Below are 115,343 nucleotides of genomic sequence, written 5' to 3'. Positions count from 1 at the left end.
TTTGAACAGTGAGGCACGGATGACCGACACGCTGGAGCGGCGCACCGGTTCGGGGGCAGGAGGGGCATTATCAGGCATGGGGTGACATCACTGGGCAGGCGCGCGAAAGGGTAATGTCAGGGTATCGGCCGGGCGACGGGGTATTTGAGCCATGACGCGCAAAGCGGGCCGAGGCCGGGAGCGGGGCAGACAAAACGACGTTCGCCTGGAGAACCCAGGCGAACGTTGAGATCAGAGCGGGCTACGGCGCGTCCCGCTGTTCAATCAGAGGAGTTTGTCGAGGGTGATGGGGAAGTCACGCACGCGCTTGCCGGTGGCGTGATAGACCGCATTGGACACCGCCGCTGCGACGCCGACGATGCCGATCTCCCCGACGCCTTTGGAGCCCAATTCATTGACCACATCGTCGTGTTCCTCGACGAAGAATGCGTCGATGTCGCCGATGTCAGCGTGAACCGGCACGTGGTATTCCGCCAGGCTGTGGTTCATGAAACGCCCCAAGCCGTGGTCCGTCAGCGTCTCCTCCTGGAGCGCCATGCCCAGTCCCCACACCACCCCGCCGAGCAATTGGCTGCGGGCGGTTTTCGGGTTGATGACTCGACCGGCCGCTACCGCACTGACCACCCGGCTGACCCTGACCGTGCCCAGGGCTTCGTCCACCCGGACCTCGACGAACACCGCCGAATGGGTCGCCGTGGAGAAACTGCTGCGTTTGGCGCTGGGCTCAGCGTCGACCTGCGCTTGCAATGCAGCGCCTTCGCATCCGGCAACCACCTCGGCAATGGAGAATCGCCGATCCTCAACCAGCACGTGCCCGTCACCGAAACGAACCCTTTCCACAGGCACATCGGCAACGTCCGGATGGGACTTGCGCAACGCTTCCAGTATTTGGGTGCGCAGGATGAGACAAGCTTGCCTGACAGCCGAACCGACCGACGAGACCGTAAACGACCCGCCTTGCAATGGCGCGGTGGGCAATGAAGAGTCGCCCAGCAGGAACGTCACGTCGGAAGGCAGGACACCCACCGCGTCAGCGGCAATCTGCGTCATGACGGTGTAGGTGCCAGTGCCGATATCGGTGGTGGCACTGCTGACGGTCAGCTTGCCGGAAGCGTCGATGCTGGCCTTCGCACTGGCCTTCATCTGCATCGCTTCCCACACGCCACCGGCCATGCCCCACCCGACCAGTTCCTTGCCTTCGCGCATGCTGCGCGGCACCGGGTTGCGTTTGCTCCAGCCAAAACGCTCGGCGCCTTGGTCGTAGCACTCCAACAACGCCTTGCTCGAATACGGCTTGCCTTCATTACCGTTGCTGTCGGCGAAATTGATGCGTCGCAGCGCCACCGGGTCAATACCCGCCGCACACGCCAATTCGTCCAACGCACCTTCGAGCGCAATCACCCCTGACGCCGCCCCCGGCGCACGCATGTCCAATGGGGTGTAGACGTCCAGCGGCACCAGTCGGTAGCTCAACGCAACGTTGTCACAGCGGTAGAGCATGCCACTCCACTCGACGAGGTGTTCGGTGAAATCCTCGAAGCGCGACGTCTGGCCAATAGCGTCGTGCCCGATGGCAAGCAGTCGGCCCTCACCGTCCGCGCCCAAACGCAACCGCTGGGACGTGCGCGGCCGGTAGCCAAAGGTGAACATTTGCTGCCGGGTCAAGGTCACGCGCACTGAGCGTTTGAGGGTCAGCGCTGCCATGACGGCCAGCGGTAACTGGTACTGCGGACGCAAGCCGGAACCGAAAGCCCCGCCGACAAATGCCGCGAGGATTCGGATCTTGTCCTTGGGCACGTCAAAGATCTTATGCAGGTAGTCCTGGCAATTTTGCGTTCCTTGGGTCTTGTCGTGAATCTCCAAGCTGCCGTCCGGCCGGTAAAACACCGTCGAGGCGTGAGGTTCCATCGGGTTATGGTGCTCGACCGGGGTGGTGTAGGTGACATCCACTTGAGTGGCCGACTCGGCGTAACCCTGCGCGAAGTCGCCACGCGGTTCTGGCGTTTCGGCCGGCGCCTCATGGGACGCGTCCAACGCTGCGCCCAGATCGGTCTGGTGGGCGTCCTCCTCATAGCGGATATGCACCAGTGATCCGGCGTACCGGGCGATTTCCTGCGTCTGCGCCACCACCAACGCCAAGGGCTGGCCGCTGTAGAGCACGCGGTCGTTGTACAGCGGGCGAAAGGGCGAACCCTCCGCCGAGTCGGCGTCGCTGTAGTCATCGTCGTAACTGGAAAGCCGCGGCCGATTGCGATGGTCCAGCACCAGCAGCACACCTGGCACGCTCAGCGCCTCGTCGGTGTCGATCTGAACCACACGGCCGCTGGCGATGGTGCTGGACACCACGCTGCCATACAGCAGGCCCTGTTCAGGGTACTCGCCGGCATAGCGAGCTTGACCCGTGACCTTGGCCACGCCGTCGACCCGATCCATCGGTTGGCCTGTCACCGCCTTGAAAGTATTCATCCGGCATGTCCTCCAATGGCTGCGTCGCTCAGGGCCCTGATCACTGCGCGATGGGCCAGCTTGATCTTGAACGCGTTGTGGGTCAGCGGCTGTGCGTCGCGCAGCAGCAGGTCGGCCGCGGCCGTAAAGGTTTCATGGGAGACCGGCTTGCCGATGAGCAGCGCTTCCACGGCTTTGTCGCGCCAGGGTTTGTGGGCAACGCCCCCTAATGCAAGCCTGGCGTCGCTGATGACGTCGCCCTTGAGCTCCAGCCCCGCTGCCACCGACACCAGCGCAAAGGCATAGGACGCACGGTCGCGGATTTTCAGGTATTGGTAATGGGCGTCGAACCGCGGCGCAGGCAATTCGATGTGGGTCACCAGTTCATCGTCCGCCAACTGATTGTCACGCTGCGGCGCATCTGCAGGCAGACGGTGGAAGTCGGCGAACTCGATGCGCCGCTCACCGGCCTTGCCTTGCACATGCACCACCGCTTCCAGCGCGGCAAGCGCCACGCACATGTCGGACGGGTGAGTGGCGACACACGCATCGCTGGCCCCCAGGATTGCGTGAATACGATTGAGCCCCGAACGCGCCGGACAACCGCTGCCCGGCTCCCGCTTGTTGCAGGGCGTGCCGGTGTCGTAGAAGTAGTAGCAGCGAGTGCGTTGCAGCAGGTTGCCGCCGGTGCTAGCCATGTTCCGAAGCTGTGCAGATGCTCCGGCGAGAATCGCCTTGGACAACAGCGGATAGCGCTGTTCGATCAACGGGTGCCACGCCAGATCCGCATTGCTGACCAGTGCGCCAATTCTGAGCCCACCGTCGGGAAGCGGCTCGACCTCGTTCAGGTCCAGCCCAGTGATGTCGATCAACCGCTCTGGGCGAACGACGTTCTCTTTCATCAGGTCGACGAGGTTGGTCCCGCCCGCGATGTATCGGCTGCTGGCATCGGCCAGCTTGACGGCCTCACTGACATTCTGCGGCCGTGAATAGCTGAAAGGCATCATGGCTGTGTCCCTCCTTCGACTTGCTCGTCACGGCTCGCCATCAAGCCTTCCTCGACGGCGGCGATGATGTTGCTGTAGGCGCCACAGCGACACAGGTTGCCGCTCATCAATTCTTTGATCTGGTCACGATCAGTGCCGCGCCCCTCACGGGCCAGCCCCACGGCCGAGCACAGCTGACCCGGGGTGCAATAGCCACATTGAAAAGCGTCGTGTTTGATGAAGGCCCGCTGCATGGGGTGCAACTCGTCGCCCGTCGCGAGCCCTTCCACCGTGGTGATTTCGGCACCGTCGCACATCACTGCCAAGGTCAGGCAAGCGTTGACCCGCTTGCCATCCCGCAGCACCGTACAGGCGCCGCATTGGCCGTGGTCACAGCCTTTTTTCGTGCCGGTCAGATTCAACTCGTCCCTGAGCACGTCGAGCAGCGTCAGCCATGGCGGAATGTTCAACTGCTTCGAATCGCCGTTCAGGGTAAACGAAAGGGTATGTCGCTCGATGGGACGGGGAGCATTGGCGTTCATGGGGTGACCTCACGGTAATCAGACAATGTGCGCAGTGAGCTGCATCTTGCTGGTACGACTTGGAGGTTCTCTGAAACGTTCAGCGATTTGGACAAGCGAGCCCGTTTCTGTCCATTTTCCGGGTTGGCTGATCGACCTGAGCGCCCGATCAGCGGGAGCGGAACGGCTGCCCGAGCATGGCCAGGGTTTTATCGTCGGGCTTGCCTGCAAAAAACTGGTCGAGGGCCTGTTTGTACAGAGGCGCTTCGTCGCTGACCCAGGCGAACAAGGTCAGGCTGGAGTGAAGCTTGAGGTCGTCCGGCGCTCCCAATATCTGTCGTGCGGTCTTGTCGCGGTGCTCAAGCAGCGCTTTGACACAGCGCTCAAGGCGCGGCCCCAGGCAAGGGTGACGCAGGTATGCCTGAGCTTCATCGGCGCCGGAAATCGAAAACCGTTGCGCGATTTCGCTGCGGCCCAAGCCCTGTAATTGAGGAAAGATGAACCACATCCAGTGGCTGGTCTTGCGCCCTGCGTGCAGCTCGACCATGACCCGGTCGAAGACGGGCTGCTGGGCGTCGACGAAGCGGGTGAGTTCGAATGGATCGTGCATGATTCACCTCAAGCGAAGGGGGGCCGCACAAAAGGTCTGGCTTCGGAAGAGCAGTTTGGGCGAACCAAAAGCTGACCAGCAGGTCAGGATGATCACTCACGCTGACACTTACCGAGGACTTCGCCATGTACACCTACACCCTAGAATACGACTGTAACGGTATTCCACACAATCATCGACTTGAGCTGAAGGCGCCACGACTGGCACCTCACGAAGCCGCGATGCATCTGTTGGAACTTCACTTTGGGGATGCTGAAAACAGCCTGGTGATGCCCAATGCCGATGCGACCCCAGACGAAATCCTGGGCCAGGCAGCGGTGCTGGGGCTGACCCATATCCGGGTCATTCCCCAATCTCCGGGCGATGAGGTGAACAGTTAATCAGGCGTCCCTTGACCCATCGACAGGCGCAAAAACCTTGTTTCTGCAACCCGTCGATGGGCGGACACGCGGGGCTGGACCATTCGCCCCCTGCAACTTTTTAGCCTGCCGCGATGACGGTGATCTCGACCAGCAATTCGGGCGCCGCCAGCCGTGACTCCACCGTGGCCCGGGCAGGTGCCTGGCCTTCCGGCGCCCAGGCGTCCCAGACTTCATTCATGCCGGCGAAGTTGGCCTGAATGTCCGAAAGCCAGACCTGGGCACTGAGAATACGGGTCTTGTCCAGACCGACCTTGGCCAGGTAGCCATCGATCTTTTCGAGCACTTGGGCCGTTTGCCCTTTGATATCGAGGCTGCGATCGTTGGCCGTCTGGCCGCCGACGAATGTGAAGCCGTTGCATTGCACGACACGGCTCATGCGTTGGTTGGTCTCGACGCGGGTTATTTCCAGCATGTGAACTCCTTAATGGTGCAGAACGTTGGAGGGTGGCAGCAGGTGCGACGCAGCGGCGTCGGCAGTCGGGTGAAAGCGGTCGATGGCGAATGCATCGAGAGAGAGAGGCGAATGCTCGCCGAGAATCTGTTGCGCCAGGCGCTTGCCGACCCCTGGCCCCATTTGGAAACCGCTGCCGCAGAAGCCGAACGAATAGCTCAGGTTGCTGGCTTTGCGGCTGGCACCGATCACGGGCAGGTCGTCCTGGGTGAAGGCTTCCACCCCCGCCCAGACCCGGTTGACACCCAGGTGTCTGAGGTGGGGAAACAGGTCGGTCACGGTGCGAGCACTGGTGCCAAGGCGCGTCATGTCGACTTCCCCGTGCCGCGCTGAAAAATCCAGTGTTCCGATGAGCTTCCCGCCGATCACGACAGTGCCATTGGCAAATTGCTTGAACGACAGGGCTCGTCCCGTCGCCCCCAGCACCGGCGCGCAAAACGGCGCGACCCGGTGAGTGACCATCAGCATCAGCCCCTCGGGACGACCCGGCACCGTCTCACCCACCTGCTCGGCCAACTCACGCCCCCAGGCGCCTGCGGCGATCACCAGATGATCGGCGGCGAACGTGCCCCGAGGGGTCGTGACCTGCCACCGCCCTGCCCGCTGCTCAATGGTCCGAGCCGGGGTGGCCTCGTGGATGATCACGCCGAGGCGCTCTGCGGCATGACGAAAGGCGGTGACGGTCCTGAACGGCGTCGCGTACCCGTCATCCTTGACCCAGATCCCTCCGACGACATGCCGCGCCACGGAAGGCACAAGCTCGAATACATCGTCGGCGCCAATCAGCACCTCATGATCGAAGCCCAGGCTCTGCAAGTGCTGCACACGCTCCCGGCACTCCTGCAACTCGGCCGGGGTTTCAGCGAGCTTCAACTGACCGCTGGGCACAAAACCGCCGTCATCGCCCAATACGCTGGGCAGCTCATGCCACAGCGCGCGGGATGCGAGTGCCAAGGGGATCTCTGCCGTGTGCCGCCCCAGTGTTCGTACGCCCCCGGCATTCACGCCCGACGCGTGGCGGGCGCAATACTCAGCTTCCAGCACCGTCACCCGGACGCCGCTTTTCGCCAGATGGAAGGCCGTGCTCAACCCATGGATGCCCCCCCCAACGACCAGCACCTCGCTGTGCAGTTGCCTGGACTCATTCACCGGCCAGTTCCCCCAGCGTAATGGGTTTGATGGGCGGGCGAATGCGGTAGTAACCGACTTCGAACGCCGAAACGCCGCGGGCTTTGGCGATCACTTCGGTAACGGTCAGCCCGCACAGGCGGCCCTGGCACGGCCCCATCCCGCAACGCCCAAAGGATTTGGCCTGGTTCGGGCCCGTGCACCCTAAGGCGACAAACTGACGGATCTCCCCGGCGGTCAGTTCCTCGCAGCGGCACACCACGACGTTGTCGGCAGGAATGCGGTTTTCATCCTTGGGACGATACAGCGCATCGAGGAATGGCCTGATCCTCAGGTTCGCTTCCAGCCTGGACCGCAACGGGGCAGCCTTCTCATCCCGCGCCTGTTTGCCCAGGATCCCCAGCCGGTTGGCGATGCCCAGCGCCACCCACTCCCCTTGCAGCGCTGCGACCTGGGCCCCACCGATGCCCGCCCCATCGCCTGCGACGTACACACCCGGCACGTCCAGCTCGCCCCATTCGTCGGCAACCGGTGTGAAGCAGAGCTGGGCGGCATTCCAGTCATGGCGTGCGCGAAGCGACTGGCTGAATTGAATATTCGGAACCACGCCCTGGTGAAGCAGAACGCAACGCGTCGGAATGCGCAGCGCCGTGCCGGAGACGGTGAACGTCACCGCGCAGGCGGCCTCTTCGCCCTCCACGGCCAACTGGGTGGCGCCGGTATGGTGAGCGATGCCCGCGGCATGCAGGCTGCGCATCAGTTCCAACCCCTTGCGCAGATAAGGCCAGGCCCGCAGCGCGGCGAACAGATGGCGGCGCGCGTGCCAATAATCTTCGCGCCGGGTGGTATCGATGATCGCTTTGATCGGCACCCCGGCCCGCAGGTACTGCCAGCCCAGCAGATACAGAAGCGGGCCGCAGCCTGCGAGCACCACAGGCTCGTTCGGGGCCAGCCCAGCGCTCTTGAGGAGGATCTGCGCAGCGCCGGCGGTCATCACGCCGGGAAGCGTCCAGCCTGGGATCGGAAACGGTCGCTCCATTGCGCCGGTGGCCAACAGCACCGCTTTGCCCTTCACCGTGTGCAATCGTCCGTCGCGCAGGTAGCTGACCTCGTGCTCCCGCGTGACCTGCCACACCGAGGCGCCTGTTTCGTATTGCACGCTCGAGGCAGCCAGCGCCTGGGCCAGCTCATTGCCTCGCGCATAATCCGGGCCGAGCAGGTCGCGACGCGCCAGGGGTGCCAGCGAGATGCCTCGGTAGATCTGTCCGCCGGGGCTGGTCTGCTCGTCGAGCAACAACACTTGCAAGCCGGCCTTGGCCAGGGCAACCGATCCCGACATACCGGCAGGCCCGGCCCCGATGACGATGACATCGACAGTTCGGTGATTCATGAGTGCACCTCGACGCTCTGGACGCTGGCAAGTGGGTAAACCAGATCGCGGGCGCCTTCCTGCGAGCGAATGCGCATGCCCTCGGCCACTTCCACCAGACAGCTCTGACGGTTCGGCACGCCGTCGATTTCCACCAGACATTCGAAGCACACACCCATCATGCAGTAAGGCGCGCGGGGCGACTCGCTCACCGGTGTCGCGCGAAAACGCTCGATGCCGGACATCAACAGAGCCGCAGCGACCGACAGGCCTGCGGGCACGTTCAGCGGTTGGTCATTGAACGTCAGGCCCACTGTCCGGGCGACCCCGACCTCGCTTTTTATCGGTTGAAACAATGGTTCAGTGCGCATGGGTAAACACCTTGTCAGTCAAGAAGCGCTCGCCGGCAAACACACCCAGTTCATCGGGCATGCTGGCGCCGAGAATCCAGGGCGCGATGCGCAGCGCGTGAGCGGCCGCCAGCGTCACGCCGCTGTGACAAGTCACCACGAACGCGCCTGGCTGGGTGGGGGATTGCTGATAGATCGGAAAGCCATCCGGACTCATCACCCGCAGAGCACCCCAGGCCCGGATCAACCGGACGTCGCGCAGCAGCGGAAAGGTGGAGACGCCGCGTCGAGCGATCGTCGCCAGGACTTCGGTCGACGTCAGGTCGTCGAAACCGGCTTCTTCCATCGAGTCGCCCAACTGGACGGTGCCCTCGTCGGTCTGCCTGACGTTGATCGTGGGATAGTCGAGGAAGGGCCGGACCCGCTCGCTGATCAGCACCTGCCCACGGTTGGGCGCCACCGGCGCATGCAGCCCCACTTGGCGGGCAAGGTGCGGATTGCCCAGCCCGGCGGCGAGGACGACTTTGCCGGCCACGTAGCGGCGCTCGCCTGCCGTCACGCGGAATTCCCCGGACCCGTATTCGATTCTGCCGACCGCAACGTCACTGTGATAGCGAACGCCTCGCGTCTGCGCGGCTCCGTGCAGCGCACGCAGCAGTTTCAACGGGTTGACGTGTCCGTCTTGTGGGGTGTAGCTGGCGCCGACGACCGCCGGCCCGATCAGCGGCAAGCGCGCTTTCAGTTCGGCGGCATCGAGCATTTCGAAGGGGTAGTCGCCCAGCGCGTCATGCAGCGTTTGCAAACGCGCCTGCCGCTCGCTCAACTCCTCATCGCTGAAGCACATGTGAAAGCCGCCGGGTTGCTTGAGTTGGACATCCACACCACTGTCGGCCAGCAACGCGTCGGCAAGGGCCGGCCAGCGAACCGCGGAGGAGCGGGTCCAGCGGGCGTAGTCGACGAGGTTGTGACCCTTGCCTTGTACCCAGACCAGTCCGAAGTTGCCGCGCGACGCCCGAAAGGCCACGTCGCCCTGATCCAGCAACACCGTGTCGGCACCTTTGAGCGCCAACCCGTACGCGACCGCGGTGCCCACCAGGCCACCGCCGATCACGATCACGTCCGACTGAATGACGTTGTTCGCGTGATGACTCATTTGCCTTCTCCGATCAAAACCCGATCCAGGCCCACCAGCCGATCGAGGACCAGCATCAACAACAGGGTGCCGACGATCAGCACCGTGGAGACGGCGGTGATCAGCGGGTCGATGGTCTGGGAAATCTGGTTGTACATCGCCACAGGCAAGGTCGTGGTGCCTGGTGTCGCGACGAACACCGTCATGGTCAGTTCGTCGAAACTCTGAATGAACGCAAGCATCCAGCCACCCACCACCCCGGTACGGATGCGCGGGAAGATCACCCGGTAGAAGGCTGTCCAACGGCTGGCACCCAGCGACAGCGCGGCCCGTTCGATGTCACGTTCAAGGCCGATGGTGGAAGCCAGGGTCAGGCGCAGGGCGTAAGGCAGCACGACCACCACATGAGTGAACGCCAGGGCCCAGAACGAGCCGCCGATCTGCGCCAGGGAAAAAAACCGCAGAAAAGCGATGCCCAGCACCACCGAGGGGATCATCAGGGGCGAAAGCAGGAAGCCGGTCACCGCGCCGCGCCCGGGAAAGTCATAACGACTGATCGCCAATGCGGCTGGAATCGCCAGAAGGGCTGCAAGGGTCGCCGACACCAGCCCCAGTTTGATCGAGAGCACGAAGGCGTCGATCATTTCCTGGTTCTCCCACAACGCCTTGAACCAGCGCAGCGAAAGGCCATCCGTGGGAAGTGACAGGTAGCCTTTGCTGGTGAAGGCCATCGCCATCACCACCACCAGAGGCGCCACGATGAATGTCACGAACGCGACATGGAACAGCAGGGAAAAACATCCGTTCTTGTGCATGGCGTCTACTCGAATACGTGCTTGAAGCGGCGCTCGGCCAGCTTGCTGCATCCCAGGATGATCACCAGGTTGGCCACCAGAAGCAGCATGGCGATCGCAGCGCCCAGGGGCCAATTGAGGGTGCCCAGAAATTCGTCGTAGGCTGCCGTGGCGACCACCTTCAAGCGCCTGCCGCCGATGATCGCGGGGGTGGCGAATGCCGAGGCCGCCAGCGCGAAGACAATGATCGAGCCTGACAGCACCCCCGGCATGATTTGCGGCAAGATGATGCGGCGGAACACGGTCAGCCGTGAGGCGCCCAGCGACAGCCCGGCCCATTCAACCTGAACGTCCAGCCGCTGCAGGGTTGCCCACACGGCAATGACCATGAACGGCACCAGAACGTGGGTCAGCGCGATGATCACGCCCACCTGGGTGAAGAGCATCTTCACTGGTTGATCAGTAATGCCCAGAGCCTGCAGGGCGTCGTTGATCAAGCCGTTGTTGCCCAGCAGGATGGCCCAGCCCAGGGTGCGCACCACCACCGAAATCAACAACGGCCCCAACACCACCAGCAGAAACAGTGAACGCCAGCGCGGCGCCATGCGCGCGATAATGATGGTCTCCGGAATGCCCAGCAGGACGCACAGCACCGTGACCGCCAACGCCATGCTTCCCGTGCGCAGGAAGATGTCGTGGAAATAGTCGTCCTTGAACACCTCCAGGTAATTGCCCAGGCTGTAGGCGGGCATCACGCCGCCGGTGTCGCTGAACAGGTTGAAGGACAGCACCGCGGTCAGCAGCAACGGTGCCAGCAGCAGCACGATGAACACCAGCAGCGCCGGGCCACTGAGCATCCACGGCGCGGCACCGATACGTTCCGCGTCATACCTGGCCATGGGCAACCTCCCGGTCCAGCAGTCGCAGGTCATCATCCGACCAGTCCAGGCTGACCTCACTGCCCTCCTCCGGCGGCGGGCCGCCCAGGTTGGGCTGAGTCATGTGGACCAGGCCCAGGCGGCTTTCCACGGCAATCAGCCAGAGGTTGCCGAGGAACACCCGCAGCCGAATGCGGCCCTCCAGGCGCCCGCTTCCCAGCGGCACCAGACGGATTTTTTCCGGGCGGATATACACGTTCACCTCGTTGCCCAGCGCTCGGTCTTCGTGAGGGACGTGCAGCAGCGTGTCCTGCACTTGCACATGACAGCAGCGGGCATTGCGCAATTGCACCGCGCCGGGGAAGGCGTTGGTCTTGCCCAGGAAAGCCGAAGCGAAGGGTGAGTGCGGTCGCTCGTAGGCTTCGAATGGGGTATCGATCTGTACGATCCGCCCCTTCTGCATGACCGCGATCCGGTCGCTCATGGTCATGGCTTCGACCTGATCATGGGTCACCAATATCGTGGTGATGCCCAGATCGCGCTGGATCGCCCGAAGCTCGATGTGCATTTCCTCGCGGAGTTTGGCATCCAGGTTCGACATCGGCTCATCGAGCAACAGCAGGTTGGGCCGAATCGCCAAGGCCCTGGCGATCGCCACACGCTGACGCTGGCCGCCCGACAACGCCTTGGGATAACGCTCACCCAACCCGCCGAGACGCACCAGCTCGAGTGCCTCGGTGATGCGCGTCTTGCGCTCGGACTTGCCGACGCCTCGCATTTCCAGACCGAAGCTGATGTTCTGCGCCACGGTCATGTGGGGAAACAGCGCATAACTCTGAAACACGATACCGAGCCCGCGCTGCTCGGGACGCACGTGAGTGATGTCGCGCCCCTCGAGCACAATTCGCCCCTCGGTGGGCTGGACGAAACCGGCAATCGATTGCAAGGTCGTGGTCTTGCCGCAACCGGAGGGGCCCAGCAACGAGATGAACTCGCCTTTCCGGACGTCGAGGTTCAAGCCGTCAATCGCCTTGAAGTTGCCGTAGGTTTTGACGATGCCTTCCAGTGTGAGAAATGCCATGGGCGTACCGCAGGCGAACCTGCGCCTCCAGAAAAGGGTTCAGGAAGAAACGGGAGATCGCTGGGGCAGCGAACTCAGCGCTCGACGGTACGGTTCCAGCGCGTGGTCCATTCGGCCCGCTGCTGGTTGATGGTGTCCCAGTCCACTTTGATCAGAGCGTTGACCTTCTCCGGTCCGTACGGCATGCGAGCAGCGACCTCCGGCGACAACTGCACCGTCTGGTTGACCGGCGCGAAGCCGTTGGCCTTGGCCTGAATCGCCTGGACTTCGGGCGACAGCACGTACTGGATGAACGCCTGGGCCAGTTCGGACTGGCTGTTCGGCGTGATACTGCACGCGGCGACTTGAAGCGCGATGCCGCCCTCCTTCGGGTAGATGAACTTCAACGGAAAGCCGGTGCCCTGCAGGGCGACCGCCCGACCACTGCCATACACGGCCATGACGATATCGCCGTTCTGCATCATGCCGTCCATCTCGCCGGGCGCGGAGACCCAAGCCAGCACGTTCGGCCCGATCTCATCCTTCAACGCCTTGAAGCCAGGGTCGATATTCTTCTCGCCGCCGCCGCGCAGGCGCGCCATCTCCACCAGCGTATGCAGGCCATAGGTGTTGGTCACCGGCGGCATGCCCAGCAGTTGCTTGTAGCGAGGATCGGTCAGGTTCTCCCACGAATCGGGGGCCGCCCAGCCGCGCTTCTTGAACGCTTCCTCGTTGTAGCCGATACCGGTGGCGACAACGCCAATGCCCGTCGCTTCGGGGCTCAGCCGTGCCAGGGGATACAGGTCGTTGTAGACCGGCGCGCTGGTGAGCTTTTCACACAGGCCCATCTGCAACGCCTGGTACATCGGACCGTCGTCCATCATGGCCACGTTGATCTGCTGACGCCCCTTCTGTGCTTGCAGCTTGGCCAACGTTTCCGTCGAATTGCCCGCCACGTAGACCACCTTGACGTTGTGCTGCTTTTCGAAGGCGGGAATGACCTGGGTCTTGTACATCTGCTCGGTGGAGCCACCCACGCCGGCCACATAGAGCGTGGTCTCGGCGAACGCAGGCGCAGCCATCGAAGCGGTAAGCGCCAGCGCGGCGGCGAAGGTCAGGGTCGGTAGCGGGCGAGGACGTGCAGCGGGGAACGAATTGAGGCTATTCACAGACTATCTCCGAAGTGCGTGGGGCAGATCGAACAATGCGTCAGTCGCTTCAGGGGGCCGAAGCTGTGCATGCACGGCGCATGCTCCCCGCCAATCCATCGCGGGGCGGCGCATCTTCATGTGCGCTATGGGTTGCGGGTTCGAGTATTGCGACAGCCTCTCCATATGGTCAAATACGGATATCCGGGCGAGTTATTCATATTTGATATGGGAGACAGCATGAACCTGAGGCAGATCGAAGCGTTCCGCAGCGTCATGAGGCTGGGTTCCATGACAGCGGCAGCGGAGGTCCTGTACACCTCCCAACCCAATGTCAGCCGCCTGATTTCGCAACTGGAAATCAGCACGGGCCTGACCCTGTTCAAACGTGCAGGCGTGCGCCTGATCCCCACTCAAGAGGGCCAGGCCTTCTTCCATGAAGTCGAGCGGGCGTATGTGGGACTGGATTCGCTCAAGCTGTCTGCGAAAAACATTCGCAATCTGGGCACCGGGCGTCTGCGTGTGGCGGCCGTTCCCTCCACCGGGCTGAGCGTCATCCCTCGCGTGCTGAAATCCTTCACCGACTCGCGCCCCGAACTCACCGTTTCGCTGCACGTCAACTCATCCCAGACAGTGGAGCAATGGGTCAAATCCCAGTTCTGCGACATCGGCATCGTGGTTCACCCCGGAGACGGCGGCAGCCAACAGGCCGAACTGCTGGCAAGGATCCCGGCCGTGTGCGTGGTGCCCGCGGCGCACCGCCTGGCGAGCCAGCCCCACATCACCTTTTCCGACCTCGAGGGCGAAACCTTCGTCTCGCTCTGCCATGGCGACGGGACGCGATCGTTGGTCGACGAATTATTCGACGAGGCCCGAGTGGAACGGGTGATGGCCGTGGAAGCGCAATACAGCGCCATCAACTGTGAAATGGTCGCGCTGGGCATGGGCGTCACCCTCGCCCACCCGCTGGTGGCCGAGGACTACCGGCACCGGGAAATCGCGATCCTGCCCTTCAAACCGGACATCCTCTTCCCCACCTACGTGATCTGGCCAGCGGCGCACGCCAGGACGCGTCTCGCGGAAGAATTCGTCGAGACGTTGAAGGCGTTCTACGAAGGGGTGTCGCAACACTATCCATTGGGTAACGCCTGACGCACGGTGCTTCCTCGGCCGTCCCAGGCTTCGATCACCTGCCAGCGCTGCGATAACGCCGACACGCCCGTGCGCGATGATGAAATCGCCCTGGCGGCTCTCAGTAGCGCGGCTCGGTCAAGCAACGCTATTCCTCTGTCCAAAAGCTGTGGGTGCGGTCTCACCCGTTTTCACCGCACCCCGAGCCCTTGCCCTCTCGCCGCTTTCCCACGCAAAGGACCTCTGCTCACGCCCCGGCGGGAACGCTCATGCCGCCATCGGCCATGACCACCGACCCCACGATATAAGAAGCCCGATCGGAGGCGAGAAAAGCGACCACCTCGGCGATTTCCTCGGGTTGCGCGGCGCGCTTGATGGGCGTTTTTTCCCCATGCCGGGCAAGGAAATCCGGACCGTCCTCGACCACATCGTTGAGGATATTGGTGACCACGTCTCCCGACCCGACCGCGTTGACCCGTATGCCATGGTCGATGGCCTCCAACGCGAGCGCTCGGGTGAGCTGCGCCAACGCGCCCTTGGACGCGGCGTAGGCCGCGATCGTCGGGAACGCCTGATAAGCCGCGTAGGATGCGATGTTGACGATGGCGCCCTTGCGGTTCGGGATCATGGCGTGGACGGCTTCACGAGCATGAAGAAACGCAGCGGTGACGTTGACCGCCTGGATGCGGTCCCAGTCATCGCGCGTCATGTCCACTACCCGTTTATTGATGATGATCCCAGCGTTGTTGACCAGTATGTCCAGACGCCCGAAATGGGCGATCGCCGTTGCCACTGCCTTCTGCGCAGCGCCATCGAGGGTGATGTCCGCAACCAGCGGTATGAGGCCAGGCCTGGCCAATGCTTCGACCATTGGGTTTTTGTCTTCGGCCACTACCCTGGCGCCACGTTCATGCAGCATCAGCGCCACGGCGCGACCGATTCCGCTCGCTGCACCGGTGACCAGAACCACTTGGTCTTCAAACTCACCACGCTTATCGGCAGCCATAATCATCTCCTGTTAGAGGCCCAGCAGCGGGTTGCCACTGTCGACAGGCGCACTTTCTTCCCTTCTCCACCTCGCGTCTGGCGCGGTTTTGCCAGACTGTCGTGATTTTGCTTTTTATCGCTCGCTCCCGTTACGCTGCTCCTTCATTCGTGGCTACGGAAGCACCCTATGAACACGCGCAGGCAGCGTCCGAGCTCGAGTACTCCTGAGCGAGTGCCGGCCCACCAAGTGCCCGACTATTTTCCCGCCTCCGTTCGCCTGCCGATCGGCCAAAGCGTGAGCCCGCAGGTGCAGGTGCAACTGTTCAGGCACTTGAGCACCCGTCAGAGTCTGACGGTGCCTGCTGTCGCAGAACCCCTGCTGGTGCTGGTCCTTTCAGGGACGGCGGTCGTCGAAGAGCGCGTCGGCAATGAACCATGGACTGCCAACGCGGTGGCCGCTGACGACTTTTTCCTCACCATGTCGCCCGTTCCCTATGAAATGCGTTGGCAGACCGGCAGTGCAGAGGGCTTTGAAGTGATCCATCTCTATCTGGGTCAGGACCTGCTGGAACTCGCCGCGCGAGACCTGGGCGCGGGTCATGGCAGGGCGACGAAGCTGCGGGAAGTATCGGGCGAACGAGATCCGGAAGTGTCCAGATGTGTGACGAGCATCCATCGCGAAATGACCTCCGCCAGGCCCGCCAGCGGGCTGTATCTGCACAGTGTCGCCCAAGCCTTGGCGGTCCACCTCGTCCGCCGTTACCGGACCACGGACCAGCCGCGCGACCCCACGAACGCTTTGCCGGCCTACAAGCTCCACAGAGCGGTCGCGACAATGCAAGCGGGGTTGGACAGAGCATTCAGCCTGGACAGGCTGGCCACGGAAGCCGGCATGAGTGTCTCTCACTTCAGCCGCATGTTCAGCAAGGCAACCGGCCAAAGCCCTTCCCGGTATTTCATCCATTTGCGGATGGACGCGGCGCGCCAGCAACTCCTGGCATCCGACCTGAGCATCCTCGACATTGCACTCAACGTCGGCTACGCCAGCCCGAGCCACTTTGCGCAAGTGTTCAAACGCCACACCGGCCTCACGCCGCGTGAATACCGCCAGGGCGTCTAGGTTCAGTGCGGTGAGTGGGTCAGCCGACGTCTCCCTCCAACGCCATGGGCCGTCCAGAGGGCCGTCATCACAGCGACACTGCCGGCCATCGCTCCGGCCTGTCGTTCCTAGTTCTCGATCTCTCCGTGACGAATCGCCATGCTGACGGCTTGTGCTGTCGTCTTGACGCCCAGTCGGCGCCGAGCCGAACGCAAGTGGTTCTCTACCGTCCGATCCGACAAGCCGAGCGTCACGGCAATGTCCGCTTGCCGCCGCCCTGCGGCAATCCAGGCCAACACTTCACGCTCTCGTCGCGTAAGGCTTTTGACGAAGTCTCCGACGGGGGCTTCCAGTATTCGTCGTGCAGAGAAAAAGGCGGAGGTGGCCACGCTCGTCAAACCCAGGCGCACTTGCGCCGACCCGACCACTCGCTCACCCCCCAGACTCATCGCACCCTCCAGGCCCTGCGGGCCGAATACGGGAACTTGAAGCCCTTGAACGCCTGGGCCGGATGGGGAACGGATCAACTGATAGCGTGCGTCTGCCGGGCTTTGGCGGTGCGCCTTTTTCCAGAAGAACGCCTCACGCGTATTCAACATGTGGCGGCTGACAGGGCAACGGCGGATATAGGTCGCAGCATCAACAGGCTGATCGTCGTCGAACCAGTCCCCTTCGACCCAGTAGATGCGCTCGATCACTTCTTCACCGGTTGAGGAGGCGGAAAACAGCACGAAGCGGTCGTAGCCATACGGTTGCGCGAAGCCCCGGACCGCCTTTTGAATCGTCTCCAGGTTGCGCGCCGCTTCGATCTCGAGTGCAGCGCGCATCGCGGCATCAGCCAGTCCGCCAGTCACTCCCCTGCGACCGCTTTCAACAACGTGTCTGCGGCGAGCTTGCCCAAGTTGTTTCCAGCCAGGGGGCTGTCGCCGGTCAATAGTTTGCGGTCTTTAAGGGTGGCCCCGGAGATGTCCTGATTGACGATCTCAACCCCAAGCGCCTGCAGCCGCTCGCCGAACTTCCAGGTCAGATGCCCAGGCATGTAGCCGATATCCGGTGTTTTTGCGTCCAGCGCATCGGGGAAAGCGCAAATCCTGTAGCCACTGAACGGGTAGGAATCCTTCGATTCGCCGAGGCCCGCCGCCAGCAGCGCCGCCGGACCATGGCACAGCGAAATCACGAATTTGTCATGGGCCACCGCCCACTGCAGAACGGACTTCACATCCTCACTGGCGGGCAACCCAATCAGCGCACCGTGACCGCCAGGGATGAACACGCCGATGTAATCCGAATCGTCGCCCAAGGCCGTCTGGATCACATCCGCCAGTTTCAACGGCGTTCTGAACTGGGCGCTGTATCGGGTGTAGAAATCCTTGACCTCAGTGTCTTCGGAGGGCATGGCCCAATACTCGAACTTCACCGGATTGCCAGACAGCGTCGCCACGTCGAACGCGAAGCCCGCTTTATCGAGGTGGTACATCGGAAGCAAGGTTTCGACCGGGTGGTTACCCGTAGAAAACAGTGTCCCGTTGTCCGTCGGCAGGTAACGCTCGTCGGCACCGATGAGCAAGATCTTCCACCGGCCACCCACATACGGGGTGGCGTAGTTGGCGTCAGCGAGGTCGGACTTCGGCGATGTGAACTGGCTCAGCGAATAGGGCGAAGGGAAAAAGGCATTGTGTTCTGCGCGGTCCGGCGTCGGCCGTTTGTCATCGCTTGGAGGGGTGACCATGTGCTTCTCCTTCGAAGTTCAGGGGGGACGAAACCATGCTAGTCCCGCGATCCTGGCCTCGCAATGAGGGTTATCCCCCAATCCCTGCACCTTCCACTGCGTACCGGCAGCAAGAGAAAATCAAAGGTTATCGAGCAAACACTCGCCCGCGCGCTGTCGTTGCGGGGCCAGACCGCACTGCCCCGCGTTCCACCAGGCAAGAAGGTCAGTCGGGGACAAGGGCTTGGCGAAATGGTAACCCTGGCCTTGCTGACAGCCCCAACCCCGCAGAAGGTGGTAGTGCAGCTCGGTCTCCACCCCTTCAGCCACCACCGTCAGGCTCAACTCCCGCACCAGGCTGATCAGCCCTCGGATGATGTGCCACTCGCTGTTACCTGGCTGCAGATCCGCCAGCAGCGAGCGGTCCAGTTTGACGCTGGTCGCGGGAATCTGCCGCAGGTACGCCCAGTTGCTGTAGCCGCTGCCAAAATCATCGATGCCGATGGCCACGCCGAGATCGCGGAATCGCTGCAATTGCGCGCGGACGGCCTGGAAATCGGTCACCAGTACACTTTCAGTGAACTCCAGTTCGATGAAACGAGGTGCCACGTCGAATGCCTGGAGCGCTTCGACCAATAGATCGAACAGACGCCCATCGGTCAGGTCCAGCGCCGAAACGTTGAGCGATGCCGTCATTTCAATGCCTTGAGCCCGCCATGCGGCCAATTGCTCACAGACCCGCCGCATGACCCAGCGGGTGATATGACGAATCGACGCCGTGGATTCAGCCAGCGGAATGAATTCAGCGGGGCTGACTTCACCCAACGTGGGATGCGTCCATCGCAGAAGTGCCTCGACGGCGACGCATCGGCCACTGGCCAGGTCGATGCGCGGCTGGTACACCAACCTGAACTGATCGGGAGAAACGAGCGCTGCTTCAATGGCGTTGAGCAGGGCTGTGCTGCGGCGCAGACCGGCGTCGATCAACGGGTCGTAATTGAGCCAGCGCTGTTCGCTGCGTCGTGCCGCGTCGGTGACACTGGCCATCAGCCGCAGGATATCCGTCGTCCCGTCTATTTCACGCTCAAGCTCCAGTACGCTGATGCCCACGTCCGAAAAGATCGGGATGTTTCCGCTATACAGTGGGCACGCGAAGGCTTGGACCAAATCGGCGCTCAACCGGGAAATAGACAATGCCGGGGATCCCTCGAGCAATGCGACAAAGCCCAGCGTACCGGAGCGGTACAGACGCGCGCCCTCGGGCAATAGCTGAACCAGCAGCTCTTTGACCGCCAGCATGAAGCGGGTGAAAAACTCGCCACCCAGCGCCTTGGCCAGGCTGTCCATCCCGGACGCGGAAAGCGGCTCGATCATCATGGCGATGCGGTCGGCCTGGCCAAATGTGTCCTTGATGTCGGATTCGAAACGTTGCCGATTGGGTAAACCCGTCACCGCGTCGATGTAGTGGGCGCGGTGAATGGACTCCAGTCTCGCAACCACGACACTGGCCGCGTTGCGCAACAAGGTTCGCCCTTGCTCGTCCATCGGAGGGTGAGCCTGATGGTCAATGACGCACAACCTGCCCAGAGTCTGACCCGACTTGACTCTCAGCGGAGCGCCGGCGTAGTACCGAATGTAGGGAGCGCCTGTCACCAACGGATTGAGCGCAAAACGAGGGTCTTGGGTGGGGTCGCATATTTCCAGCACCGCTTCTTCGCCCAGGCCATGGGCGCAAAAGGACACTTCGCGGGAGGTCCGTTCAGCCTCCATGCCGACTCGCGCTTTGAACACCTGGTAGTCACGCTCGATGATACTGACCAGAGAGGTGGGCACCCCGAAGTGCTCGGCGACCATCGTCACGATGCCGTTGAGCACCGGGTCTGAACCGCTTTGCAAGTCGGCCGTCAAACGGTCCACATCGACCAGCCGCACGCGTTCTTGTTCGGACGAAAGGTTCCACTGGGTCATGAGGGTGACTACTATGCGACGACGGCTGGAAACACCGGACTTAGGGGTTCAGTTGAAGCGTGAGCTTACCGTTACACGCCCTTTCATACAATCGCACTTTGCCATCATCGGGTTAGCGAAAAGCTATCGCCCAGGGTGGTTGGGCCGCTTAAAGCTGAGGGTTGCTCTGCCGATAAACGTCAAGGGTTGCACAGCGTGGCGCCAGCGACCGGCAGCGATCTCGCTTGCGAACTTTCCGACCCGGCCCCAACGGAGCCCCATTTGATCAGTATTCTCTCGCGGACCCCGGACGTGGTGCGCCGACTGGCTCGGTCCCAGCCCAACACACTGGTACGCTACGCGGGTACCGTTCTGGTCATCATGCTGTGTGCCGCATTACGCGTTCAGCTTCCCTTCACCGCCCTGCCGTACTTGTTTTTCATCCCTGGCCTGATGTTCATCGGCTTCTGCTTCGGCGTTGGGCCGTCCACCCTGGGCTGCGTGCTGGCTGTCCTGACGGCGCACTACTTCTTCATTGGTGAAATCGGCTTCAACGATGGCTGGACCGCCTGGCTCAGCAGCGCAAGCTTTGCCTTGGTGACCCTCGTCATGGCGGTGGTGTGCGCATTGTTCCGAAAGACGTTGAATGCCCTTTCCGATGTCAACGACCGCCTGGAACACGAGGTCGAACGCCGCACGCTGGAGCGAGATGGCATCTGGAACGTCTCCCCCGACCTGATCTGTACCCTTTCCGATACGGGCACTGTGGTGGCGATGAATCCCGCCTGGCAAGCCGAAACGGGGCACACCCACCAGGCGCTCAAGGACGGGGCCTTTTTCAGCTTCATTTCCCCGTCGCAACTGTCCGATGCGCTGCGCGACCTGAGTAGTGGGCCGATTGCAGAACTCGATACCCAAGGCGTGCGCGCCAATGGTCAACCCTTGCACTTGAACTGGCGCATTGCGCGCCGCCAAGGCTTGTACTTTGCGGTTGCAAGGGACATCACCCTCTACAAAGAGCGGCAGGAAGCACTTGACCAAGTCCGCTCGCAATTGCAGCAAAGCCAGAAGATGGAAGCGGTCGGCCAACTGACCGGCGGCTTGGCCCACGATTTCAACAACCTGCTGACGGTCATCACGGGCAGCCTCGACATGCTGGAGCAGCGTATCGCTCAGGAGGGCCGAAAGGATCTGACTCGCTACGTCGGGCTGGCCCGCAATGCGTCCGGCCGCGCGGCCTCGCTGACGCACCGATTGCTGGCCTACGCCCGGCGTCAACCACTCGCCAGTTCCGTCGTGGACCTGGGGTTGCTGGTTCACGACATGGAAGAACTCATCAGCAGGACCCTCACGCCGCGCATCGAGCTTACCCTGCTGACGCCGGAAGAGGCCGTGCTGTGCTATTGCGACGCTCACCAACTGGAAAACGCGATCGTGAACCTGTGCATCAACGCACGGGACGCCATGCCTCAGGGGGGACGGTTGCAGATCGAAATCAGCCGGACTCTTCAGGAAGATGCTGCAAACCCGGAGACTGGGCCATATGCGCGGGTGCGGGTATCGGATACCGGTACGGGCATGCCCCAAAGTGTGCTCGAGCGCGCCTTCGACCCCTTCTTCACCACCAAACCTCTAGGCTCAGGCACTGGCCTGGGCCTGTCGATGGTTTATGGCTTTGCCCAGCAGTCTGCCGGAGGTGCCCGAATCGAATCGGTGATGGGTGAAGGTACGACCGTCAGTCTTCTGCTGCCGCTGCATGATGGCCCCGCCACCCCCAGTGGGGTCGGTCCGGCCACCTTTGACCCAGACGATGGGCAGGGCAATGACGCCGCTTTGCTCATCGTCGACGATGAGGTCGCCATCCGCGATCTGGTGGGCGAGTCCCTGGAAGGCATCGGTTATCGGGTCACCAAGGTCGGGACCGCCGCGCAAGCGTTGCGAGCGCTGGAAAGCGAGCCGCAGACCCGCCTGCTCATTACGGACGTCGGATTGCCCGGCGGCATGAGTGGCGATGAGCTGGCCGTGGCCGCATTGGCGTTGCGGCCCTCGCTCAAGGTCCTGTTCATTTCCGGCTTCGTGGAAAATGCCGTCCCGGCGATCGCCCTGAAAAGCGGCCAGACCGAACTGCTGCTGAAGCCGTTCGCGGTGAATGAGCTGAACGCAACGGTTCATCGCCTGCTCGCCCCGCGCTGAGCGGGCTGGGTACCGCAGAAGTCCGCCCATCGAAGCCACAGGCCGACGTGGCGCCGGGCTCGAATGCCCATGCGATGACCTCCGAGTCACCCGACGCCAACGCTTGATGAAGCAGGCTAGCTCACTTGATTGGCGAACCTGCCGACTGCATCGACCACCCGCTTGGCGCCGTCCTGAATCTCCACGATGACCTGCCCTGCCTGGGTGGCAAGGTCCAGGCCCTGCTCCGCCTGAGACTTGCTGTTTGCCATCTCGGCCACGGTCTCATCCACCAGTTTCTGGTTCTGCAAGACCACCGATGCGATTTCTTCGGTCGCGGTACTGGTGCGCCCCGCCAGTTGCCGTACCTCGTCCGCCACGACCGCGAACCCCCGTCCTTGCTCACCTGCACGCGCCGCTTCGATTGCGGCATTCAATGCCAGCAAGTTGGTTTGTTGGGCAATGCTGCTGATCGTTTGAATGATCGAACTGATGAGCAACGATTGTTTGCCCAGCGCTTCGACCCCGCCCGAGGCGGCCTGCATGTCCGACGCGATTTTGCGCATGGTGTGCATCGTATCGTTGACCACCACGGCTCCCCGCTGAGCGCTGACATCGGTCTGCCGGGAAATCTCGAAGGCGGTCTGGGCTGCCCCGCTGACCTCCTGCTCACGGGCGATCTGGTCCGACACCACGGTTGCGAACTTCACGACCTTGCACAACGTGCCTTCCGTGTCATAAACCGGGTTATAGGTCGCCTCCAGCCACACAGTCTGCCCGCGGCTGTCGACGCGTTCGAACCGGCCACCGACGAACTCGCCCTTGTTCAGCTTCTGCCAGAAATCCTTGTACGACTGGGACGACGTCTCCTGCGGCTTGCAGAACATACGGTGGTGGTTGCCTTTGACCTGCCCCAGGTTGTAACCCATGGCTTGAAGGAACTGATCGTTCGCCGCCAGCACCTGCCCTGAGAGGTCGAATTCGATCACGGCCGTCGAGCGGAGCAGCGCCGCGATAAAAGAGCTGTTCTCCGATGCCTTTTCAACGCGGGCAGTGATGTCCGTCGCATAACCGGTCACATGACGCAATTGGCCGGCCGCGTCCGTGATGGGCTGCCAGTGGGCATGCAGCCACATCAGCGAACCGTCAGCATGCAAATACCGGTAGTCGTCGCTGATGGACGTGCCCGCGGCGACTGCCGCTCGGAAATTATGAAAACACGGCAGCTTGGACACGTACTGCGGAACGATGTCAGCCATGGCACGCCCTATCAACTGATCCGGCTTGTAGCCCAACGTGGTCGCAAATCTGTCGTTGCAGGCGATGATATGAAACGCCGAGTCAAGGGTCAGCGTCAGCATTTCACGGTTCAGGCCATCGCGCAGTTGGCGCAGCTCCGACAGTTCGGTGGCCTGTGCGTGAAGCTGCTGCTTGATTTTTGTGTTGAACATGGGAAGCCGTCTCAGGGGTCAGTCTCAGGCTATCGGCGTGTCAGGCCGCAAATTGAGGGCTGTTCGACGGGCAGTACTGGGTTTGCAGGGGTGATCGGATGATCGGCTCAAGCCGCGGCCTCGGGCGGCATCGCACGCACAGCGGACCTCGCTCATCCAGACATCACGAGCCCAAGGCGGCGATTCGAGTGCGCCGCCAGGCGGGTCATCCTCCGGGATTCTCTGGCTGCGCTACGCCCCTTTCATCCCTGGCACTTCCATATTGATCTTGCGCCAGAACGCCTCAGCGAAGCTGTAGACCGAAAAGGCGATGAGCCCCAGCGCCATCACGATCAGAATCAGCCAGCCGGCGGGGAGGTTCTGCAAGGCGTCGAGGGCTTCCTTCATCCCAGGCGGGTCCACGGCTTCGTAAGCGGAGCCGCTGACGGCCAAGAGCACGGCGATTTCGATGAAAACCGCGCCACGGGCGATCAGCCCGACCCTGGAAACCGGACGCACGTACCGCATCACGTCTTCGTCGGCCTCGAAATACTTCTCGAATGACGCCTTCCAGCCCTTGATGATGTGCGCGACGCCGACACCGAACGGGACGAGCGCGATCAGGTAGACCAGCAGGTTCGAATGTTTCCAGGACAGCAGATGTGCCAGCCAGTCTTTGGTTTGCCCGCCGGAATCGTCTGAGCTTCCAATGCCGCTCAAGAGCAGGCCTAGCGCAAAAAAGGCCAGTGCCCCGTTGACCAGGCCACCGGCCAGTAAACCGGCGCGGATGATCAAACCTTTGAAGTCCTTGCCGTGATGGTCGACATCACGCGTTGCCTGCAAGACACGCCACCCGGCAAACGCGAGCAAGCCTGCGACCACGAGCCCGACCAGAAAGTAGCCAAACGGCTGACCTAGCAGGGCTTCCAGGCTTTTGTGACTGTCTTTGGGCTTCGTCGAATCCTGGGCAGCCAACAGCGCGAAGATGCCGATGATCAGGTACAGCACGCCCCGAGCGGCGTACCCTCCCCGTGCTAGAACAATCAGGCTTTGGTGCGGTGACATTGGCTGCTTTCCCGTAAGTGATAGAGGAACAGACTCGTCTGGGATGCAGGGGTTCTATCCGTGAGGCCGCGCCCAGCATGCGCGTTGCAACGCGCGGGGCGCTAGTGACAAGCGAGCTCGAACGCCTGTTCGATGGTGTTGAGCAATGCATTCTCTGAATCCTGTTTGCGGCGCACCATCGACAACTGACGCGTCGGCGCCGAAGGGCCGAACGAGACCTCCCGCACGGCATGAGCAACCAGATGCTCCTTGCGCAGACGCGGCAGCACCGAAACGCCCAGCCCCATACCCACCATCGCGATGATGGCGTCCGCACTGGGCACATCGAGCAGGGCCTCGCAGTGGGGGATGAGGTGGTCGACGAACCGGGCGGCCATTCTGCCGACCACCAGCTTGCGATCCAGACGAATCCACGGATACCGCTTCAGGTACTCCGCAGGCGCGTGACTTTCCAGTTGCGCGGGCACCACCAGCACCATGGGCTCACACAGCAGATCCTTCCAATGCAGGCGTGCAGACCCGCCCCCCGGCGGTCGGACGAGAATGGCGGCGTCCAGGCGATCCGCCTTCAACGATGAAAGCATTTCCGGGGTATTGGCACGCTCCAATTGCAGGGTCAGGCCGGGTGCCCGTTTTTGCAGTTCCGCGACGGCTCTGGGCAACAGGGTGGTCTGGACCGAACCCGTGACCCCCAGCCTCACCCTGCCCGACATCGAGGGGTAGCGCTGGGCACGCAGGTTGTCGAGATCGGCGAGCGTGCGCGCCACCGTGTTGACCAGCAGCGAGGCGAATCGCGTCGGACGCACGCTGCGGCCGGACCGGTCGAACAGCGACTGGCCGAAATACGCCTCAAGCTGCTTGATCTGCAGGCTGACGGCGCTGGGTGAGAGGTTCACCGCCTCTGCGGCGGCCGCGAAGGACCCTCGTTCAAGCGTCGCCTGCAGCGTAACCAGGGCCTCGATTTTCATGAGAAATCCTCGTCTTTGGATCGACAAAGAATAACTTTTCTGGGTGGATCAGTCCCCTATGATGGCGGCAACAAGAAAGCAATGAAGGGGGACCACTCCGATGCGACTTCAAGATTACCCGCTGGCATCCCATACCGTGCCGCATGGCAGTGCGACCTATCGGATACCCAAACGCCTCAAACCCATCCTCTCTCTGGATGACTTCGAGGTCGCGGCGCGCCGACATCTCCCCAAACCCATCTTCGCCTACGTCAGCGGCGGCGCGGAGAACGAACGCTCCCTTCGCGCCAACAGTTCCGACTTCGACGCTTACCAATGGGTAGGGCGCGCGTTTACCGACACCTCAGCGCGGAGCCTGGAAACGCCACTGTTCGGGCACCGCTACAGCGCGCCCTTCGGCGTTGCCCCGATGGGCATCAGCGGGCTCACCGCTTTCGAAGGGGACTTGATCCAGACACGTGCGGCTGCCGAAGCCAACCTCCCCGCCATCATGAGTGGCTCCTCGCTGATGCCCATGGAAAAGATCGTTCAAGCCAACCCGAACGCCTGGTTCCAGGCCTACGTTCCCGGCGAGGAAGAGAAGATCGTGGCGCTTCTGGATCGCGTGCGCCGGGCAGGCTTCAAGACACTGGTGGTCACTGCGGACGTGCCAGTGTCCGCCAACCGGGAAAACCTCATTCGAGCCCGATTTTCCACGCCGTTGAAACCCGATCTGCATTTGGCCTGGCAAGGCCTCACGCATCCCCGATGGCTGATAGGCACCGCGCTGCGGACCCTCTTGCGGCATGGAATGCCACATTTCGAAAACTCCGGGGTCAAGCGTGGCGCACCGATCCTGTCAGCCAACGTGATGCGCGATTTCGGCGCCCGTGATCACTTGAGCTGGAAACATTTGAACCTGATGCGAGAGCAGTGGAAAGGCACCTTGGTGGTCAAAGGCATTCTTGACCCGCTCGATGCGGTCAAGGCCCGGGAAGCGGGTGCCGACGGCATCATCGTGTCCAATCATGGCGGTCGCCAACTGGATGGCAGCGTCTCCCCCATGACCGTGTTGCCTGAGATCGTCGCGGCCTGCGGCGATCACTACCCCATCATGATCGACAGCGGCTTTCGCCGAGGCACCGACATACTGGCCGCCCTTGCCCTTGGCGCCAAATTCGTGTTCGTGGGGCGGCCCATGAATTACGCCGGCGCGGTGGCGGGGCAACCTGGAATCAAACATGCGATAGGCATTCTGGCTACCGAGCTGTCGAGGAACATGGCCCTGCTCGGCATTTCGCGGCCAACTGAAGTCGACCGTGACCGGCTGAGGATTCGTCGGGCCGCGCGACCTGAATGCGTCCCGGACAATCAGCGTGCAAGCAACCCCTGAAGCACCCACCCAATCAACGCCAGACCGGCAACCCCGTTGGTCCCCCGCTCGATGCGCAAATAGCGCCTGCGCCAGGCATAGGCGCTTCGGGCCAGTTCGTCTGGAAACGGGCCCGCCCCGCGATAAGCGTGAACGCCGGGCCGATGGATCAGCGGGAGAGCCCGTTCGCTTCGAACAGCCAATCGAACGCTTCCTGAACGGTGGGCGACGCCGTCGGCACCGGGCTTGAGCCGATCTGTCGCGTGGTGCGCTCGAACAGGTCTTTCACACCCGGCAGCACTGACACCGGCAGGTCAGCGGCGCGCAGTTGGCGCTCGGCTTCCTCGACCTCTTTGAGGCGCCGTGGCGCATGGACGACATGGGTGCGGATGAGTGCGCCGAGAAAATCGCGCAGGCTGGCCTGGTCGATGTCGCTCAACGCCTCGTGCAACTGATGAGTGACGCCCTGCTTTTCGGCCGCCATGAAGCACTCGATCGTCAGCGCTTCGAGGCCCTTGGTGAACACGCTTCGCAGGATTTTCAGCGCGGCCGCATCGCCTGCCGCGCCGCCTTCTACCGGCTTGAGCGGCGCACCCGCCGAAGCGAACAGGGCAATGGCGCGTTCAAGCCCCTCGCCGGCCCCCAGCAGGTTGGTTTTCTCATGGGTCAGGGCAATCGCGCCCAGGATCGCCACGTCGACGTAAGCGACACCGAGCTGCGCCGCATGCGCAGCGGCGGTTCTGATCTGAGCGGGGTCGGCCGTGGTCATGTCAACGAACAACGCACCCTCGCCCATCCCGCCAAGCGCCTGCTGGGCAACCGAAAGAGAAACGGTGCCAAACACGCAGGACACCACCACGTCGCACTGAGGGGCGAGCTCGGCAACGGACGTCATTACCTGCGTGCCGAGATCGGCCGCGAACGCCTGGGCGTTGGGTGAAGGTTTCAGGTCGCACAGAAGAATGTCGTGCCCTGCGGCCGACCATGGCCGTGCGTAAGTCAGGCCGACTTCACCGGCTCCGATAATGCCTATTTTCATTGTTCTGATATCCACTTCAGTGGGCCGCGTAGGCGCCTTTGTAAGTCCCGGCCGCAATTTGCGCCAGCATCTCTGCCTCTTTCAGTTCGGTGGCATGGCACCGCTGCAACAGGCTTTCGGCCTGCGACATCGGGAAGGCCACGACACCATCATGATCGCCGACGACGATATCGCCTGGCGACACGACCATGCCGTCAATGCTCACCGGCACGTTGATTTCGCCTGGGCCGTTCTTATACGGCCCGCGATGAAAGCCCGCACGGGCGAACATCGGAAATGCCCCCTGGCCGATGGTTGCCAGGTCACGAATGGCACCGTCTACTACCACACCGGCAGCGCCGCGCTTCTCGGCAATCGCCGCCATGATGTCGCCCATCAACGCACGGCTGAGGTCGCCCCCGCCATCCACCACCAGGACTTGGCCGGGCCCCAGGATGTCCAGGGCCTGATGAATGGCCCGGTTGTCCCCACAGGGGACTTTCACGGTCAGCGCGATGCCCGCCATGGTGCCTTCGATGCGATGAAACGGCATGAGGCGCGCCCCGGGCAGGCGGTCCAGGCAATCGCTGATGATGGAGGTCGACGTGCGGGTATAGGCCGCCAGCAGCGCGTGGACGTCCGGTGGAATGGCGATAGCGTTCATGGGGAATCCTCAGATGGCAGATACCCAGAGCATAAAGAGCGTGTTAAATAGAAAAAGCGATATTAATCTATGAACTTACATGCAAATAAGGAATGAGTGTGATTACGTTGAGGCAACTCACCGCCTTGCATTGGATCGAACGCCTCGGCACGTTCGAGCGCGCTGCCGAGCATTTGCATACCACGCAATCGGCGATCTCCAAGCGTGTCCAGGAATTGGAATCGATCACCGGCCTGCAACTGTTCGATCGTTCGCAACGCGGGGCACGGCTGACTGCGACGGGCGAAGAGGTGCTGGTCATCGCACGGGAAATGCTCGCCCTGGCGGACCGCATCGCTGCGTTGAAAGATGGCAATCACGTGGTGACGCGACGCCTCAGGCTTGGGGTCACGGAGCTGACGGCCTTGACCTGGCTGCCGCGTCTGATCGCGCGGCTGGTGGAAGACTTTCCAGGGCTGACGGTCGAGCCTGAAGTCGACATGAGCCGCAACCTGCATGAAAAACTCATGGATGATTTGGTCGACCTGATCATCATTCCCGACACGTTCACCGCGCCGGAGGTGACCTCGGTGCCGCTGGCGATCGTGGAAAACGCCTGGATGGCCGCTCCCGGGCTGATTGCCCAGTCAGGCGTGGTGGGCCTGGCCGAACTCGCCAAGTACCCGATGCTGGTGCAGGGCAAACGTTCCGGATCGGGCCTGTTCGTGAACAAATGGCTGGGGGCGCTGGGCATCGAACTGCCCAAGACCCTGTCCTCCGACAGCCTCACCGCCATGCTTGGCCTCACGGCCGCCGGGCTGGGCGTGACCTACCTGCCGCTGGAATGCTTTCGTCCGTTGATCGACGAAGGGAAGCTGACCATCATCAAGACCGACCCTGAATTGCCGCCGGTGCCGTACATGGCCATGTATCGAAACGACCGGCCCTCGGCCTTCGTTACCGAAGTCGCCTCCCGTGCGGTCGAGCTGTGCGACTTCACTCGGCAATTGCAGAGCTGAGCTGACCGGACGCAACGCCCTGGACGCGCCGCTTTCGGTCTGGCCCGTCAAACCGGCGCCTGACGGGCTCCAGACGAGCGTTTACCCGCCAGCCTGTTGTTCGAGAGGGTCGGCAGGCTCTTGAATGGACAGCACGAAAATCAGTGCCGCCAATGAGCAGACGCCCAGGAAGACAAAGACGGCCGTCCAGCTGTAGCTGTCCAGCAGCATGCCGGTGATCAGCGGCGCCATGGCCCCACCCGCCTGACCTGCGCTGTTGACCAGCGAGGCGGCTACCGGATAGGTGGTCCGCGTAGTCAACCCCATCGAATACACCGAGAACGAGGAGTAGCCGATGTTCAGCAGAAAGCCGGTACCGAACAACAGCGCACCCACCGAAAGCAGGTCGTTCGGCGCGTACACCAGCGCGATCATCATCACGCAGGTCGCCACGGCGCTGATCATCATGGTGGGCTTTCTACGACGGTCCAGCACCGTGTCGGACAACCAGCCGCCCACGATATTGCCCAGCACACCCCCCGCGAACGGCAGCGAGGCAATGAAACCGACCTGCATTAGCTCGAAATGCTTCACCTCTCCCAAATACTTCGGCAGCCAGGCGAGCAGCACGTTGACCACGCCGGTCATCAGCAAATAGCCCAGGCCACAGCCCCAGACATTCCACGACGCGAACACCGACCGCGACGTCGCCAAGGGCGGGGTATGCTTGTAGCGCAGCAGCGTGTCCAGCACACCGAAGCTTTTATGGGCTCGTACGGCGACATCGCCAGCCTTGGCCGTGTCCTCGATGTAAGTGGCCTCGGCTTCATTGACCCGGCGGCCCGAGCGTGGATCGTTAGGCACCAGCCACCACCAGATCACCGCCATCAGCAGCCCCGGAATGGCGAACGCAAAAAACATCGTGCGCCAGCCATCGAGCAGGATCAGCGCAGCCCCGATGGGCGGCGCGATCACCGCGCCCATCTTGGCGGCCGACAGAAAAGCCCCCGTGGCCAGCCCTTTCTCGCGCGCCGGGAACCAGCGGTTGATCGTGCTGAGCATCGACAGGGGCAGCGCGGCTTCGGCCACCCCCAAGGCTGACCGGTAGATTTTCATCAGGCCGAAATTGTGCGCCGTGCCGATCAGCAGCGTGACAACGGAAGTCATCGCAATCGACACCGGTGCGACCACGCGCACGCCGACACGGCTGAGCAGAAAGCCCGCCGGAATCTGCCCCAAGGAATAGAACAGGAAGAAGGCGCTGACCAGCAGCCCGGCCTGTGCGTTGGTGGCACCGAACTCTTTTTGGACGTACGGCAGTGCGATGCCGATGTTGGCGCGGTCCGCTGCAGCCAGCATGTAGACCACGACGATGACCGACAGAACGACCCAGCGATACCTTGACCGTGCCGCCTGGACAGCGGTGTCAGTGGTGGCGATTGCAGTCATGGCCCCTCCTTTTTTATGCTTATTGGAGTCGCCATCGTCGGCATTCCGCAGGAAGAGAAAAAGCGATAAATAAGAAACCTCAACGATTCCCTAACGGAATACGAGGAAAGATCGCGTCGGGCGCGATGTGCACCAGGTGCAGCACGCGCTTCAGCGGAACACATCCCGCTCCTGATCGAACATGTGCGCCACCTCCTCGGCAACCGCCCGGATCGAGGCATGCTTTCGATCCCGTCCTCGGGTCAGAAGAAAGACCTCCCTGCTCGGCGGGACGGCGCCCAGATCGCAGGGTTGCAGCGCCGGATCGACTCGCCCGATGTAGTGAGGAAGTAGCGCAAGCCCGATGCCCGAGCGCGCGGCAATGGATTGGAGGTACTGGTCATTGGCGCGAAAGGCGACGCGGGCGCGAGGGTGATGGCGCGTCATCCAGATTTCCTGAGACAGATGAGCATCGGCCTCGTTGAAGCCGATGAACGCCACCTCGCGCCCGGCCTCGACCGCATCGCACACGGCTTGAGTCCCGTAGAAGCCGTAGCCCACCGTTGCCAGGCGACGCGCGACGATATCGCCATCCTGAGGCACGTCAAAACGGAGAGCGATGTCGGCCTCATGCCGTTCAAGACTGACGGATCTCAGCGTCGGGGCAAGGTCGATATCCAGACGCGGATAACGCGCTGCCAGCGCGGGAAGTCGCGAAATGAGGAAACCGCCGCACAGACCCGGCGACGAACTGATCCTGACCAGGCCCGACGGCGCCCCCGCCTGCAGGCCGCGACTGAGCACTTGAGCCGCCTGCTCCATTTCACTGGCGGCTTCCAGCGCCTGCATGCCCGCTGCCGTCAGAATGTAGCCGTCCGGTCGTCGCTCGACGAGTGTCTCGCCAAGGCTGTCTTCCAGCGCGCGCAACCGACGCGCCACGGTGGCGTGGTTGACCGACAACATGCGGGCTGCAGCGGACAGACTGCCTTGGCGAGCCAAGGCCAGGAACACCCTGACGTCCTGCCAATCGAGGGCTGTGCGTTTTTGATCAGTCATTGGGCGAAGATAGAGAATATTCGATCAACCGACAACGCCTTATCTTCCGCTCATCCCCCGAGCATGAAGGAATGCAGCCATGTCAGAGATTCAGAAAGTCGCAATCGTCACCGGCGCCTCCCAAGGCATGGGCGAGGCCATCGTCCAGGCCTTTCGCGCCAGAGGCTATGGCGTGATCGCCACGTCCCGATCCATACAGCCGTCCGAAGATCCGCACCTCATTACCGTGGCGGGTGATATCGGAGATCCCGACACCGGCAAGCGTCTGGTCGCCGCAGCGCTCGAACGGTTCGGCCGGATCGATACGCTGGTGAACAACGCGGGCATCTTTATCGGGAAGGCCTTCACCGACTACACGGAAGCCGATTATCGCTTGAAGTTGCACACCAACCTCGACGGCTTCTTCTTTGCCACACAGACGGTGATACCGGTGATGCTGGCTCAAGGCAGCGGCCATGTGGTGCAAATCACCGCTTCGACGGCGGAGTTCGCCAGTTCGCTCTCCCCCGCCTTCATCGCCATGTTGACGAAAGGAGGGATGAACGCCGCCACCAAGAGCCTGGCGATGGAATATGCCACGCGCGGTATCCGCGTGAATGCTGTGGCACCGGGCATCATCCGCACCCCGATGCATGACCCGGCCGTCATCGAGCAACTGGCCGGCTTCCACCCGATGAAGACATTGGGAGAGGTAGAAGACATCGTGCGGGCTGTCCTGTACCTGGAAGACGCTGCGTTCTCGACCGGCGAGATCCTGCACGTCGATGGCGGTCTGATTGCCGGCCGTTAGGAACAGCGCGTCTTACCACGCAGAAACAGGAATCGGGCGAGGTGACCCACCCCGCGTCAGCTCGATCCCGGTGGGATTCCGTCTTTGTTGAAGTCCTTGAGGCGTTCCTTTTCCTTTTCCGTGGAATGGGCGGGAACGTCCTCGTTGGGTTTCGGTGTCTCTTTCTTTTCTTCAGCCATCTGCGGGCCCTCCTCTGGATACCTGTTGGGCAGCTTCGGCATCCGGCGGTTCAGAAAAGATCCGCGTCACCGTCCGTCCTATCCGGAGATTGCTCAGGACATGCACGTTCGATTCTGGACGCTCTCATGAAAGCGGTGATCTTTCTCGGTATCGGCGACCTTCATCTGACGTCCCAAGCCCCAACGGCGCGAGGACCTGTGCTCACGCCAGGCCCTCGGGTTCAGAGGTATTCGACATTGCCGTCGACGCTGATGGCTTGGCCGCTGATGTTCGCCGCTGCCCTGGACGACAGGAACAGCGCCATGGCCGCCACCTCTTCCATGGTCACCATCCGGCGCAGTGAGATTTTCTCGAGGTACCGATCACGCATGGCGTCGAAGGCGATGCCCAGCGTTTGCGCTCGGGCATCGATGACCCGGTTCATCCGCTCGCCGGCCACCACACCGGGCAGGATGGCATTGACGCGGATATTGTCTGGGCCCAGTTCGCTGGCAAGGGATTTCATCAACCCGATGATCGCCCATTTGGTCGAGGCGTACGGCGTCCTGAACGGATACCCTAAACGCCCCGCCACGGAGGACATCGCGATGATATGCGGGTCGAGCGTGGACTGCCTGAGAAAGGGAATTGCCTTACGCAGGACGTAATACTGGCTGTTGAGGTTGGTGGCGATCGTGGCCTCCCACTCGTGCGGTGCGAGCGTTTCGATGTTGCCCGTGGGACCGGCGATCCCTGCGTTATTCACCAAGACGTCCAGCCCCCCCAGCAGCGCAGTGGCCTCCTCCATCATCCGGTCCACTTGCACGGTGCTGGCAACGTCCGCCACACCCCCCTGCATACCCGGAAATTCGAGCTTCATGCGCTCGACGGCCTGGGCATCGATGTCGCAGATGTAGACCCGCGCCTGGACCTCATGAAACGCCTGGGCAATCACCGCACCGATCCCGGCTGCGCCGCCGGTGATCACGACCTTCAACTGTGCAACGGGCTTGAGTAAATCGATAATCTTCACGATGCTTCCCCTCCTTCAATGACCGCGTCGGTCGGCGACCGGCGCCCTTCTGCAGTCATCGCCCTGTTCAACAGCGGCACCAGCCCCAGCCCGAGCACGGCAGCGGCGACGATGACCATGAAACCGGAAGAACTGAGCCCCGATGCTTTTTCCGCAAGGCCGAACAGAAAAGGCCCCACAAAGCCGCCGAGCAGCCCGAGCGTGTTGATGAAGGCCAGCCCCGCTGCCGCTTCGATACCCTGGAGCCGCTTCATCGCAATGGCCCAGTAGATGGGCAGCACGCCCCCCGCGAAAAACGACGTCGCAGTGAAGAGTGCGATGCGCAAGGCCGCATCGCCGATCAGCGTAAAGGCCACCGCACTTGCGATCAGGCCGAGCGTGAACAGCGCCAGGCAGTCAGCGTCCCGGTCAAGCTTGCGGTGGATTCTGGGCAGGCTCAACACCCCGGCCAGAAAACCGAAGCCGACACTGCTGGACAGCAAGCCGACCGTCAGCGGCGAGGTGATGTGCATCTGTTGAATGATGGAGGGGGTGAAGAACACAAGCCCGACGAATGCCACCTGGTTCAAAAAGTAAATCAGACCGATCAGCACCGTGGTGGGCCGGGTCAGCGCACTGACCCAATGCCCGGCATATTGATGGGGCGCGGCGTGCCCAGGGAGCAAGGCATGCGCCTGCAACGACTCGGCCTGTGCTGCCGTCAGCCAGCGCGCATCGCTTGGCCGTTCGGGCAATTTGAACCAGAGCAGCACACCGACCGCGATACTCGGCAGCCCTTCCAGCAGGAACATCCACTGCCAGCCATGCAGGCCGCCGATACCATCCATGCGCATCAACGCACCGCCGATGGGATTGCCGATGACCAGCGCCAGGGCGGGCGCAAGGTAGATCCAGCCGATGACGATGCCCCGGTCCTTGGGTGCGAACCACAGCGTCACCATGTACATCAATGCCGGAAACAGGCCCGCTTCGGCGATACCCAGAAGCACACGCAGCACGTAAAACGACGCCTCACCCTGAACCCACATCATCGCCGATGACAACGCCCCCCACGTCACCGCGATTCGGGCGATCCAGCGCCGCGGCCCGATTCGGTGGGCTAGCAGATTGCTTGGCACTTCAAGCAAGGCGTAACCGATGAAGAAGATCCCCGCCCCCAGCCCGAAGGCCGCGGCACTGATCCCCAGATCGGCATCCAGCGCGGCTTTGGCCAGCGCGACGTTGGTTCTGTCCAGGTAGGACATGAAATAAATCGCACACATCAGGGGGATCAGCCGGACCATCGCCCGACGGGTCGCGAGGGCATGGGTCTGTGCGGCAGGCAGAGAAGCCGTCATGGTCAAACCTCTTGTTGTTGGCGTGATGGAGCTGAGCTTACCGATGGGTGGCGTGGCCGCCCTTGAGGCCGAGCATTTGCCGGGCCTCGTCCGGAGTTGCGATCTCGAAGGACAGTGCTTCCAGAATGTGGCGCACCTTACGGACTTGCTCCGCATTGGTTTTTGCCTTGACGCCCTTGGCCAGATAAATGCTGTCTTCCAGGCCGACCCGTACATTACCGCCCATGATGGCGCTCATCGTGACAAAGGGGAGCTGATGCCGCCCGGCGCCCAGGACGGAAAAGACGTAATTCTCCCGGCCGAACAACCGATCGGCGGTCGTTCGCATGAGCAACAGGTTCTCCGGATCTGCCCCCAAGCCGCCGAGAATGCCAAAGCAGCACTGGATGAACAGCGGCGGCTTCATCAGGCCTTGGGCCACGAAGTGCGCCAGGTTGTAGAGGTGCCCCACGTCATAGCACTCGAACTCGAATCGGGTGCCGTGTTCACCCAGTCCTTGCATGATCTGCTTGATGTCCTTGAAGGTGTTCTTGAACACCACATCCTCCATCCCTTCGACGTGTTCCCGTTCCCACGCATGGGTCCAGGACGTGATCTTTCCGGCCATCGGATGGATCGAGAAGTTCATGGAGCCCATGTTCAGCGAACAGAGTTCGGGCCTGGCAACGCGCGGAAACGCCAGCCGCTCGGCCAGCGTCATTCGGGTGCTGCCGCCGGTGGTGATGTTGATGATCGCATCCGTCGCACGGGCGATGCCTGGGACAAACTGGCCGAACACTTCCGGATCCGGCGTCGGTCGGCCGTCAACGGGATCGCGCGCATGCAGGTGCAAGATCGCGGCACCGGCCTGGGCCGCTTCGATGGATTGTTCTTCGATTTGTGCGGGGGTGAGCGGAAGGTACTCGGACATGGACGGCGTGTGCGTCGCACCGGTGACGGCACAGGAAATGATGACCTTGCGGCTGGGCTGGCTCATGGGGACGACCTTGTTCTTATGGTAGAGGCCCAACCGGCTTGGCGCCGGCGGGCGATGAGCCCAGCTTATTGAGTTTTCGGGATCACAGTAAGATCATTACCGGACAGCAATGAATCCCGAAGGGACATTCGAAGGAGTCCGGTCGATGACGCGAAAACTGCCGCTGTTCAATGAGCGCATTTACGCGCCCTACAAGATTGCGGCGTTGGTGGAGGTCTTGAGCGAACAGGGCATTGCCCCCAGCGCCAGCCTGCAAGGTAGCGGGCTGGAAGAACATCAGATCGCCGATGCCTCGGTGCTCACTTCGGTACGCCAGTACGCCGTCGTGTGCGGCAATGCCGTGTCGCTCTCGCGGGACCCGGCCACCCCCTTCAAGACCGGCGCGCGTCTTCACCTGTCGGCCTATGGCATGTACGGCTATGCGCTGATGTCATGCCTGTCACTGCGGGATTATTTCCGGTTAGGCGTCAAGTATCACGCACTGGCCACCCCCACCCTGACCATCGAATGGCAGGAGTACGAACACGAGGCGGTGTGGACGTTTCCCGACGCGTCCACGCCCAGCCCTTCGAAAGCCATCAAACAGTTTTGGATCGAACAGCAATTCACCCAGCACGTCACCCACCTGCAGGATGTGTTCGGCCAGAGTTGCCCCCCGACCCAAGCCTGCTTTGCCTACCCTGCTCCGGCTCATGCCCACCTGTACTCGGAATACCTCGGTTGCCCATGCGTTTTCGATCATGATCGCTGCGAGTTGCGTTACGACAGCTCCATCCTCGATCAGAAGCCCCATCTCGCGCATCCCCTCACCGCCGCCGTGCTGCAGGAGACTTGTGAACGCCTGATTGGCCAAGCCAAGGTGTCCACCGGCATTTCGGGTGAGGTGTATCAGATGATGATGCAGACACCGGGGTCTTTCCCCAGCATGGAGGACGTGGCCGAAGCACTGCACATGACCACCCGCAGCCTGCGCCGAAAGCTGCTCGATGAGCAGACGTCCTTCGCGGCGATCGTCGACGACGTGCGCTGCTCGCTGGCGACCGAGTACTTGAAGACCACCATGATGAGCACCGATGACATCGCGTTGCTGCTCGGCTTTACCGAACCGACCAACTTCCGAAGAGCCTTCAAGCGATGGACGGGACAGACGACCAAAGCCTATCGGCAGACCTGACCCGCCCGCGGCGGTCACGGCCGCAGAGGCTGTCCCGCATGGAAGTCTGTCTGGAAACCAACCTCACCGCCGCTGCTCAGGGGTTCAGCCCGGCCTGTTGTTGCGCACTCCATCGCGCGAGATTCGAATCCACGAGGGCCTGCGGCAAGGGGCTGGCGACGATCTTGCTCATCTCATCGCTGATGCGGTCGCGCAGGCTGCGGGGCAGGCAGCGCGAAGCGGGTGAAAGCGCCAAGTAAAGCCCCTCGCTGCTGACCGGTGGTTCCAACGCCTTGACCAGGCTGTCGATTCCGAGCGTCTTCGCCAACGCGATACCGGGGTACTGTTCGAAGATCACGAAGTCATTGCGCTTGAGCATGAGTTTCTGGAAAGCCTGACTGGCGGTAGGCACAGCCTCGAGCGACAGATGTTCGCTGGCGTAGTCGTCGAAGGCCTGACCGTAGCTATTGTTCACCAACGTGCCGCCGCTGTGGCCGATCAGATCGGCCCATTGATGGTAGGCGAACGCACCGTCCTTCCTCACCCAAACCATGCTCGGGGTGAAGAGAAAGGGAGGATCGATGAAGTCGAGCGTCCGTTCGCGCTCCTTTGTCAGGAAGTAGCCGGCAAGCATGTCAACCCGCCCTGCCTTGACCTCCTCCTGCGCCCGCGACCAAGGCCCAACGTAAACCACGTCGATCTGCAGGCCGAGCCGGGTGCCCAGTTGCTGGATCAGGTCGGCATTGGCACCGATGAGTCGCTCGGGGCGATCAGGGTCGCGCCACAAGTAGGGAGGGTACTCGGCATTGCCGGTGGCCGTCAGGTGATCGCACCCCGATTGACTGGACGCGACGCCGGGGAACAGTAACAGGATCGCCAGGGAACCCACGCTGCACAGACCACGCCTGACCATAGCGAACCTCCGAGGAAAACTCGTATCCGGGCGCTCCGCCCGTACCTGTTGCGCGGTGGCTCAATCGGTGATCGATCCCGCTCCGCCATCGAGCCACTTCTTCACCACCGCGTCATACGTGCCGTTGGCCCGAACCTGCTCCAACGCCCGCCTGTAGCGCTCAACCACTGCATCAGGCGTGCCGAGACTGAACGCCATGTAGAGCCCTTCGGGATTGGACAGATCCGGTAACGCGAGCGAGCGCACCATGGTGCGGGGATCGTCGCCATTCTTGCGCATCAAGCTGATGACATTCAGCTCATTGGAAATCCACAATTCGACATGGTCCACTTTGAGCTTGTGGTAGTTGTGCTCGTACATGCTGCTCGACTGCAACTGCTTGCCCAGTTCAAAGCCATGGGCCAGCAGATACTGCTCGCCAACATCCTGGTTGACGGTCGCAATCTGATAACGCTTGGCCTCCTCCAGCGAGCCGAGCACGATCGGTCGTTCGGCCAGGCTGAACAGGAACCATGAAGTGGGGGCTATCGCACCGACCCACTTGAACAAATGCTCGCGCTGCGGGGTTCGGGCGATGGAGTAGATCAGCACGTTATCGGCATGCAGAGCGAGGTCGTAAGCGCGAGCCCAAGGCAGGACTTCGATGCGAGGGGAAGTCCCCACGGTGTCCATGACCGCTTGCACGATCTCGGTGCTCAACCCGGTGACCTTGCCATGCTCCAGCATGTTGTACGGCGCAAGGTTTTCGGTGACGACCCGAAGGGGTGCCGTCGATGAATCCGCGGCGAGCGTGGCTCCCAGGACGCTCAGTCCCAACAGGAAAAACAAACCTTTTACGCACTTCAGCCGGGGCATGGACCAGGTCTCATCACGACGTCGAGAGGTCATTGGGTGCTCACAGCGCAAGTACCTTGCTCAGCCTGTCCAGCGCCGAAGAGGCCAAGTTGCGCTTCATCACAGGTTAGAAATCCGGAAACGCCCAGGTTCCATCGAATGCACCGGAAGGCACAGCGGCGTGCATGTTGATCATCGCCTTGGCTCGGCCCCGGTCGAACGCCCTCAGGCGAAGCAGAACCAGACGAAAGCACTGCTACTGCCCACTCCGCGTGCCAAGGGGGATCACTCGCTGGCCTTGAAAACCAGTTCGCCCTTGCGCCATTTCGCCGCCTTGGCGGTGGCAGCCTTGAGTACCTTGCTCAAGCCCAACTGAATCTGCTCATGGGCCGCGAACACCATGAACACCGTATTGGATTCCTTGAAGACGATGCCATGACCTTCCGGCACATCGACGAACGCGTATTCGCCCAAGCCATAGATGGTCATCTTGATTTCACGAAAGCGGATTTCGAACTTGCCGCCTTCACGGCTCGGCAGCACGGCTGCGCGAAAATGGTCGCCGACCTTGAGTTCCAGACGGGGCTTGTCATCGACCACCATGGCGGTTTCGGTGTCGATTTCCGACATGTAGATCCCTTCGGGAGACTGCTCAATGACATAAACGAAACGTGCCTGGAACTGCTTCACCAACTGCGCGCGCAAATCTCCAAGCACGAATAACGCATGGGTTTCCAGATTACTGACGGCCAATGTACCAACTCCCAACCAGATATGAACTCGCCCGGCAACTGGCCAGGCAAGGATGTAGACAAGAACGAAAACGGTGCGCCCCCTGCGGACGGGCGCTGGCGTGACCCGGGATTCTACCGGCTGAGAGTCTATACGGGATACAGGCCTTTCGTCCGTAATGTCGCATTTTCTGTACACGAACGCCGGTCCGAAGCTGTGTGCAATCGGGCATCGCCCGTTTGTGCAACGGCTGAAACGTTCACGCAATTACCTCGAACTCTCGTTCGGTGAATGCACTCACATGCAACGTAATGCTGACCAACGACCCCATCAACCGGAGCTGCCATGGAAACCACCCTTACTCTCGAAAACCTCTTCGACCAACTGGGACTGGCGTCGGATGAAGCCAGTATCGATGCATTCATCGGCGCACACCCACTGCCCGAGAACGTCAAGCTGGTGGATGCCGACTTCTGGACGCCACAGCAAGCGCGTTTCTTGAAAGAGGAACTGATTGAAGACGCCGACTGGGCTTTGGCAGTGGATGAACTCAATGTCCGTTTGCATAGCAACGAAAACAGGTGATACCACAGCGCGGGGCGACATGAACATGTCGCCTCGCCTTTATCGTGGGTAGCCTGGCTGGCTCAGGTTCAGGAAGCCTTGACGGCCATTCAGCGCCGGCGCATGAACGAACAGGCTGTCCACCAACGCACCACGTCGTCCAATGGACGCATTCCAATGAGCGGAGCAGTGAATATAACGCCAATACAACATTTGCGTGTCCTTCGGGCTGAGCGGATCGCCCTCTCCGCGCGCATACGCCATTAACTTTTCGGCGATGCCCTTCAACTCTGGCGGCAGACTCAAGTCGGCGGTGTCGGGAACGGGCAGGAAGGGAACGCCTTCATCACAGGCCAATGCGTGCATCACGCGCAGATACACCCGAGACAAATGCCCGAACACGCGACGCTCGAGCTTGACACTCGCCACCACAGTCTTCATGCCATGACCGCGGTGAACCATGCGCTCGAAACATTCGATGCCCACGGAAGCTGTACTGTCCAGCGGGTCGATCCATCGGTGCGCGTCGAGCCTGCCTAACTCGTCGTGAGTCTGTAGCCAGGCGTCAGTGGCATCGTAGGGCGTACTGGCACTGACCAGGCTGCGCCGAGGGCGCGTCAAGGACACCCTCTCCACACTTTGCGGCTGATACCCACCGCCAATATCGGAATGGCTGCCCGGGAGCACGATTTCACGCGACCAACCGGGCGTGATGTGGTTCAAGGCGAAGTTGCGACGATGCTCATCCCCCGCCACCAGATGAATCACCTGCTGCGCGCACCCTGGAGGCAGAAACAGGTTGACGCGGGCATTCACCCCGTCCCTTACGTTCCCCAGATCCGACAGCCCGCCCACGGCCGCCACGGTGTCGAACAAGCCGATCACCTTCAGTTGGATGCAATTGGCTCCCCAGGAAAAGCCTGGCGCCAATGCCAGCCTCCCGGACCGCAGCAGCAGGTCCACTTCCCCACGCGATTGTTTGAGCACTTCATTGGCCAGATGGCGCGCCGCTGCGGCGCCACGACTAAAGCCGAACAGATCCAGCTCGAGTGCGGCAATCACGCAATGCGGATTGCTGGCGGAAAAAGCCTGCAGCGCCTCGTCGATCTTTTTGATGCTGCGGGACACTTTTGCGAGCACCCCCGTATTTCCGCGCCCGAACCCCAAGCCCGACACCCGGGAGTCGCGGCCGCCGGAAGACGTGCCAATGCCACTGACGTACACCGATCGATAGGCTCTGAGCCCTTTTCCGTCGTTACGCGCGACGGGCTGGTCGCGGTACAGATCAGCCAGTCGGGCGATGTTGGTCAGGTCGTTGCTGTAGCTGCTGCCGGGGTCGGAATGCCGTCCCCCGCACTCTTTGATATGCGCACCGTTGTAGATTTCAGCCATGGCCTGACAGTCGGCGCCAATCTGGCTGTTGATGCGGTTGTTGCCCGTGCCGTCAAAGAACACGCCGATACGTACAGTGACATCCAGGGCTCCGGTGGAGCCGCTGGGCCCAGTACCTGAATGCAAAGCTGTCATAACTCAATCACCTGTGAGTAACGATTAAAAGCCAGATGGTTAATATCTGGTCATATAACCCACAGAATGCGAGTCCTAGAGACTCCGTCAATACAGTAAGAAAGCTTTCAGAAAAGCCCTACTTAAATATCAGACCGTTAAGCAAGCGCGACAACTAAATCCTACAGTGTGCGCTTGAAAGAGCACCAAACGGCCCACGCAACTAAACGAAAAACAGGCACAACCACAATAATTAAATATTGTTTCGCTCCATTATTCGTAACTCGAAATAACGAAAGAACAGCGACCTCCGCTGCTCTTCGTCACATTTGGCAAACGGTTCAGGCGGCCGGCTCGTTCTTGTTCTCCGGTTTGTACCCCAGCCGCAAGCCGCCCCAGTGTCGGCCTTTGACCATGATAGGCACGGACAGATCGTGCATCAGCTCGCCGGTGTCGCGGGTGTAGGTCTGCAACAGCACCGGTTGTTGATGGCTGCCACAGCGAATGCCGGTGCGGTCGTCGAACTTGCGCTTGCTGCGGTTGCGCACCGTATCGACACTGACATCGCCGGTCAGGGGCTGGTTGAAGGCCTGATTGTGGGTTGGCACGTAACCTTGAGGTGTGCAGGCGATGGCGAACACCAGGCCTTCATGACGCTTGAGCAACGGTTCTTGAAGGGCGGGCAGTACCTGATCGGTGTATCGATCGAAGCGGGTCTGATACCGGGTGGGCGAGGTATTGGGGATCGGCTGATAACTGCGGTCGAACAAATCCTCCAGGCTGACACGACGCTGGTCGATGTCCTGCTCGAACTGCCGGGCGATCTGGGCGGCCCCTTCTCGCGCCAAGTCGTATATCCGCTGGTGATAATCGTCCAGCCCCACTTGCGCCAGGCGCTCGCTGATGGTTTCCGCCTGCCCTTCCATCTGCACCGCCGATTGCGCCAGGTGGCGGGTCTGGTCATCGCTGATGGCCAAGTCGCCGCGCATCTGTTCGACCGCGACGAACAGACTGCTCAATTGTGCCTGGTTATTCTCGGCCCCGGTCGCGATCTCGCTGACTTGCCCCTCTACCCCGGCTGCCAGTTGCGCAATGCCTGCCAATTGCCGCCCGGTCATCTCGACCTGCTCGACGCCGCTGCCAAGGTCAGCGGAAAGCTGACGAATCTGCTCGACCACTTGCGCGGTGCGTTGCTGAATGTCGGCCACCATTTCCCCGACTTCGCCGGTGGCCGTTGCCGTGCGCCCGGCCAGCCCGCGCACCTCATCGGCCACGACGGCAAAACCGCGCCCATGTTCGCCAGCCCGGGCGGCTTCGATGGCGGCGTTGAGCGCCAACAGGTTGGTCTGGCTGGCAATGGACTGAATGACCGCCGTCACCCGCTGAATGTCTTCGCTGCGCTGGCTGAGGGCTTCGATCAGTTGACGGCTGTTGTCCGCGCGTTCGCTGAGCTGGTGCATCAAGGCAATGGATTCGTTGAGCACCGTCAGCCCCGAATCGCTGCTGTGACGGACCTCGCTGGCCGCCCCGAGCGCTTGCTGACTCAACGACGAGGTCGCGCGTTCGGTGGTGATCATGACGTCAGCGCTGCTGACGATCTGCTCCGCGGCGCTGACCTGAGACTGCAGCCGTGCCGCCAACTGCTTCACGGAAAACGCCACCGCTGCTGCTGACAGCGCATTGTGGCTGGTGCTGCGGGACAAATCGCGCGTCAGCCGGCCGAGGGCATCGTCCGAGGTGACCACCGGCAATGACGCGGCAGGGCGGAGGAGCACGCGGGGCAGCCAGAGAATCAGCAGTGCCAGCGGCAACCCGACATAGGCTGAAACTGCGGCCCAGATCATCGCCGCGAACAGCACAGCCAGCGCGAGACTTTGCAGGACAGGCACCTGCCAGCCAGGAGAAGCGTTAGGGGATTGAGCGCGTGTCGGTTGCGCCTGCGAAGAAAGCATCCCTGTGTGACTGCCATTGATCGCCATATCCGTGCCCCACCCTGCTTATCATTATTTTGAAAGCATTAAACGTCAGATGGCGGCCATGCGCCATGAGCCGTTGGTGGTAGTCGGTCGGATTTTGGATGGGGAACAGGAAATCCCCGGCAAAGCTCGGGCGACAAAAAGCCCGACTGCCGATTCACGGCAGCCGGGCTTTCGAAACCTTTCGACGAATCAGGCCTGACGCTGGTGGCGGTCGATCTGTTCGTGACGTTCCTGGGCTTCAATGCAGTACTTGGTGGTCGGGCTGATCAGCAGACGCTTCAGGCCGATAGGCTCACCGCTGTCGTCGCACCACCCGAATGTGTCGTCTGCAATGCGGGCCAGCGCCATCTCCAACTGCGGCAACAGACGCTGGTCGCGCTCGATCGCATTCACCAGCCAGTGACGCTCTTCTTCTACAGAGGCAGCGTCGGCCGGGTCCGCCGGCGTGTCCAGGCTTTCGATTGCGATACGGCTCTGCTCGATGCGCTCGTGGGTTTCCACCTTCATGGACTGCAGCAGGGCCCGGAAAAAGGCGTGCTGCTCGGCGTTCATGTAGTCATCGGCCGGCATCGCCAGCAACTTTTCCTTGGTCATTGATTTCTCTATAAAAAAACGTGCATTAAGGCGAATCAAGGGAGCGCCTTGGCCCGGTTGTAAATACGAGCTCGCCAGCGCCGGCGTCTCCAGGCGCCATCTGGCACTCAATTTACGAGGGGCGGCAGTCTAAGGCCGGGTGCCGTACTCGGCAACATAATTGAACAGGATTCGCTCAACAAGCCCCCAAATCCCGGTGGCATTGGGCCAAATCCCTGTTTCGGCTCATCTCGACGCGCCCGATCTTCTGATCGGAAGCTGCAGCATGGCATCGGACTGCAATCATGGAGGCTTTCAGACCGAGGGCCCGGCGTTCGGTTCAACCCTTCAACAAACCGAAAGGGCCTGATAGCAGGCCCTTTTCGCACGACATTCGGATCAGCGCTTGAGCTTGCGCTTGTTGCGGTACTGGTCGATCACCACCGCAACGACGATGATCAGGCCCTTGATGATGTCCTGCACGTAGGCATCGACGCCCACGAACGTGAAGCCGCTGGCCATCACACCCAGGATGAGCGCGCCGATCACCGTACCCGTGATGCGGCCCACCCCCCCGGCCAGGCTGGTCCCACCGATCACTGCTGCCGCGATGGCGTCCAGTTCGTAGGACACGCCCATGCCGGCCTGACCGGTCGCGGCCCGCGCCGAGGCCACCACACCCGCCAGGCCGGCCAGCAGCCCGGCGATGCTGTAGACGATGATCAGATGACGCTTGACGTTGATGCCCGAGGTTCGCGCGGCCTGCATGTTACCGCCGATGGCGTAGGTGTATTTGCCGTACTTGGTGTAGCGCAGCGCGATATGGAAGATGACCGCCACCACCAAAAAGATGATGACCGGCATCGCCCCCTGACCGATCGCAGTGTAGGCGTCGTTAAGCATGCTTACCGGCTGACCGCCGGTGTAAAAACGCGCCAGCCCGCGAGCGGAAACCATCATGCCCAGGGTGGCAATGAACGGCGGAATGCCCGTGATGGCAATGATGCTGCCATTGATCGCCCCCGCCAGCAGGCCGACGCCCAGCCCTGCGATGACCGGTACCCAGACCGGCAGGTCGGTCAAGGAGGGAAAAACGGCGCGCGTGTAATCGGATGACTGCGCCAGGCTGGCGGCGATCATGGCCGTCAATGCCAGTACCGAGCCCGATGACAAGTCGATGCCCGTGGTGATGATCACCTGAGTCACACCAATGGCGATCAGCCCGATGATGGAGACTTGCAGGATCATCAAGACCAGCCGTTGGGAGTTGAGCAGAAAGCTCTGGTCGCGCACGGCCCAGCCGAAGACTTCGAAGATCAGGCCAATGCCGATCAGCACCAGGAAGATGCTCAATTCCGTCGGCATGCGGCGTTTGCGGCGGCTCGGGGCCACTGCGGGCTTATTGTCCAGAATCGCATTCATCTTCATACGTGCCTCTTGTTCTTCGCCCAATGCCCGGCCATCGGCCTTTAATGAATCGAGTTGCCCGACGCCAGGTGCATCACACGCTCCTGCGTCGCCTCAGCACGGTCGAGAGTCCCCATCATCTGACCTTCATGCATGACCATCACCCGATCGCTCATACCCAGCACTTCGGGCAATTCCGACGAAATCATGATCACCGCCATGCCTTCGCTGGCGAGCAGTGAAATCAACCGGTAAATCTCGGCCTTGGCGCCGACGTCGATGCCTCGTGTCGGCTCATCGAGGATCAACACCCGGGGGTGGGTCATCAGCCAGCGCGCAAGCAGGGCCTTTTGCTGGTTACCACCGGACAAGGTGTCGATACATTGCTCCAGTGAAGGTGTCTTGACCCGCAGCTTCTTGCACATGTCTTCGCACAACGCTCGCAGCGCCTTCTGGTGCACGAAGCCATTGCCGGCGTAATGGGGAAGCACGGCCATCTCCATGTTCTCCAGCACGGACAGGCAGGGAAACAGCCCACTGAGCTTGCGGTCCTCGGTCAGCAGCGCAAAGCCTTTTTCGATAGCAAAATGCGGATCGACCACTTTGATCGGCACGCCATCGAGAAGAATGTCGCCCTCGGTGCAAGGGGTGATGCCAAACAGGGTTTCCGCCACGTTGGTCCGCCCTGCCCCCATCAACCCGGCGATGCCCAGCACTTCGCCAGCGTGCAGGTCGAACGAAACGCCTTCGAACACCCCCTCCAACCCGAGGTTGCGCACCGACAGCATGCGTTCGCCCACTGGCGAGGTCCTTTCGGGAAACAATTGCGTCAACTCGCGACCGACCATCATCGAAATCAGACTGTCGCCGTCCATGCTGTCAGCGCGCTGCAGGCCGATGTAGGCGCCATCACGAAACACCGCCACTTCATCGGCGATGGCGAACACTTCGTTCATCTTGTGCGTGATGTAGATGATGCCCTTACCCTGCGCGCGAAGGTCGGCGATGATCGAAAACAAGTGGGCCACTTCCTTTTCGGTAATGGCCGAAGTGGGCTCATCCATGATCAGCACATCGGAATCGTAAGACACCGCCTTGGCGATCTCGACCATCTGCCGTTCGGCAATGCTCAGGTTGCCGACCTGTTCCTGTGGATCGAGGTCGATACGCAGGCGATCCAGCAGCGACTGTGTACACCGGTGCATCGCACGGTGGTCGACCATGTGCAGCCCGTTGAGCTGTTCCCGGCCGATCCAGATATTTTCAGCGATGGTCATGTGCGGCATCAGGTTCAGTTCCTGATGAATCATCGCAATGCCCGATTGCAGCGCCGACAGCGGGCTTTCGAAGACGACCGGCTTGCCCCGCAGACGAATCTCGCCCGCGTCGGGCGCGTAGATGCCGGCGATGATTTTCATCAGCGTGGATTTGCCCGCGCCGTTCTCACCCATGAGGGCCAGCACGCTGCCTGGCCGCACGCGCAATTGCACGTCGTCCAACGCCACCACGCCGGGGAAGGCTTTGCTGATGTGGGTGATTTCCAGCAGATAGGGGTACTCGACGTTGCCCACAGCGTGTTCGGAATTCGCAGCAGGGCCAGTGGCAGTCGCAGCAGTAGCGGAAGCGAACATGGTCGCAGACTCCTGGGGCACCGGGCAGCAGCGTGCGCTGCATGCCCTGCGCCCTGTCGGTGATCGAGAGGTCGGGCTTACTTGAAGGTACTGACGTTATCCGGGGTGATCAGCCTGAAAGGAATGACGATGGCCTGCTGCGGCAGCGCTTCCTTTTTCACCATTTTCACCGCCGCATCGATGGACCCTTCACCCTGGCCCTTGGCGTCCTGAAACACCGACACCGTCAGGTCGCCCTTCTTGACGGCGGCCAGGCCGTCCGGCGTACCGTCGACGCCCGCAACCAGCACCTCGCCCGGCTTTTTGCCCGCTTGCTTCAACGCCATGGACGCGCCGATGGCCATTTCGTCATTGTTGGAAAGGACTGCACCGAAGTCACGGCCCTGGGTCAGCCAGTTGTTGGTGATGTCCATACCCTTCTGCCGTCCCCAGGCACCCTCCTGTTCTTCGGCGATTTTGATGTCCGGGTATTTTTTCAGGACTTCCTTGACGCCTTCGGTGCGGTCGCGGGTCGAGTTGTTCGCCAACTCGCCCAGCAGGATCACCACCGTGCCTTTGCCGCCCAATTTGTCGGCGATGTATTGCATCTGCATCCGACCGGCTTCCTTGTCATCGGATGTCACCGAAGCCACGCCTTGCGGCAGTTGAGGATCGTCCGGACGACGGTTGACATAGACCAGCGGAATGCCCGCCGCCGTCGCGGCCTTGGTGATGCGGGCCGTCGCCGCGGTGTCGACGGGATTGACGATCAGCGCATCGACTTTCTTGCCGATCAATTCCTGAATCTGGTCGAGCTGTTTATTCACATCGTTGCGCGCATCCACATATTGCAGATCGACGTCGCCCATGGCCTTGGCCTTCTTGCTCATGTCTTCGCGCATATAGGTCAGGTAGGTGTCGTCAAACTGCGACATGGACACACCGATTTTCACGTCGGCGGCCAGGGTGGCGCCGCTGCCGAGCATCAACGCAAGGGCCAGAGCGGTCAAACGGGCTTTGGTGTTCATGAGCGGTCTTTCTCCAGATTCTTGTTGTTGTAGTGAATTGGCTAACGACGGCGAATGTTCAGCGGCTGTTGGGCGGACGGGAAAAACGGGGGTTGGAAAAACAAGGCGAAGCGAAATGGGCCACCGAAGCGCTGGACGCACCGCAGACCATCACCCCACCGCTCTGAACGCACAGCGTGCGGGCGGCCAGGTCAAGGCAGCGGTCAAGCGTCAGTCGAGACAGGGCATGAGAAGAGGCGGCGAGCAGAGCTCGGAAGGCGACCCGGCAGGCCTTGGCGGCAGAGTGGAAAATATTCATCGACGGTACCTGTCTTTTGGCTTTCTTGTTTTGTTTCGTTCGCCAGGCCGGGTGTCAGTGAAGCTCCGACATCAGGTCCGGACGTCGAGTATCGGCAACCTGAAACCGACTCTATTGGAAAATAATTTCCAATTCAACAAGCTTTAGAATTTATTTCCATTTCATTTCTGCCCGCGCCGTTTTCTTTTTTTCGAGCGTCGGAGCGGGCGACAGGGCTGGGTGCTCAAGGCTTACAGCACGACTACGCGCCCTTCCAGCGCGCTGGTTCGCGCGGCATCCAGCACGATAGCGGTGGCCACCGCTTCCCTGGGTGCAACGGGATTGTTCCCGTCTTTCATCACGGCATCCTGAAACTGGCGATAGAACATCGGCCAGCAACCGCGTTCGGATGGCACGCGTTCGCGGTGCTCGCCCTGCTCGAACCAGCCCCAGCGCCTGTGCTCTTCCACACCCCAGCGTTCGCCTTCGGACGCGGGCGAGCGCCCCGCCAGCACTTGAGCCTCCTGCCCATCGAGGCCCTCAACGGTATAGCAGCCCTTGGTACCATTGACCCGGAATCGAGGTCCCTGCGCATTCTGCAGACAGTGGCCCCACAAGTGGGAGGTCACCCCGTTGGCGTGGTGCAACGCCATGAAAAAGCCGTGGTCGACTTCCTGGTTGGGCGTAGCGAAGGCCAGTTCGGCATACACGCGCTGCACCGGGCCGAACAGCAACACTGTCTGATCCACCAAATGACTGCCCAGGTCACGGAGGATTCCGCCACCGCTTAGCTTGCCCACGGACGCGGGCGAGTACCGCTCCACACGGGATTCGAACCGGACGATATCGCCGAGCACCCCTTGATCGATCAACTTGCGCACGGTGAGGAAATCCGAATCCCAGCGACGGTTCTGATAGACGCTGAGCAACACACCTCGACGCTCAGCCGCGTCCACCAAGGCCTGGGCGTCCGAGGCGCTCGGGGCGAACGGTTTGTCGCTGACCACCGCAACGCCAAGCTCGATCGCCTCAAGGATCAGGGCGCAACGGGAGGCCAATGGCGTGGAAATCACCACGGCATCGATGCCAGCGGCCACCATGTCGGCCAAGGAGTCGAAAGCGGGCACATTGGGGTAATCCTGGCTCAGTTGCTGACGACGCTCGGCAGATGCGGTCACCACACCCGCAAACGTGGCGCCAGGCAGACTGGCCAGCAGCGGGGCATGGAAGAAACGCCCGCCCTTGCCGTAACCGATCAGTCCGATTTTCATACGCGATCCTCCTTGGCCGAACGTCTCGCAGCCGCCCCCAAGGCGGCTGCGCAGGCGTTACAGGCGTTTCAATATTTCCTGGCCTTGGCCAGCATTGTCATTTGACGCTGATACGCCTCGGCCGTTTTCCCGCGGGTGGAGACTTCAGCCACGCCCACGCGCCACCATGACAGATAGCCATGGATCATGGTTTTCGGCAGCACCTTGATGTCAATCAATGTCGAGACGGTTTGCCTGCGCGCATCGGCCAGAGCCGCTTCAAGCGCCTCAATCGTCTTCACGGTGTAGGTCTTGCAGCCGTAGGCGGCGGCGCTCATGGCGAAATCCACCAGTACGAAATCGCCATCCAGCGCCCCGCTGTCGGGGTTGCGAAAGCGAAACTCGGTGCCAAAGCTGCCCATGCCGTTGCCCATCTGCAGGTTGTTGATGCAGCCAAAGGCCATGTTATCCAGCAAGATCACGTTGACCTTGCGCCGTTCCTGAATCGAGGTGGCCAGCTCCGAGTGCAGCATCAGATAGGAACCGTCCCCCACCAATGCATAGACCTCACGATCGGGCGCGGCCATTTTGACACCCAGCGCCGCGTTTACCTCGTACCCCATGCATGAGTAGCCGTATTCGACGTGGTAGCTGTCGACGCTGGTACTGCGCCAGGCCCGCTGCAAGTCGCCCGGCAGGCTGCCCGCAGCGGCGACGATCACCGCGTCATTCGGCAACTGCCGATTGAGCAGCCCCAGTACCTGACTTTGGGTCAGGCATGACCCCGTGGTTTCGATGAAATCGCGCAGCACCTGTGGGTCAAGATGCCCCGCCACTTCAGGCTCGAAATGCTGTGGCCGGTACTCGACGGCGTGCAGCCGGTCCACTTCCGCGTCCAGCGCCACACGCGCCTGGCGTGGCACATCGCCCCACTGTGTGCGGTAGTCGCCAAGCCCCTGCGTCAGCGCCTGCAACGCAAGTCGCGCATCGGCCAGCACCTGCACGCCATCCAATTTCTGCACGTCGAATCCGCCGACGTTGAGGTTGAGGAACTGCACCTGCGGGTGCTGAAACAGCGATTTCGATCCGGTGGTGAAATCGCTGTACCGGGTGCCGACGCCGATGATCAGGTCCGCCTCCTGTGCCAGCGTGTTGGCCGCCAGCGAGCCGGTCTCGCCGATGCCGCCCATGTTCAGCGGGTGGGCCGAGACGATGGCACTCTTGCCCGCCTGGGTTTCACTGAAGGGGATCTCGAAACGCTCGGCCAGTGCCTGCAGTTCAGCCGCTGCGCCTGAGTAGCGCACGCCACCACCACAGATCAACAAGGGGCGGCGCTTGCCTTTGATCAGCATCAAGGCATCTTCGAGCATCGCTTGGGTGGGCGGACGACGGTCGATGCGGTGGACCCGTTTGTGCAGGAACGTGTCGGGGTAGTCGTAGGCCTCGCCTTGTACATCTTGCGGCAAGGCCAGAGTGACGGCGCCGGTCTCGGCAGGGTCGGTGAGCACGCGCATGGCATTGAGCGCCGCACTCATCAGTTGCTCGGGGCGATTGATCCGGTCCCAGTATTTGCTCACAGCCTTGAAGGCATCGTTGGTGCTGATGCTCAGGTCATGGAATTGCTCGATCTGTTGCAGCACGGGGTCCGGCTGGCGGCTGGCGTAGACATCCCCGGGCAGCAGCAACAGCGGGATCCGGTTGGCAGTGGCCGTGGCCGCCGCGGTGATCATGTTCGCGGCTCCCGGCCCTACCGAGGAGGTGCAGGCGTAGATCTTGCGCCGCAGGTGCTGCTTGGCGAAGCCCATGGCGGCGTGGCACATGCCCTGCTCGTTACGGCCTTGATGGACAGTCAGCTCGCCACGATCCTGCTCAAGCGCCTGGCCCAGCCCCAGCACGTTGCCGTGACCGAAGATCGTGAACACCCCGGCGACGAACTTGCTCTGCACGCCGTCGACTTCGACGTACTGGTTGTCGAGAAACTTCACCAAGGCCTGGGCCATGGTCAATCGTGTGGTGGTCATGCTTGCACCTTGTTGTTATTGAAGCGATGACGCGTTCCGAGTCCTGACAGCGCGACTTTCGGCAATGAGCCTGGCCTAGAGATCCAATAACCACGCGTGCTGCGGATCATTGTGAAATTGCCAGGCGCGCTTGGGCCCGGCCATGACGTTCAAATAATAGGATTCGTAGCCATAAGGCACTGTGACCGGGTGATACCCCTTGGGCACGGTCACCACGTCGTGGTTTTCCACCGCCATGGCCTGATCGATGCTGCGGTCGTCGGTGTAGACCCGCTGAAAGACGAAGCCCTGCGGGGGATTGATCTGGTGGTAATAGGTTTCTTCCAGCGCGCTCTCGTGCGGCAAGTCGTCCTTGTCGTGCTTATGGGGCGGGTAGCTGGAAGAATGCCCGGAGGGCGTGCGCACTTCCACCACCAGCAGCGAATGGGCGGGCTCGGAATCCGGCAGGATGTCGCAGACATAACGGGTGTTCGCCGCCTTGCCGCGCACGCTGCGCTTCATGCTGTCGGGTTTGATCAGCCGCGCAGGCAGGGCCTTCGATGCGTCGCCCGGCGCCGCGCACACCGCAAGCTGCACCGCGCTCAAGGCAGTGACCTGGCCCTGACTGCCGGGAGGCAGATAGACGGCATAGGGCGACTTGTCTTCGAACACCGATTGCCGGTCACCGAGGTTTTCCCAATGGAATGCGCCCTGCCCCGCCGCTTCGCCGCTGACACTGATGCGACCGCTTAGCAACACCAGGCACAGTTCCTTGTCGCCGGCGCTGACAGGGAGGCGCTCGCCGACGCTCAGGCGATACGCCGAGAAACCCACGTACTGCAAAACACCCTCGCCCAACGCCACCACGTCGCGGCCGTCGGCCTTGCTTTTAACCAGAAGGTTCATGCTCACAAGCTCCTGTGGGAAGGCGGGTGAAGGCCCGCGTTGCGTTCCTGCGCGGCGGACAACAGTGCGCGCACCGTGTCGTAACCCTTTTTTGCATAGACGTAGCTGGGGGCCACCGCCGGATCCTGCTCGGCCTCGACCACCAGCCAGCCTTCGTAGCCTGCCTGCAACAGCACGTCCAGCAATGCCGCGAAGTCGATGTCTCCGTCACCCGGCACAGTGAAAGTGCCGTTAACGATGCAGTCCGGAAAACTCCAGAGCTGGTTGCGCGCCAGTTGCACCACGGCTTTGCGCACATCCTTGAAATGCACATGGCAGACCCGATCGACGTGTTTGCGCAGCACCTGCAACGGGTCGCCGCCCCCCATGTAACAGTGGCCCGAATCGAACAGCAGCCCCACCTCGCTGCCGGTCAGCGCCATCAACCTGTCGATGTCTTCCGGGGCCTCCACATACGCCCCCATGTGGTGGTGATACGCCAGGCGCACGCCCTGGGACAGGGTGAAACGCGCCAGCTCCGTGAGCTTGTCGGCATAAATCTGCCAGGCCCGGTCGCTGTACCACCGCGGACGCTCGACCAGCCGGACCCGCTGGCCTTGAATCGAATCGGCCACTTCGCCGTAGACGAGCACCTTGGCGCCGTTATGCTTGAGCAGTTCGAGAGGGCCGGCAATGGCGTCGATCTCTTCGGCGACCGAGCGCCGGGCCAGGCCGCTGGAATACCAGCCGGAGACCAGCGCCAAGTCATAGGGCCGCAGGGCATCGGCCACGCCACGAGCGTCCTTGGGAAATTTGCCGTTGAGCTCGAACCCCGCGTAACCGATGGCCTTGCCCTCACTCAGCGCGGTGCTCAGCGGTGTCTCACCGCCCAGTGCAGGCAGGTCGTCGTTACTCCAGGAAATCGGGTTGATGCCAATTCGGATTGCGGAAGCGGGCATGGCTGCACCTTTTGTTTGAATCACGTTACCGAGCGCCGACAGGTGCCGACGTCAGGACCGGGCATCACGCCAGGATTCGATCAGGAAACCGAACGTGCTTTGCACGCGGCTGATCAGCCCGGCGTCATCAATCTCGCCTTCCAGCCAGGCTCGACTGGGCTCATGAAAGATCGTGCGGCCCACAGCGAAGCCGCGGCAGCTTGTGCTTCTGCCTGCCTCGCGGAAACCGGCGGCGAGGCTTTCAGCGGGAGCGTTGAGCCCCAGCAGCACCACACCTCGGCAATAGGGATCACGCTCTCGGATCAGCGCATCGAGTTGCTCCCAAACCTGGGCAGGCTGGACTTCGATCTTCCACCACGCGGGGTAAATCCCCAGATTGTAAAGGCGCTTGAGCGAACGGTAGATCACATCCGGATAGGTCGACGGATGATCCTTGGGTGGGATGATCTCCAGCAGTAATTCGTGACCGCTGGCCTGGGTCGCTTCGTATAACCCCATCAATTGAGCCTCCTGTTCCAGGCGCAACAGCGGCTCGTCGTCAGGGTGGTACTGCACCAGACACTTGACGATCTGCTCTTTCGGCCAGCTCGCCAGATGGCTGCCCATGGAGCGACCCAGTTCGAACGCCAGTGGCCGCGACCCCTGCACTTCGACCGGGCGCGCGATCCACCAGCCGCGCCCCGTGGCGGCGTTCAGCGCGTCCTGGCCGAAGCGGTGGTCGGCCAGCACCCCGACGTCGGCCTCGATGCCGCGCTTGAGCAGGTCCGCCTCGACCCGCTCCACGGCGTGAACGAAGAGGCGCTTGAGCTGACTGATGCACGCCAGATCCCGACCTGCCCGCTGGGCCAGTTCCACCAGTTGCCCACGATGATCGAAGGCAAAGATGAACAGTTGTTTCCATGCCTTGCGCGGCACACTCACCTGATGCAGGCGTTGCAACACCGGATCCTGATCGGGCCGGGTGATCGGCACCGGGCTGTCGAACAAGTAAGCCAACTCGGCCAGGGTGGGCATGGCGGGCGCGCAGGCATGGCGCGACACGACCAGGCCGCCGCAGGCATTGGCCAACTGACAGCAACGCTCGTCGCTTTCATCGTTGAGCCAGCCTTTGAGGAACCCCGACAGGAAGGCATCGCCCGCGCCGAGCACGTTGAGCACCTGGACCTTTACGCCAGGGTAGATGGAACCGTCTTCCAGGCGTGCCGGAATGGCGCCGTGAATCACCGTACAACCTTGCGGCCCCAGCTTGACCACCAGCGTCGCGGCGGTCAGTCCGCGTACATTGCGCAAAGCGTCGAGCAGGTCGGTCGAGCCGCCCGCGATGAGGAATTCTTCCTCGGTGCCAACAATCAGATCGAAGCGCGGCAGGATGCGCTGCACATGCTCGCTGACGCCCTGATCGGCGACGAACCGCGTCTGGCCATCGGCCTTGCCGGTCAGTCCCCAGAGCACGGGGCGGTAATCGATGTCGAGCACCCGTCGCACGTCATGCTTTTCGGCGTGATCCAGCGCCTGACTGCTGGCCTTGAACACCTGATCGGTGGAGAAATGAGTGCCTGTAATCAACAGCGCCTTGCTCGATGCAATCTGCGCTTCGTCGATGTCCTCGGCGCTCAACGCCATGTCGGCGCAGTTTTCCCGATAAAACACCAACGGAAAGGTTTCGCGATCCTTGATCCCCAACAGCACCATCGCGGTCAGGCGCTCGGCGTCGACCTTGATGCCGCTCACATCGCAACCTTCCCGGGCCAGAGATTCGACGAGAAAACGGCCCATGTGATCGTCACCGACGCGGGTCAGCATGGCCGACTTGACACCAAGGCGGGCCGTGCCGAACGCAATGTTGGCGGAGGAGCCGCCCAGGTATTTGGCGAAGCTGCTGACGTCTTCGAGCCGCGCGCCCACTTGCTGGGCATACAGATCGACGCCCAGGCGCCCGATACACACCACGTCCAGCGGACGCCCACCGGCAAAACGACTCTGGCCCATGCTGGCTCCTCTTGTTGTTATAAGCCCGGGCTTTTCGGCAAGCCCTGTTGGTGAATGCAGACTAGAACGCTGAGATGACGGGATCAACGATTTTTTCTAAATTATTTTCATGTGGAAATTTTTTTCCATTCACGCGCAAGCAGAATTGAATCGTGGTAAACAGGCAAGTTATGGGGCAAGCCCTGTAAACTTCGGCAACCGCCCTCGCGGGCATTGACGCTTCGCTGGCAGTACCGCTGCCCGACCACGGCAAGGTGAATGGCGAACCAGCGCGCCCTACAGGAAAAAGCTTGAGGATTTTGTACGCATGTCCAGCACCGATCAGCCGTCCATGCCTGACACCGATGACAGCACCGCACCGACCATCGCCGCCGCGCCCGAGACGGCGGATGCCCTGCTCAAGCTGATCACAGCCGAATACGACGGTTTGCCGCGCCAGCTCAAGCGCATCGCCAGTTACATGAGCCAGCAGAGCGATCGGATCATGGTTGACCGCATCAGCGACATTGCCCGTGAATGCGAGGTGCACCCCTCCGCGATCGTGCGCTTCTCCCAGCGCTTCGGCTTCAGCGGCTTCAGCGAAATGCAGGCGCTGTTCCGAGAGGCGTACACCCACAAAGCGACGCCGGTACAGAACTATCAGCAACGCATCCGCAACATGATCGCCAACAAAACGCAGAGGGCCAGTGGCGGGGACCTGGCTCGAGAGTGCGTCAATGCCACCCTGTCCGGGCTCGAGCGGCTGGCCCTGGAGCTGGACGATGAAGCCTTCGAAAAGGCGGTCGATCTGGTGGTCAATGCCGACAACATCTACGTGGTGGGCGTGCGCCGTTCCTTCGCCGTGGCCGACTACCTGGTCTATAACCTGCAGCACACCAACAAGCGCATTCACCTGATTTCGGGGCTGGGCGGCAGCTACCGCGAACAGATGCGCAGCGTGCGGGCCAATGACCTGGTGATCGCCATCAGCTTTACCCCCTACGCCAAGGAAACCCAGCACTGTTTGCGCATCGCTCAGCATCATCAGGCGAAGACGTTGATCATTACCGATAGCAACCTGTCGCCACTGGCCAAACGCGCGAATGCCGTGCTGTTGGTCAATGAGGGCAGCTCGTTCGCGTTCCGCTCCCTGAGCGCCACGCTGTGCCTGTGTCAGGCCCTGTTCATCGCAGTGGCGTACCGTCTGGAGCTGAAAGTCGACGAAATGTCCGAGCACGTCGGTTTCGATGACTGAGCGCCCGCACGTCAAACCGGCGTGCCTGCGGACGGCCATCAAGCCTATGCAAACTTGCAGGGCCGAGGTGCAGGATTCTTCATTGTCATTTGCAAAATTGCGCTGTTAGCATCCGAGTGCATCTCACGGAAGGCGGCCCGCTTGCGGTCGTCTGAATGAGCAAAAAAACAAAAGCCACAGGGAGGCAACCATGACGGCACAGGTAGTACCGGCAAGGTCCCCAGGCCAGCAACCGGCCTGCGACACCGTTCTGACCGAAGTACGCAATCACATTGGCCACATTACCCTCAATCGTCCGCAAGGGCTGAACGCGATCGATTTGCCCATGGTTCGCCAGCTTCAACGGCAACTGGACCTCTGGGCTCAGGACGACAAGGTCTATGCCGTCGTGCTGCGGGGCGCCGGGGAAGAAGCCTTCTGTGCCGGGGGCGATATCCGCGCGCTGTACGACAGTTTCAAAAATCACCAGACGCTGCATCAGCGCTTCTTCGTCGAAGAATATGCGCTGGACCTCACCTTGCATCATTACCGCAAACCCGTCGTCGCCCTGATGGACGGCTTCGTACTGGGCGGCGGCATGGGCCTGGCCCAAGGGGTCGACCTGAGGGTGGTCACCGAGCGCAGCCGCCTGGCGATGCCGGAGGTGGCTATCGGCTATTTTCCGGACGTCGGCGGCAGTTATTTTCTGCCGCGGGTTCCCGGAGAGCTCGGCGTGTACCTGGGGGTGACCGGCGTGCAAATCCAGGCCGCCGATGCGCTGTACTGCGGGCTGGCGGACTGGTACCTGCAAAGCGCACGTCTGGCGGAGCTGGATCGCCAACTCGACGCGTTGAAATGGACGCTGACCCCGCTCAAGGCCCTGCAAGGCGTCTTGGCTCGAATGGCCGTACAGCACCTGCCCGATGCACCGCTGGAAAAACTACGTCCGGCCATCGACCACTTCTTTGCCCTGCCGGATATCCCGAGCATCATCGAACAGTTACAGGAGGTGACGGTTTTCGACACCCATCAGTGGGCCGTGGACACGGCCAACCTGATGAACACCCGTTCCCCCCTGGCCATGGCCGTGACGCTGGAGCTGCTGCGCCGGGGCCGTCACTTGCCGCTGGAGACCTGCTTCGACCTGGAGCTGCACCTCGATCGTCAATGGTTCGAACGAGGCGACCTGATCGAGGGCGTTCGAGCCCTGATCGTAGACAAAGACAAGAAACCGCATTGGAACCCGCCCACGGTGCAGGCACTGGATGCCGAGCAGGTGGCGAGCTTCTTCAGCGGTCATGAGGCATGAGCCATGCAAGACCTTGAACTGACCGAAGAACACATCATGATCCGCGACATGGCCCGGGAGTTCGCCCGCAACGAGATCGCGCCCCACGCCCGTACCTGGGAACAACAGGGCTGGATCGACGACGCGGTGATCGAAAAACTGGGCGACCTGGGCTTGCTGGGGATGATCGTCCCGGAAGAATGGGGCGGCACCTACATCGATTACGTCGCCTACGCGCTGGCGGTCGAGGAGATCTCGGCGGGGGACGCGGCCACCGGAACGTTGATGAGTGTGCACAGCTCGGTGGGCTGCGGGCCGATCCTCAATTACGGCTCCGATGCCCAGAAGGGCCAATGGCTGGAGAAGCTTGCGAGCGGCAAGGCCATCGGCTGCTTTTGCCTGACCGAACCTCAAGCGGGCTCCGAGGCGCACAACCTGCGCACCCGCGCCGAACTCAAGAACGGCGAATGGGTGCTCAACGGCGCGAAACAGTTCGTCAGCAATGGCAAGCGCGCGCAGTTGGCCATCGTCTTCGCCGTCACTGACCCGGAATTGGGGAAGAAAGGTATTTCGGCGTTTCTGGTGCCCACCGACAACCCCGGCTACCACGTCGATCGCATGGAGCACAAAATGGGCATTCGCGCATCGGACACCTGCGCGGTGACCTTGAGCAACTGCCGTCTTCCCCAAACCAGCCTGCTGGGCGAACGGGGCAAGGGGCTGGCAATTGCCTTGTCCAACCTGGAAGGCGGCCGGATCGGCATCGCCGCCCAGGCCTTGGGCATTGCCCGTGCAGCCTTCGAAGCGGCCCTTGCCTACGCCCGGGAGCGCGTGCAATTCGACAAGCCGATCATCGACCACCAAAGCGTTTCCAATCTGCTCGCCGACATGCACACGCGCATCAATGCCGCTCGGCTGATGGTCCTGCACGCCGCGCGCTTGCGCACGGCGGGCAGGCCCTGTTTGTCCGAGGCCTCCCAGGCCAAGCTGTTTGCCTCGGAAATGGCCGAGTGGGTCTGCTCCAAGGCTGTGCAGATCCACGGCGGGTATGGCTATCTGGAAGATTACCCGGTGGAAAAATTATACCGGGACGCGCGCATCACCCAGATCTACGAAGGCTCCAGCGAGATCCAACGCTTGCTGATCGCACGGGAGTTACGCCACTACGTCCTGTAACGCCCTGTTTCGTCGAATCGGCGGTGGAGTCGGCACGGTGAAGTTGCGCCGTCCCAGTTTCAGAATCAAGAGGGTCAGCGAATCGGCATTCCTGAGGATGATCTCGCTTCGTACCCTCAGGTCGGCCAAAAACACGTCCCGTGCCTGGTCGACCGTTTTCTTCCCTGTCAGCCGAAGGATCACCTCATAGCCACGCCCATCGGCCTGCTGAAGGTCACGACGTCTGCCTGCCTCGTACACGGTGAACAACATGTCCCTGGTACTGCGATGGGACAATCGCTCGCCGTGCAGCCGGGCTGCCATCACACGGGTTGCGAGGGCATCAGCGCTGTCGTCTGCCAACAGATCGGGGTACGGCGCCATGGATTCCAGGTACTCGATGTCGTAGGTGTCGAGCACCTGATGCGACAGTTCGTGGATCAGGTTCGCGGCCCGATAGTGGGCGGCCGGATCGAAACCTTCCGCCCTTGCTGCCGGTTTCAAGGCGAAATGGGGCACGTTAAAGAAGCGCTCAGTGAGGAAAATACGCTGCTTGGGGTCGCCGGTGACGATAAAAGCCGTGACGCCTTCACTCCCGGACCGAGTGGAGCCGACGACATAACGGGTAGAGGTGAACGGCGCCAGCGATGAATCCATGATCGCGGCGAACAACCCCCTTGCCGCACGATCCACGCTGTCCACCAACCATGGCTCGGGGGCGTCGGTGCCGAAGAAGTCTCCGATGATGTCCTTCACCTTGGACGCCTGCCCGGGCTGGCGCCGATAGGCATGCAGATTATCCATGGCGTCTTCCAGGTAACGCTTGGCTTTCAGATGCGCCTGCCCGATGCGCCTGGCGCGGTCGCGGTACAACTGACGGATCTGCGGCATACCGCTGGCCTCGATAACGATCAAGTCTTCGGCCATCTGATCCACCCTGGATTGGTGATAACGGCCAGAGGCGCCGCCTCCCCCGCGCAGACGCAGGTCCAGGTCAAGTTGCCAGTGCTGGGTCCCGTCGAGAAGCAGACGGGGCCCAGGCTGGCCATTTTCCCCCACAATACGCCAGTCACCGTTCTCGGAGAGCTGCTGCACCTGATACACCTTGCCCTCCACCACGGCATAAGACGTATCGCCCGGCTCGCCTCGATAAAGATTGAGCAACGGGTCATGACGCAGGGATTGCAGTGTCACCTCCCTGGCCTCCAGACGGCTCAGTGCGACGCGCTGCGCAGTGGTCAGCGAAGCGGTGCGCCAGCTGAATGCAGGTGCGGGAGTGGTTTCTCGATTCGCATTCGATTCCGTCACGTCGACATCTTCGGTCGGATTGTCGTCGAGGCGCTTTTCCCGCACGCTGACCATCACGCCCAAGGCGGCGGAAAACTCTGACAGCGCTTCCCCCCAGCGATGTTGCGAAGCCGCGGCTGCAGAAGCGCGAAACAGATCCTGGCTCTGCCACAACATGATCAGTGCCACGAGCTTGTCCGGCAGCAGTGTCATGACCTGTTCGAAGCCCAGCTTGGCGAGAAACACCCGCCCTGCGCGGTCCGTCTCATCGTTGGTCACGGTATTGGCCACGCTGGCATCGATCAACAGCTTGACGGTGTCATCGAACAGCACCTGCAGCGCATTGCCTTTGATCTCTGCCACCGCCAGCGTAACCGGCCCCGGCCTTTCGAACGGTACATCCCCCGGGCCGTTTTCCAGGAAAGGCAGATGCGGCTCGACAAATCCTCCATGAGCATAGCGACGATGCACCTTAGGATCGAGCCGCTCCAGCAGTAGCGCCTGCAGCGGCCGGTCTTGGCGAATATCCTCCAGCAGCGCTGCTTCGCTGGCGTACTCACGAAACATGAACGGCGAATGATGAAGCGCGCAGAGAACGATCGGCCCGGCTTCACCCGATGTCGGGCGAATAAGATACACCCCAGCTGCGCGGTCAGGCGTCATGCCCGCATCGGCCACCAGTTGCAGCGGAGTGATGATGATCTGCACGCCACTGACGGGCTCTCGCGCCAGACCATCGGGCATCTCGAAGATACTGGCGACGAATTGATAACCGACGAGGCTGAGTTTGCCTTGCAGCTTTTCCGACAGGGTGATCGCCTGGATGACCGAGGGCACCTGTTCGATGAACAATCGTTTGCGCTTGGGGAATTGCGGATCCGCGGGATTCAATGCCTCGCTCAACAACGTCCGATAGCCCGTGCCGATGTCAAGCGTCCTGATCAGCCGGCGCAGGTAGGTGGGGGTCAACAGCGCGACGGCCTGAGGCTGGTCATCGGACGCTACGCTGATCGCGGCGTCCTGATAATCGATGAAGCGGTTGATCGCGTACTCAGTGAGTGTCTCGCGGTGCCTGATGGTCGCAGCGGGCACCGACGACGGCAACTGCCCGACCGGTGGAAGGGCGCTGACATACTGCTGGGAAACGACCCCGATCCGGTCCGGATCGAGCGCCTGGCCAGGAAAGTCCCGGTTAAGCGCCGTCGCCAGGCGTTCGCGGGTGTAGGCACCCAATGGAGGAATGTCGAACAGGAAGTCCTTGCCACCATCGCTATCGAGGTAGTAGCGATGAAGAAGCTCGTCGTACAGTCGCTGCTCGGCCACCGACGCTGAAGTCAGCCAGGTTGGCAACAGCGCCTCGAACAAGCTGTTGCGAATGCGCACGGCCAACTCGTCGAGCATGTCGGACAGCAGCCAGTCGAGCTCGGCTTCCGGTGCCAGGGAGGCCATCAGCGTCCCTTGCAAACCCTGGCGCGCCGCACGGGGGCACAATTGCCCCACACGCTGCTGTTGATGGGCCAATGCCTGTTGTTGCAGCGCCTCGATGACATGCCCGTCGATCCGATCCAGCCGGAGCGCTAGGGGGCCGTGGTCCGCATCGAGCAAGTAATTGCGGACCCGAGCGCCATCGAGCTCACCCAGCAAATCCAGCCAGCGCTCACGATGGGCGCCGTAGAATTTGCCCAGCAATACCGATTCCAGCCGCTGGAGCGACTCGAATTGCACCCAGCCTGAAGTACAAGACCACAGCACGATCGGCGAATCGGCGTCATCACCTTGCCTCAAGGCCAGCGTGTCGCCCAACCTGGCATGGGCGTGGTCGCCGTAGGTCAAGGACACGAAAAAAGCGTCCGTCACCGGTGTGCCAAGTGCCTGGCGAAGCGCGCGCGCAGGGCGATTCATCAGTTGCCAGACCATGTCGCTGCACGGCTTGTCGATCCAGCCCTGACGCGTCGCCAATGCCAGGCCCAGGCGCATGGCGTCTTCCCGCAGATTCAACGCTTCGGCAAAGGGAAGCACGCAACTGTCCTGCCGTCGCACCGGCCCCGTCCGATCTTGTGTGAACCGTTGCAGGTAGCGCTCGGCGAATTCCGCGCGGGCCTTTTCGAGCGCGTGATTGACCGCTTCGACTTCGAGACTTCCCCCCGACGCCGCGGTCATCCAACGCACCTGAGCCCCGCGGGGCAAGCGGCCGTCGCGGCGGCCGCTGACACACTCCAGCAGGAGGGTCACCAGGTCCATCGTCACGGCCTGCTGGGCTTCACTGACTGCAACTCCCGGAGAGGCGTCATCAACCGCGGCGTCCGACCGAGGAACCAGCCAATGGACCTGAACCTTGGTCGGGTCGACCGGCTCGTTGATCAACACGCACAAGTAGCGTTGCAATAAATCCGCGGCATGCTGGGGCAGCACAGGGTCCATCTGCCTCAAACGCTCGACCTTGGCGTCGAATTCCCGTGTTTGCTCTATCCACGACAGCGGGCGAGTGGCCGCAGGGTCGGCTCCGCTTGCATCGGTCGAGGACGGAGACGTCGACAGGGACGGCCCGAGCCATCGATCGCGGAAGGCGGCAGAACCGTCGTCGCGCCAGCGCCCTTCGCTGAACCGTAACTGCCGAGGGTCGAGTAAAGCACGGATGTCGAGCGCATCGTCGAGCATCGGGACGCGCTGGTCCGAGGCGCTGAAAATGCCTGCGGCGTACGCGAGATTGCGATGCTGCAACTCCAGAATCGAGTCGACGCGGTCCATAAACAGGGGCTCACCGATATCCTGCGGTTCGACTTGCAGCGGCCCCGGGCTGAGCAGGACGGGTTGATCCTGCAATGCCACCGCAGCGCGCATTTGCCGACGTCCGGCCGAGGTGGTCAAGTGCTGTACCAAAGCGGTTACGCTCTGGAAATTCACCAGCGTGTGTTGCGGTGAAAACCACAGAATCGATGCATCGTTCTTGTCGGGCTGGAGAATGAACGTGCCTGCCAGCGCCATGGGTGCACTGTTTCCTACGCTGATATTCAATCGCTGACAGCGCAGCGGACTGCCAGCGGGAGGCGCGCCGACGGTCGAGCGAAGCAACGGCAGAAGTGCCCGGAATCGGTCAGCACCCACTGAGCCGTCATGTAACCGCGAGTACATTTCGAAGTGCACACTGTTCTTGAAGCTTTCGATGGCGAGGTCGCGCCGGGTACGGCGGTCACGCCAGATTCCGCGCCAGTATGCCCGGAGCATCTGACCGTAGACCTGAGGGGTGGTGGCCACCGCATTGGCGATCGCCGTCGTAAACAGCGCGTGATCGGAGGGGCCGGCCACACGGCCTCGGGTGTCGAGGAATTGCCGACGACCTACTGCCGACAGCGGTACGCCACAGAAATCCTGGAATGCGGCCTGTGTGAGGGTCTGCGTGAAGGGGATCAGGTCGTCGCTCTGCGTGATCGGCACGACCTGAAGGATGTGTGCCTTGGGGTCGATGCTCATCTGCGGTAGCGTCTCGCGCAGGCGCAGGCCCAGTGCAGCGTTGGCGGCGTCCATGAGCGTGGGCGTTTGACGCAAAACGCTGCTCAACTGCTCGACGTGCCTGGCTTGATGATCGATGACCGCCAGCATCTGCGCCTTGAAGGGGTCGCCCTCGATTCGCTGGACCTCGAACAAAGCATCCTGGGGCGCTGGCGAAAACCGGCTGAGCAGCACGTCCAGCAACGCCGCTCGATCATTGAAGGCTTCAAGGCCATCGGCGAGGGTATAAAGGTAGACCTTCGGAATAGCCACGTCGGTGTGGCTCAACACAAGGGCGGCAACGAGATCAAAGGTCTGGACGGCGCCGTCTGCCAATAACAACCTGTCGACCCTGACCGGGTCCGGTTCAGATTGCATCGGTTGGGCAATGCTCAGCAACCAGGCCTGCTCGGAGGTGTCGATGCGCTGACCCGCGAGGGCACGGCCCAAGGCATCGCTATATCGCGTGCGCAGCGATGCACTGTGGAAGAAACGTGAAAGGGGGGTGAACATGAAGGCTCCTTTTTCATGGAAAAGCCTTACCAGGCAAAAGGCCCGGTAGGGCGACATGGAAGGAGCGTAAGGGGAAGCGTGAGGGCAACTGCGCTACATAATGCTGTACAAAGGCGCTGAAAATTCCGATTGACTCGGCGCAGGGCACGACGACTCAACCGCAGGCGACGCCATGTCGGAATGGGCGTGACGAGCACGCCCCCTCGAAGCCGCCGCTGCGGATGGGCTGGGCGTCACGCCTTCAAGGTACGCGCCACATGCGCGGCAAACGCATCAATGATGCTCTGCAGGAATGGACGGGTTTTCTCGCTCAGCTTGCCCTGCTCATCGAAGAAGCTACCGGCATTTCCCAGATACGCCTCGGGCTGTTGCATGCACAGCACGTCGAGGAAGACGAAACTCTGGCGCAGGTGCTGGTTGGCACCGAATCCTCCGATGGCACCTGGGGACACGCTGATCACCGCTGCGGGTTTGGCTTTGCCCCACGCGCTCTGACCGTAGGGACGCGACCCCACGTCGATGGCGTTTTTCAGCGCACCTGGCACGGAACGGTTGTATTCGGGGGTCACGAACAGAAACCCGTCAGCCCCCTGCAACGCCTGACGGAAGGCGGTGTAAGCGGCGGGTGGCGAATCGTGGTCGATGTCTTCGTTGTACAGAGGCAGGTCGCCAATTTCGACGATGTTCAGTTTCAGGCTGGGAGGGGCCAACTCGGCCAGTGCGCGGGCGACTTTGCGGTTGATGGACTCTTTTCTCAAGCTGCCGACAATGACTGCGATCGAATGAACCTGGCTCATGAACCTGACCTTCTATGTGATGGGAGGAGTGACAGTTATAGATGAAACACGCCGTTTATTCAGCGCTGTTTTTCGTTGTCTTTGATCGAACCATCCGATCTACCACCAGGGTGTCACCTGCCCTTTCTCGACACATTTTTTTACTTGGCCCCAAACTACCCTGAAAAAACACGGTCTGAAGGGCTTGAGCGCGGGAGGCGCCCGAAGGTTCGGCAGCCGAGTCTTGAAACGAACAAGGATTTACGGCGGGCAGTGTCAGGCTGTGCGCAAACCAGCGGTTTTTTCAGAGGTTACACAGCAAATGGCTTCACATGATCATGTCGCACAGTTCCATGCACGAGATGCCGAGGGACGCATCTATCCCGTGCGGGAATTCCATGATTTCAAGCCAGACGAAACAGGCGAAATGAAACAAGTGGTCACCTATCGCCTGGTCATCGGCGACCGCGTGACCCATCTGGGCGGCGACGAGTTCGAACTGGTTCAATCCGGAATCAAGCTGACCCGGGTGAGCTAGACGCCCGCCATGACGCCGCCCCTCCCTTCACGTTGCGGCGGCGACCTGAAACCTGCGCTGTTCACTCGTCGAACAGGAGGTACCAGAAAATCGCAGCTTCCCGCGTGCCCGGGTCGATCGCGCGATACCGCAGGTGATCCACGCCGCCTACGACGAACCCGTAACGCTCATACAGGCGGCACGCCCCAAGGTTATTGTTCTGGGTTTCCAGCATGATGCCTGGCAGTTGGCGTTCCCGGCTCCAGTGCCGGGCAACGTCGAGCAGTTGACGCGCGACCCCGTTGCCACGTGCAACTGCGTCGACTGCCAGTTCATCGATGTGCGCGAATCCGCTCCAGTGCTTGCTGATCACCAGGTGACCGACCGGATCTTCGCCTGACCAGGCCACCAGCACCGTGCCCTCCCCGCCATCCCGGTAGTTGCAAAACTCCTGCGAATCGATGCCGTAGTTCTTCAGGTAGGGCTCGACGGGATCGACCGGCCATTGCGCCACGGGCAACCCCATCACCACCTGTGCATAACCGGTGACCGTGAAGGTGAATTCGCAGTTGAGAAGGTAATCTTCGAAGCATTCGTCGGCGACGCGAATATTCAGCGCCAGACTCGGCAGTGTCGTCATCGGGCCTCCTGCGCCATCGATGATAGGGGCTGCCTTCATTAAAGCAGCCCTGACCGATCAGCCTTGCTGCGTTTGCGCGCCCTGCAACTGGGTCCACAGCGCCGGAGCACCAGCGGCCTTGGCGATGATCGCCAGGCGCGCTTCGTGCTCGGCGAGCTCGGCCTCGCTGGCGAGGACGATTCGACCTGGGGTGCGGTCGAGGATGCGGCGGACTTCCGAAGGCCGCTCGCCGCCTCCTTCTCCATCACTGTTGGCGGCGAGCGACAACGTCGTCTGGCCACCGGTCATCGCCAGATAGACGTCGGCGAGGATTTCCGAGTCAAGCAATGCGCCGTGCAGTTCGCGGCCGGAGTTGTCGACGTCGTAGCGTTTACACAACGCATCGAGGCTGTTGCGCTGCCCCGGATGACGCTCGCGCGCCATGGCCAGCGTGTCGAGTACCGTGCAATAGGCTGACAGGTCGGCGCGGTCGTGTTGCCCGATCAGCGCAAATTCGTTGTTGAGAAAGCCCACGTCGAACGGCGCGTTGTGGATGATCAGCTGCGCGCCTTTGATGAACTCGTAGAACTCGTCCGCCACTTCGGCGAAACGCGGTTTGCCGACGAGGAACTGATCCGTGATGCCGTGGACCCCGATAGCGCCCTCGTCACTTTCGCGATCCGGCTGCAGGTAGACGTGAAAATGCCGCCCGGTCAAACGCCGGCCGATGACCTCCACGCAACCGATTTCGATCACCCGATGGCCGTCGGTGACGGGCATGCCGGTGGTTTCGGTGTCGAGCACGACCCGACGTTCAGAGATGGTGTTTTCTACAGTCATTGCCTGGCGCCTCGGTTTCAGGCGCGGATATTAACACGCAAGGATTTTGCCGTGTGGGCCTGCGCGATCGGACAGCGCAATACCCTGAAGATCAACCTGCTCACGCAACGGACACCCCGACAGCGCGGTACCCTGCGCCACCCTTCAGCCGTGCTTGAGCCCGCGGACCTCAGCCACACCGCGGTTGGCCAGTTGATCCGCCCGTTCGTTGCCGTAATGCCCGATATGCCCGCGCACCCATTTCCAGGTGACCGTGTGGCGGTTGACCTGCTCATCCAGTTGCATCCACAGGTCGGCGTTCTTGACCGGCTCCTTGGCCGCTGTCTTCCAGCCACGCTTTTTCCAGTTGGCCATCCACTCGGTGATGCCTTTCATCACGTACTGCGAGTCGGTCACCAGCGTCACATCGCAAGGCCGCTTGAGCTCTTCCAGCCCGCGAATCGCCGCCAGCAATTCCATGCGGTTGTTGGTGGTGTTGGCTTCACCGCCCCAGAGTTCCTTTTCGACGCCTTTGCACACCAACAGCGCGCCCCAGCCGCCCGGCCCGGGATTGCCTTTGCAGGCGCCATCGGAAAAGAGTTCTACGGTATCGCTCATTGCGCTCGTTCCAGAAATGAAGAAGCCCGGCCATCAAGGCTCGGGACTGCGCCGATTGACCTTGGCCATCGGCAGCGGCAACAGTTTGCCCATCGGCTCCCGACGGGGCATGCGCAACGGGCGAAGGCCCGATACGAGCTTGCGTGCCACCAGAATGTAAAAGCCGCCGCCCGGACTTTGCCAGCCACCGCCCAGACGCTCCAGGCCTGAGAGGCGACTCTGCCAGGCAGGCGAGGCCAGCGGCGGACGATAGCACCCGAACCGGCGTTTCTCCAGCGCGAAGCCCAGCAGATTCAACCAGTCGCCGACACGTGACGGGGAGATGCACCGGGCCCGGCGCAGCGCATCGTTGGCAAAAAAATGCCGAATGCCCCAAGCGCTCCAGGGGTTGATGCCCACGATCACAAGGTGCCCACCGGGGCGAACGCTGCTCGCCGCTTCGCGCAACAGGCCGTGGGGTGAAAGACAGAAGTCCAGACCGTGCTGCATGACGACCACGTCGGCGGCATGCTCACTCAACGGCCACGCCTGCTCTTCACAGACGATCTCGACGCCCGGCAGTGGTGCGCCCAGGCGCACATTGCGTTGCACCTGCTTGGCGGCGGGCGGCGTCTGCGCCGAGGGGCCGTAATGCACCAGGTAGCCACCAAAGAAACGCTCCAGTTCCTCTTCGAGTACGCGGCGTTCTTCTTCCAGCAACAATTGCCCTACGGGCCCGGACAACCACTCACGGGCCGAGCTGATCAACTCAAGCCATTCGGGGTCGGCCTGAGCGAACGCTTCATCGGTCATTTTCGGTCTCCATGAGACGTCCCGCGCGAGGTGCTCGCCTGGAACCTGTTCAGACTCTAAGATTGCACTTTGTTTCCAGCCAAGTGAATCGCGCCATGATACAGATCGACGCCCTGCCCGCTTTCACCGATAACTACATCTGGTTGTTACAAGACACTACCAACAAACGGTGCGCCGTGGTCGATCCGGGTGACGCGGCCCCCGTGCTCAGTTGGCTGCAGGCCCACCCGGGATGGACCCTTACCGACATTCTGGTCACGCATCATCACGCCGATCATACCGGCGGCGTCGCTGAACTGAAAAACGTCACCGACGCCCGGGTCTACGGCCCCGCTGACGAAAACATACCGGCCCGTGACGTCGGCCTGACCGACGGTCAACGCATCGAGGTGCTGGGGTTGGACTTTCAACTGTTCGCTGTTCCGGGCCACACGTTGGGCCACATTGCCTATTATCACGCCGACGCATCGGTGCCGTTGCTGTTCTGCGGCGACACGCTGTTTGCCGCCGGCTGTGGTCGTCTCTTCGAAGGTACGCCCGAGCAAATGCATCGGTCCTTGAGCCGACTCGGCGCCCTACCGGACGCTACGTTGGTGTATTGCACGCACGAATACACCTTGAGCAACCTGCGGTTCGCCGTTGCGGTGGAGCCGAACAACCCGGACGTCACCGGCCGCCTCGAAGAGGTCACCCGCTGGCGCGCGCAAAATCGCATCAGCCTTCCCTCGACCCTGGCACTGGAGCACCGGACCAACCCGTTCCTGCGCGTCTCACAACCCTTGGTCAAACAAAAAGCGGACGAACGGACAGGCACGGACAATGCCTCGCCCGTGGCGGTTTTTGCCGCGCTGCGGGAATGGAAAAACACGTTCTGAACCGGTGGGGAATCTCGACGAAAATGCTGAAAGGTTGACCGTTCCGGAGACGCTTTCTAGAATCGCCCGACATTTTCGACTGGATACCCCACCAGCCAATGTCGTCATCCACACGCAATCCCTTTAATTCCGACGCATTGACTCGGCTGGCCCAGGCAATCGCGGTAGTCGCGAGCGCAACCTTGGCGGGCTGTCAGACGACCAGCAGCCTGGACGCCGGCGCCTCGGCAAACGTCGCGCACCCTCCCGCCACCGTCAAGCCGAAGTCCGCTTTCGTGGCCCGCAAGCCAAGCCCTCTCGCCCCGCCCCATGATGTCTGGGAACGGATGCGCCAGGGGTTCCAATTGCAGGACGGCAATGACCTGAACCCTCGTATCGAACAGCAGCGCCTGTGGTTCGCCAACAACCCTTCGTTTCTCGAAACGGCGGGAGAGCGCGGCAGCCTCTACATGCACTACATCGTCGAACGTCTGGAAGAACGCAACATGCCGCTGGAGCTGGCGCTGCTGCCGGTGATCGAAAGCGCCTACAACCCGATGGCGTTGTCCCGCAGTGACGCGGCGGGTATCTGGCAGTTCATTCCGTCCACGGGGCGCTACTTCAACCTGCGTCAGACCAATTTCTACGACGGCCGGCGTGACATCACCGCCTCCACCACTGCCGCACTGGACTACCTGACCAAGCTGCACGATATGTTCAACGGGGACTGGCTGCTGGCACTGGCGGCCTATAACGCCGGCGAAGGCACGGTCAGCCGCGCCATCGAACGCAACGAGAAACTCAACCTCCCGACTGACTACTGGAACCTGCCCTTGCCGCAGGAGACCCGCGACTATGTGCCCAAATTGCTGGCACTGTCGCAAGTGGTCCTGTCGCCGGAGGCCTATGGCGTCAACCTCAGCCCCATCGACAACAAACCTTACTTCGAAGTGGTCGAGTTGAACCAGCGCATGGACCTTTCCAAGGTCGCGCAGATGGCCAATATCGACGAAGACGAACTGATGCAGCTCAATCCGGCATTCAAGAAGCGGCTGACGATCGACGGCCCTCAGCATCTATTGGTGCCGACGTCCAAATCGCAATTGCTGACCGCCAGCCTGTCGAACATGAAGCCCGAGGAACTGGTGGATTGGCAGCAGTATCGCGTGCGGCCGGGTGACAGCCTGGCCAGCATCGCCAGCCGCTACAAAGTCTCCACCAGCACCCTCAAAGACCTCAACAAGCTGTCCAGCAACCACCTCAAACGTGGCCAGGCATTGACGATTCCTGTACAGCCGGGCATGAAGATGGCCATGCCGGTGTTCGAAGAAGTGGCCGAAGCGGACGAAAAACCAGCCCGCACGCGCACGTATAAAGTGAAGAAAGGCGACACCCTGGGGCAGATCGCGCGCATCAACAAGGTTGAAGTCAAGGACTTGCAGCACTGGAACAAACTGTCCGGCTACAACCTGAAAGTCGGCCAGACCCTGGTCATGCAGGATACCCGCGCTCCGGCCAAGGCCAGCGCACGCGCAGTGGCCAAGGCGGACGGCAGCGGCAAAGGCGCCGAAGGCAAACCGATGCAATACAAGATCCAGAAAGGCGATTCGATGTATCTGGTCGCCAAACGTTTCAACGTCGAGATGCAGCACCTCAAACGCTGGAACCCCCGCAGCGGCCAGGCGCTGAAGCCGGGGCAGACGTTGACGGTGTACTTGCCGCATTGATCCTTCAGCTAGCGCTTAACCTGTTGAAGAGGATTGTTCCCACGCTCCGCGTGGGAACAACTCCGCTGACGCTCTGCGTCAGTTAGCAGGTCGACGCGGAGCGTCGGGAGACGCATTCCCACGCGGAGCGTGGGTACGATCAACGCCCAACACAGCTGCCCCTCTACCCCACCCTTTTTCCAGCCCATACAAGCTGTTACTGTGACCGACCGCTGCCTGGATCGAACACCGACTTGATACGCCCCCTGCTGCTGACCATCAGCCTGGCCTTGAGCACGACAGCCGCCGCGACCATCAGCGAGAGCCATGGTTACGCTCAGTTCGGCGTCCTCAAGTATCCGGCCAGCTTCACCCATTTCGACTGGGTCAATCCCGAGGCGCCGAAAGCGGGCACCTTGCGAATCATGGCCAACGGCACGTTCGATACGCTCAATCCTTACACATTCAAGGGCAGCAGCCCGATTTCCACCCCCAATTTCGGCCAATACGGCGTCAGTGAGCTGAACGAACCGCTGATGGTCGGCACGGGCCAGTACGACCCGTCCGGCGATGAGCCCACCTCCAGCTACGGGTTGATCGCCAAAACCGTTGAGTACAGCGAAGACCGCAGTTGGGTGGTGTTCAATCTGCGTCCCGAAGCCCACTTTCACGACGGAAAACCCATTACTGCGTACGACGTGGCGTTTTCCTACAGGACGCTGTTGAAAGACGGCCATCCGCAATACCGCACTGCGCTTCAGGAAGTGCAACGGGTCGATATCCTCAACCGCCACCGTATCCGCTTCGTATTCAAGCGCTCCGGCAATCCATTACTGATTCTGCGGCTCGGCGAGTTACCGGTGCTGCCACAACACTACTGGAAGAACCGCGACTTCAAAGCCACCACCTTTGACCCACCATTGGGCAGCGGGCCGTACCGCATCACCCAGGTGCGCCCAGGCCGCAGCCTGGTCTTCGAGCGGGTCAAGGATTACTGGGGCAAGGATTTGCCGGTCAACCGTGGCAAGTACAATTTCAACCGAGTGCAAGTCGAGTTCTACCGGGATGCCGACGTCGCATTCGAAGCCTTCAAGGCCGGAGAATTCGATATCTACATCGAACATCAGGCCAAGAACTGGTCGACCGGATACGATTTCCCTGCCGTGAACGAAGGGAAGGTGATCAAGGCCCAGATCCCCCACCAGATACCGACCCAGACACAGGGTCTGTTCATGAACACACGGCGCAGCACCTTCGCCGATATCCGCGTACGCGAAGCGCTAGGGCTGATGTTCAATTTCGAATGGACCAACCGCACGCTCTTCAATGACGCCTACCAGCGCTCGGTCAGCTATTACCCCAACAGCGAATTCTCGGCCAATGACGTTCCGTCAGGCCGCGAATTCCTGCTGCTGTCCGCGTATCGGGATCAACTCCCCCCCAAGCTGTTCACCCAGCCGTTTACCGTTTCGAAAACCGATGGCGGCGGCGTGCCCCGCGATACCCTGCGCAAGGCGCTTGGTCTGCTCGCTGCAGCGGGCTGGACGTTCACCGAGCGCGGTCTGATCAACGACGCTGGGCAGCCGTTGCGTTTCGAAATACTTCTGGTCAATCCGAGCCTCGAACGAATTCTGCAGCCCTACATCGAAGACCTCACGCGCATCGGCATCGACGCTCGGCTGCGCACGGTGGATCGCGCCCAGTACAAGCAGCGACTGGACCAGTTCGATTTCGACATGATTCTGATGACCCTGAGCCAGACCCTCAGCCCCGGCCTCGAACAGTGGCAGTACTTCCACTCCAGTCAGGCCACGACCAAAGGCAGCAAGAATTACGCGGGCGTCGTCAACCCTGTGGTGGACAACCTCCTGAGCCAACTGCTGTCGGCGAAAACCCGCGACGAACAAGTCGCCACGACCAAGGCACTGGACCGCGTCCTGCTCTGGCAGCACTACATGATTCCCAACTGGTACCTCAGCAATCATCGGCTGGCGTACCGTAATCGCTTTGCCTTCGTCACCACCCCGCCCTACACCCTGGGCCTGCGCGCGTGGTGGCTCAAGCCCCTGGAGAAAACCCCATGACTGCCCTCCGCTCTTTGACGCGGGCTGGCGGCCTGTTCCTGTTCGGTCTGGCCTGTTCCGCCCACGCCGCTCCACAACACGCCATCACGCTGTACAACGAGCCACCGAAGTACCCGGCCGACTTCAAACACTTCGACTACGTCAACCCGGATGCGCCGAAGGGGGGGATCTTTCGCAGCGCCGGTTTCGGCAGTTTCGACAGCCTGAACCCTTTCATCAGCAAAGGCGTCCCCGCCGATGACATCGGCCTGATCTACGATACCCTGATGCGTCAGGGCCTCGACGAGCCCTTTACCGAATATGGCTTGATCGCCAGCACGATCGAAAAAGCCCCGGACAACAGTTGGGTGCGTTTTTACCTACGCCCCGAAGCCCGCTTCAACGATGGCCATCCGGTACGCGCCGAAGACGTGGTGTTCAGCTTCGAAACGCTGATCAAGGACGGCTCGCCGCTGTACCGCAGTTACTATGCGGACGTTGACAAGGTCGTCGCCGAAGATCCGCTGACGGTCCTGTTCACGTTCAAACACACCAACAATCGCGAACTGCCGTTGATCATTGGCCAATTGCCGGTTTTGCCCAAACACTGGTGGGCGAGCCGGGATTTCAACAAAGGCAACCTGGAAATTCCGTTGGGCAGCGGCCCTTACCGCGTGGCCGAAGTGAAGGCCGGCCGTTCCGTGCGCTATGAACGGGTCAAGGATTACTGGGGCAAAGACCTGCCCGTGAACAAGGGCTTTTACAACTTCGACCGGCTATCCACCGACTACTACCGCGACAACACGGTGGCCCTCGAAGCCCTCAAAGCGGGTGCATTCGATTACTGGCAAGAGATGACCGCGAAGAATTGGGCAACGGCCTACGACGTACCGGCCGTGCGCGAAGGCAAGCTGATCAGGGAGGAAATCCCCAACGGCAACCCGCAGGGCATGCAAGGTTTCATCTTCAACCTGCGCAAACCGATGTTTCAGGACGTTCGCGTGCGCCAGGCCCTGAGCCTGCTGCTGGACTTCGAATGGACCAACAAGCAGCTGTTCTTCGGCAGCTACACCCGCACCAAAAGCTATTTCGACAACTCGGACATGGCGTCGCGGGGCCTGCCATCCGAGGCTGAGTTGAAGATCCTCGAGCCGCTGCGCGACAAACTGCCGCCTGCCCTCTTCACCGAAGCATTCAACCTGCCCGTCACTGATGGCAGCGGCATCATTCGCGACCAGCAGCGCAAGGCCTTTGCGCTGCTCAAAGAGGCAGGCTGGAAGATCGTCGGCGACAAAATGGTCGATACCGAAGGCAAGCCAGTGACCATCGAATTCTTGCTGGCCCAGACCGAATTCGAACGCGTCTTGCTGCCGTTCAAACGCAATCTGGCGGACATCGGCATCAATCTGGAGATTCGCCGGGTCGACGTCTCGCAATACATCACCCGCCGCCGCTCGCGGGATTACGACATGATCGTGGGCAGCTTCCCACAATCCAGTTCGCCCGGTAACGAACAGCGCGAATACTGGGACTCTTCGGCTGCCGACAAACCCGGCAGCTATAACTTGATCGGGTTGAAGGACCCGGCCATCGACGCATTGGTCGGGGGTTTGATCAACGCCGATTCGCGGCAGAGCCTGATCGACCACACCCGTGCGCTGGACCGCGCATTGCTCTGGGGCTATTACGTGATCCCCAACTGGCACATCAAGACTTGGCGCCTGGCGTACTGGAACCACCTGGGTCATCCGAAAACATCCCCTTTGTACGACATCGGCACCATGACCTGGTGGGTGAAACCCGATACCCCGCCCGCCATTTCAGTGCAACCGGCGTCCGATCCGGGGCAGCCCGAACAAGCACCGGCCAAGGATACGGAGCACTGACATGCTGGCGTATATTCTGCGGCGCTTGCTGCTTATCGTGCCGACCCTGTTCGGCATCCTGCTCATCAACTTCGTGATCATCCAGGCCGCGCCCGGTGGCCCGGTGGAGCAAATGATCGCCAAGCTCGAAGGCTTCGAAGGCGCCACCAGCCGCATCGCCGGTGGCGGCGCGGAGGTCTCGGTCGCCGGATCGACGTACCGTGGTGCCCAAGGGCTGGACCCGGCGCTGATCAAGGAAATCGAGCACATGTATGGCTTCGATAAATCGGCGCCGGAACGCTTGTGGATCATGGTCAAGAATTACGCGCGCCTCGATTTCGGCGATAGCTTCTTTCGCGATGCCAAGGTCATCGACCTCATCATCGAGAAAATGCCGGTCTCCATCTCCCTGGGCCTGTGGAGCACGCTGATCATGTACCTGGTGTCGATCCCGCTGGGCATCGCCAAAGCCACGCGACACGGCAGCGCCTTCGACGTCTGGACCAGTTCGGCCATCATCGTCGGCTACGCGATTCCGGCCTTTCTGTTTGCCATCCTGCTGATCGTGGTATTTGCCGGTGGCAGCTATTTCGACTGGTTCCCGCTGCGGGGCCTGACGTCCAGCAATTTCGACGAAATGAATTGGCTCGGCAAGGTCGGCGACTACTTCTGGCACCTGGTCCTGCCCATCACGGCGCTGGTCATCGGCAACTTCGCCACCATGACGCTGCTGACCAAGAACAGCTTTCTCGATGAAATCGGCAAGCAATACGTGATTACTGCCAAAGCCAAAGGCCTGACCCAGCGCCGGGTGCTCTACGGCCATGTGTTCCGCAACGCGATGCTGTTGGTGATCGCCGGGTTTCCGTCTGCATTCATTGGCATCTTCTTCACCGGTTCGCTGCTGGTGGAGGTGATCTTCTCCCTTGATGGCCTGGGCTTGATGAGCTTTGAAGCCGCGATCAACCGCGACTACCCGGTGGTGTTCGGCACCCTCTTCATCTTCACCTTGCTGGGATTGGTGGTGAAGCTGATAGGCGATCTGACCTACACCCTGGTTGACCCCCGTATCGACTTCGACCGCAGGGACCATTGACATGACCTTGTCCCCTCTCAACCGACGCCGTTTCGAACGGTTCAAGGCCAATAAACGCGGCTGGTGGTCGCTGTGGCTGTTTCTGCTGCTGTTCTGCCTGAGCCTCGGCGCGGAACTGATCGCCAACGATAAGCCGCTGATCGTCAAATATGACGGGCACTGGTATTTCCCGGTGTTCGAGCGCTACCCGGAGACCACTTTCGGTGGGGAATTTCCGCTGGAAGCCAACTACAAGAGCCCCTATATCAAAGAGCTGATCGCGGCAAAAGACGGCTGGACCTTATGGGCGCCAATCCCGTTCAGCTACCAAAGCATCAATTACGACCTGAAAGTCCCGGCCCCTGCTCCGCCCTCGCGTGAGAACCTGCTCGGCACTGACGATCAGGGGCGTGACGTACTGGCGCGGGTCATCTACGGCTTTCGCATTTCGGTACTGTTCGCCCTGACCCTCACGGTGCTCAGTTCGATCATCGGGGTCATCGCCGGGGCATTGCAGGGCTTTTATGGCGGATGGGTCGATCTGGTCGGTCAGCGGTTTCTGGAAATCTGGTCCGGCTTGCCAGTGCTGTATCTGTTGATCATCCTCGCCAGTTTCGTGCAACCCAATTTCTGGTGGTTGTTGGGCATCATGCTGCTGTTTTCGTGGATGAGCCTGGTGGACGTGGTGCGTGCCGAATTCCTGCGTGGCCGCAATCTGGAATACGTGCGTGCCGCCCGCGCGCTGGGCATGCAGAACGGAGCGATCATGTTCCGTCACATCCTGCCCAACGCCATGGTCTCGACCATGACCTTCATGCCGTTCATCCTCACTGGCGCGATCGGCACCCTGACAGCGCTGGACTTCCTGGGCTTCGGCCTACCCGCCGGGTCGCCCTCGCTGGGTGAGCTGGTGGCGCAGGGCAAGTCCAATCTGCAGGCGCCGTGGCTGGGCATCAGCGCTTTCGCTGTATTGGCGCTGATGCTGAGCCTGTTGGTGTTCATCGGCGAATCCGCCCGTGACGCGTTCGACCCGAGGAAATGAGATGAACCAGGACAACTTGATCGAAATCCGCGACCTGTCCGTCGAGTTCGTCAACGGCAAGCAGGTGCAGCGCGTCGTCGAGGGCATCAGTTTCGACATCCGCAAGGGCGAAACCCTGGCGCTGGTCGGCGAGAGCGGTTCTGGCAAATCGGTGACCGCCCATTCGATCCTGCGGCTGCTGCCCTACCCTCTGGCGCAGCACCCAACGGGCAGCATTACCTATCGTGGGCATGACCTGCTGACGGCCAGTGAGAAACGCATGCGCGCGATTCGCGGCAACCGTATCGCGATGATTTTCCAAGAGCCGATGACGTCGCTGAACCCGCTGCAGTCCGTGGAAAAGCAGATCAACGAAGTGCTCGGCTTGCACAAGGGCCTGACGGGCAAGGCCGCCACGCGTCGCACCCTGGAGTTGCTGGAGCTGGTGGGCATACCCGAGCCGCACAAACGTCTCAAAGCCCTCCCACACGAGCTGTCCGGCGGCCAGCGTCAGCGCGTCATGATCGCCATGGCCCTGGCCAACGAGCCCGAACTGCTGATCGCCGATGAGCCGACCACGGCGCTGGACGTCACCGTACAGCTGAAAATCCTCAAACTGCTGAAGGAATTGCAGGGGCGGCTGGGCATGGCGTTGTTGCTGATCAGCCACGATTTGAACGTCGTTCGACAAATTGCCAACCGCGTATGTGTCATGCAGCGCGGTTGCATCGTCGAACAGGCGTCGTGCGAAGAACTGTTCCGTGCGCCGCAGCATCCGTACACCAAAGAATTGATCGCGGCGGAGCCCAAAGGAGGCCCGGCGAACAACGTTCCCGGAGCGCCGATGCTGGAAGTCAACGACCTGCGGGTCTGGTTTCCGATCAAGAAAGGCGTGTTCAAACGCACCGTCGATCACGTCAAGGCGGTGGACGGCATCCATTTCAGTCTGCCCAAGGGCCAGACGCTGGGGATCGTCGGCGAAAGTGGCTCAGGCAAATCGACGTTGGGGCTGGCCATTCTGAGGTTGATTCGCAGCGAGGGCGAGATACGCTTTCAAGGCGAGTCGCTGGCCTGCCTCAAACAGGATCAGGTCAGGCCACTGAGGCGGCAGATGCAGGTGGTGTTCCAAGACCCGTTCGGCAGCCTCAGCCCACGGATGTCGGTGTGCGACATCGTTGGTGAAGGATTGCGCATCCACAAGATCGGCACGCCGGTCGAACAGGAAGCCGCGGTGGTGGAAGCGCTCAAGGAAGTGGGCCTGGACCCGGCCACTCGGCACCGCTACCCCCATGAGTTTTCCGGTGGGCAGCGGCAAAGGATCGCCATCGCACGGGCATTAGTGTTAAAACCGGCGCTGATTTTGCTGGACGAACCGACCTCGGCTCTCGACCGGACCGTTCAGCGCCAAGTAGTGGAGCTTTTGCGCTCGCTGCAAGCCAAGTACAACCTGACGTATTTGTTTATCAGCCATGACCTGGCGGTAGTCAAAGCGCTGAGCCACCAGCTAATGGTGGTCAAGCAAGGCCAAGTGGTCGAACAGGGTGCGGCAGAAGCTGTCTTCGCCGCACCGCAACATCCTTATACACAGCAGTTGCTGGAAGCCGCGTTTCTGGCCCCCGCAACTGTCGATTAACCTGAAGAGGAAAAAACCATGGGTTTTCTCGCCGGTAAGCGCGTCCTGATCGTCGGTGTCGCCAGCAAACTGTCCATCGCATCCGGTATCGCTGCCGCCATGCACCGTGAGGGTGCCGAACTGGCCTTCACCTACCAGAACGAAAAACTCAAGGGTCGCGTCGAAGAATTCGCAGCGGGCTGGGGTTCGAGTGCCGAGCTGTGCTTCCCGTGCGATGTGGCCAGCGACGAAGAAATCGCCAAGGTCTTCGCGGAGCTGAGCAAAAAGTGGGATGGTCTGGACTGCATCGTGCACTCCGTGGGCTTCGCGCCGGGCGACCAACTGGACGGCGACTTCACCGACGCCACCACCCGTGACGGTTTCCGCATCGCCCACGACATCAGCGCCTACAGCTTCGTGGCCCTAGCAAAAGCCGGTCGCGAGATGATGAAAGGCCGCAACGGCAGCCTGCTGACCCTGTCGTATCTGGGCGCCGAGCGCACCATGCCGAACTACAACGTGATGGGCATGGCCAAAGCCAGCCTGGAAGCCGGTGTCCGTTACCTGGCCCGCAGCCTGGGCCCGGAAGGTACTCGCGTCAATGCGGTCTCGGCCGGTCCGATCCGCACCCTGGCCGCCTCGGGCATCAAGAACTTCCGCAAAATGCTGGACGCCAACGAAGCCCAAACCCCGCTGCGTCGCAACGTGACCATCGATGAAGTCGGCAACGCCGGCGCCTTCCTGTGCTCGGACCTGGCGTCCGGTGTCAGCGGTGAAATCATGTACGTCGACGGTGGGTTCAACACCACCGCCATGGGTGACCTGCAGGACTGATGCACCCGTTTCACGGCTGATCGGTTGATCGTTCCCACGCACCACAGGGCAACGATCACCCCCGCACCATCCGCTGCATACGAAAAAGCCCCGTCTCTTGCGAGCGGGGCTTTTGCGTTTTCAGCGCCTGTTGCCGATCAGTACTTATCGATCTTCGCGGCCGACTGCAACTGCGCCTGATACGACTCGAAGTCTTGACGGCCTTCTCGTGATGCCAGGAAGCGGCGGTACTGAGTTTTCTCGGCGTCGGTGGCCGGCGCTGCCTGGTTTACGCCGTTGAGACGTATGATCACGTAGCCGCCATCGGCTGCAGTCAGGCTGGCATAGACCGGCTTGTCCTTGCCTTCGGGCTTCGGCATGCGGAACAGGGTCTGCAAGACCTGAGGATCGACGCCGTCCTGGCCGCGGGAGGCCGCTTCCACCACTTTCCAGCTCTGACCGTCCTGCTTGGTGGTGGTATACGGCACCTTGCCGTCACGCAGCCCCGCCAGCAGCGCCTCGCCCTTGGCCTTGATCGCTTCGGACGCGTGGTTCTTGACCAACTGGGCACGGATCGCATCGGCAACCGCCTCCAGCGGCAATTGCTCCGGCTGGCGGTGCTCTTTCATGTGCACGACGACGGTCGTGTCGGGGTCGAGCTCCAGCGCCGAGCTGTTCGAACCTTCTTCCATCACTTCCGTGCTGAAAGCGGCCTGAACCACGGAACGGTTGGCGGCAACGCCTTCCCCGCCTTCGCGGCCAAACGGTGCGGTGGTCTGCACCTTCAGGCCGAGATCCTGTGCAGGCTGAGTCAAGTCAGAGGCTTCGTATGCAGCGTCCTGCAATTTCTTGCTCGCATCCACGTACATCTGCTCGACCTGCTGAGACTTCAGGTCATGGGTCAATTTGTCTTTCAGGCTGGCGAAGGTCGGCACCGACGGCGCCTCGACGCCCAGCAGCTTGATCAGGTGCCAGCCAAACTGGGACTTGACGGGGGCCGAGACCTGATCCTTGTTCAACGCGTAAAGCGCATCCTCGAACGCTGGATCGTAAACGCCTTTGCCTGCGTAACCGAGGTCACCGCCCTTGCTGGCCGACCCTGGATCCTGCGAGTAGGCCTTGGCCAGCGCAGCGAAATCTTCGCCCTTGGCCAGACGCTGCTGAATTTCTTCGATCTTCGCCTTGGCCTGTGCATCGGTGGTCTTGTCATTGACCTCGATCAGGATGTGAGCCGCACGACGCTGCTCGGCCAGATTGGCGATGTCTTTCTGGTAGGCGGCCTGGAGGTCTTCATCTTTCACCGAGACCTTGTCGAAGAACGAGGACTTCTTCAGTTCGATGTAATCCAGCACCACCTGCTCGGGGCTCAGGAACTCCTTGGCGTGCTCGTCGTAGTGAGCCTTGACCTCGTCGTCACTGACTTTCACATTGGCGGTGTCAGCGGGCAGGGAAAGCATGGCGAAATCCCGCGTCTGCTTCTCCAGGCGGGCAAATGCATCGACTTGAGCGTCGGTGACGAAAGCGCTGCCGGCGATGCCCGCGCGCAGTTGGCCGATCAGCATTTCCTGGCCCAGAATCTGGCGGAATTGCAGGCGACTGTAGCCCAGTTGACGAACGACCTGATCGAAACGGTCAGCGTTGAATTTGCCGTCCACCTGGAACTCAGGGGTCAGCAGGATCTGTTGATCCAGCGCTGCCTCGGAGAAGCCGAAATGGGAATCGGCAGCGCCCTGCAAAAGCAGCTTGCGGTCGATCAGACCCTTGAGCGCCGAATCGCGCAGCATCTTCTCGTTGAGCATGGCAGGATCGAAATCCTTGCCCAACTGCTGCATGAGCTGGCGACGTTGCGTTTCAACGGCCTGGCCGAGCTCGTTTTGAGTGATTTCCTCGCCGTTGACCTTCGCCGCGTCCTGACTGTGGCTGGTGGCCCTGAAAATGGCGTCGAAGCCGGTCAAGGCCATCAGCGCAATGACAACGCCGATGATGGTCTTGGCAATCCAGCCTTGTGAATTGTCCCTGATATTCTGCAGCATGCGTCCCCCAGAGGGTTTTACTCAACTCACCAAGCTGCGACACATGGAGCGGAGCGTGGGTGTATTCCGGATAGAAGAAAGGCGCATCCGAGGATGCGCCTTCTCGTAACGTGCAAAGCGGATAGGGTTCGAACGTCCGTTCCCCAAGGTGACAGGCCAGCGCTTGACCAACCGCACCTGCCGCTTTACGACCAGAGCAGAGATGACGCTGTTCTGGCGCTAGGCAAAGGTGAAAGGAAACTCAGTTGACGGCTTCTTTCAGCGCTTTACCGGCTTTGAAGCCTGGCTTCTTGGCCGCAGGGATTTCCAGAGTCTTACCGGTCTGTGGGTTACGGCCGGTACGGGCAGGACGGTCAGTGACGGAGAACGTGCCGAAGCCAACCAGTACAACGGAGTCGCCAGCCTTCAGAGCGCCAGTGACGGATTCGATTACTGCGTCCAGCGCACGGCCAGCAGCAGCTTTCGGGATGTCAGCGGATGCGGCGATAGCATCAATCAGTTCCGACTTGTTCACTCTAAGTCCCCTTATATCTATCTATATTGAGTATATTTTCTAAGTTTTTCTGTGAAGCCAAACAAACGCTGAGTGGCCTGCTGACGCTGGAAAGAGCCGCTTTATAACAAGGGCTCTAAAAAGCTGTCAAGGAAGGCCCCCCAGACTAATGCGTGCTAATTCTTTCCTTAGAGTCAGACTCGCGTTTTTCATCCTTTGCGACCATCTCCGGAGCCACATCCGGCAAGGGCTCCGGCGCGTATTGCAGCGCAATTTGCAGGACTTCGTCAATCCATTTGACGGGTTTGATTTGCAGGTCCGCCTTGATATTGTCCGGAATTTCCTTCAAATCACGCACGTTTTCTTCTGGAATGATCACCGTTTTAATTCCACCGCGGTGAGCGGCCAGCAATTTTTCCTTCAAACCGCCAATCGCCAGCACTTGCCCGCGCAAGGTGATTTCGCCCGTCATGGCCACATCGGCCCGCACCGGGATCTGCGTCAGCGCCGACACCAGCGCGGTGCACATGCCCACACCCGCACTCGGACCGTCCTTCGGCGTCGCCCCTTCCGGCATGTGGATGTGCGTGTCGCGTTTTTCATGGAAATCGAGGGGAATCCCCAGGCTCTTGGCTCGGCTGCGGACCACGGTCTGCGCGGCGGTGATGGACTCGACCATCACGTCCCCCAGTGAGCCGGTCTTGATCAACTGCCCCTTGCCCGGCACCACGGCCGCTTCGATAGTCAGCAACTCGCCGCCCACCTGAGTCCATGCCAGCCCGGTGACCTGGCCGATCTGGTCCTGTTGCTCCGCCAGGCCGTAGCGGAACTTGCGTACGCCGAGGAAGCCTTCCAGCATTGCAGCCGTCACGACCACCTTGAAATGCTTCTCGCCCGAGTGTTCCTTGACCGCCTTGCGGCAGACCTTGGCGATTTGACGCTCCAGGCTGCGGACACCGGCCTCACGCGTGTAGTACCGGATAATGTCGCGAATGGCCTCTTCTTCGAACTCGATCTCGCCCTTCTTCAGGCCGTTTGCAGCGATCTGCTTGGGCGAAAGGTACTTGGTGGCGATGTTGATCTTCTCGTCTTCGGTGTAGCCCGGCAGACGGATCACTTCCATGCGGTCCAGGAGGGCCGGCGGAATGTTCATCGAGTTGGCGGTGCACAGGAACATCACATCCGACAGGTCGTAGTCGACTTCCAGATAGTGATCGTTGAAATTGTGGTTCTGCTCGGGATCGAGCACTTCGAGCAGCGCCGACGCGGGATCGCCGCGCATGTCACTGCCCATTTTGTCGATTTCATCGAGCAGGAACAGCGGGTTGCGCACCCCAACCTTGGTCATCTTCTGGATCAGACGGCCAGGCATGGAGCCAATGTAAGTACGGCGATGGCCGCGGATTTCGGCCTCGTCACGCACACCGCCCAACGCCATGCGCACGAACTTGCGGTTGGTGGCACTGGCGATCGACTCGGCCAGCGACGTCTTGCCGACGCCGGGCGGACCGACGAGGCACAGGACCGGCCCGCGAATCTTCTTCACGCGCTTTTGCACGGCGAGGTATTCGAGGATCCGCTCTTTGACTTCTTCAAGGCCGTAGTGGTCGGCATCCAGGATGTCCTCAGCGCGCGCCAGGTCCAGCCGCACCTTGCTCTGAGCCTTCCACGGCACCTGCACCAGCCAATCGATGTAGGAGCGCACGACGGTGGCCTCAGCGGACATCGGCGACATCTGCTTGAGTTTGTTCAGCTCGGCCGTGGCCTTGGTCATGGCGTCTTTCGGCAGGCCTGCGGCATCGATGCGCTTCTTCAGCTCTTCGATTTCGTTGTGGCCTTCTTCGCTGTCGCCCAATTCCTTCTGAATGGCCTTCATCTGCTCATTCAGGTAGTACTCGCGCTGGCTGCGCTCCATTTGCTTCTTCACACGGCCGCGAATGCGCTTCTCGACCTGAAGCAGATCGATTTCGGCATCCAGCAGCGCCAGCACGTGCTCGACACGGGCGCCGAGCTCGATGATCTCGAGGATTTCCTGCTTCTGCTCGATCTTCAGCGCCATATGGGCAGCCATGGTGTCGACCAGACGCCCGGGCTCATCGATGCTGTTGAGGGATGACAGGACTTCAGCCGGGACTTTCTTGCCCAACTGCACATATTGTTCGAACTGCGACAACAGGCTGCGCACGAACACTTCGGACTCGCGATCCGGTGCGTCGACCTCATCGATCAGCGCCACTTCGGCGCGGCAGTGGCCATCCACTTCGATGAAACGCTCGACGGATCCGCGCTGTTCACCCTCCACCAGGACCTTGACGGTACCGTCGGGCAATTTCAGCAACTGCAATACGGTTGCAACGGTACCCACGCTATAAAGGGCGTCTTCGCCAGGGTCATCGTCTGCAGGGTTGCGTTGGGCAAGCAACAGGATTTGCTTGTCGCCCGTCATCGCAGACTCGAGGGCCTCGATGGATTTTTCGCGACCCACGAACAGTGGGATCACCATATGCGGATACACCACGACATCGCGCAATGGCAAAAGAGGCAGTTCAATGGTCGTCTTCATGATTTCGCCTCTACGGCGGCCTTAAGGCCATGGACAGATAAAAATGAGCTGAAAACCAAGATGGGGGTAGGCTTGCAAAAATACAAGCGCCGCGTCGAGTTAATGCGAAGGCGCCGCTCAAATGCAAAAGGGGCCCGAGGGCCCCTTTCGTCTTACAGTCGCCCGTGCATCAGTGGCAAGGGTTATGCGTCCGGAGCCGCCTTGGCGGGTGGCTCGCTGTTCTCGTAGATCAACAGCGGCTTGGACGAACCCTCGATGACGCTCTCGTCGATCACCACTTTGCTCACGTCAGGCTGCGACGGGATTTCGTACATGGTGTCGAGCAAAACGCCTTCGAGAATGGAGCGCAGCCCACGGGCGCCTGTCTTGCGCTCCAGAGCACGACGGGCCACCGATTTGAGTGCGTCGGTGCGGAATTCGAGGTCCACACCTTCCATTTCGAACAACTTGCCGTACTGCTTGGTCAAGGCGTTCTTCGGCTCGGTCAGGATCTGCATCAGCGCCGCTTCGTCCAGCTCATCCAGCGTCGCGAGGACGGGCAGGCGACCCACGAACTCGGGGATCAGACCGAACTTGACCAGATCGTCAGGCTCGACTTCACGCAGCGACTCGCCGACTTTCTTGCCCTCTTCCTTGCTGCGCACCTCGGCATTGAAGCCGATGCCGCCCTTGGTGGAGCGATTCTGGATGACTTTCTCAAGGCCAGAGAAAGCACCGCCGCAGATGAACAGAATGTTGCGCGTGTCCACTTGCAGGAATTCCTGCTGTGGGTGCTTGCGACCGCCTTGTGGCGGAACGGAAGCCACGGTGCCCTCGATCAGCTTGAGCAGGGCCTGCTGCACACCCTCACCCGATACGTCGCGGGTGATCGAAGGGTTGTCGGACTTGCGGGAAATCTTGTCGATTTCGTCGATGTAGACGATGCCCGTCTGGGCCTTTTCGACATCGTAATCGCACTTCTGCAACAGCTTCTGGATGATGTTTTCCACGTCCTCACCCACATAACCGGCTTCGGTCAGGGTGGTGGCGTCGGCGATGGTGAACGGTACGTTGAGCAAACGCGCCAGCGTTTCCGCCAGCAGGGTCTTGCCGGAGCCCGTAGGGCCGATCAGCAGGATGTTGCTCTTGCCCAATTCAACGTCGTCGTTTTTCTTGTCGCGCTGGTTCAAGCGCTTGTAGTGGTTGTACACCGCTACTGCGAGAACCTTCTTGGCACGCTCCTGACCAATGACGTACTGGTCAAGGATGCCGCTGATTTCTTTCGGCGAGGGCAATTTATGCGCGCTGCTTTCTGCCTGTGCTTCCTGCACCTCCTCGCGGATGATGTCATTGCACAGGTCGACGCACTCGTCACAGATAAATACCGAGGGGCCGGCAATCAACTTGCGCACTTCATGTTGGCTTTTGCCGCAGAAGGAGCAATAAAGCAGTTTGCCGTTGTCCTCGCCGTTGCGGGTGTCAGTCATTCGATCGATCCAATCCGGTAGGCTTGCAACACAAGATGAAGGCAATTGCGGGCTTTTTCAAGTCCGCAGGTGGTACGGGAGCCCCGACCACCCGGGATTACTGCCTGTCAGCCGATCATTTGATCATCTGACGTTTATCGAGAACCGAATCCACCAGACCATACTCGGCGGCACGCTCGGCGCTCATGAAGTTGTCGCGGTTGGTGTCGCGCTCGATGGTTTCCAGCGACTGGCCTGTGTGATGGGCCAGCAACTCGTTCAGGCGCTGGCGAATGTACAGGATTTCCTTGGCATGGATGTCGATGTCCGACGCCTGCCCCTGGAATCCGCCCAACGGCTGGTGAATCATCACGCGGGAATTCGGCAATGCGAAACGCTTGCCTTTGGCCCCGCCAGCCAAAAGGAACGCGCCCATGCTGCAAGCTTGCCCCATCACAGTGGTCGACACATCCGGCTTGATGAACTGCATGGTGTCGTAGATCGCCATGCCCGCCGTCACCGAACCGCCTGGCGAGTTAATGTACAGATGGATGTCCTTGTCCGGGTTTTCCGCTTCAAGGAAGAGCAACTGCGCCGAGATCAGGTTGGCCATGTAGTCTTCGACCGGGCCGACCAGGAAAATCACACGTTCCTTGAGCAGACGGGAGTAGATGTCATAGGCGCGTTCGCCACGGGCGGACTGCTCGATAACCATCGGGACCAGGCCGCCAGCGGCCTGGATGTCAGAGTGCTGCTGAATATAAGAATTGCGGGACATGTCTCGCATTCACTCCCAAATAGTCATGTCTTGAATACGCATAAGCCAGCACGAAGGCTGGCTTATGGTGTTTTCGAACGAGAGAAAGAAATCAGTCGGCTTTTGGAGCTTCCACCGGCTTGACGGCTTCTTCGTACGAGACCGCTTTATCGGTCACGCTCGCTTTCTGCAAAACAGTATCCACAACTTGCTCTTCCAGCACAACCGAACGCACTTCGTTCATCTGCTGTTCGTTCTTGTAATACCAGGCCACCACCTGCTCCGGCTCCTGATAAGCGGACGCCATTTCCTGGATCAGGTCGCGAACGCGGGCTTCATCAGGCTTGAGGTCGAACTGCTTGACCACTTCGGCGACGATCAGACCCAGCTCGACACGACGCTTGGCCTGCTCTTCGAACAGCTCGGCGGGCAGTTGGTCAGGCTTGATGTTGCCACCGAACTGTTGAACGGCCTGCACGCGCAGACGGTTCACTTCGTTTTCCAGCAAGGCTTTGGGGACTTCGATCGGGTTGGCCGCCAGCAGACCGTCCATGACCTGGTTCTTGACCTTGGACTTGATGGCCTGACGCAGCTCGCGCTCCATGTTCTTGCGAACTTCGGCGCGGAAACCTTCCAGGCTCGACTCCTTGATACCGAACTGGGTGAAGAACGCTTCGTTCAGCTCTGGCAGGACAGGTGCCGAAACCGAAGTCACGGTCACGGTGAACTCGGCGGCTTTGCCAGCCAGCTCCAGGTTCTGGTAGTCCTCGGGGAACGTGAGGTTCAGAACGCGCTCTTCGCCCGCCTTCGCACCCACCAGCCCGTCTTCGAAGCCAGGAATCATGCGGCCCGAGCCAAGCACCAGTTGAGTACCGGTTGCCGAGCCACCGGAAAAGGCTTCGCCGTCGATTTTGCCGACGAAGTCGATGGTCAGTTGATCTTCGTTCGCAGCGGCGCGGTCGACAGCTTCGTAACGAACGTTCTGCTTGCGCAGGATTTCGAGCATGTTGTCCAGATCGGAGTCCGCGACATCAGCTGACAGACGCTCTACCGAAACCGACTCGAAGCCCGCAACGGAAAACTCAGGGAACACTTCGAAGGTGGCGACGTACTCGAGATCCTTGCCTTTTTCGAAGGCTTTGGGCTCGACAGAAGGCGCGCCGGCCGGGTTCAGTTTTTGCTCGACGACGGCTTCGTAGAAGGTCGCCTGGATCAGATCGCCCAGCGCTTCCTGACGGGCGCCATCCTCATAACGCTGGCGGATCACGCTCATAGGCACTTTGCCAGGGCGGAAGCCCGGGATCTTGGCTTTACGTGCGGTCTGCTGCAGACGCTTGTTGACTTCGGTCTCGATGCGCTCAGCTGGCACGCCAATGGTCATGCGGCGCTCGAGAGCGGAAGTGTTTTCAACAGAAACTTGCATGGATATTCCTCGTTGCACAGACGTTAGCCGGCCGTTTCCGACCCCAGAATCAAGGGCAAGCATTCTAGTGGGTCAATCTCAAGAAGTCACCCTACTGAAGAAGGGTAAATACGATGGAATGCAACCAGAAGGAAAAGGAGGAAGATGCGAATCTTCGCGAGCGGTCTGGAACGCAGCTTGCGCCCTCTATATATAAGGAAGCGAAGCGCGACCGAATGTCGATCCATTCCCTGGAAACACTCCGGAAAAGCCCGTGTGCGAGAGCGTGACGGGCTCGCTCCAGCGTGAAACCGATACGCCGAAACAAAAAAAGCCGCACGGGGCGGCTTTTTCCAAACCTCGAATCGCCATTGGCGATGTTCAGGGCTTTTAACTGGTGCGGACGAAGAGACTCGAACTCTTACGCCTCGCGGCGCTGGAACCTAAATCCAGTGTGTCTACCAATTCCACCACGTCCGCGTTTTGAAGCGCTTCTTAAAGCAAAGGCGCCAGACTATCAATCTGGCGCCTTTTCGAATATGGGGTGGACGATGGGGATCGAACCCACGACAACAGGAGTCACAATCCTGTGCTCTACCAACTGAGCTACGCCCACCATATCGCGTTACAACCTACTTGTGCCAAAGCTGCCTGAAGTGGCGCACCCGGCAGGACTCGAACCTGCGACCATCCGCTTAGAAGGCGGATGCTCTATCCAGCTGAGCTACGGGCGCTGGTCAATTCGCTTTCTTTCGAAGGCAAACTAGAGCTTTCAATCACACTGAGTCGATTTAAACTCCACCTGACTTTACCAACCTTTCGACTTGATTTGCCGCTTCCGGCTTATCGTGTGTGGGGTTGTGCCCGACAAGTGCGACGAATCTTATAGACGACCTCCGGGGGCGTCAACACTTTTTTCTAAAAAATTCAGTTAATTAAAGGGCTTAGCTTATTAAGCGGACCAACCGCCTTTGCCCTTGGCCGTTGTCATGCGAGAATGCGCGCTCTTTTTCCCACCCTTCCGATGGTTAATCACGCGTAATGACTGCAAAACTAATAGACGGCAAAGCGATCGCAGCCAACCTTCGCCAGCAGATCGCCCAACGAGTCACCGAACGTCGCGAGCAAGGGCTGCGCACACCGGGCCTCGCGGTGATTCTGGTCGGCAGCGACCCCGCCTCTCAGGTTTACGTCTCGCACAAACGCAAAGACTGTGAAGAGGTCGGCTTCATTTCCCGGGCCTATGACCTGCCGGCCGCGACCACTCAGAGCGAATTGACCGATCTGATCGACAGCCTCAACGAAGATCCGGCCATCGACGGCATCCTGCTGCAACTCCCGCTACCGGAGCACCTGGATTCCTCACCCCTGCTGGAGCGGATCCGCCCGGACAAGGATGTCGATGGTTTCCACCCTTATAACGTTGGCCGTTTGGCGCAGCGCATTCCTCTGCTGCGGCCATGCACGCCGAAAGGCATCATGACCCTGCTGGAAAGCACGGGGGTCGATCTCTATGGCAAGGACGCGGTCGTGGTGGGCGCTTCCAATATCGTGGGCCGTCCAATGGCCATGGAATTGCTCCTGGCCGGTTGCACCGTCACGGTCACTCATCGGTTCACCGAAGACCTGGCGGGCCACGTGAGCCGCGCCGACCTGGTGGTTGTGGCAGCGGGCAAGCCCGGCCTGGTCAAGGGTGAGTGGATCAAGGAAGGCGCGATCGTGATCGACGTCGGCATCAACCGTCAGCAAGACGGCAAGCTGGTCGGCGACGTGGTGTACGAAACCGCCCTGCCCCGCGCGGGCTGGATCACCCCCGTTCCCGGCGGCGTCGGCCCGATGACGCGCGCGTGCCTGCTGGAGAATACCCTCTACGCCGCCGAAACGTTGCACGGTTGAGCAGCACGGCGTGAATGAAAACGGCACCTTGCGGGTGCCGTTTTTTTTTGCCTGGAAGCCTCAGGTCAGTGTCAGACCCGCTGGCCATTTCTCACTTCTTGGCCGCTTCCCAGCTTTTGAGCAGGTCCGAATAGGCGATGGTTTCGCCCTTCGGCTTCTCGTTCGCCAGTTTGCGCTGTGGTGCCAGGAACTTGCCACCGCTCTTCTCGGCTTTGCTGTACCACTCTTCCGCCGAAGTTTCGGGGTTCATTTTCGGCGCACAGCCACTCGCCTCCTGAACCTTGGAGCGCTCGATCCGGGTCATGATCGCATCCTGGTCCTTGGCCAGCCCGTCCAGCGCCGCTTGCGCGGTTTTCTCGCCGGTGACGGCTTCTGCCACGTGACTCCACCACAACTGCGCCAGCTTCGGATAATCCGGGACGTTGGTACCGGTTGGCGACCATTGCACACGGGCCGGGCTGCGGTAAAACTCGACCAGGCCACCGAGTTTTGGCGCCAGGGCAGTCATTTCCTTGGAGTTGATGTCCGATTCGCGAATCGGCGTCAGACCCACGATGGTTTTCTTCAGCGAGACCGACTTGGATGTCACGAACTGCGCATACAACCAGGCTGCCAGGCGTTTCTTCTCGTCAGACGATTTCAGGAACGTCCACGACCCTACGTCCTGATAGCCCAGTTTCATGCCCTCTTTCCAGTAGGGACCTTTCGGAGAAGGCGCCATTCGCCATTTTGGCGTGCCGTCGGCATTCATCACCGGCAGCCCCGGTTTGGTCATATCGGCCGTAAACGCGGTGTACCAGAAAATTTGCTGCGCGACGTTACCCTGGGAAGGCACCGGGCCCGATTCGGAGAAGGTCATCCCCGCGGCTTCCGGTGGCGCGTAGGCTTTTAGCCAATCGATGTATTTCTGGGTCGCGTAGACCGCGGCAGGGCCGTTGGTGTCGCCACCTCGGGTGATGCTGGAGCCGACAGGATGGCAGTCCTCGACTCGAATGCCCCACTCATCCACAGGCAACCCGTTCGGCAAGCCTTTGTCACCGCTGCCCGCCATGGAGAACCAGGCATCGGTGAAGCGCCAGCCAAGGGACGGGTCTTTCTTGCCGTAGTCCATGTGGCCATAGACTTTCTTGCCGTCGATTTCCTTCACGTCTTCACTGAAGAACTTGGCGATGTCCTCGTAGGCTGACCAGTTGACCGGAACCCCCAGTTCATAACCGTATTTGGCTTTGAACTTTTCCTTCAGGTCCGCGCGCTCGAACCAGTCGGCTCGGAACCAGTACAGGTTGGCGAACTGCTGGTCAGGCAACTGATACAGCTTTCCGTCCGGCGCCGTGGTGAACGAGGTGCCGATGAAGTCCTTGATGTCCAGCGTCGGCGACGTGACCTTCGCCCCTTCGGGGCTGGCCATCAGGTCTGTCAGAGACAGCGCCTTACCGTAGCGGAAATGAGTGCCGATCAGGTCCGAGTCATTGACCCAGCCGTCATAGATGCTCTTGTCCGACTGCATGGCGGTCTGCAGCTTCTCGATGACGTCACCTTCCTGAAGCAGGTCGTGGGTCACTTTGATACCGGTGATTTCGGTGAAGGCCTTGGCCAGGGTTTTCGATTCGTACTCGTGGGTGGTCAGGGTTTCGGACACCACCTTGATGTCCATGCCGCGGAACGGCTCGGCCGCCTTGATGAACCACTCCAATTCCTTGAGCTGATCGGCGTCGGACAAGGTGGTCGGCTTGAATTCGCTGGCCGCCCACTTCTTCGCGGCGTCTTCGTACTGATCCGCCCATGCCGACACGCTCAAGCCGCTGAGCATTACCATGGTCGCTACCGTCACACTATGTCGCAGCTTGTTTTTCTTATTGAACATAGACACCTCCAGTGTTGATTCTTATGTAGTCCCGCGTTTCAACCTGCTTGCATTTCCCGCCTACAACGAGAACGCCTTTCAACCGTTTACCCCCAACGCATCACCACCAGCAGCCAGATCAGAGACACTCCCGAGGCCACCCAGATGCTCCAGTCGGTGGCGCCGATCACCAGCAAATGCAGGTAGGCGCTGCCGAGAAGGCCGATGAACAACCGGTCCCCACGGGTGGTGGCCATTGGCAGAAAACCACGACGTTCGATGCTTGCCGAGCGCAATTCCCAGACCGTCATTGCCACCAGCAAGGCAGCGATCGATCCGAAAAACAGGGCAGTCGGCAGTGTCCAGGACATCCACTCCATTTCTTTGCCTCCCTCAGACCCGACCAAGGGCGAAGCCCTTGACCACATGGTTGCGTACGAACCAGATCACCAGCATGCCAGGCAGGATAGTCAACACCCCGGCGGCCGCCAGCACGCCCCAGTCGATACCTGACGCCGATACGGTACGGGTCATGACCGCCGCGATCGGCTTGGCATTGACCGACGTCAAGGTCCGCGCGAGCAACAATTCGACCCAGGAAAACATGAAGCAGAAGAACGCCGTGACACCGATCCCCGAGCCGATCAGCGGGATGAAAATCTTGCCGAAGAACTTGGGAAAGCTGTAACCGTCGATGTAGGCGGTTTCATCGATCTCCTTGGGCACGCCGGACATGAAGCCTTCCAGGATCCACACCGCCAACGGTACGTTGAACAGGCAGTGAGCGAGCGCGACAGCGATGTGGGTGTCGAACAGGCCGATCGACGAATACAGCTGGAAGAACGGCAACAGGAACACAGCCGGTGGCGCCATGCGGTTGGTCAGCAACCAGAAGAACAAATGCTTGTCGCCCAGAAAACGATAGCGGGAAAACGCATAGGCGGCGGGCAAGGCCACGCTCAGCGAGATCACGGTATTCAAGCAAACGTAATACAGCGAGTTGATATAGCCGCTGTACCAGCTCTCGTCGGTGAAGATCACCCGGTAGTTGGCCAGCGTGAAATCCTGCGGCCACAGGGTCAGGCCCCCGAGGATTTCGGTGTTGGTCTTGAAGGACATGTTGACCAGCCAATAGATCGGCACCAGCAGAAACAGCAGGTAGATCCACAAGGGCAGTGTCTTGCGCAGACTCATGGGTCGCTCCTCAGTTCTTTTCGCCGTGGGTCATGGCGGTGTAGAACACCCACGACACCAACAGAATGATCAGGAAATACACCAGCGAGAACGCCGCCGCCGGCCCCAGGTCGAACTGGCCGAGCGCCATGGTCGTCAGTGTCTGACTGAGGAAGGTGGTGGAGTTGCCTGGCCCACCCCCGGTCAAGACGAAGGGCTCGGTGTAGATCATGAAGCTGTCCATGAATCGCAACATCACGGCGATGAGCAGCACGCTCTTCATCTTCGGCAACTGGATATGTCGGAAGATGGCCCATTTGGATGCGCGATCGATCCGGGCCGCTTGGTAATACACGTCAGGAATCGCCCGCAGCCCCGAGTAGCAGAGCAGTGCCACCAGGGACGTCCAGTGCCAGACATCGATCACCAGCACCGTGACCCACGCATCCGAGGCGTTGCCTGCATAGTTGTAGTTGATGTGCAGCACGTTGTTCAGAAACCAGCCCAAAAGACCGATGTCTCCCCGACCGAAGATTTGCCAGATGGTGCCCACCACGTTCCACGGGATCAGCAGCGGGATCGTCATCAGGATCAGACACACCGAGGACCAGCGACCCTTGGTCGGCATGGTCAGGGCAATGCCGATGCCCAACGGAATTTCGATCAGTAACACGCAGCCCGAATAAATGAACTGGCGCAGTAAAGAATCGTGCAATCGCGGGTCCTGCAGCACCTGTTTGAACCAGTCGGCCCCGACGAAATAGCGGCTGGATTGGTCAAAGATGTCCTGCACGGAGTAGTTGACCACGGTCATCATCGGGATGATGGCGCTGAATGCCACCAAGAGAAACACCGGCAGCACCAGCCACCAGGCCTTGTTGTTCTGCACCTTACTCATGCGGCACCTCGCTGGCCGGCGTGCGATTCGACTCGGCCTCCAGCAGAAATTCATCGGCGTACAGCATCAACCACTGCGCTGGGAAGCTGATCCAGGCCTGGCCCTGAGGCACCGGCTTGTCTTCCTGCAAGCGGACTTTCAATGCCTGGCCTGCCAGGTTCAGCGTGAGAATCTTGTAGGTCCCCAAATCTTCGACGTAAGTCACCTGTGCGCACATCGCATCGTCGAACGGGCCGTCCCAAACATGGACGAACTCGGGCCGGATACCGACCTTGAGGGTTTTCCAGGGCGTCGAAGCCAACCGCTGCTGCAAGGCCTCCGGAAGCGGAAGGTGAATGCCGCCGAACCCCACACCGCCTGGCTCGGGAGTGACCTCGATCAGGTTCATGCCCGGGCTGCCGATGAAGTAACCGACGAAAGTGTGGTGAGGCTTTTCGAACAGCTCACGCGGGGTGCCGAACTGTACGATTTGCCCGCCATACATCACCGCGATCTTGTCGGCGAAGGTCGAGGCCTCCAATTGATCGTGGGTGACGTAGACCATGGTGATGTTGAATTGCTCGTGAATCTGCTTGAGCTTACGTCGCAGTTTCCACTTCAGGTGCGGGTCGATGACCGTTAGCGGCTCGTCGAACAGAATCGCCGACACGTCGTCTCGTACCAGCCCGCGCCCCATGGAGACCTTCTGTTTCTCGTCGGCGGTGAGGTTTCTGGCCTTCTTCTTCAGCAGCGGTTGCAAGTCCAGCACCTCGGCGATTTCCTGCACCTTGGTCTGAATCTTCGGCTCTGGCATGCCTTGATTGCGCAGCGGAAATGCCAGGTTGTCGTACACCGTCATGGTGTCGTAGACCACGGGAAACTGGAAAACCTGAGCGATGTTGCGCTGCTCGGGGGACATCTCGTTGACCAGGGTCGAATCGAACAGCACCTTGCCTTCCGACGGGCTGAGCAAACCGGAAATGATGTTGAGCAACGTGGACTTCCCGCACCCCGATGGCCCGAGCAAAGCGTACGCCCCGCCCTGCTCCCAGATATGAGTCATCTCGCGGATCGCGTAGTCTTCAGGGCCTGTGGGATTTGCGCTGTAGCTATGTGCGAGTTGTTGCAATCGGATCTCGGCCATCAGGCAACCCTCGCCATGCGCAGGCCCGGCGCTTGAATCAGACCGCCCTGCTGATCGAAAACGAACAGTTTGTGAGTGGGGATGTACACCCGAATCGGCGTATCGACGTCGTATTCATGAACACCCGGCAAGTGCAGCACCAATGAGAAGTGCTCGTTGCGCACATGCAGGAAGGTTTCCGAACCGCTGATTTCTGCAAGTTCGACGGTAACCGCCAGTTCCAGATCGTCATCGTTGGACGGCACCAGGCTCAAGTGGCTGGGGCGCACGCCGAAACGGTAGTCGCCATCGCCGATCTTGCGCAGGTCAACGTTGAGCGGGAAGTGCACGAAATTGGCAAAGCTGACTTCATTGCCCTCGATGCGCCCCGGCATCAGGTTGATCGGAGGCTCGGAGAACAGCTCGGCCGCTAGCACGGTTTTCGGCTGGTGATACACCTCAGACGTCTTGCCGCTCTGAATCACCCGACCTTCGTGAAGGATCGTGGTGGTCCCGCCCAAGGCCAATGCTTCGTTGGGCTCGGTAGTGGCATAGACCGCAATGGTGTTGCGAGTCTCGAACAACTGGCGCATTTCCTGACGCAGCTCTTCACGCAGCTTGTAATCGAGGTTGACCAACGGCTCATCGAACAGAATCAGCTCGGCGTCCTTGACCAGGGCGCGGGCCATGGCCGTGCGCTGCTGTTGGCCACCGGAGAGTTCAAGGGGGTAACGGCCGAGAAACTTCTCGATCCGCAGCATCCCGGCGGTTTCACGCACGCGGCGCTCGATTTCGTCTTTAGGCATCTTTGCCTGACGCAGCGGCGAGGCGATGTTGTCGAACACCGTCATGCTGGGGTAGTTGATGAACTGCTGATAGACCATCGAAACGTTGCGGTGCCGCACCGCAACCTGGGTGACATCTTTGCCATTCATCAGTACCCGGCCGCTGTCCGGCTTGTCCAGGCCGGCCATCAAGCGCATCAGGCTGGTTTTGCCTGATAAGGTGCGCCCCAGCAATACGTTGAATGACCCAGGTTCGAAGCTCAGCGAGGCGTCGTCGATCCAGATCTGACCGTCGACCGTGCGGCTGACGTGCTCAAGCGTGAGAGACATGACGTGCCCTTTGTTATTTGTCTTGTTCGGGTGAAGCGTTTTTGAATCTTGCGGGTGACATTCGTCGACCGCTTGTTGGATAGCGACAATCGTGCCAAACCATCTTCGCAAGTGAACACGACGCCAGAAGCACCGTTCCAGAGCCTTCAACGTCACCTGCTCTGCGAATGAACATTCGTAGGTGAACACAAATGAACAGGAAAGACTGAACAGCTGAACAAAATGAACATTGACTTTGAACACATCTGAACAACAATGGGTGAACGTTTCGAGCACGGATGCTCCGCCAAAGCGGTACCCCAAAAAACAATAAAAGCATCAGGACGGAGCCAGCCTATGGCCGCTACAGCTCACGACACGATCATTCTGGATTCTTGGGCCCGCTGCCGAGAGTTCGGCCTGGACCATCAATCCCGCCCCGCCTTCAACCGCTTGCCTGAGCGGCAGATCGCTCAACTGCTGGAACGCCACCATTCGTTGGTGCAGACGACCCATCAGCAGGTCCTGCCCTTCTACGAGAACATCCTCAGCAATTCGAATTGCCTGATTCTCCTGGCCGATCAGCAAGGTCAAGTGCTTAATTCGTGGGGCACCAAACGCTTCGTCGAACCCGACCAGCAGCAGGGGTTCGTCGCAGGCGCCAACTGGCTGGAGCGTGGCGTCGGGACAAACGCCATCGGCACCGCGCTGGCCTGTGAACAGGCCGTGCACATCGAACACGACGAGCATTTTCTCAAGGCCAACCGGTTCATGACCGGTTCTGCGGCGCCCATCTTCGACGCGTCGAGACGGATGATCGCGGTGCTGGATGTGTCCAGCGACAGCTTCCTGCCTCCCTCGCACACGCTGGGGATGGTGAAGATGATGAGCCAGACCATCGAGAATCGGCTGATCCTCGACCAATTCCAGCACGGCTATTTCCAATTGACCTTCAACACCGGCCTGAACAACCTGGACAGTCAGTGGGCTGGGTTGCTGGTGTTCGACGAAAGCGGCCGAATCCTGTGCGCGAATCGTCGTGCCGACAACCTGCTGGGCGTCAGCCTGCTGCACGCCAATATCGAGAACCTGTTCAAAACGCCGGTCGCGCACCTGCTGGACCAACAGGAAGGCCAGCCCTTCGCACTTCAGGCCGCAGGGCACAACCGTTTCCATGGCTCGATCAGGCGCCCGACCGCGCCGGTGCCCACGTTGCGCAGCATCACGTCCGCGCCCCAGCCCCGGCCTGCAATCATCGGCGACGAGAAGGTCGCCAAGGCGGCTCGCCAGGCCCAGCGGTTGTTGGAAAAGAACGTCCCGCTGCTGATCCTCGGCGAGACCGGAGCGGGAAAGGAGGTGTTCGTCAAAAACCTGCATCAGGCCAGTTCGCGGGCCAGTCAGCCCTTCATCGCGGTGAACTGCGCGGCCATTCCCTCGGAACTGGTGGAGGCCGAGTTGTTCGGCTACGAAAAAGGCGCGTTCACCGGGGCTCACCCTAAAGGCAGCATCGGCCTGATTCGCAAGGCGGACAAAGGCACGCTGTTTCTCGACGAGATCGGCGACATGCCGCTGCCCGTCCAGGCCCGCTTGCTGCGCGTGTTGCAAGAGCGTTGCGTCCAGCCATTGGGCAGCAGCGAGCTGTTCCCGGTGGATATACGCGTCATTTCGGCGACCCACTGTTCGTTGCGCGAGCAGGTGCAAAGCGGGCGCTTCCGGCAGGACCTGTATTACCGCATCAGCGGGCTGAACCTTGAACTGCCGCCACTGCGGGACCGCACCGACAAGGCCGCTCTGGTCCATGCCATCTGGGAGCAGTACCGTGAGCCGCAGCAGAGGGCAGGCTTCGAGCCGTCGGTCCTGGCGCTGTTCGAGCGGCATCCATGGCCCGGCAATCTGCGCCAACTGAGCAACGTGATCCAGGTGGCGCTGGCGCTGGCGGACGATCAGCCCATTTCAACCGAGCATTTGCCGGAAGATTTCTTCGCGGATTTGGAGCTTTTCGAATTGGGCAGCGCTAGTCCACAGCCGGAAATGCCTTTCAAGCGCAAAATGGCGCTGGACACGCCGGAGGAACTGAACGAGTTGCTGCAAGCTGCCGGGGGCAACATTTCGCAGTTGGCCAAACGGCTGGGAGTGAGCCGCAACACCTTGTACAAGCGGTTGCGCGAACAGGGTTTCTGACTGTGGATTAGTGCCGCCAGAGCCTACGCCGTCGCGGGCAAGCGCGCTCCTACAGGTGGAACGCGATCACTGTAGGAGCGCGCTTGCCCGCGACAGCGTCAGGCCTGCGATGAAGATCCGTCTGACACCCCTCGATCTCGGGCAACCGCAATCCCACAGAGGATCAGTAGCGCACGACGGTTCCGCGACGGCCGCACATCCCGTAGGAGCGCGCTTGCCCGCGACAGCGTCGAGCCTGCGATGAAGATCCGCCTGACACACCCCATGGCAGGCAAGCGCGATCCCACAACAGATCAGTAGCACACGACGGTTCCGCGACGGCCGCAAATCCCGTAGGAGCGCGCTTGCCCGCGACAGCGTCAGGCCTGCGATGAAGATCCATCTGACACCCCTCGATCTCGGGCAACCGCAATCCCACAGCGGGATCAGTAGCGCACGACGGTTCCGCGACGGCCGCAAATCCCGTAGGAGCGCACTTGCCCGCGACAGCGTCGGACCTGCGATGAAGATCCGCCTGACACACCCCAAGGCAGGCAAGCGCGATCCCACAGCAGATCAGGAGCGCACGTGAGTTCCCGACGGCCACGAATCCCGTAGGAGCGCACTTACCCGCGACAGCGTCGGGCCTGCGATGAAGATCCATCTGACACCCCGCCATGGCGGGTAAGCGCGAACCTACCGCGATAACGTTTTATCAGGCGCTAGCGATCAATCCGCCAAACGCCAGGTCGTTGTGCCCTTGCTGTCTTCCACGACCACCCCCATGGCAGTGAGTTCGTCACGGATGCGGTCGGATTCACCCCAGTTCTTATCCGCACGCGCCTGGAGGCGTGCAGCGATCAACGCCTCGACCTGGGCCGCATCCACCCGCCCTTCTGCACCGGCGCGCAGAAAATCGTCTGCCTCCAGTTGCAGCACACCCAACACACTAGCCAATTGCTTGAGCCGGGCGGCCAGACCGGCCGCGGCGGCCACGTCGGAATCGCGCAAACGGTTGATTTCCCGGACCATCTCGAACAGCACTGCACAGGCTTCCGGCGTACCGAAGTCGTCGTCCATTGCCGCCGAAAAACGCTCGACGAATGCCTCGCCGCCAGCAGCTTCCGCCACGGGCAACCCTTTCAGCGCGTGATAGAAGCGCTCCAACGCGCCTTTGGATTCTTTCAGGCTGTCTTCGGAATAGTTGATCGCACTGCGGTAATGGCTGGACACCAGCAGGTAGCGCACCACTTCCGGATGGTATTTATCCAGCACGTCGCGGATGGTGAAGAAGTTGTTCAAGGATTTGGACATCTTCTCGCCATTGATGCGGATCATGCCGCAATGCATCCAGGCATTGGCGTAGGTCTTGCCGGTTGCCGCCTCGCTCTGGGCAATTTCGTTCTCGTGGTGCGGGAATTCCAGATCGGAGCCGCCACCATGAATGTCGAACGTCTCACCCAAGCAGCACGTCGACATCACCGAGCATTCAATGTGCCACCCCGGACGCCCTGGCCCCCATGGCGACTCCCAGCTCGGCTCGCCCGGCTTGACGCCTTTCCACAGCACGAAATCCAGAGGATCGTCTTTCGCTTCGTCGACCTCGATCCGCGCACCGATGCGCAGGTCTTCGATCTTCTTGCGCGACAGCTTGCCGTAGCCCAGGAATTTCCCGACGCGGTAATACACGTCGCCATTGCCCGGCGCATAGGCATAATCCTTGTCGATCAAGCGCTGGATCATGTCGTGCATGCCACCGATGTAATCCGTGGCGCGGGGTTCCAGGTCCGGCTTGAGAATGTTCAGGCGCGCTTCGTCTTCATGCATCGCGTCGATCATGCGTGCTGTCAGCGCGTCGAACGGTTCGCCATTCTCGCGGGCGCGGTTGATGATCTTGTCGTCGATGTCCGTGATATTACGTACGTAGGTCAGGTCGTAGCCGCTGAAACGCAGCCAGCGGGTGACCAGGTCGAACGCGACCATGCTGCGGCCATGGCCCAGGTGGCAGTAGTCGTAGACGGTCATGCCGCAGACGTACATGCGCACCTTGTTGCCATCTAGCGGTTTGAAGACTTCTTTGCTCTTGGTGAGCGTGTTGTAGATCGAAAGCACTGTCCTACCTCAACTCCAGGAATCGCGCAGTGTCACTGTGCGGTTGAATACCGGCTTACCCGGTTTCGAGTCCTTCAGATCCGCGCAGAAATACCCTTCGCGTTCGAACTGGAAACGGTCTTCCGGCTGAGCTTCGCCCAACGATGGCTCGGCCCGACAACCAGTGAGCACTTGCAGTGAGCCCGGGTTGATGTTGTCCAGGAAGGTCTTGCCCTCCTCCGCCTTTTCAGGGTTCGCGGACAGGAACAGGCGGTCATAGAGGCGCACTTCGCACTCGACGCTTTCAGCGGCAGGCACCCAGTGGATGACGCCCTTGACCTTCCGCCCTTCCGGGTTCTTGCCCAAGGTGTCCGGGTCATAGGAGCAACGCAATTCGACGATGTTGCCCTCGGCGTCCTTGATCGCCTCATCGGCACGGATCACGTAGCTGCCCCGCAGGCGCACTTCGCCGTTCGGCTCCAGGCGCTTGTAGCCTTTTGGCGGTTCTTCCATGAAGTCATCGCGATCGATGTAGATCTCACGAGAGAACGGCAACTTGCGAACGCCCAGCGCTTCCTGCTGCGGATGCCGCGGCAGCTCCAAATGATCGACCTTGCCCTCGGGGTAGTTGGTGATGACGACCTTCAAGGGGCGCAGCACGCACATGGCGCGCGGCGCATTGTGGTCCAGATCCTGGCGGATGCTGAATTCGAGCATGCCGAAATCGACGACACCGTCGGAACGGTTGGTGCCGATCATCTCGCAGAAGTTGCGGATCGACGCCGGGGTGTAGCCGCGGCGACGGAAGCCCGACAGGGTCGACATGCGCGGGTCGTCCCAGCCGCTGACGTGCTGTTCGTCCACCAATTGCTTGAGCTTGCGCTTGCTGGTGATGGTGTAGTTCAGGTTAAGGCGCGAGAACTCGTACTGGCGCGGTTTGCAGGGCACCGGCAGGTTGTCGAGGAACCAGTCGTACAGCGGACGGTGGCTTTCGAATTCAAGGGTGCAGATCGAGTGAGTGATGCCCTCGATGGCATCCGACTGCCCGTGGGTGAAGTCGTAGATCGGATAGATGCACCACTTGTCGCCGGTCTGGTGGTGATGGGCGTGGCGGATGCGGTACAGGATCGGGTCACGCAGGTTCATGTTAGGCGACGCCATGTCGATCTTCGCACGCAGCACGCGGGCGCCGTCTTCGAATTCGCCGTCTTTCATGCGGGTGAACAGGTCCAGGTTTTCCTCGACGCTGCGATCGCGGAACGGGCTGTTCTTGCCGGGTTCGGTCAGGGTGCCACGGTATTCCCGAGCCTGCTCGGGCGTCAGGTCGTCGACGTAGGCCTTGCCGGCCTTGATCAGGTCGATGGCCCACAGGTAAAGCTGGTCGAAATACTGCGAGGCATAGCGCACTTCACCGGCCCATTCGAAGCCCAGCCATTTGACGTCGCGCTCGATGGCGTCGATGTATTCCTGATCTTCCTTGGCCGGGTTGGTGTCGTCGAAGCGCAGGTGCGTGACGCCGCCGAATTCCTGAGCCAGACCAAAATTGACGCAGATCGATTTGGCATGACCAATGTGCAGGTAGCCGTTGGGCTCCGGCGGAAAGCGGGTCACGATCTTGGTGTGCTTGCCCGAATCCAGGTCTGCCTGCACGATCGGGCGCAGGAAGTTGGTGGGAATGGCAGGGCCTGCCTTGGTATTGGCAGCAGCGTCTTGAGTGGGCTTGCTCATAGGATCCTTGAAAACCTGACAGTCGCGGCCAGGGTAGGCCGAATAAATCAAAGCGCCTATCATAGCCGAACCTGTCAAGCCCCTGACAGCGCGGCGTGACAAAACTGCCGCACCCGGGCCGCAATGCTGTGCTCCAGCGTTTCAATCGTGACTTTCGTTTGTACGGCTGGCCTCTGTAAACTGCGCGTCTGGGTGAAATCCGCGACACTTGCAGCCTCAAAGCGGCGTTGCAATCCGCGATCGACACGTCCAACCACGCATTCCAAAAGAGCGACTGAGCACATGTCCAAAGTAAAGCTGACCACCAACCACGGTGACATCGTCCTGCAACTGAACGCTGAAAAAGCGCCGATCACTGTCGCCAACTTCATCGAATACGTAAACGCTGGTCACTACAGCAACACCGTATTCCACCGCGTCATCGGCAACTTCATGATCCAGGGCGGCGGTTTCGAACCCGGCATGAAGGAAAAGAAAGACAAGCGTCCAAGCATCCAGAACGAAGCCGACAACGGCCTGCCGAACAAGAAGTACTCGATCGCCATGGCCCGTACCATGGAACCGCATTCGGCCTCGGCGCAATTCTTCATCAACGTCGCAGACAACAGCTTCCTGAACCACAGCGCCAAGACCGTCCAGGGCTGGGGCTATGCCGTATTCGGTGAAGTGATCGAAGGTTCGGACACCGTCGACAAGATCAAGGGCGTGGCCACCACCTCCAAAGCGGGCCATCAGGACGTACCACAAGAAGACGTGATCATCGAGAAAGCCGAGATCATTGAGTGATACTGCTGATCTCCGATCTGCATCTGGAAGAAGGACGCCCGGACATCACCCGGGCGTTTCTGGATCTGCTCAGCGACCGCGCCCGCGGTGCCGAGTCGCTGTACATTCTCGGGGACTTCTTCGAAGTCTGGATTGGCGACGACGCCATGTCGCCCTTCCAGCGCTCGATCTGCGAAGCGCTGCGTGCCCTGAGCGACAGCGGCACGCAGGTCTTCCTGATGCACGGCAACCGCGATTTCCTGATAGGCAAGGCGTTTTGCAAAGCGGCAGGTTGCACACTGCTGCGCGACGCGAGCGTGGTGCACTTCAACGGCGAACCGGTGTTATTGATGCACGGCGACAGCCTGTGCACCCGTGATGAAGGCTACATGCGGCTGCGCCGCTACCTGCGCAATCCGCTGACATTGTGGATATTGCGTCACCTTCCGCTAAGCACCCGGCACAAGCTGGCGCGCAAACTGCGCAGCGAAAGCCGCGCTCAGACGCGCATGAAAGCCAATGATATTGTCGATGTCACCCCGGACGAAGTGCCGCGGGTCATGGCGACCCATGGGGTAAAGACCTTGATCCATGGTCACACCCACCGTCCCGCCATCCACAAACTGCAGATCGGCAACGACACGGCGCAGCGCATCGTGCTGGGGGATTGGGACCGCGAAGGCTGGGCCTTGCAGGTCGATGAGCAGGGCTTCCAACTGACCTCTTTCGGGTTTGTGCCGGAGCAGCCGTTGGCGTTGCCGCACGGCCCTCAGACGCCTTGATCGTTCCCACGATCCGCGTGGGAATGCACCTCGTGACGCTCCGCGTCACATCGACGGCGGACGCGGAGCGTACTGGGTGGTGTTCCCACGCGGAGCGTGGGAACAATCATCAACAATCTTAAGCCAACGGCGATCAATGCCCCGCCCCAGGCCCGGCCTTGGCCACGAATGGCGGCTTGGCCAGCCAGATCACCAGAATCAGCGCCATGAACAACCAGCCCATCATGTAGAAATAATCGACCGTCGACATCATGTACGCCTGGCTGGTGACCATGCCGTCGAGTTGGGCATACGCCTGATTGCTCGCCCCGCCGAGGGTTTCCAAGGCCTGCCGCGTGGTCGGTTCGTAGTTGTTGACGTGCTCGCTGAGGTACGCATGGTGCATTTCGGCGCGACGAATCCAGATCCAGGTCGTGAGTGACGCCGCGAAGCTGCCGCCCAGGTTACGCAGAAATGTCGCCAACCCCGAACCGTCAGCGATCTGCGACGGCGGCAGGTCGGACAACAGGATGCTCAGTGTGGGCATGAAAAACAGCGCGATCCCTGCCCCCATGAACAGCTGCACCAGCGCAATGTGTTGGAAATCCACCTCGCTGGTGAAATTCGAGCGCATGAAACAGCTCATGCCGATGCCCAGGAATGCGAGGCCGGCCAGCATGCGCAGGTCGAATTTGGGCGCGTATTTGCCGACGAAAGGCGAAAGAATCACCGGCAGGATGCCGATCGGCGCCACCGCCAGGCCCGCATAGGTCGGCGTATAGCCCATCTGTGTCTGCAGCCATTGCGGCAGGATCAGGTTGATACCGAAGAACCCGGCATACCCCATCACCAGGCAAATCGTGCCAACTCGGAAATTGCGAAAGCTGAACAGCCGCAGATTGACCACAGGATGCTCGTCGGTCATCTCCCAGATCACGAACGCGGCCAGTCCAATGACCGAAATCACCGTGCCAATGATGATGAAATTCGACGAGAACCAGTCCAGGTCATTCCCCTTGTCGAGCACGATCTGCAACGCCCCAACGCCGATGATCAGAGTGATCAACCCCACATAATCCATAGGCTGGCGGCTGGTGGTCACCGGGCGCGCTGCCATCTGGGTGCGCACCACGAACGCGGCGAACAGGCCGATCGGCACGTTGATGAAGAAAATCCACGGCCAGGTGTAACTGTCGGTGATCCAACCGCCGAGGATCGGTCCGGCAATCGGCGCCACCACCGTGACCATGGCCAGCAGCGCCAGCGCCATTCCGCGTTTCGCCGGCGGGTAGACGGCAATTAGCAGTGTTTGGGTCATCGGATACAACGGGCCTGCGACCACGCCCTGCACCACCCGAAAGCCGACGAGTTCCGGCATCGAGGTGGAGATACCGCAAAGAAACGAGGCCATCACAAACAGCAACGTGGCCCAGATGAACAGTTTCACTTCGCCGAACCGGCGGCTCAGCCAGCCGGTCAGCGGCAACGCAATGGCGTTACTGACCGCAAATGAAGTGATGACCCACGTACCCTGTTCGGAGCTGACCCCAAGGTTGCCCGAAATGGTGGGCAACGCGACGTTGGCGATCGTGGTGTCGAGCACCTGCATGAAGGTCGCCAGCGACAGGCCGATGGTGGTCAACAACAGGCTGGGCGGCGTAAAAGAAGCGGGAGCATTGTTTCCACTGCTGTTGCTGCTACTCATCGCGAATCCTTTGACACTCGGAGAACGCCCCGGCCAGCGGTCGGGGCTTATCGTGGAAACTGACGAATCAGCGCTGGGCTGTCTTGCCCGGAGCGGAGGCGCTGTTTTCGTGGATCAGGCGGGCGATCAACGTGTCCGCGTCAGCCAATTGCTTGACGTAAACGTCGGTAGTGAACGACGCCTGCTTGGGTGGCTGCTGCGCCAGCACAGGGCCGCTCTGGTCATGTAGGTTCACGTCGACCACGGTCGACAGGCCGATGCGCAGCGGATGGTTCGCCAGTTCGTCCGGGTTGATGTGAATCCGCACGGGCACCCGCTGCACGATCTTGATCCAGTTGCCGGTCGCGTTCTGTGCGGGCAACAAGGCGAATGCGCTGCCAGTACCGGCCCCGACGCTGTCGACGGTGCCGCTGTATTTCACGTCGCTGCCGTACAGGTCAGCTTCGATGTCCACCGGCTGGCCGATGCGCATCTTGCCTAACTGGGTTTCCTTGAAGTTGGCATCGATCCACAGTTGATCCAGCGGGATCACGGCCATCAACGCGGTGCCCGGCTGGACGCGCTGCCCCAACTGCACCGTGCGTTTGGCGACGTAACCGGTGACCGGCGCGATCAGCGTGCTGCGCGCACTGTTCAGGTAAGCCTGACGCAATTGCGCCGCTGCGGCCTTCACGTCAGGGTGCGACGAGACCTGCGTGTCGTCGATCAGCGCCGTGCTGGTCGCCAACTGCTGCTGGATGTTGGCCAGGGCATTCTGAGCGCTGGTCAGGTCATCCTTGGCGTGGGACAGCTCTTCCTGGGAAATCGCCCCGCCCGCCGCCAGATTGCGCCGACGGTTGTAGTTGTCCTGGGCCTTTTGCACTTCGGCGCGCTGAGCGGCCAGTTGCGCTTTGATGCCGTCCACGCTGCTGTACAGACCGCGGACCTGGCGCACTACCTTGCCCAGATTGGCTTCGGCGCTTTGCAGCGCGACTTCGGCGTCGTTCGGATCGAATTGCACCAGCGTCTGGCCTTCACGGACCAGATCGCCATCATCGGCGCCAATGCTCACCACCGTGCCGGTCACCTGTGGCGTGATCTCCACCACGTTGCCGTTGACGTAGGCGTCATCGGTGCTCTCGTACCACTGTCCGTATACCTCGTACCAGCCCCACACCCCGAGGCCAGCGACAATGACGAGAATCGCCAGCCCGATCATCAGCAACTTGCGTTTGCGCGGGTTCTTCTGAGGTTGGCCAGGCGCGCCTTTCTGGTCCTTCTGATCCTGCGACGGCTTCTGTTCGTTGCCGTCCTTGGATTCGTTTGCAGCAGTATTTTCTGAAGTGGCAGTGGCCATGACGAATACCTTAATGAGTCAGCGAAGCAGTTGACGGAACGGCCGGGGCGGCGTTTTCGCCGGTTTGGCTTTCTTCGAAGCCTCCCCCGAGGGCCTGCATCAACTGAATCGAAAGATCGATGCGTTCGGCGTTGAGATCAGCCAGTTGGCGTTGCGACTGCAGCAGTTGCTGCTCCACCGTCAGCACGTCGAGGTAATTGCCGATACCTGACGAATAGCGCTGCACGACGGTGTTGTAGGACTTCTGGATGACGTCGGTCGCTTGCTGGCGAGCGTCGATCTGACCTTCGATCGAATGCAACTGGCCAATGTTGTCGCTGACATCGCCCAAGGCCCGCACCAGGCTTTTGTTGTACTGCGCGACCGCGAGGTCGTAATCGGCATCCCGCGCATCCAGATCGGCGCGACGTCGGCCGCCGTCAAAAATAGGCAGCGATATGGCAGGTGCGACGTTGAAGAAGCGACTGGCCGAACCGAACATCGCATCACCCAGCAGCGATTCCACGCCAGCCGAGGCACTCAGGTTCAGGTTCGGGTAGAAGTTGGTCTTGCTGGCCTGGATGTTCTTGCTCGCCGCCTCGACCCGCCAGCGTGCCGCGACCAGGTCCGGCCGACGACCGAGCAATTGGGCAGGCACCACGGAAGGCAATGCCACCACCGCAGGCTTGAGAACGCTGGGTCGCGCCAGCGCTTCCCCACGGTCCGGACCTTTGCCCATCAAGACCGCCAGGGCGATCTTCGCGCTGCGCAGCCGCTTGTCAGCGTCCGCCAACGCCTCGCGTGAGCCAGCTTCCAGGCTTTGCGTCTGTTGATACTGGTACTCACTGTCTATGCCCGACTTGAACCTGCGAGCGCCAAGTTCCAGCAATTGCCGGGTACGTTTCAGGTCATCGGCGGCCAGGTCCCGCACGATATAGGCATGCCCCAGATCGCTGTAGGCCCTCGCCACATCGGCCGCGAGCGTCAACTGCGCAGCCCGTTGATCGACTTCATACGCCCTGGCCTGCCCCAAAGCCGCTTCCCACGCCGCACGCTGGCCGCCCCACAGATCGAAGGTGTAATTGAAGCTGGCTCCCAGGCTGCGCAAGGTGCTGTAGCGGTCACCTTGGCCGAGGGGGTCCTGATCCTTGGCCAAGCGTGATCGGGTCACGCTGGCATCGGCATCGACCGTCGGCATGCGATCGGCATCGGCCGCATACGCAGCCGCACTGGCTTGATGGGTACGCGCAGCCGCGACCTGCATGTCTGGACTGTCACGCAGCGCCTCGGTGATCAGGCCATTGAGCTGAGGATCGCCAAGACTCGCCCACCAATCCCGCTTTGGCCACGCCGCTGGTGACAGGGCGACGCCGGTCAGGCTCTGTCCGGCCTGCAGGCTATTGGCGTCCAGACCGACCGCTTGCGTGTCGAGGCCTCTGGAGTTGGCGCAACCGGCCAATACCAGTGCCACGAACACCAGGCTCAGTGCGGTCCGGCCGCCGACGCTCGAAGCGTTGTGCAAGGCCTTGCCTTGCCTGAATGGACTGTTCATCGAGCTGCAATCCGCGCAAGCGTGATGGGATCGGCAGCAGCGACCAATACTTTGGTCAGCAGCTTTTCCAGCGTGGCGAGTTCGTCATCCTCCAGCATGCCGACCATTTCATTCATGGCCTTGGCGCCAATGTGCGGCAACAGGTCGGAAAGCGCTTTCCCGGACTCGGTCAACACCAGTCGGACCTGACGGCGGTCCGACTCGGAACGCGTGCGCGCCAACAGGTCTTTCTGCTCAAGACGGTCAAGCATGCGCGTCATCGAACCGCTGTCCAGACACAACGAACGGCAAAGATCGGCCGGCGTATCAGCGTCGTATAGCGCAATGATCACCAGCACTTTGAATTGTTGAGCGGTTAGGTCGTAGGGCTCGAGGTGCTTGTCGAGGATGCGGTTCTTCAGCAGATCCGCGCGACCGATCAGCATTCCGAGCAAACTGTTTTGAAAATTCTCAGGCGTGAAATGTGCCATCGATAGTCACCCATTATCTGCCTAGGCAGTGAATATGGGTGGATATTACTGCCTAAGCAGCAAACACACAATGAAACAATTTTTAGGATCTGTAGTTCCTCATTGCCATCCTTGGCGGATGAGTGGCTGGGATTGGTCTGCGTCATCAGGGTTTCCCCTGCTTTCACTTTCAAGACCCGCCGCCTATGATCAGAACACCGCGTCGCCGCGGCCCTTGGCGTGCCATGCTGCATGCTTGATTCTCATCCCAAGCAGTCGAGCCAGATGATTACTCTTCAAGACCTCAACGATTTCATCAGTAACCCCGAGTTGAACGACAGCATTGCGCAGGTCTGGGATCTGATCGGCTCGCACTTCGAGCAAGCCCAGGCCACGCTGCCTCCAGAGCGCGCGATGCCGCGCCGCGAACTCTCGTTTCACGACCACGTCCGCTTATTGGGTTACCTCGCGCTCTTGATTGAAGGCATTCCGGGGGACGTGGTGGAAATCGGCGTGTGGAAAGGTAAATCGCTGGTATTGATGAACGAAGTCTGCAACCGCGAACGCCGTGTCATCGGCATCGACCCGTTCGAGTTGCCCAACCAGTTCGAAGAGTTCAGCCATTACAAGGACGCGCTGCTGCCCAATGCGCAAGTCCTGCGAGGCTATTCGGAGCTGTGTGCCGAGCGCTTCTATCACCTGAATCCCAGCGTGGCGTTGCTGCACATCGACGGCGGGCACGCCGGACGCAACGTTTTGCTGGATTTCCTGTTGTACTCCCCAGCCGTGGTGCCAGGCGGATTCATCGTATTCGACGATTACGGCGATTACCTGCACTCACCCGAGGTGGGCCCTGCCGTCGACCTGCTAAGGGCCACAGGCTACTTCAAGGGCTTCCACGTTCTGGGTTGTGTGCGCGGCTTCGAAAGCAGCTATGTGATTCAGCGCGTGGGCTGATTCAGCGACACTTGGCGACGTCAGGCCTGACAGTGCCGTGCGCTGTCAGGCCGGGACGCCACTGTGAAAGCGGAAATCCGGATCCGGGCTTTCGATCAGCTCACGCTCGGCCAGGCGGATTTCTTCGATCTTCCCATCGACGTCGGCCTCCTCGCCATAGAGGTAGGCGAGTTTGAGGTAATCCTGAAAGTGACGGGCCTCGGACTTGAGCAGGCTTGCATAGAATTTCGCCAGATCGTCATCCAGGTGCGGCACGAGCGCGGCGAAACGCTCACAGGAACGGGCTTCCACGATCGCGCCGACGATCAGAGCATCGGTCAAGCGGTACGGGTTATGATTGCGCACTCGCTTGCGCAGCGCCCCGGCGTAGCGGGCCGAACTGATGTTGGCCATGGGGATGCCACGCTTCTTGATGATGCTGATCACTTGCTCGAAGTGACGCAGCTCTTCGCGGGCCAGCCGCGACATCTTGGCCTGCAGATCGAATTTGTCGTTGTACTGGAACATGAACTGAAACGCCGCACCGGCGGCTTTCTTTTCATTGTTGGCGTGATCGATCAACAGCACATCCAGATTCTGCAGGGCGGCCTCGACCCAACGGGCGGGGGTGGGGCAAAGCAGGAAAGCGTTGACTTCCGGATACATCTGCATGGCATTCACAACTGGCTGATAGGCAAAGCGCAGCATTATACGGCGCTCAGGCCGCAGAGCCAGCCTTGCCGATGAAACCTGCCAGGGACAGCTCGGGCGCTAACGCCTCAGCCCATCGCGTCTTTCAGAAACCCCGGCGCGATATAGCGTTCGTAATGGGCCTCGGACAACAGGAAAAACTCTCGGTCGATGGCATCGCGCAGCTCGGGCAGCGCCCAGTCGCGGAACTCCGGCAACAGCACCATGCCGTACGCCTCGATGTTATTAATGACCCGTGCTCCCCGCGCGATCAATTGATAGGCCCAGCAGTATTCCGATTGCTGCGCCACGAAACGAATCTTGCGTTGCTCCAGTTGCTGGCGCAGCAGCGCCGGATCGAACACTTCGACTTTCGCCGCCATGACTTGCACCAGCAGGTGTTCCAGACGCAGCCAGACCGCGCGCTTTTCCTCTTCGTTGTAGCCGTTCCAGTGAATCACCTCGTGGTGGAAGCGCTTGCAGCCGCGGCACACGAGGTCGCCGTAGACGGTTGAACACAGGCCGACGCAGGGCGTCTTGATCACTTGATTGGGCATGGCGCGGACACACGGACACAGACGAAACAGGCCTGCATGTTAGCCCTTTGTCTAACGGGGTTCACCCCTGAAGATGTAGGGGCTAACTTACCTTCCGCCTTTTTTTGCCGTAGAATCACCGGGCCTTTTAAGGCGCCAATGTCCGTTGGAAGCTGTTTTCAAAGCGTCACGAGCACAGTCAAGTCAACCCGGCAGTACGGTTCTACGACGCAGGTTCGCCTGCGTCCCCTCCTCGGAATCGCTCATGCAGGCGTAAAACTTTGAAAACAGCTTCTGTTGGAGATCGTCAGCGTGCTGCCTAAAGACTCACGAAGTCTTTTACGGGCACGGATGCGGACTTTCTCTGGATGAGCGTCCCGGACACCCATTTGGGACCACTGATGAGGGTAATACTGTGCTTGAAGCCTACCGTAAACACATCGAAGAGCGTGCCGCCCAGGGTATCGTGCCCCAGCCGCTTAACGCCGAACAAACTGCAGGCCTGGTCGAGCTGCTGAAAAACCCACCGGCTGGCGAAGAAGCTGTCCTGCTTGACCTGATCACTAACCGCGTTCCTCCTGGAGTTGACGAAGCTGCCTACGTCAAGGCCGGGTTCCTTTCCGCTCTGGCCAAGGGCGAAGTCACTTCCCCACTGCTCGACAAGAAACGCGCCGTAGAACTGCTCGGCACCATGCAGGGCGGCTACAATATCGTGACCATGGTCGAGCTGCTGGACGACGCCGAACTGGCGCCGGTCGCCGCCGAGCAACTGAAGCACACCCTGCTGATGTTCGACGCCTTCCACGATGTCGCTGAAAAGGCCAAGAACGGCAACGCACACGCCAAGGCCGTGCTGCAATCCTGGGCAGACGGCGAGTGGTTCCAGAAGCGTCCGACCTTGGCCGAGAAAATCAGCCTGCGCGTCTTCAAAGTCACAGGCGAAACCAACACCGACGACCTGTCGCCCGCACCAGATGCCTGGTCCCGTCCAGACATCCCGCTGCACGCGCTGGCCATGCTGAAAATGGCCCGCGACGGTATCGTGCCTGACGTGCAAGGCTCCATCGGCCCGATGAAGCAAATCGAAGAAATGCGCGGCCAGGGCTTCCCGATCGCCTATGTTGGCGATGTGGTCGGTACCGGCTCGTCGCGTAAATCCGCCACCAACTCGGTGCTGTGGTTCTTCGGTGACGACATCCCTTACGTGCCGAACAAGCGTGCCGGTGGTTTCTGCTTCGGCAGCAAGATCGCTCCGATCTTCTACAACACCATGGAAGACGCGGGCGCTCTGCCCATCGAATTCGATGTCTCGAACATCAACATGGGCGACGTCATCGACGTTTACCCGTACGCGGGCAAAGTGTGCAAACACGACAGCGACGAAGTCATCACCACCTTCGAACTGAAAACACCAGTCCTGCTGGATGAAGTTCGCGCGGGCGGCCGTATCCCGCTGATCGTGGGCCGTGGCCTGACCAGCAAGGCGCGCGCCGAACTGGGTCTGCCACCTTCGACCCTGTTCAAGCTCCCTGAAGAACCTGCTGCCAGCACCAAGGGTTACACCCTGGCGCAAAAAATGGTCGGCAAGGCATGTGGCACCGAGGGCATCCGCCCGGGCACCTACTGCGAACCCAAGATGACCACCGTCGGTTCTCAGGACACCACCGGTCCCATGACCCGTGACGAACTGAAAGACCTGGCGTGCCTGGGCTTCTCCGCCGATCTGGTCATGCAGTCTTTCTGCCACACCGCTGCGTATCCAAAACCGATCGACGTCAAGACCCACCACACCCTGCCCGACTTCATCATGACACGCGGCGGCGTCTCGCTGCGTCCGGGCGACGGCATCATCCACAGCTGGTTGAACCGCATGCTGCTGCCGGACACCGTCGGTACCGGTGGTGACTCGCACACCCGTTTCCCGATCGGCATTTCCTTCCCGGCCGGTTCCGGCCTGGTGGCGTTCGCCGCGGCCACCGGCGTCATGCCGCTGGACATGCCGGAATCGATCCTGGTCCGTTTCAAAGGCAAGCTGCAACCCGGCGTCACCCTGCGTGACCTGGTTCATGCCATTCCTTACTACGCGATCCAGAAAGGCCTGCTGACCGTCGAGAAGAAAGGCAAGAAAAACGCCTTCTCTGGCCGCATCCTGGAAATCGAAGGCTTGGAAAGCCTGACCGTCGAACAAGCCTTCGAGCTGTCCGACGCCTCGGCTGAACGTTCGGCCGCCGGTTGCACCATCAAATTGTCGAAAGAGTCGATCACCGAGTACCTGAACTCCAACATCACCCTGCTGCGCTGGATGATTGCGGAAGGTTATGGCGATCCTCGTACCCTGGAGCGTCGCGCCAAGGCGATGGAAGCCTGGATCGCCAATCCTGAGCTGCTGGAAGCCGACAAGGACGCCGAATACGCCGAAGTCATCGAAATCGACCTGGCCGATGTCAAGGAGCCGGTACTCTGCGCACCGAACGACCCGGACGACGCTCGCCTGCTGTCCAGCGTGGCTGGCGAGAAAATCGACGAAGTGTTCATCGGTTCCTGCATGACCAACATCGGTCACTTCCGTGCTGCCGGTAAGTTGCTGGATCAGGTCAAAGGTCAGCTGCCAACCCGTCTGTGGCTGTCGCCGCCGACCAAAATGGACGCTCACCAATTGACCGAAGAAGGCTACTACGGCATCTACGGCAAGGCCGGCGCGCGCATGGAAATGCCAGGCTGCTCGCTGTGCATGGGTAACCAGGCACGCGTAAACGCCAACGCCACGGTGGTCTCGACCTCGACCCGTAACTTCCCGAACCGTCTGGGCGACGGCGCGAACGTCTACCTGGCTTCGGCCGAACTGGCGTCCGTGGCCTCGATCCTGGGTCGCCTGCCGACCGTCGAGGAGTACATGGAATACGCGGGCAAGATCGACAGCATGTCGGCCGATGTCTACCGTTACCTGAGCTTCGACCAGATCGCCGAATTCCGTGAATCGGCGGCTAACGCCAAGATTCCGGTGGTTCAGGCGTAAGATCGACAGTTGCGTTAGATGAAAAAAGAACCCCGCTTCGGCGGGGTTTTTTTATGGGGTTGTTTTGTTGCGTGGCGAAATTGGGCGTTATTGGGTCCGCTCCAAGGCCCTACATGGGTGCCCTTCGGGCACATCGCGGGCAAGCGCGCTCCTACAGTTGTTGCAACGCGCCATGGCCTGATAGACCGTGTCGGTGGCCTTTATAACTGACACAAAGTGTTCATGGCTTTCGCCAAGGCTAAGAAGCAGCCTCTCAGATGCGGCACGTTTAAATAGGTGTAGGAGCGCGCTTGCCCGCGATTGGCCCGAAGGGCATCCGCGTAGCGGCCGCAAGCTAGACCGACAAAACAGCCTCGTATCTCTCGGCACGAGGTTCTTTCTTGCCGCTTACAGCCCGTAGCTGATCGCTCAGACCACCACCGTCTGCCCACTCATGGCCAGGTCCACCCACTCTGGGTTGGCCAAAGCATGCATCGCACAGTCATGGCCACGTGCGGCGTGCAGTTCGATTAGCAACGCGCGCCAGCGCTCGACCAATGGCTTAGGGTGTCTATCCACAGGTCCAGGCGCCCTTCGACGTACCGGAAACCGGTCTG

The 115,343-nt window shown here is 60.9% G+C and carries 98 protein-coding genes and 3 tRNA genes (1 of these 101 only partly in view); 27 read left to right on the top strand and 74 right to left on the bottom strand.

From position 1 onward, the window contains the following. From N5D61_RS10845 to N5D61_RS10825, 5 genes are all read right to left on the bottom strand, one after another. Nucleotides 1-78 carry the start of an EAL domain-containing protein gene (locus N5D61_RS10845; RefSeq protein WP_108238295.1) on the bottom strand. It extends 2,505 nt beyond the left edge of the window, so the window shows 78 of its 2,583 coding nt (coding positions 1-78); it begins with the start codon at nt 76-78; its stop codon lies off the left edge, out of view. Nucleotides 79-264: 186 nt separating this feature from the next. Next, nucleotides 265-2,466 (bottom strand): xanthine dehydrogenase family protein molybdopterin-binding subunit, encoded by a 2,202-nt coding sequence (locus tag N5D61_RS10840; protein WP_108238294.1) that lies wholly within the window; start codon nt 2,464-2,466, stop codon nt 265-267. Beyond that, nucleotides 2,463-3,452 (bottom strand): xanthine dehydrogenase family protein subunit M, encoded by a 990-nt coding sequence (locus N5D61_RS10835; RefSeq protein ID WP_108238293.1) that lies wholly within the window; start codon nt 3,450-3,452, stop codon nt 2,463-2,465. The genes N5D61_RS10840 and N5D61_RS10835 overlap by 4 nt, the downstream gene beginning before the upstream one ends. After that, the gene (locus N5D61_RS10830) at nt 3,449-3,973 is read right to left on the bottom strand and encodes a (2Fe-2S)-binding protein (RefSeq protein ID WP_108238292.1); all 525 of its coding nucleotides are present in this window, start codon (nt 3,971-3,973) and stop codon (nt 3,449-3,451) included. Before N5D61_RS10830 ends, N5D61_RS10835 begins: the two co-directional genes overlap by 4 nt. A gap of 148 nt (nt 3,974-4,121) precedes the next feature. Further along, nucleotides 4,122-4,562, bottom strand: coding sequence for a DUF1810 domain-containing protein (locus N5D61_RS10825; RefSeq protein WP_279892590.1), 441 nt, complete (start codon nt 4,560-4,562; stop codon nt 4,122-4,124). A 125-nt stretch (nt 4,563-4,687) separates the two neighbouring features. Between N5D61_RS10825 and N5D61_RS10820 the strand changes: the two genes are divergently transcribed. Beyond that, nucleotides 4,688-4,942, top strand: a complete 255-nt coding sequence (locus N5D61_RS10820; RefSeq protein WP_108238290.1) for a hypothetical protein — start codon at nt 4,688-4,690, stop codon at nt 4,940-4,942. Nucleotides 4,943-5,042: 100 nt separating this feature from the next. Here the strand turns inward: N5D61_RS10820 and N5D61_RS10815 are convergent, their stop codons facing one another. The 9 genes from N5D61_RS10815 to N5D61_RS10775 form a co-directional block, all read right to left on the bottom strand. Then, the gene (locus tag N5D61_RS10815; protein ID WP_108238289.1) at nt 5,043-5,396 is read right to left on the bottom strand and encodes a RidA family protein; all 354 of its coding nucleotides are present in this window, start codon (nt 5,394-5,396) and stop codon (nt 5,043-5,045) included. A 9-nt stretch (nt 5,397-5,405) separates the two neighbouring features. Then, entirely contained in the window at nt 5,406-6,584 is a 1,179-nt protein-coding gene (locus N5D61_RS10810) for an FAD-binding oxidoreductase (RefSeq protein ID WP_279892589.1), read from the bottom strand. Continuing rightward, on the bottom strand, nt 6,577-7,953 hold the full coding sequence (locus tag N5D61_RS10805) for an FAD/NAD(P)-binding oxidoreductase (protein WP_108238287.1): 1,377 nt from the start codon (nt 7,951-7,953) through the stop codon (nt 6,577-6,579). Before N5D61_RS10805 ends, N5D61_RS10810 begins: the two co-directional genes overlap by 8 nt. Beyond that, on the bottom strand, nt 7,950-8,303 hold the full coding sequence (locus N5D61_RS10800) for a (2Fe-2S)-binding protein (RefSeq protein WP_279892587.1): 354 nt from the start codon (nt 8,301-8,303) through the stop codon (nt 7,950-7,952). The genes N5D61_RS10805 and N5D61_RS10800 overlap by 4 nt, the downstream gene beginning before the upstream one ends. Beyond that, the gene (locus N5D61_RS10795) at nt 8,293-9,435 is read right to left on the bottom strand and encodes an FAD-dependent oxidoreductase (RefSeq protein WP_279892586.1); all 1,143 of its coding nucleotides are present in this window, start codon (nt 9,433-9,435) and stop codon (nt 8,293-8,295) included. The genes N5D61_RS10800 and N5D61_RS10795 overlap by 11 nt, the downstream gene beginning before the upstream one ends. Then, the gene (locus N5D61_RS10790; RefSeq protein ID WP_108238284.1) at nt 9,432-10,229 is read right to left on the bottom strand and encodes an ABC transporter permease; all 798 of its coding nucleotides are present in this window, start codon (nt 10,227-10,229) and stop codon (nt 9,432-9,434) included. The genes N5D61_RS10795 and N5D61_RS10790 overlap by 4 nt, the downstream gene beginning before the upstream one ends. A gap of 5 nt (nt 10,230-10,234) precedes the next feature. Then, entirely contained in the window at nt 10,235-11,107 is an 873-nt protein-coding gene (locus N5D61_RS10785; RefSeq protein ID WP_279892585.1) for an ABC transporter permease, read from the bottom strand. After that, nucleotides 11,094-12,167 carry an ABC transporter ATP-binding protein gene (locus tag N5D61_RS10780; protein ID WP_279892584.1) on the bottom strand — a complete coding sequence of 358 codons (1,074 nt, stop codon included), beginning with the start codon at nt 12,165-12,167 and terminating at the stop codon, nt 11,094-11,096. Before N5D61_RS10780 ends, N5D61_RS10785 begins: the two co-directional genes overlap by 14 nt. A 74-nt stretch (nt 12,168-12,241) precedes the next feature. Next, on the bottom strand, nt 12,242-13,315 hold the full coding sequence (locus N5D61_RS10775; protein WP_256600511.1) for an extracellular solute-binding protein: 1,074 nt from the start codon (nt 13,313-13,315) through the stop codon (nt 12,242-12,244). Between the two features lie 219 nt (nt 13,316-13,534). On the opposite strand from N5D61_RS10775, the gene N5D61_RS10770 reads away from it, so the two are divergent. Then, a complete protein-coding gene (locus tag N5D61_RS10770) occupies nt 13,535-14,446 on the top strand; it encodes a LysR substrate-binding domain-containing protein (RefSeq protein WP_279892583.1) in 912 nt (303 codons plus the stop codon). Nucleotides 14,447-14,672: 226 nt separating this feature from the next. On the opposite strand, the gene N5D61_RS10765 is transcribed toward N5D61_RS10770, so the two are convergent. Then, nucleotides 14,673-15,431 (bottom strand): SDR family oxidoreductase, encoded by a 759-nt coding sequence (locus N5D61_RS10765; protein ID WP_279892581.1) that lies wholly within the window; start codon nt 15,429-15,431, stop codon nt 14,673-14,675. Between the two features lie 168 nt (nt 15,432-15,599). Here N5D61_RS10765 and N5D61_RS10760 point away from each other — a divergent pair, with 168 nt between their 5' ends. Then, nucleotides 15,600-16,532: an AraC family transcriptional regulator gene (locus tag N5D61_RS10760; RefSeq protein ID WP_279892580.1), complete on the top strand. Its 933-nt coding sequence runs from the start codon at nt 15,600-15,602 to the stop codon at nt 16,530-16,532. A 107-nt stretch (nt 16,533-16,639) separates the two neighbouring features. Here N5D61_RS10760 and N5D61_RS10755 read toward each other — a convergent pair whose 3' ends face one another. The 3 genes from N5D61_RS10755 to N5D61_RS10745 all read right to left on the bottom strand — a co-directional run bounded on the left by N5D61_RS10755 (nt 16,640) and on the right by N5D61_RS10745 (nt 20,187). Then, a complete protein-coding gene (locus tag N5D61_RS10755; protein WP_279892579.1) occupies nt 16,640-17,338 on the bottom strand; it encodes a PA1136 family autoinducer-binding transcriptional regulator in 699 nt (232 codons plus the stop codon). 23 nt (nt 17,339-17,361) lie between these two features. Beyond that, nucleotides 17,362-18,240: a glyoxalase III HchA gene (hchA, locus tag N5D61_RS10750; RefSeq protein WP_279892578.1), complete on the bottom strand. Its 879-nt coding sequence runs from the start codon at nt 18,238-18,240 to the stop codon at nt 17,362-17,364. A gap of 120 nt (nt 18,241-18,360) precedes the next feature. After that, on the bottom strand, nt 18,361-20,187 hold the full coding sequence (locus N5D61_RS10745; protein WP_108238276.1) for a GGDEF and EAL domain-containing protein: 1,827 nt from the start codon (nt 20,185-20,187) through the stop codon (nt 18,361-18,363). Between the two features lie 261 nt (nt 20,188-20,448). Between N5D61_RS10745 and N5D61_RS10740 the strand changes: the two genes are divergently transcribed. Beyond that, nucleotides 20,449-22,359 (top strand): ATP-binding protein, encoded by a 1,911-nt coding sequence (locus N5D61_RS10740; RefSeq protein ID WP_279892576.1) that lies wholly within the window; start codon nt 20,449-20,451, stop codon nt 22,357-22,359. Between the two features lie 116 nt (nt 22,360-22,475). On the opposite strand, the gene N5D61_RS10735 is transcribed toward N5D61_RS10740, so the two are convergent. The 3 genes from N5D61_RS10735 to N5D61_RS10725 all read right to left on the bottom strand — a co-directional run bounded on the left by N5D61_RS10735 (nt 22,476) and on the right by N5D61_RS10725 (nt 25,801). Beyond that, nucleotides 22,476-23,789, bottom strand: coding sequence for a PAS domain-containing methyl-accepting chemotaxis protein (locus N5D61_RS10735; protein WP_279892574.1), 1,314 nt, complete (start codon nt 23,787-23,789; stop codon nt 22,476-22,478). Nucleotides 23,790-24,020: 231 nt separating this feature from the next. Beyond that, complete coding sequence (locus N5D61_RS10730; protein WP_279892573.1) at nt 24,021-24,833, bottom strand: DUF1206 domain-containing protein; 813 nt, start codon at nt 24,831-24,833, stop codon at nt 24,021-24,023. Between the two features lie 101 nt (nt 24,834-24,934). Further along, nucleotides 24,935-25,801, bottom strand: coding sequence for a LysR family transcriptional regulator (locus N5D61_RS10725; protein WP_108238272.1), 867 nt, complete (start codon nt 25,799-25,801; stop codon nt 24,935-24,937). 100 nt (nt 25,802-25,901) lie between these two features. On the opposite strand from N5D61_RS10725, the gene N5D61_RS10720 reads away from it, so the two are divergent. Continuing rightward, nucleotides 25,902-27,173, top strand: a complete 1,272-nt coding sequence (locus N5D61_RS10720; RefSeq protein ID WP_279892571.1) for an alpha-hydroxy acid oxidase — start codon at nt 25,902-25,904, stop codon at nt 27,171-27,173. Nucleotides 27,174-27,321: 148 nt separating this feature from the next. Here N5D61_RS10720 and N5D61_RS10715 read toward each other — a convergent pair whose 3' ends face one another. Both N5D61_RS10715 and N5D61_RS10710 read right to left on the bottom strand, forming a co-directional pair. After that, a complete protein-coding gene (locus tag N5D61_RS10715; protein WP_279892568.1) occupies nt 27,322-28,191 on the bottom strand; it encodes an NAD(P)-dependent oxidoreductase in 870 nt (289 codons plus the stop codon). A 16-nt stretch (nt 28,192-28,207) separates the two neighbouring features. Then, nucleotides 28,208-28,834 carry an RraA family protein gene (locus tag N5D61_RS10710; protein WP_108238269.1) on the bottom strand — a complete coding sequence of 209 codons (627 nt, stop codon included), beginning with the start codon at nt 28,832-28,834 and terminating at the stop codon, nt 28,208-28,210. Between the two features lie 98 nt (nt 28,835-28,932). Between N5D61_RS10710 and N5D61_RS10705 the strand changes: the two genes are divergently transcribed. Next, nucleotides 28,933-29,832 carry a LysR family transcriptional regulator gene (locus N5D61_RS10705; protein WP_108238268.1) on the top strand — a complete coding sequence of 300 codons (900 nt, stop codon included), beginning with the start codon at nt 28,933-28,935 and terminating at the stop codon, nt 29,830-29,832. A gap of 81 nt (nt 29,833-29,913) precedes the next feature. On the opposite strand, the gene N5D61_RS10700 is transcribed toward N5D61_RS10705, so the two are convergent. Both N5D61_RS10700 and N5D61_RS10695 read right to left on the bottom strand, forming a co-directional pair. Beyond that, on the bottom strand, nt 29,914-31,260 hold the full coding sequence (locus tag N5D61_RS10700; RefSeq protein WP_279892564.1) for an MFS transporter: 1,347 nt from the start codon (nt 31,258-31,260) through the stop codon (nt 29,914-29,916). Between the two features lie 150 nt (nt 31,261-31,410). After that, nucleotides 31,411-32,295 carry a LysR family transcriptional regulator gene (locus tag N5D61_RS10695; protein ID WP_108238266.1) on the bottom strand — a complete coding sequence of 295 codons (885 nt, stop codon included), beginning with the start codon at nt 32,293-32,295 and terminating at the stop codon, nt 31,411-31,413. A 79-nt stretch (nt 32,296-32,374) separates the two neighbouring features. Here N5D61_RS10695 and N5D61_RS10690 point away from each other — a divergent pair, with 79 nt between their 5' ends. Beyond that, a complete protein-coding gene (locus N5D61_RS10690; RefSeq protein ID WP_279892561.1) occupies nt 32,375-33,085 on the top strand; it encodes an SDR family oxidoreductase in 711 nt (236 codons plus the stop codon). Between the two features lie 56 nt (nt 33,086-33,141). Here N5D61_RS10690 and N5D61_RS10685 read toward each other — a convergent pair whose 3' ends face one another. The 4 genes from N5D61_RS10685 to N5D61_RS10670 all read right to left on the bottom strand — a co-directional run bounded on the left by N5D61_RS10685 (nt 33,142) and on the right by N5D61_RS10670 (nt 36,590). Then, complete coding sequence (locus N5D61_RS10685) at nt 33,142-33,264, bottom strand: hypothetical protein (protein WP_108238309.1); 123 nt, start codon at nt 33,262-33,264, stop codon at nt 33,142-33,144. Nucleotides 33,265-33,485: 221 nt separating this feature from the next. Then, a complete protein-coding gene (locus N5D61_RS10680) occupies nt 33,486-34,277 on the bottom strand; it encodes an SDR family oxidoreductase (RefSeq protein WP_279892560.1) in 792 nt (263 codons plus the stop codon). Next, the gene (locus tag N5D61_RS10675) at nt 34,274-35,614 is read right to left on the bottom strand and encodes an MFS transporter (RefSeq protein ID WP_108238263.1); all 1,341 of its coding nucleotides are present in this window, start codon (nt 35,612-35,614) and stop codon (nt 34,274-34,276) included. The genes N5D61_RS10680 and N5D61_RS10675 overlap by 4 nt, the downstream gene beginning before the upstream one ends. Before the next feature lie 37 nt (nt 35,615-35,651). Then, complete coding sequence (locus tag N5D61_RS10670; RefSeq protein ID WP_108238262.1) at nt 35,652-36,590, bottom strand: 3-keto-5-aminohexanoate cleavage protein; 939 nt, start codon at nt 36,588-36,590, stop codon at nt 35,652-35,654. A gap of 145 nt (nt 36,591-36,735) precedes the next feature. Between N5D61_RS10670 and N5D61_RS10665 the strand changes: the two genes are divergently transcribed. Further along, nucleotides 36,736-37,764, top strand: coding sequence for an AraC family transcriptional regulator (locus N5D61_RS10665; RefSeq protein ID WP_279892557.1), 1,029 nt, complete (start codon nt 36,736-36,738; stop codon nt 37,762-37,764). Between the two features lie 76 nt (nt 37,765-37,840). Here N5D61_RS10665 and N5D61_RS10660 read toward each other — a convergent pair whose 3' ends face one another. From N5D61_RS10660 to N5D61_RS10650, 3 genes are all read right to left on the bottom strand, one after another. Continuing rightward, nucleotides 37,841-38,656, bottom strand: coding sequence for a transporter substrate-binding domain-containing protein (locus N5D61_RS10660; RefSeq protein ID WP_108238260.1), 816 nt, complete (start codon nt 38,654-38,656; stop codon nt 37,841-37,843). Nucleotides 38,657-38,716: 60 nt separating this feature from the next. Next, entirely contained in the window at nt 38,717-39,511 is a 795-nt protein-coding gene (locus N5D61_RS10655) for a transporter substrate-binding domain-containing protein (protein ID WP_279892556.1), read from the bottom strand. 264 nt (nt 39,512-39,775) lie between these two features. Beyond that, complete coding sequence (locus N5D61_RS10650) at nt 39,776-40,243, bottom strand: hypothetical protein (protein ID WP_108238258.1); 468 nt, start codon at nt 40,241-40,243, stop codon at nt 39,776-39,778. 324 nt (nt 40,244-40,567) lie between these two features. Between N5D61_RS10650 and N5D61_RS10645 the strand changes: the two genes are divergently transcribed. Next, nucleotides 40,568-40,807, top strand: coding sequence for a DUF2789 domain-containing protein (locus N5D61_RS10645; protein ID WP_108238257.1), 240 nt, complete (start codon nt 40,568-40,570; stop codon nt 40,805-40,807). 39 nt (nt 40,808-40,846) lie between these two features. On the opposite strand, the gene N5D61_RS10640 is transcribed toward N5D61_RS10645, so the two are convergent. From N5D61_RS10640 to iolC, 12 genes are all read right to left on the bottom strand, one after another. Next, nucleotides 40,847-42,313 carry a DUF2235 domain-containing protein gene (locus N5D61_RS10640; protein WP_108238256.1) on the bottom strand — a complete coding sequence of 489 codons (1,467 nt, stop codon included), beginning with the start codon at nt 42,311-42,313 and terminating at the stop codon, nt 40,847-40,849. 320 nt (nt 42,314-42,633) lie between these two features. Continuing rightward, nucleotides 42,634-44,244 (bottom strand): methyl-accepting chemotaxis protein, encoded by a 1,611-nt coding sequence (locus N5D61_RS10635; protein ID WP_256600561.1) that lies wholly within the window; start codon nt 44,242-44,244, stop codon nt 42,634-42,636. Between the two features lie 216 nt (nt 44,245-44,460). Further along, nucleotides 44,461-44,865, bottom strand: a complete 405-nt coding sequence (locus N5D61_RS10630; protein WP_279892553.1) for a TraR/DksA C4-type zinc finger protein — start codon at nt 44,863-44,865, stop codon at nt 44,461-44,463. Nucleotides 44,866-45,243: 378 nt separating this feature from the next. Then, nucleotides 45,244-46,266, bottom strand: a complete 1,023-nt coding sequence (locus tag N5D61_RS10625) for an ABC transporter permease (RefSeq protein WP_108238308.1) — start codon at nt 46,264-46,266, stop codon at nt 45,244-45,246. A 47-nt stretch (nt 46,267-46,313) separates the two neighbouring features. After that, nucleotides 46,314-47,882 (bottom strand): sugar ABC transporter ATP-binding protein, encoded by a 1,569-nt coding sequence (locus N5D61_RS10620; RefSeq protein ID WP_108238253.1) that lies wholly within the window; start codon nt 47,880-47,882, stop codon nt 46,314-46,316. Between the two features lie 77 nt (nt 47,883-47,959). After that, nucleotides 47,960-48,889: a sugar ABC transporter substrate-binding protein gene (locus N5D61_RS10615; RefSeq protein ID WP_279892550.1), complete on the bottom strand. Its 930-nt coding sequence runs from the start codon at nt 48,887-48,889 to the stop codon at nt 47,960-47,962. Nucleotides 48,890-48,947: 58 nt separating this feature from the next. Next, nucleotides 48,948-49,187, bottom strand: coding sequence for a hypothetical protein (locus tag N5D61_RS10610; protein ID WP_279892548.1), 240 nt, complete (start codon nt 49,185-49,187; stop codon nt 48,948-48,950). A 230-nt stretch (nt 49,188-49,417) separates the two neighbouring features. Continuing rightward, complete coding sequence (locus N5D61_RS10605) at nt 49,418-50,437, bottom strand: Gfo/Idh/MocA family oxidoreductase (RefSeq protein WP_279892546.1); 1,020 nt, start codon at nt 50,435-50,437, stop codon at nt 49,418-49,420. Between the two features lie 68 nt (nt 50,438-50,505). Beyond that, nucleotides 50,506-52,437: a 3D-(3,5/4)-trihydroxycyclohexane-1,2-dione acylhydrolase (decyclizing) gene (gene iolD / locus N5D61_RS10600; RefSeq protein ID WP_279892544.1), complete on the bottom strand. Its 1,932-nt coding sequence runs from the start codon at nt 52,435-52,437 to the stop codon at nt 50,506-50,508. Between the two features lie 75 nt (nt 52,438-52,512). Then, on the bottom strand, nt 52,513-53,322 hold the full coding sequence (gene iolB / locus N5D61_RS10595) for a 5-deoxy-glucuronate isomerase (RefSeq protein ID WP_279892541.1): 810 nt from the start codon (nt 53,320-53,322) through the stop codon (nt 52,513-52,515). A gap of 2 nt (nt 53,323-53,324) precedes the next feature. Next, on the bottom strand, nt 53,325-54,260 hold the full coding sequence (gene iolE, locus N5D61_RS10590) for a myo-inosose-2 dehydratase (protein ID WP_108238248.1): 936 nt from the start codon (nt 54,258-54,260) through the stop codon (nt 53,325-53,327). Between the two features lie 51 nt (nt 54,261-54,311). Next, nucleotides 54,312-56,249 carry a 5-dehydro-2-deoxygluconokinase gene (gene iolC / locus N5D61_RS10585; protein ID WP_279892539.1) on the bottom strand — a complete coding sequence of 646 codons (1,938 nt, stop codon included), beginning with the start codon at nt 56,247-56,249 and terminating at the stop codon, nt 54,312-54,314. 307 nt (nt 56,250-56,556) lie between these two features. Here iolC and N5D61_RS10580 point away from each other — a divergent pair, with 307 nt between their 5' ends. The 3 genes from N5D61_RS10580 to N5D61_RS10570 all read left to right on the top strand — a co-directional run bounded on the left by N5D61_RS10580 (nt 56,557) and on the right by N5D61_RS10570 (nt 59,926). Then, complete coding sequence (locus N5D61_RS10580) at nt 56,557-57,483, top strand: MurR/RpiR family transcriptional regulator (protein WP_279892536.1); 927 nt, start codon at nt 56,557-56,559, stop codon at nt 57,481-57,483. A gap of 190 nt (nt 57,484-57,673) precedes the next feature. Then, a complete protein-coding gene (locus N5D61_RS10575) occupies nt 57,674-58,771 on the top strand; it encodes an enoyl-CoA hydratase/isomerase family protein (protein ID WP_279892534.1) in 1,098 nt (365 codons plus the stop codon). A gap of 3 nt (nt 58,772-58,774) precedes the next feature. Then, nucleotides 58,775-59,926, top strand: coding sequence for an acyl-CoA dehydrogenase family protein (locus N5D61_RS10570; RefSeq protein WP_279892532.1), 1,152 nt, complete (start codon nt 58,775-58,777; stop codon nt 59,924-59,926). On the opposite strand, the gene N5D61_RS10565 is transcribed toward N5D61_RS10570, so the two are convergent. Both N5D61_RS10565 and N5D61_RS10560 read right to left on the bottom strand, forming a co-directional pair. Beyond that, nucleotides 59,906-65,194, bottom strand: a complete 5,289-nt coding sequence (locus tag N5D61_RS10565; RefSeq protein ID WP_279892528.1) for a DUF6543 domain-containing protein — start codon at nt 65,192-65,194, stop codon at nt 59,906-59,908. The two genes, N5D61_RS10570 and N5D61_RS10565, sit on opposite strands and share 21 nt — an antisense overlap. Before the next feature lie 233 nt (nt 65,195-65,427). Then, nucleotides 65,428-65,991: an NAD(P)H-dependent oxidoreductase gene (locus N5D61_RS10560; protein ID WP_108238242.1), complete on the bottom strand. Its 564-nt coding sequence runs from the start codon at nt 65,989-65,991 to the stop codon at nt 65,428-65,430. A gap of 301 nt (nt 65,992-66,292) precedes the next feature. Here N5D61_RS10560 and N5D61_RS10555 point away from each other — a divergent pair, with 301 nt between their 5' ends. Then, entirely contained in the window at nt 66,293-66,508 is a 216-nt protein-coding gene (locus tag N5D61_RS10555) for a hypothetical protein (protein WP_108238241.1), read from the top strand. 61 nt (nt 66,509-66,569) lie between these two features. Here N5D61_RS10555 and N5D61_RS10550 read toward each other — a convergent pair whose 3' ends face one another. The 4 genes from N5D61_RS10550 to N5D61_RS10535 all read right to left on the bottom strand — a co-directional run bounded on the left by N5D61_RS10550 (nt 66,570) and on the right by N5D61_RS10535 (nt 69,335). Continuing rightward, entirely contained in the window at nt 66,570-67,127 is a 558-nt protein-coding gene (locus tag N5D61_RS10550; RefSeq protein ID WP_108238240.1) for a GNAT family N-acetyltransferase, read from the bottom strand. Between the two features lie 57 nt (nt 67,128-67,184). Next, nucleotides 67,185-67,928, bottom strand: coding sequence for a DNA polymerase III subunit epsilon (gene dnaQ / locus N5D61_RS10545; protein ID WP_279892735.1), 744 nt, complete (start codon nt 67,926-67,928; stop codon nt 67,185-67,187). A 162-nt stretch (nt 67,929-68,090) separates the two neighbouring features. Then, entirely contained in the window at nt 68,091-68,543 is a 453-nt protein-coding gene (gene rnhA / locus N5D61_RS10540; protein WP_279892525.1) for a ribonuclease HI, read from the bottom strand. A 33-nt stretch (nt 68,544-68,576) separates the two neighbouring features. Further along, nucleotides 68,577-69,335, bottom strand: coding sequence for a methyltransferase domain-containing protein (locus N5D61_RS10535; RefSeq protein WP_279892523.1), 759 nt, complete (start codon nt 69,333-69,335; stop codon nt 68,577-68,579). Nucleotides 69,336-69,430: 95 nt separating this feature from the next. Here N5D61_RS10535 and gloB point away from each other — a divergent pair, with 95 nt between their 5' ends. The 8 genes from gloB (at nt 69,431) to fabI (ending at nt 80,365) form a co-directional block, all read left to right on the top strand. Next, nucleotides 69,431-70,210 (top strand): hydroxyacylglutathione hydrolase, encoded by a 780-nt coding sequence (gene gloB / locus N5D61_RS10530; RefSeq protein WP_279892521.1) that lies wholly within the window; start codon nt 69,431-69,433, stop codon nt 70,208-70,210. Nucleotides 70,211-70,308: 98 nt separating this feature from the next. Next, entirely contained in the window at nt 70,309-71,916 is a 1,608-nt protein-coding gene (locus tag N5D61_RS10525) for a lytic transglycosylase domain-containing protein (RefSeq protein WP_279892519.1), read from the top strand. Between the two features lie 233 nt (nt 71,917-72,149). After that, nucleotides 72,150-73,979, top strand: a complete 1,830-nt coding sequence (locus N5D61_RS10520) for an extracellular solute-binding protein (protein WP_279892517.1) — start codon at nt 72,150-72,152, stop codon at nt 73,977-73,979. After that, nucleotides 73,976-75,844, top strand: coding sequence for an extracellular solute-binding protein (locus N5D61_RS10515; protein ID WP_279892514.1), 1,869 nt, complete (start codon nt 73,976-73,978; stop codon nt 75,842-75,844). The genes N5D61_RS10520 and N5D61_RS10515 overlap by 4 nt, the downstream gene beginning before the upstream one ends. Nucleotide 75,845: 1 nt before the next feature. Further along, the gene (locus tag N5D61_RS10510; RefSeq protein WP_108238233.1) at nt 75,846-76,919 is read left to right on the top strand and encodes a microcin C ABC transporter permease YejB; all 1,074 of its coding nucleotides are present in this window, start codon (nt 75,846-75,848) and stop codon (nt 76,917-76,919) included. A gap of 1 nt (nt 76,920) precedes the next feature. Then, complete coding sequence (locus tag N5D61_RS10505) at nt 76,921-77,940, top strand: ABC transporter permease (protein ID WP_108238232.1); 1,020 nt, start codon at nt 76,921-76,923, stop codon at nt 77,938-77,940. A gap of 1 nt (nt 77,941) precedes the next feature. Continuing rightward, on the top strand, nt 77,942-79,552 hold the full coding sequence (locus tag N5D61_RS10500) for an ABC transporter ATP-binding protein (RefSeq protein WP_279892512.1): 1,611 nt from the start codon (nt 77,942-77,944) through the stop codon (nt 79,550-79,552). A gap of 18 nt (nt 79,553-79,570) precedes the next feature. Beyond that, complete coding sequence (gene fabI, locus N5D61_RS10495) at nt 79,571-80,365, top strand: enoyl-ACP reductase FabI (protein ID WP_108238230.1); 795 nt, start codon at nt 79,571-79,573, stop codon at nt 80,363-80,365. A 137-nt stretch (nt 80,366-80,502) separates the two neighbouring features. On the opposite strand, the gene N5D61_RS10490 is transcribed toward fabI, so the two are convergent. The 9 genes from N5D61_RS10490 to N5D61_RS10450 form a co-directional block, all read right to left on the bottom strand. Then, nucleotides 80,503-82,377, bottom strand: coding sequence for a SurA N-terminal domain-containing protein (locus N5D61_RS10490; RefSeq protein ID WP_279892509.1), 1,875 nt, complete (start codon nt 82,375-82,377; stop codon nt 80,503-80,505). Nucleotides 82,378-82,618: 241 nt separating this feature from the next. Beyond that, entirely contained in the window at nt 82,619-82,891 is a 273-nt protein-coding gene (locus tag N5D61_RS10485) for an HU family DNA-binding protein (protein ID WP_003183171.1), read from the bottom strand. A 145-nt stretch (nt 82,892-83,036) separates the two neighbouring features. Then, nucleotides 83,037-85,433 carry an endopeptidase La gene (gene lon, locus N5D61_RS10480; protein ID WP_108238228.1) on the bottom strand — a complete coding sequence of 799 codons (2,397 nt, stop codon included), beginning with the start codon at nt 85,431-85,433 and terminating at the stop codon, nt 83,037-83,039. A gap of 182 nt (nt 85,434-85,615) precedes the next feature. Then, nucleotides 85,616-86,899, bottom strand: coding sequence for an ATP-dependent Clp protease ATP-binding subunit ClpX (gene clpX, locus N5D61_RS10475; protein ID WP_279892507.1), 1,284 nt, complete (start codon nt 86,897-86,899; stop codon nt 85,616-85,618). 115 nt (nt 86,900-87,014) lie between these two features. Continuing rightward, nucleotides 87,015-87,656, bottom strand: coding sequence for an ATP-dependent Clp endopeptidase proteolytic subunit ClpP (clpP, locus tag N5D61_RS10470; RefSeq protein WP_108238226.1), 642 nt, complete (start codon nt 87,654-87,656; stop codon nt 87,015-87,017). A 91-nt stretch (nt 87,657-87,747) separates the two neighbouring features. Then, on the bottom strand, nt 87,748-89,058 hold the full coding sequence (gene tig / locus N5D61_RS10465; protein WP_108238225.1) for a trigger factor: 1,311 nt from the start codon (nt 89,056-89,058) through the stop codon (nt 87,748-87,750). Between the two features lie 374 nt (nt 89,059-89,432). Then, a tRNA-Leu gene (locus tag N5D61_RS10460) sits at nt 89,433-89,517 on the bottom strand. A 60-nt stretch (nt 89,518-89,577) separates the two neighbouring features. Continuing rightward, nucleotides 89,578-89,653: transfer RNA gene (locus tag N5D61_RS10455), tRNA-His, on the bottom strand. Nucleotides 89,654-89,694: 41 nt separating this feature from the next. Next, nucleotides 89,695-89,771: transfer RNA gene (locus tag N5D61_RS10450), tRNA-Arg, on the bottom strand. 307 nt (nt 89,772-90,078) lie between these two features. On the opposite strand from N5D61_RS10450, the gene folD reads away from it, so the two are divergent. Continuing rightward, the gene (folD, locus tag N5D61_RS10445; protein WP_279892504.1) at nt 90,079-90,933 is read left to right on the top strand and encodes a bifunctional methylenetetrahydrofolate dehydrogenase/methenyltetrahydrofolate cyclohydrolase FolD; all 855 of its coding nucleotides are present in this window, start codon (nt 90,079-90,081) and stop codon (nt 90,931-90,933) included. 91 nt (nt 90,934-91,024) lie between these two features. Here the strand turns inward: folD and N5D61_RS10440 are convergent, their stop codons facing one another. The 6 genes from N5D61_RS10440 to N5D61_RS10415 all read right to left on the bottom strand — a co-directional run bounded on the left by N5D61_RS10440 (nt 91,025) and on the right by N5D61_RS10415 (nt 97,064). Next, nucleotides 91,025-92,797 carry an ABC transporter substrate-binding protein gene (locus N5D61_RS10440; protein WP_108238223.1) on the bottom strand — a complete coding sequence of 591 codons (1,773 nt, stop codon included), beginning with the start codon at nt 92,795-92,797 and terminating at the stop codon, nt 91,025-91,027. Nucleotides 92,798-92,883: 86 nt separating this feature from the next. Then, on the bottom strand, nt 92,884-93,156 hold the full coding sequence (locus N5D61_RS10435) for a DUF2160 domain-containing protein (protein WP_108238222.1): 273 nt from the start codon (nt 93,154-93,156) through the stop codon (nt 92,884-92,886). 13 nt (nt 93,157-93,169) lie between these two features. Continuing rightward, the gene (locus tag N5D61_RS10430; protein WP_108238221.1) at nt 93,170-93,970 is read right to left on the bottom strand and encodes a carbohydrate ABC transporter permease; all 801 of its coding nucleotides are present in this window, start codon (nt 93,968-93,970) and stop codon (nt 93,170-93,172) included. 10 nt (nt 93,971-93,980) lie between these two features. Next, complete coding sequence (locus N5D61_RS10425) at nt 93,981-94,847, bottom strand: sugar ABC transporter permease (protein WP_108238220.1); 867 nt, start codon at nt 94,845-94,847, stop codon at nt 93,981-93,983. Continuing rightward, nucleotides 94,840-95,970: an ABC transporter ATP-binding protein gene (locus tag N5D61_RS10420; RefSeq protein WP_279892499.1), complete on the bottom strand. Its 1,131-nt coding sequence runs from the start codon at nt 95,968-95,970 to the stop codon at nt 94,840-94,842. Before N5D61_RS10420 ends, N5D61_RS10425 begins: the two co-directional genes overlap by 8 nt. Further along, nucleotides 95,970-97,064 (bottom strand): ABC transporter ATP-binding protein, encoded by a 1,095-nt coding sequence (locus N5D61_RS10415; protein WP_108238306.1) that lies wholly within the window; start codon nt 97,062-97,064, stop codon nt 95,970-95,972. The genes N5D61_RS10420 and N5D61_RS10415 overlap by 1 nt, the downstream gene beginning before the upstream one ends. Before the next feature lie 336 nt (nt 97,065-97,400). On the opposite strand from N5D61_RS10415, the gene N5D61_RS10410 reads away from it, so the two are divergent. Continuing rightward, nucleotides 97,401-99,224 (top strand): sigma-54-dependent Fis family transcriptional regulator, encoded by a 1,824-nt coding sequence (locus tag N5D61_RS10410; RefSeq protein WP_279892497.1) that lies wholly within the window; start codon nt 97,401-97,403, stop codon nt 99,222-99,224. A 708-nt stretch (nt 99,225-99,932) separates the two neighbouring features. Here the strand turns inward: N5D61_RS10410 and cysS are convergent. Further along, nucleotides 99,933-101,315, bottom strand: coding sequence for a cysteine--tRNA ligase (cysS, locus tag N5D61_RS10405; protein ID WP_279892495.1), 1,383 nt, complete (start codon nt 101,313-101,315; stop codon nt 99,933-99,935). Between the two features lie 9 nt (nt 101,316-101,324). Continuing rightward, the gene (locus N5D61_RS10400) at nt 101,325-103,022 is read right to left on the bottom strand and encodes a glutamine--tRNA ligase/YqeY domain fusion protein (protein WP_108238305.1); all 1,698 of its coding nucleotides are present in this window, start codon (nt 103,020-103,022) and stop codon (nt 101,325-101,327) included. 282 nt (nt 103,023-103,304) lie between these two features. On the opposite strand from N5D61_RS10400, the gene N5D61_RS10395 reads away from it, so the two are divergent. Continuing rightward, entirely contained in the window at nt 103,305-103,808 is a 504-nt protein-coding gene (locus tag N5D61_RS10395; protein WP_108238216.1) for a peptidylprolyl isomerase, read from the top strand. Continuing rightward, nucleotides 103,805-104,569, top strand: a complete 765-nt coding sequence (gene lpxH, locus N5D61_RS10390) for a UDP-2,3-diacylglucosamine diphosphatase (protein WP_279892492.1) — start codon at nt 103,805-103,807, stop codon at nt 104,567-104,569. The genes N5D61_RS10395 and lpxH overlap by 4 nt, the downstream gene beginning before the upstream one ends. A gap of 133 nt (nt 104,570-104,702) precedes the next feature. Here the strand turns inward: lpxH and N5D61_RS10385 are convergent, their stop codons facing one another. The 4 genes from N5D61_RS10385 to N5D61_RS10370 all read right to left on the bottom strand — a co-directional run bounded on the left by N5D61_RS10385 (nt 104,703) and on the right by N5D61_RS10370 (nt 109,590). Next, nucleotides 104,703-106,253 (bottom strand): DHA2 family efflux MFS transporter permease subunit, encoded by a 1,551-nt coding sequence (locus N5D61_RS10385; RefSeq protein WP_108238214.1) that lies wholly within the window; start codon nt 106,251-106,253, stop codon nt 104,703-104,705. A 67-nt stretch (nt 106,254-106,320) separates the two neighbouring features. Beyond that, nucleotides 106,321-107,589: an HlyD family efflux transporter periplasmic adaptor subunit gene (locus N5D61_RS10380; RefSeq protein WP_108238213.1), complete on the bottom strand. Its 1,269-nt coding sequence runs from the start codon at nt 107,587-107,589 to the stop codon at nt 106,321-106,323. Between the two features lie 10 nt (nt 107,590-107,599). Then, entirely contained in the window at nt 107,600-109,120 is a 1,521-nt protein-coding gene (locus tag N5D61_RS10375; RefSeq protein WP_279892489.1) for an efflux transporter outer membrane subunit, read from the bottom strand. Further along, nucleotides 109,117-109,590 (bottom strand): MarR family transcriptional regulator, encoded by a 474-nt coding sequence (locus N5D61_RS10370; RefSeq protein WP_279892487.1) that lies wholly within the window; start codon nt 109,588-109,590, stop codon nt 109,117-109,119. Before N5D61_RS10370 ends, N5D61_RS10375 begins: the two co-directional genes overlap by 4 nt. A 264-nt stretch (nt 109,591-109,854) precedes the next feature. Between N5D61_RS10370 and N5D61_RS10365 the strand changes: the two genes are divergently transcribed. Continuing rightward, nucleotides 109,855-110,526, top strand: a complete 672-nt coding sequence (locus N5D61_RS10365; RefSeq protein WP_108238210.1) for a class I SAM-dependent methyltransferase — start codon at nt 109,855-109,857, stop codon at nt 110,524-110,526. A gap of 45 nt (nt 110,527-110,571) precedes the next feature. Here the strand turns inward: N5D61_RS10365 and miaE are convergent, their stop codons facing one another. Both miaE and N5D61_RS10355 read right to left on the bottom strand, forming a co-directional pair. After that, nucleotides 110,572-111,177: a tRNA isopentenyl-2-thiomethyl-A-37 hydroxylase MiaE gene (gene miaE, locus N5D61_RS10360; protein ID WP_108238304.1), complete on the bottom strand. Its 606-nt coding sequence runs from the start codon at nt 111,175-111,177 to the stop codon at nt 110,572-110,574. 107 nt (nt 111,178-111,284) lie between these two features. Beyond that, nucleotides 111,285-111,752, bottom strand: a complete 468-nt coding sequence (locus N5D61_RS10355) for a DUF1289 domain-containing protein (protein WP_108238209.1) — start codon at nt 111,750-111,752, stop codon at nt 111,285-111,287. A 394-nt stretch (nt 111,753-112,146) separates the two neighbouring features. Here N5D61_RS10355 and acnB point away from each other — a divergent pair, with 394 nt between their 5' ends. Next, nucleotides 112,147-114,747, top strand: coding sequence for a bifunctional aconitate hydratase 2/2-methylisocitrate dehydratase (acnB, locus tag N5D61_RS10350; RefSeq protein WP_108238208.1), 2,601 nt, complete (start codon nt 112,147-112,149; stop codon nt 114,745-114,747). Between the two features lie 408 nt (nt 114,748-115,155). Here the strand turns inward: acnB and N5D61_RS10345 are convergent, their stop codons facing one another. Further along, nucleotides 115,156-115,305, bottom strand: coding sequence for a hypothetical protein (locus N5D61_RS10345; RefSeq protein WP_279892483.1), 150 nt, complete (start codon nt 115,303-115,305; stop codon nt 115,156-115,158). Nucleotides 115,306-115,343: the final 38 nt, after the last annotated feature.

The organism is Pseudomonas sp. GD03842 (genome assembly GCF_029841165.1).
Lineage (GTDB): Bacteria > Pseudomonadota > Gammaproteobacteria > Pseudomonadales > Pseudomonadaceae > Aquipseudomonas.
Note: the sequence above shows the minus strand (reverse complement) of the source record. Positions and strands in the feature narration are given on the sequence as shown.

Coding starts and splice junctions, on each gene's coding strand:
- N5D61_RS10840 (WP_108238294.1), bottom strand. CDS start 2,466: ATGAATACTTTCAAGGCGGTGACAGGCCAACCGATGGATCGGGTCGAC.
- N5D61_RS10835 (WP_108238293.1), bottom strand. CDS start 3,452: ATGATGCCTTTCAGCTATTCACGGCCGCAGAATGTCAGTGAGGCCGTC.
- N5D61_RS10830 (WP_108238292.1), bottom strand. CDS start 3,973: ATGAACGCCAATGCTCCCCGTCCCATCGAGCGACATACCCTTTCGTTT.
- N5D61_RS10825 (WP_279892590.1), bottom strand. CDS start 4,562: ATGCACGATCCATTCGAACTCACCCGCTTCGTCGACGCCCAGCAGCCC.
- N5D61_RS10820 (WP_108238290.1), top strand. CDS start 4,688: ATGTACACCTACACCCTAGAATACGACTGTAACGGTATTCCACACAAT.
- N5D61_RS10815 (WP_108238289.1), bottom strand. CDS start 5,396: ATGCTGGAAATAACCCGCGTCGAGACCAACCAACGCATGAGCCGTGTC.
- N5D61_RS10805 (WP_108238287.1), bottom strand. CDS start 7,953: ATGAATCACCGAACTGTCGATGTCATCGTCATCGGGGCCGGGCCTGCC.
- N5D61_RS10800 (WP_279892587.1), bottom strand. CDS start 8,303: ATGCGCACTGAACCATTGTTTCAACCGATAAAAAGCGAGGTCGGGGTC.
- N5D61_RS10795 (WP_279892586.1), bottom strand. CDS start 9,435: ATGAGTCATCACGCGAACAACGTCATTCAGTCGGACGTGATCGTGATC.
- N5D61_RS10790 (WP_108238284.1), bottom strand. CDS start 10,229: ATGCACAAGAACGGATGTTTTTCCCTGCTGTTCCATGTCGCGTTCGTG.
- N5D61_RS10785 (WP_279892585.1), bottom strand. CDS start 11,107: ATGGCCAGGTATGACGCGGAACGTATCGGTGCCGCGCCGTGGATGCTC.
- N5D61_RS10780 (WP_279892584.1), bottom strand. CDS start 12,167: ATGGCATTTCTCACACTGGAAGGCATCGTCAAAACCTACGGCAACTTC.
- N5D61_RS10770 (WP_279892583.1), top strand. CDS start 13,535: ATGAACCTGAGGCAGATCGAAGCGTTCCGCAGCGTCATGAGGCTGGGT.
- N5D61_RS10765 (WP_279892581.1), bottom strand. CDS start 15,431: ATGGCTGCCGATAAGCGTGGTGAGTTTGAAGACCAAGTGGTTCTGGTC.
- N5D61_RS10760 (WP_279892580.1), top strand. CDS start 15,600: ATGAACACGCGCAGGCAGCGTCCGAGCTCGAGTACTCCTGAGCGAGTG.
- N5D61_RS10755 (WP_279892579.1), bottom strand. CDS start 17,338: ATGCGCGCTGCACTCGAGATCGAAGCGGCGCGCAACCTGGAGACGATT.
- hchA (WP_279892578.1), bottom strand. CDS start 18,240: ATGGTCACCCCTCCAAGCGATGACAAACGGCCGACGCCGGACCGCGCA.
- N5D61_RS10745 (WP_108238276.1), bottom strand. CDS start 20,187: ATGACCCAGTGGAACCTTTCGTCCGAACAAGAACGCGTGCGGCTGGTC.
- N5D61_RS10735 (WP_279892574.1), bottom strand. CDS start 23,789: ATGTTCAACACAAAAATCAAGCAGCAGCTTCACGCACAGGCCACCGAA.
- N5D61_RS10730 (WP_279892573.1), bottom strand. CDS start 24,833: ATGTCACCGCACCAAAGCCTGATTGTTCTAGCACGGGGAGGGTACGCC.
- N5D61_RS10725 (WP_108238272.1), bottom strand. CDS start 25,801: ATGAAAATCGAGGCCCTGGTTACGCTGCAGGCGACGCTTGAACGAGGG.
- N5D61_RS10720 (WP_279892571.1), top strand. CDS start 25,902: ATGCGACTTCAAGATTACCCGCTGGCATCCCATACCGTGCCGCATGGC.
- N5D61_RS10715 (WP_279892568.1), bottom strand. CDS start 28,191: ATGAAAATAGGCATTATCGGAGCCGGTGAAGTCGGCCTGACTTACGCA.
- N5D61_RS10710 (WP_108238269.1), bottom strand. CDS start 28,834: ATGAACGCTATCGCCATTCCACCGGACGTCCACGCGCTGCTGGCGGCC.
- N5D61_RS10700 (WP_279892564.1), bottom strand. CDS start 31,260: ATGACTGCAATCGCCACCACTGACACCGCTGTCCAGGCGGCACGGTCA.
- N5D61_RS10695 (WP_108238266.1), bottom strand. CDS start 32,295: ATGACTGATCAAAAACGCACAGCCCTCGATTGGCAGGACGTCAGGGTG.
- N5D61_RS10690 (WP_279892561.1), top strand. CDS start 32,375: ATGTCAGAGATTCAGAAAGTCGCAATCGTCACCGGCGCCTCCCAAGGC.
- N5D61_RS10685 (WP_108238309.1), bottom strand. CDS start 33,264: ATGGCTGAAGAAAAGAAAGAGACACCGAAACCCAACGAGGACGTTCCC.
- N5D61_RS10675 (WP_108238263.1), bottom strand. CDS start 35,614: ATGACGGCTTCTCTGCCTGCCGCACAGACCCATGCCCTCGCGACCCGT.
- N5D61_RS10670 (WP_108238262.1), bottom strand. CDS start 36,590: ATGAGCCAGCCCAGCCGCAAGGTCATCATTTCCTGTGCCGTCACCGGT.
- N5D61_RS10665 (WP_279892557.1), top strand. CDS start 36,736: ATGACGCGAAAACTGCCGCTGTTCAATGAGCGCATTTACGCGCCCTAC.
- N5D61_RS10660 (WP_108238260.1), bottom strand. CDS start 38,656: ATGGTCAGGCGTGGTCTGTGCAGCGTGGGTTCCCTGGCGATCCTGTTA.
- N5D61_RS10655 (WP_279892556.1), bottom strand. CDS start 39,511: ATGCCCCGGCTGAAGTGCGTAAAAGGTTTGTTTTTCCTGTTGGGACTG.
- N5D61_RS10645 (WP_108238257.1), top strand. CDS start 40,568: ATGGAAACCACCCTTACTCTCGAAAACCTCTTCGACCAACTGGGACTG.
- N5D61_RS10640 (WP_108238256.1), bottom strand. CDS start 42,313: ATGACAGCTTTGCATTCAGGTACTGGGCCCAGCGGCTCCACCGGAGCC.
- N5D61_RS10635 (WP_256600561.1), bottom strand. CDS start 44,244: ATGCTTTCTTCGCAGGCGCAACCGACACGCGCTCAATCCCCTAACGCT.
- N5D61_RS10630 (WP_279892553.1), bottom strand. CDS start 44,865: ATGACCAAGGAAAAGTTGCTGGCGATGCCGGCCGATGACTACATGAAC.
- N5D61_RS10625 (WP_108238308.1), bottom strand. CDS start 46,266: ATGAATGCGATTCTGGACAATAAGCCCGCAGTGGCCCCGAGCCGCCGC.
- N5D61_RS10620 (WP_108238253.1), bottom strand. CDS start 47,882: ATGTTCGCTTCCGCTACTGCTGCGACTGCCACTGGCCCTGCTGCGAAT.
- N5D61_RS10615 (WP_279892550.1), bottom strand. CDS start 48,889: ATGAACACCAAAGCCCGTTTGACCGCTCTGGCCCTTGCGTTGATGCTC.
- N5D61_RS10610 (WP_279892548.1), bottom strand. CDS start 49,187: ATGAATATTTTCCACTCTGCCGCCAAGGCCTGCCGGGTCGCCTTCCGA.
- N5D61_RS10605 (WP_279892546.1), bottom strand. CDS start 50,437: ATGAAAATCGGACTGATCGGTTACGGCAAGGGCGGGCGTTTCTTCCAT.
- iolD (WP_279892544.1), bottom strand. CDS start 52,437: ATGACCACCACACGATTGACCATGGCCCAGGCCTTGGTGAAGTTTCTC.
- iolB (WP_279892541.1), bottom strand. CDS start 53,322: ATGAACCTTCTGGTTAAAAGCAAGGCCGACGGCCGCGACGTGGTGGCG.
- iolE (WP_108238248.1), bottom strand. CDS start 54,260: ATGCCCGCTTCCGCAATCCGAATTGGCATCAACCCGATTTCCTGGAGT.
- iolC (WP_279892539.1), bottom strand. CDS start 56,249: ATGGGCCAGAGTCGTTTTGCCGGTGGGCGTCCGCTGGACGTGGTGTGT.
- N5D61_RS10580 (WP_279892536.1), top strand. CDS start 56,557: ATGTCCAGCACCGATCAGCCGTCCATGCCTGACACCGATGACAGCACC.
- N5D61_RS10575 (WP_279892534.1), top strand. CDS start 57,674: ATGACGGCACAGGTAGTACCGGCAAGGTCCCCAGGCCAGCAACCGGCC.
- N5D61_RS10570 (WP_279892532.1), top strand. CDS start 58,775: ATGCAAGACCTTGAACTGACCGAAGAACACATCATGATCCGCGACATG.
- N5D61_RS10565 (WP_279892528.1), bottom strand. CDS start 65,194: ATGTTCACCCCCCTTTCACGTTTCTTCCACAGTGCATCGCTGCGCACG.
- N5D61_RS10560 (WP_108238242.1), bottom strand. CDS start 65,991: ATGAGCCAGGTTCATTCGATCGCAGTCATTGTCGGCAGCTTGAGAAAA.
- N5D61_RS10555 (WP_108238241.1), top strand. CDS start 66,293: ATGGCTTCACATGATCATGTCGCACAGTTCCATGCACGAGATGCCGAG.
- N5D61_RS10550 (WP_108238240.1), bottom strand. CDS start 67,127: ATGACGACACTGCCGAGTCTGGCGCTGAATATTCGCGTCGCCGACGAA.
- rnhA (WP_279892525.1), bottom strand. CDS start 68,543: ATGAGCGATACCGTAGAACTCTTTTCCGATGGCGCCTGCAAAGGCAAT.
- N5D61_RS10535 (WP_279892523.1), bottom strand. CDS start 69,335: ATGACCGATGAAGCGTTCGCTCAGGCCGACCCCGAATGGCTTGAGTTG.
- gloB (WP_279892521.1), top strand. CDS start 69,431: ATGATACAGATCGACGCCCTGCCCGCTTTCACCGATAACTACATCTGG.
- N5D61_RS10525 (WP_279892519.1), top strand. CDS start 70,309: ATGTCGTCATCCACACGCAATCCCTTTAATTCCGACGCATTGACTCGG.
- N5D61_RS10515 (WP_279892514.1), top strand. CDS start 73,976: ATGACTGCCCTCCGCTCTTTGACGCGGGCTGGCGGCCTGTTCCTGTTC.
- N5D61_RS10510 (WP_108238233.1), top strand. CDS start 75,846: ATGCTGGCGTATATTCTGCGGCGCTTGCTGCTTATCGTGCCGACCCTG.
- N5D61_RS10505 (WP_108238232.1), top strand. CDS start 76,921: ATGACCTTGTCCCCTCTCAACCGACGCCGTTTCGAACGGTTCAAGGCC.
- N5D61_RS10500 (WP_279892512.1), top strand. CDS start 77,942: ATGAACCAGGACAACTTGATCGAAATCCGCGACCTGTCCGTCGAGTTC.
- fabI (WP_108238230.1), top strand. CDS start 79,571: ATGGGTTTTCTCGCCGGTAAGCGCGTCCTGATCGTCGGTGTCGCCAGC.
- N5D61_RS10490 (WP_279892509.1), bottom strand. CDS start 82,377: ATGCTGCAGAATATCAGGGACAATTCACAAGGCTGGATTGCCAAGACC.
- lon (WP_108238228.1), bottom strand. CDS start 85,433: ATGAAGACGACCATTGAACTGCCTCTTTTGCCATTGCGCGATGTCGTG.
- clpX (WP_279892507.1), bottom strand. CDS start 86,899: ATGACTGACACCCGCAACGGCGAGGACAACGGCAAACTGCTTTATTGC.
- clpP (WP_108238226.1), bottom strand. CDS start 87,656: ATGTCCCGCAATTCTTATATTCAGCAGCACTCTGACATCCAGGCCGCT.
- tig (WP_108238225.1), bottom strand. CDS start 89,058: ATGCAAGTTTCTGTTGAAAACACTTCCGCTCTCGAGCGCCGCATGACC.
- folD (WP_279892504.1), top strand. CDS start 90,079: ATGACTGCAAAACTAATAGACGGCAAAGCGATCGCAGCCAACCTTCGC.
- N5D61_RS10440 (WP_108238223.1), bottom strand. CDS start 92,797: ATGTTCAATAAGAAAAACAAGCTGCGACATAGTGTGACGGTAGCGACC.
- N5D61_RS10435 (WP_108238222.1), bottom strand. CDS start 93,156: ATGGAGTGGATGTCCTGGACACTGCCGACTGCCCTGTTTTTCGGATCG.
- N5D61_RS10430 (WP_108238221.1), bottom strand. CDS start 93,970: ATGAGTCTGCGCAAGACACTGCCCTTGTGGATCTACCTGCTGTTTCTG.
- N5D61_RS10425 (WP_108238220.1), bottom strand. CDS start 94,847: ATGAGTAAGGTGCAGAACAACAAGGCCTGGTGGCTGGTGCTGCCGGTG.
- N5D61_RS10420 (WP_279892499.1), bottom strand. CDS start 95,970: ATGGCCGAGATCCGATTGCAACAACTCGCACATAGCTACAGCGCAAAT.
- N5D61_RS10415 (WP_108238306.1), bottom strand. CDS start 97,064: ATGTCTCTCACGCTTGAGCACGTCAGCCGCACGGTCGACGGTCAGATC.
- N5D61_RS10410 (WP_279892497.1), top strand. CDS start 97,401: ATGGCCGCTACAGCTCACGACACGATCATTCTGGATTCTTGGGCCCGC.
- N5D61_RS10400 (WP_108238305.1), bottom strand. CDS start 103,022: ATGAGCAAGCCCACTCAAGACGCTGCTGCCAATACCAAGGCAGGCCCT.
- N5D61_RS10395 (WP_108238216.1), top strand. CDS start 103,305: ATGTCCAAAGTAAAGCTGACCACCAACCACGGTGACATCGTCCTGCAA.
- N5D61_RS10385 (WP_108238214.1), bottom strand. CDS start 106,253: ATGAGTAGCAGCAACAGCAGTGGAAACAATGCTCCCGCTTCTTTTACG.
- N5D61_RS10380 (WP_108238213.1), bottom strand. CDS start 107,589: ATGGCCACTGCCACTTCAGAAAATACTGCTGCAAACGAATCCAAGGAC.
- N5D61_RS10375 (WP_279892489.1), bottom strand. CDS start 109,120: ATGAACAGTCCATTCAGGCAAGGCAAGGCCTTGCACAACGCTTCGAGC.
- N5D61_RS10370 (WP_279892487.1), bottom strand. CDS start 109,590: ATGGCACATTTCACGCCTGAGAATTTTCAAAACAGTTTGCTCGGAATG.
- N5D61_RS10365 (WP_108238210.1), top strand. CDS start 109,855: ATGATTACTCTTCAAGACCTCAACGATTTCATCAGTAACCCCGAGTTG.
- miaE (WP_108238304.1), bottom strand. CDS start 111,177: ATGCAGATGTATCCGGAAGTCAACGCTTTCCTGCTTTGCCCCACCCCC.
- N5D61_RS10355 (WP_108238209.1), bottom strand. CDS start 111,752: ATGCCCAATCAAGTGATCAAGACGCCCTGCGTCGGCCTGTGTTCAACC.